The sequence below is a fragment of the Actinomadura chokoriensis genome (assembly GCF_041463665.1).
Classification (GTDB): Bacteria; Actinomycetota; Actinomycetes; order Streptosporangiales; family Streptosporangiaceae; genus Spirillospora; species Spirillospora chokoriensis_A.
In genome coordinates, this window is sequence record NZ_JAXCEJ010000011.1 from 55,527 (window position 1) to 166,816 (window position 111,290).

104 protein-coding genes, 2 tRNA genes and 1 riboswitch (1 of these 107 only partly in view) are annotated in these 111,290 nt (G+C 72.6%); of the genes, 60 read left to right on the plus strand and 46 right to left on the minus strand.

The annotated features are described in order from the left end of the window. The 4 genes from SM418_RS18565 to SM418_RS18580 form a co-directional block, all read left to right on the plus strand. On the plus strand, nt 1-674 hold the 3' portion of the coding sequence (locus tag SM418_RS18565; RefSeq protein WP_371942416.1) for an SAM-dependent methyltransferase. The gene continues 130 nt to the left of window position 1, outside the view; only the last 674 of its 804 coding nucleotides appear in the window; its start codon lies beyond the left edge, outside the window; it ends in the stop codon at nt 672-674. Nucleotides 675-698: 24 nt separating this feature from the next. Next, nucleotides 699-1,346 (plus strand): nitroreductase family protein, encoded by a 648-nt coding sequence (locus SM418_RS18570; RefSeq protein WP_371942415.1) that lies wholly within the window; start codon nt 699-701, stop codon nt 1,344-1,346. Nucleotides 1,347-1,459: 113 nt separating this feature from the next. Then, on the plus strand, nt 1,460-1,645 hold the full coding sequence (locus SM418_RS18575) for a hypothetical protein (RefSeq protein WP_371942414.1): 186 nt from the start codon (nt 1,460-1,462) through the stop codon (nt 1,643-1,645). Nucleotides 1,646-1,695: 50 nt separating this feature from the next. After that, nucleotides 1,696-2,196, plus strand: a complete 501-nt coding sequence (locus SM418_RS18580) for a MarR family winged helix-turn-helix transcriptional regulator (protein WP_371942413.1) — start codon at nt 1,696-1,698, stop codon at nt 2,194-2,196. Between the two features lie 6 nt (nt 2,197-2,202). Here SM418_RS18580 and SM418_RS18585 read toward each other — a convergent pair whose 3' ends face one another. Further along, nucleotides 2,203-2,448, minus strand: a complete 246-nt coding sequence (locus tag SM418_RS18585) for a DUF6059 family protein (protein WP_371942412.1) — start codon at nt 2,446-2,448, stop codon at nt 2,203-2,205. A gap of 171 nt (nt 2,449-2,619) precedes the next feature. On the opposite strand from SM418_RS18585, the gene SM418_RS18590 reads away from it, so the two are divergent. The 4 genes from SM418_RS18590 to SM418_RS18605 are packed head-to-tail and all read left to right on the plus strand — an operon-like array spanning nt 2,620 to nt 7,800. Beyond that, nucleotides 2,620-4,281, plus strand: a complete 1,662-nt coding sequence (locus SM418_RS18590) for an acetyl-CoA carboxylase carboxyltransferase subunit alpha (protein WP_371942411.1) — start codon at nt 2,620-2,622, stop codon at nt 4,279-4,281. A gap of 7 nt (nt 4,282-4,288) precedes the next feature. Then, nucleotides 4,289-4,771 (plus strand): acetyl-CoA carboxylase biotin carboxyl carrier protein, encoded by a 483-nt coding sequence (gene accB / locus SM418_RS18595; RefSeq protein ID WP_371942410.1) that lies wholly within the window; start codon nt 4,289-4,291, stop codon nt 4,769-4,771. Nucleotides 4,772-4,792: 21 nt separating this feature from the next. Next, complete coding sequence (locus tag SM418_RS18600) at nt 4,793-6,151, plus strand: acetyl-CoA carboxylase biotin carboxylase subunit (protein WP_371942409.1); 1,359 nt, start codon at nt 4,793-4,795, stop codon at nt 6,149-6,151. Continuing rightward, nucleotides 6,148-7,800, plus strand: coding sequence for an FAD-dependent monooxygenase (locus SM418_RS18605; protein ID WP_371942408.1), 1,653 nt, complete (start codon nt 6,148-6,150; stop codon nt 7,798-7,800). The genes SM418_RS18600 and SM418_RS18605 overlap by 4 nt, the downstream gene beginning before the upstream one ends. A gap of 81 nt (nt 7,801-7,881) precedes the next feature. Here the strand turns inward: SM418_RS18605 and SM418_RS18610 are convergent, their stop codons facing one another. Together SM418_RS18610 and SM418_RS18615 are read right to left on the minus strand one after the other, a co-directional pair. Further along, nucleotides 7,882-8,265, minus strand: a complete 384-nt coding sequence (locus SM418_RS18610; protein ID WP_371942407.1) for an antibiotic biosynthesis monooxygenase family protein — start codon at nt 8,263-8,265, stop codon at nt 7,882-7,884. 85 nt (nt 8,266-8,350) lie between these two features. Then, a complete protein-coding gene (locus SM418_RS18615; RefSeq protein ID WP_371942406.1) occupies nt 8,351-9,061 on the minus strand; it encodes an N-acyl homoserine lactonase family protein in 711 nt (236 codons plus the stop codon). A 650-nt stretch (nt 9,062-9,711) separates the two neighbouring features. On the opposite strand from SM418_RS18615, the gene SM418_RS18620 reads away from it, so the two are divergent. The 3 genes from SM418_RS18620 (at nt 9,712) to SM418_RS18630 (ending at nt 12,455) form a co-directional block, all read left to right on the plus strand. Further along, nucleotides 9,712-11,781, plus strand: a complete 2,070-nt coding sequence (locus SM418_RS18620) for an AfsR/SARP family transcriptional regulator (RefSeq protein ID WP_371966079.1) — start codon at nt 9,712-9,714, stop codon at nt 11,779-11,781. Between the two features lie 94 nt (nt 11,782-11,875). Then, the gene (locus tag SM418_RS18625) at nt 11,876-12,130 is read left to right on the plus strand and encodes an acyl carrier protein (RefSeq protein WP_371942404.1); all 255 of its coding nucleotides are present in this window, start codon (nt 11,876-11,878) and stop codon (nt 12,128-12,130) included. Between the two features lie 16 nt (nt 12,131-12,146). Then, nucleotides 12,147-12,455: an antibiotic biosynthesis monooxygenase family protein gene (locus SM418_RS18630; RefSeq protein WP_371942403.1), complete on the plus strand. Its 309-nt coding sequence runs from the start codon at nt 12,147-12,149 to the stop codon at nt 12,453-12,455. On the opposite strand, the gene rfbB is transcribed toward SM418_RS18630, so the two are convergent. Beyond that, entirely contained in the window at nt 12,439-13,476 is a 1,038-nt protein-coding gene (gene rfbB, locus SM418_RS18635; RefSeq protein WP_371942402.1) for a dTDP-glucose 4,6-dehydratase, read from the minus strand. The genes SM418_RS18630 and rfbB overlap by 17 nt on opposite strands. A gap of 151 nt (nt 13,477-13,627) precedes the next feature. On the opposite strand from rfbB, the gene SM418_RS18640 reads away from it, so the two are divergent. The 3 genes from SM418_RS18640 to SM418_RS18650 all read left to right on the plus strand — a co-directional run bounded on the left by SM418_RS18640 (nt 13,628) and on the right by SM418_RS18650 (nt 16,725). Next, nucleotides 13,628-15,079, plus strand: a complete 1,452-nt coding sequence (locus tag SM418_RS18640; RefSeq protein ID WP_371942401.1) for a multicopper oxidase family protein — start codon at nt 13,628-13,630, stop codon at nt 15,077-15,079. Nucleotides 15,080-15,170: 91 nt separating this feature from the next. Further along, a complete protein-coding gene (locus tag SM418_RS18645) occupies nt 15,171-16,364 on the plus strand; it encodes an SDR family oxidoreductase (RefSeq protein ID WP_371942400.1) in 1,194 nt (397 codons plus the stop codon). A gap of 1 nt (nt 16,365) precedes the next feature. Next, on the plus strand, nt 16,366-16,725 hold the full coding sequence (locus SM418_RS18650; protein ID WP_371942399.1) for an antibiotic biosynthesis monooxygenase family protein: 360 nt from the start codon (nt 16,366-16,368) through the stop codon (nt 16,723-16,725). Here SM418_RS18650 and SM418_RS18655 read toward each other — a convergent pair. Then, complete coding sequence (locus tag SM418_RS18655) at nt 16,722-17,621, minus strand: NAD-dependent epimerase/dehydratase family protein (RefSeq protein WP_371942398.1); 900 nt, start codon at nt 17,619-17,621, stop codon at nt 16,722-16,724. The two genes, SM418_RS18650 and SM418_RS18655, sit on opposite strands and share 4 nt — an antisense overlap. 133 nt (nt 17,622-17,754) lie before the next feature. On the opposite strand from SM418_RS18655, the gene SM418_RS18660 reads away from it, so the two are divergent. Next, nucleotides 17,755-18,855: an NAD-dependent epimerase/dehydratase family protein gene (locus SM418_RS18660; protein ID WP_371942397.1), complete on the plus strand. Its 1,101-nt coding sequence runs from the start codon at nt 17,755-17,757 to the stop codon at nt 18,853-18,855. Here SM418_RS18660 and SM418_RS18665 read toward each other — a convergent pair. Further along, a complete protein-coding gene (locus tag SM418_RS18665) occupies nt 18,804-19,550 on the minus strand; it encodes a class I SAM-dependent methyltransferase (protein WP_371942396.1) in 747 nt (248 codons plus the stop codon). The two genes, SM418_RS18660 and SM418_RS18665, sit on opposite strands and share 52 nt — an antisense overlap. Before the next feature lie 233 nt (nt 19,551-19,783). Between SM418_RS18665 and SM418_RS18670 the strand changes: the two genes are divergently transcribed. Then, nucleotides 19,784-20,299 carry a hypothetical protein gene (locus SM418_RS18670; protein WP_371942395.1) on the plus strand — a complete coding sequence of 172 codons (516 nt, stop codon included), beginning with the start codon at nt 19,784-19,786 and terminating at the stop codon, nt 20,297-20,299. Here SM418_RS18670 and SM418_RS18675 read toward each other — a convergent pair. Beyond that, on the minus strand, nt 20,269-21,120 hold the full coding sequence (locus SM418_RS18675; protein ID WP_371942394.1) for an SDR family NAD(P)-dependent oxidoreductase: 852 nt from the start codon (nt 21,118-21,120) through the stop codon (nt 20,269-20,271). The genes SM418_RS18670 and SM418_RS18675 overlap by 31 nt on opposite strands. Before the next feature lie 13 nt (nt 21,121-21,133). Then, on the minus strand, nt 21,134-22,357 hold the full coding sequence (locus SM418_RS18680) for a cytochrome P450 (protein WP_371942393.1): 1,224 nt from the start codon (nt 22,355-22,357) through the stop codon (nt 21,134-21,136). Nucleotides 22,358-22,532: 175 nt separating this feature from the next. Between SM418_RS18680 and SM418_RS18685 the strand changes: the two genes are divergently transcribed. From SM418_RS18685 to SM418_RS18700, 4 genes are read left to right on the plus strand one after another with little or no spacing between them, the layout of a single operon-like run. Further along, entirely contained in the window at nt 22,533-22,988 is a 456-nt protein-coding gene (locus SM418_RS18685; protein ID WP_371942392.1) for an anthrone oxygenase family protein, read from the plus strand. A gap of 10 nt (nt 22,989-22,998) precedes the next feature. After that, the gene (locus SM418_RS18690; RefSeq protein ID WP_371942391.1) at nt 22,999-23,736 is read left to right on the plus strand and encodes an SDR family NAD(P)-dependent oxidoreductase; all 738 of its coding nucleotides are present in this window, start codon (nt 22,999-23,001) and stop codon (nt 23,734-23,736) included. Nucleotides 23,737-23,778: 42 nt separating this feature from the next. Continuing rightward, nucleotides 23,779-24,669, plus strand: coding sequence for an NAD(P)-dependent oxidoreductase (locus SM418_RS18695; RefSeq protein ID WP_371942390.1), 891 nt, complete (start codon nt 23,779-23,781; stop codon nt 24,667-24,669). A 3-nt stretch (nt 24,670-24,672) separates the two neighbouring features. Continuing rightward, nucleotides 24,673-25,764, plus strand: a complete 1,092-nt coding sequence (locus tag SM418_RS18700) for a methyltransferase (protein ID WP_371942389.1) — start codon at nt 24,673-24,675, stop codon at nt 25,762-25,764. Here the strand turns inward: SM418_RS18700 and SM418_RS18705 are convergent. The 3 genes from SM418_RS18705 to SM418_RS18715 all read right to left on the minus strand — a co-directional run bounded on the left by SM418_RS18705 (nt 25,751) and on the right by SM418_RS18715 (nt 30,133). Further along, on the minus strand, nt 25,751-26,923 hold the full coding sequence (locus tag SM418_RS18705) for a nucleotide disphospho-sugar-binding domain-containing protein (protein ID WP_371942388.1): 1,173 nt from the start codon (nt 26,921-26,923) through the stop codon (nt 25,751-25,753). The genes SM418_RS18700 and SM418_RS18705 overlap by 14 nt on opposite strands. Before the next feature lie 116 nt (nt 26,924-27,039). Beyond that, complete coding sequence (locus SM418_RS18710) at nt 27,040-28,653, minus strand: FAD-dependent monooxygenase (RefSeq protein WP_371942387.1); 1,614 nt, start codon at nt 28,651-28,653, stop codon at nt 27,040-27,042. Continuing rightward, nucleotides 28,643-30,133: a sialidase family protein gene (locus SM418_RS18715; RefSeq protein WP_371942386.1), complete on the minus strand. Its 1,491-nt coding sequence runs from the start codon at nt 30,131-30,133 to the stop codon at nt 28,643-28,645. Before SM418_RS18715 ends, SM418_RS18710 begins: the two co-directional genes overlap by 11 nt. A 212-nt stretch (nt 30,134-30,345) precedes the next feature. On the opposite strand from SM418_RS18715, the gene SM418_RS18720 reads away from it, so the two are divergent. The 16 genes from SM418_RS18720 (at nt 30,346) to SM418_RS18795 (ending at nt 44,948) form a co-directional block, all read left to right on the plus strand. Continuing rightward, the gene (locus tag SM418_RS18720) at nt 30,346-31,866 is read left to right on the plus strand and encodes an FAD-dependent monooxygenase (RefSeq protein WP_371942385.1); all 1,521 of its coding nucleotides are present in this window, start codon (nt 30,346-30,348) and stop codon (nt 31,864-31,866) included. An 8-nt stretch (nt 31,867-31,874) separates the two neighbouring features. After that, nucleotides 31,875-32,801 carry a hypothetical protein gene (locus tag SM418_RS18725; protein ID WP_371942384.1) on the plus strand — a complete coding sequence of 309 codons (927 nt, stop codon included), beginning with the start codon at nt 31,875-31,877 and terminating at the stop codon, nt 32,799-32,801. Between the two features lie 90 nt (nt 32,802-32,891). Next, complete coding sequence (locus tag SM418_RS18730) at nt 32,892-33,920, plus strand: methyltransferase (protein ID WP_371942383.1); 1,029 nt, start codon at nt 32,892-32,894, stop codon at nt 33,918-33,920. A gap of 188 nt (nt 33,921-34,108) precedes the next feature. After that, nucleotides 34,109-34,429 carry a hypothetical protein gene (locus tag SM418_RS18735; RefSeq protein WP_371942382.1) on the plus strand — a complete coding sequence of 107 codons (321 nt, stop codon included), beginning with the start codon at nt 34,109-34,111 and terminating at the stop codon, nt 34,427-34,429. Nucleotides 34,430-34,594: 165 nt separating this feature from the next. Further along, nucleotides 34,595-35,659: a glucose-1-phosphate thymidylyltransferase gene (locus SM418_RS18740; RefSeq protein ID WP_371942381.1), complete on the plus strand. Its 1,065-nt coding sequence runs from the start codon at nt 34,595-34,597 to the stop codon at nt 35,657-35,659. An 87-nt stretch (nt 35,660-35,746) separates the two neighbouring features. Continuing rightward, complete coding sequence (locus SM418_RS18745; RefSeq protein WP_371942380.1) at nt 35,747-36,127, plus strand: SchA/CurD-like domain-containing protein; 381 nt, start codon at nt 35,747-35,749, stop codon at nt 36,125-36,127. 36 nt (nt 36,128-36,163) lie between these two features. Then, entirely contained in the window at nt 36,164-37,030 is an 867-nt protein-coding gene (locus SM418_RS18750; RefSeq protein ID WP_371942379.1) for an AfsR/SARP family transcriptional regulator, read from the plus strand. Nucleotides 37,031-37,141: 111 nt separating this feature from the next. Then, the gene (locus tag SM418_RS18755; protein WP_371942378.1) at nt 37,142-37,882 is read left to right on the plus strand and encodes an SDR family NAD(P)-dependent oxidoreductase; all 741 of its coding nucleotides are present in this window, start codon (nt 37,142-37,144) and stop codon (nt 37,880-37,882) included. A 12-nt stretch (nt 37,883-37,894) separates the two neighbouring features. Further along, a complete protein-coding gene (locus SM418_RS18760; protein WP_371942377.1) occupies nt 37,895-38,182 on the plus strand; it encodes an antibiotic biosynthesis monooxygenase family protein in 288 nt (95 codons plus the stop codon). Nucleotides 38,183-38,213: 31 nt separating this feature from the next. Beyond that, nucleotides 38,214-38,522 (plus strand): antibiotic biosynthesis monooxygenase family protein, encoded by a 309-nt coding sequence (locus SM418_RS18765; protein WP_371942376.1) that lies wholly within the window; start codon nt 38,214-38,216, stop codon nt 38,520-38,522. A 5-nt stretch (nt 38,523-38,527) separates the two neighbouring features. Next, nucleotides 38,528-39,712 carry an FAD-dependent oxidoreductase gene (locus SM418_RS18770; protein ID WP_371942375.1) on the plus strand — a complete coding sequence of 395 codons (1,185 nt, stop codon included), beginning with the start codon at nt 38,528-38,530 and terminating at the stop codon, nt 39,710-39,712. Then, the gene (locus SM418_RS18775) at nt 39,712-40,182 is read left to right on the plus strand and encodes an anthrone oxygenase family protein (protein ID WP_371942374.1); all 471 of its coding nucleotides are present in this window, start codon (nt 39,712-39,714) and stop codon (nt 40,180-40,182) included. Before SM418_RS18770 ends, SM418_RS18775 begins: the two co-directional genes overlap by 1 nt. Nucleotides 40,183-40,334: 152 nt before the next feature. After that, nucleotides 40,335-42,431, plus strand: a complete 2,097-nt coding sequence (locus SM418_RS18780; protein ID WP_371942373.1) for an MMPL family transporter — start codon at nt 40,335-40,337, stop codon at nt 42,429-42,431. 5 nt (nt 42,432-42,436) lie between these two features. Beyond that, on the plus strand, nt 42,437-43,285 hold the full coding sequence (locus SM418_RS18785) for a methyltransferase domain-containing protein (protein ID WP_371942372.1): 849 nt from the start codon (nt 42,437-42,439) through the stop codon (nt 43,283-43,285). 2 nt (nt 43,286-43,287) lie between these two features. Then, nucleotides 43,288-44,298 carry a hypothetical protein gene (locus SM418_RS18790; RefSeq protein WP_371942371.1) on the plus strand — a complete coding sequence of 337 codons (1,011 nt, stop codon included), beginning with the start codon at nt 43,288-43,290 and terminating at the stop codon, nt 44,296-44,298. Beyond that, nucleotides 44,298-44,948 carry a hemerythrin domain-containing protein gene (locus SM418_RS18795; RefSeq protein ID WP_371942370.1) on the plus strand — a complete coding sequence of 217 codons (651 nt, stop codon included), beginning with the start codon at nt 44,298-44,300 and terminating at the stop codon, nt 44,946-44,948. Before SM418_RS18790 ends, SM418_RS18795 begins: the two co-directional genes overlap by 1 nt. 21 nt (nt 44,949-44,969) lie before the next feature. Here SM418_RS18795 and SM418_RS18800 read toward each other — a convergent pair whose 3' ends face one another. After that, nucleotides 44,970-45,467 carry an ester cyclase gene (locus SM418_RS18800; protein ID WP_371942369.1) on the minus strand — a complete coding sequence of 166 codons (498 nt, stop codon included), beginning with the start codon at nt 45,465-45,467 and terminating at the stop codon, nt 44,970-44,972. 180 nt (nt 45,468-45,647) lie between these two features. On the opposite strand from SM418_RS18800, the gene SM418_RS18805 reads away from it, so the two are divergent. The 5 genes from SM418_RS18805 (at nt 45,648) to SM418_RS18825 (ending at nt 50,180) form a co-directional block, all read left to right on the plus strand. Then, a complete protein-coding gene (locus SM418_RS18805; RefSeq protein ID WP_371942368.1) occupies nt 45,648-46,598 on the plus strand; it encodes an oxidoreductase in 951 nt (316 codons plus the stop codon). A 2-nt stretch (nt 46,599-46,600) separates the two neighbouring features. Then, complete coding sequence (locus tag SM418_RS18810; RefSeq protein WP_371942367.1) at nt 46,601-47,410, plus strand: SDR family NAD(P)-dependent oxidoreductase; 810 nt, start codon at nt 46,601-46,603, stop codon at nt 47,408-47,410. Nucleotides 47,411-47,426: 16 nt separating this feature from the next. Next, nucleotides 47,427-49,112 (plus strand): NAD(P)/FAD-dependent oxidoreductase, encoded by a 1,686-nt coding sequence (locus tag SM418_RS18815; protein ID WP_371942366.1) that lies wholly within the window; start codon nt 47,427-47,429, stop codon nt 49,110-49,112. A 140-nt stretch (nt 49,113-49,252) separates the two neighbouring features. After that, nucleotides 49,253-49,774, plus strand: coding sequence for a cupin domain-containing protein (locus SM418_RS18820; protein ID WP_371942365.1), 522 nt, complete (start codon nt 49,253-49,255; stop codon nt 49,772-49,774). Nucleotides 49,775-49,784: 10 nt separating this feature from the next. Continuing rightward, the gene (locus tag SM418_RS18825) at nt 49,785-50,180 is read left to right on the plus strand and encodes an ester cyclase (protein WP_371942364.1); all 396 of its coding nucleotides are present in this window, start codon (nt 49,785-49,787) and stop codon (nt 50,178-50,180) included. A 105-nt stretch (nt 50,181-50,285) separates the two neighbouring features. On the opposite strand, the gene SM418_RS18830 is transcribed toward SM418_RS18825, so the two are convergent. Continuing rightward, nucleotides 50,286-51,356 (minus strand): methyltransferase, encoded by a 1,071-nt coding sequence (locus SM418_RS18830; RefSeq protein WP_371942363.1) that lies wholly within the window; start codon nt 51,354-51,356, stop codon nt 50,286-50,288. A gap of 54 nt (nt 51,357-51,410) precedes the next feature. Beyond that, nucleotides 51,411-51,953 (minus strand): flavin reductase family protein, encoded by a 543-nt coding sequence (locus SM418_RS18835; RefSeq protein ID WP_371942362.1) that lies wholly within the window; start codon nt 51,951-51,953, stop codon nt 51,411-51,413. A 224-nt stretch (nt 51,954-52,177) separates the two neighbouring features. Between SM418_RS18835 and SM418_RS18840 the strand changes: the two genes are divergently transcribed. The 8 genes from SM418_RS18840 to SM418_RS18875 all read left to right on the plus strand — a co-directional run bounded on the left by SM418_RS18840 (nt 52,178) and on the right by SM418_RS18875 (nt 58,678). Further along, entirely contained in the window at nt 52,178-52,519 is a 342-nt protein-coding gene (locus SM418_RS18840) for a TcmI family type II polyketide cyclase (RefSeq protein WP_371942361.1), read from the plus strand. A 49-nt stretch (nt 52,520-52,568) separates the two neighbouring features. After that, nucleotides 52,569-52,988: a cupin domain-containing protein gene (locus tag SM418_RS18845; RefSeq protein ID WP_371942360.1), complete on the plus strand. Its 420-nt coding sequence runs from the start codon at nt 52,569-52,571 to the stop codon at nt 52,986-52,988. Between the two features lie 3 nt (nt 52,989-52,991). Next, entirely contained in the window at nt 52,992-54,263 is a 1,272-nt protein-coding gene (locus SM418_RS18850; RefSeq protein ID WP_371942359.1) for a beta-ketoacyl-[acyl-carrier-protein] synthase family protein, read from the plus strand. Continuing rightward, complete coding sequence (locus tag SM418_RS18855; RefSeq protein WP_371942358.1) at nt 54,260-55,474, plus strand: ketosynthase chain-length factor; 1,215 nt, start codon at nt 54,260-54,262, stop codon at nt 55,472-55,474. The genes SM418_RS18850 and SM418_RS18855 overlap by 4 nt, the downstream gene beginning before the upstream one ends. Before the next feature lie 37 nt (nt 55,475-55,511). Next, nucleotides 55,512-55,970, plus strand: coding sequence for an anthrone oxygenase family protein (locus SM418_RS18860; protein WP_371942357.1), 459 nt, complete (start codon nt 55,512-55,514; stop codon nt 55,968-55,970). 155 nt (nt 55,971-56,125) lie between these two features. After that, entirely contained in the window at nt 56,126-56,770 is a 645-nt protein-coding gene (locus SM418_RS18865; RefSeq protein WP_371942356.1) for a PadR family transcriptional regulator, read from the plus strand. Between the two features lie 163 nt (nt 56,771-56,933). Further along, a complete protein-coding gene (locus SM418_RS18870) occupies nt 56,934-57,908 on the plus strand; it encodes an ATP-binding cassette domain-containing protein (protein WP_371942355.1) in 975 nt (324 codons plus the stop codon). Then, nucleotides 57,905-58,678, plus strand: coding sequence for an ABC transporter permease (locus SM418_RS18875; protein ID WP_371942354.1), 774 nt, complete (start codon nt 57,905-57,907; stop codon nt 58,676-58,678). The genes SM418_RS18870 and SM418_RS18875 overlap by 4 nt, the downstream gene beginning before the upstream one ends. Before the next feature lie 69 nt (nt 58,679-58,747). Here the strand turns inward: SM418_RS18875 and SM418_RS18880 are convergent, their stop codons facing one another. Further along, nucleotides 58,748-60,067 carry a cation:proton antiporter gene (locus SM418_RS18880; protein ID WP_371942353.1) on the minus strand — a complete coding sequence of 440 codons (1,320 nt, stop codon included), beginning with the start codon at nt 60,065-60,067 and terminating at the stop codon, nt 58,748-58,750. A 212-nt stretch (nt 60,068-60,279) separates the two neighbouring features. Here SM418_RS18880 and SM418_RS18885 point away from each other — a divergent pair, with 212 nt between their 5' ends. Continuing rightward, the gene (locus SM418_RS18885) at nt 60,280-61,317 is read left to right on the plus strand and encodes an alpha/beta hydrolase (protein WP_371942352.1); all 1,038 of its coding nucleotides are present in this window, start codon (nt 60,280-60,282) and stop codon (nt 61,315-61,317) included. Between the two features lie 58 nt (nt 61,318-61,375). Beyond that, nucleotides 61,376-62,896 (plus strand): vanadium-dependent haloperoxidase, encoded by a 1,521-nt coding sequence (locus SM418_RS18890; RefSeq protein WP_371942351.1) that lies wholly within the window; start codon nt 61,376-61,378, stop codon nt 62,894-62,896. Here the strand turns inward: SM418_RS18890 and cydC are convergent. Genes cydC through SM418_RS18910 form a run of 4 tightly spaced genes read right to left on the minus strand, consistent with a single transcriptional unit; the run spans nt 62,863 to nt 68,132 of the window. After that, nucleotides 62,863-64,461: a thiol reductant ABC exporter subunit CydC gene (gene cydC, locus SM418_RS18895; RefSeq protein ID WP_371942350.1), complete on the minus strand. Its 1,599-nt coding sequence runs from the start codon at nt 64,459-64,461 to the stop codon at nt 62,863-62,865. The genes SM418_RS18890 and cydC overlap by 34 nt on opposite strands. Continuing rightward, nucleotides 64,458-66,029 (minus strand): thiol reductant ABC exporter subunit CydD, encoded by a 1,572-nt coding sequence (gene cydD, locus SM418_RS18900; RefSeq protein ID WP_371942349.1) that lies wholly within the window; start codon nt 66,027-66,029, stop codon nt 64,458-64,460. Before cydD ends, cydC begins: the two co-directional genes overlap by 4 nt. A 10-nt stretch (nt 66,030-66,039) precedes the next feature. Next, entirely contained in the window at nt 66,040-66,807 is a 768-nt protein-coding gene (locus SM418_RS18905) for a cytochrome d ubiquinol oxidase subunit II (protein WP_371942348.1), read from the minus strand. Between the two features lie 53 nt (nt 66,808-66,860). Beyond that, a complete protein-coding gene (locus tag SM418_RS18910; RefSeq protein ID WP_371942347.1) occupies nt 66,861-68,132 on the minus strand; it encodes a cytochrome ubiquinol oxidase subunit I in 1,272 nt (423 codons plus the stop codon). A 135-nt stretch (nt 68,133-68,267) separates the two neighbouring features. Between SM418_RS18910 and SM418_RS18915 the strand changes: the two genes are divergently transcribed. The 3 genes from SM418_RS18915 (at nt 68,268) to SM418_RS18925 (ending at nt 70,556) form a co-directional block, all read left to right on the plus strand. After that, the gene (locus SM418_RS18915) at nt 68,268-69,422 is read left to right on the plus strand and encodes a sensor histidine kinase (protein ID WP_371942346.1); all 1,155 of its coding nucleotides are present in this window, start codon (nt 68,268-68,270) and stop codon (nt 69,420-69,422) included. Next, nucleotides 69,419-70,087, plus strand: coding sequence for a response regulator transcription factor (locus SM418_RS18920; RefSeq protein WP_371942345.1), 669 nt, complete (start codon nt 69,419-69,421; stop codon nt 70,085-70,087). Before SM418_RS18915 ends, SM418_RS18920 begins: the two co-directional genes overlap by 4 nt. A 64-nt stretch (nt 70,088-70,151) precedes the next feature. Beyond that, nucleotides 70,152-70,556 carry a hypothetical protein gene (locus SM418_RS18925; protein ID WP_371942344.1) on the plus strand — a complete coding sequence of 135 codons (405 nt, stop codon included), beginning with the start codon at nt 70,152-70,154 and terminating at the stop codon, nt 70,554-70,556. A 194-nt stretch (nt 70,557-70,750) separates the two neighbouring features. Here SM418_RS18925 and SM418_RS18930 read toward each other — a convergent pair whose 3' ends face one another. The 5 genes from SM418_RS18930 to SM418_RS18950 all read right to left on the minus strand — a co-directional run bounded on the left by SM418_RS18930 (nt 70,751) and on the right by SM418_RS18950 (nt 78,013). Next, nucleotides 70,751-73,060, minus strand: coding sequence for an NACHT domain-containing protein (locus SM418_RS18930; protein WP_371942343.1), 2,310 nt, complete (start codon nt 73,058-73,060; stop codon nt 70,751-70,753). 216 nt (nt 73,061-73,276) lie between these two features. Continuing rightward, nucleotides 73,277-73,987 (minus strand): ABC transporter ATP-binding protein, encoded by a 711-nt coding sequence (locus SM418_RS18935; RefSeq protein WP_371942342.1) that lies wholly within the window; start codon nt 73,985-73,987, stop codon nt 73,277-73,279. Then, complete coding sequence (locus SM418_RS18940) at nt 73,984-74,745, minus strand: ABC transporter ATP-binding protein (RefSeq protein ID WP_371942341.1); 762 nt, start codon at nt 74,743-74,745, stop codon at nt 73,984-73,986. Before SM418_RS18940 ends, SM418_RS18935 begins: the two co-directional genes overlap by 4 nt. Further along, nucleotides 74,735-76,741: an ABC transporter permease gene (locus SM418_RS18945; RefSeq protein ID WP_371942340.1), complete on the minus strand. Its 2,007-nt coding sequence runs from the start codon at nt 76,739-76,741 to the stop codon at nt 74,735-74,737. Before SM418_RS18945 ends, SM418_RS18940 begins: the two co-directional genes overlap by 11 nt. 15 nt (nt 76,742-76,756) lie before the next feature. Continuing rightward, on the minus strand, nt 76,757-78,013 hold the full coding sequence (locus tag SM418_RS18950) for an ABC transporter substrate-binding protein (protein WP_371942339.1): 1,257 nt from the start codon (nt 78,011-78,013) through the stop codon (nt 76,757-76,759). Between the two features lie 218 nt (nt 78,014-78,231). Between SM418_RS18950 and SM418_RS18955 the strand changes: the two genes are divergently transcribed. Continuing rightward, nucleotides 78,232-78,915 (plus strand): TetR/AcrR family transcriptional regulator, encoded by a 684-nt coding sequence (locus SM418_RS18955; protein WP_371942338.1) that lies wholly within the window; start codon nt 78,232-78,234, stop codon nt 78,913-78,915. A gap of 227 nt (nt 78,916-79,142) precedes the next feature. Here the strand turns inward: SM418_RS18955 and SM418_RS18960 are convergent. The 5 genes from SM418_RS18960 to SM418_RS18980 all read right to left on the minus strand — a co-directional run bounded on the left by SM418_RS18960 (nt 79,143) and on the right by SM418_RS18980 (nt 81,418). After that, a tRNA-Lys gene (locus SM418_RS18960) sits at nt 79,143-79,215 on the minus strand. An 84-nt stretch (nt 79,216-79,299) separates the two neighbouring features. Continuing rightward, the gene (locus SM418_RS18965) at nt 79,300-79,866 is read right to left on the minus strand and encodes a response regulator transcription factor (protein ID WP_371942337.1); all 567 of its coding nucleotides are present in this window, start codon (nt 79,864-79,866) and stop codon (nt 79,300-79,302) included. A gap of 121 nt (nt 79,867-79,987) precedes the next feature. Further along, nucleotides 79,988-80,063: transfer RNA gene (locus tag SM418_RS18970), tRNA-His, on the minus strand. A 55-nt stretch (nt 80,064-80,118) separates the two neighbouring features. Then, on the minus strand, nt 80,119-80,715 hold the full coding sequence (gene orn, locus SM418_RS18975) for an oligoribonuclease (protein WP_371942336.1): 597 nt from the start codon (nt 80,713-80,715) through the stop codon (nt 80,119-80,121). 52 nt (nt 80,716-80,767) lie between these two features. Beyond that, on the minus strand, nt 80,768-81,418 hold the full coding sequence (locus SM418_RS18980) for a pyridoxamine 5'-phosphate oxidase family protein (protein WP_371942335.1): 651 nt from the start codon (nt 81,416-81,418) through the stop codon (nt 80,768-80,770). Between the two features lie 116 nt (nt 81,419-81,534). Between SM418_RS18980 and pdxR the strand changes: the two genes are divergently transcribed. Beyond that, nucleotides 81,535-82,854, plus strand: coding sequence for a MocR-like pyridoxine biosynthesis transcription factor PdxR (gene pdxR / locus SM418_RS18985; RefSeq protein ID WP_371942334.1), 1,320 nt, complete (start codon nt 81,535-81,537; stop codon nt 82,852-82,854). 40 nt (nt 82,855-82,894) lie between these two features. Here pdxR and SM418_RS18990 read toward each other — a convergent pair whose 3' ends face one another. Next, nucleotides 82,895-83,581, minus strand: coding sequence for a hypothetical protein (locus SM418_RS18990; RefSeq protein ID WP_371942333.1), 687 nt, complete (start codon nt 83,579-83,581; stop codon nt 82,895-82,897). Nucleotides 83,582-84,069: 488 nt separating this feature from the next. Here SM418_RS18990 and SM418_RS18995 point away from each other — a divergent pair, with 488 nt between their 5' ends. After that, nucleotides 84,070-85,155: a phosphotransferase family protein gene (locus SM418_RS18995; RefSeq protein ID WP_371942332.1), complete on the plus strand. Its 1,086-nt coding sequence runs from the start codon at nt 84,070-84,072 to the stop codon at nt 85,153-85,155. 69 nt (nt 85,156-85,224) lie between these two features. Here the strand turns inward: SM418_RS18995 and SM418_RS19000 are convergent, their stop codons facing one another. The 3 genes from SM418_RS19000 to SM418_RS19010 all read right to left on the minus strand — a co-directional run bounded on the left by SM418_RS19000 (nt 85,225) and on the right by SM418_RS19010 (nt 91,058). After that, nucleotides 85,225-86,694 (minus strand): RNA polymerase sigma factor, encoded by a 1,470-nt coding sequence (locus SM418_RS19000; RefSeq protein WP_371942331.1) that lies wholly within the window; start codon nt 86,692-86,694, stop codon nt 85,225-85,227. A 253-nt stretch (nt 86,695-86,947) separates the two neighbouring features. Beyond that, nucleotides 86,948-88,456, minus strand: coding sequence for an RNA polymerase sigma factor (locus SM418_RS19005; RefSeq protein ID WP_371942330.1), 1,509 nt, complete (start codon nt 88,454-88,456; stop codon nt 86,948-86,950). Nucleotides 88,457-88,733: 277 nt separating this feature from the next. After that, entirely contained in the window at nt 88,734-91,058 is a 2,325-nt protein-coding gene (locus SM418_RS19010) for a substrate-binding domain-containing protein (protein ID WP_371942329.1), read from the minus strand. Nucleotides 91,059-91,283: 225 nt separating this feature from the next. On the opposite strand from SM418_RS19010, the gene SM418_RS19015 reads away from it, so the two are divergent. Then, entirely contained in the window at nt 91,284-92,102 is an 819-nt protein-coding gene (locus tag SM418_RS19015) for a TrmH family RNA methyltransferase (RefSeq protein ID WP_371942328.1), read from the plus strand. Between the two features lie 76 nt (nt 92,103-92,178). Here the strand turns inward: SM418_RS19015 and SM418_RS19020 are convergent, their stop codons facing one another. The 4 genes from SM418_RS19020 to SM418_RS19035 form a co-directional block, all read right to left on the minus strand. Then, nucleotides 92,179-93,177, minus strand: coding sequence for a hypothetical protein (locus SM418_RS19020; protein ID WP_371942327.1), 999 nt, complete (start codon nt 93,175-93,177; stop codon nt 92,179-92,181). Between the two features lie 119 nt (nt 93,178-93,296). After that, nucleotides 93,297-93,665, minus strand: coding sequence for a UCP033725 family protein (locus tag SM418_RS19025; RefSeq protein ID WP_371942326.1), 369 nt, complete (start codon nt 93,663-93,665; stop codon nt 93,297-93,299). Then, entirely contained in the window at nt 93,662-97,480 is a 3,819-nt protein-coding gene (locus SM418_RS19030) for an SseB family protein (protein ID WP_371942325.1), read from the minus strand. Before SM418_RS19030 ends, SM418_RS19025 begins: the two co-directional genes overlap by 4 nt. A 101-nt stretch (nt 97,481-97,581) precedes the next feature. Next, on the minus strand, nt 97,582-98,838 hold the full coding sequence (locus SM418_RS19035; RefSeq protein WP_371942324.1) for an aminotransferase class V-fold PLP-dependent enzyme: 1,257 nt from the start codon (nt 98,836-98,838) through the stop codon (nt 97,582-97,584). Nucleotides 98,839-98,879: 41 nt separating this feature from the next. Then, nucleotides 98,880-98,996, minus strand: a riboswitch (SAM riboswitch). 50 nt (nt 98,997-99,046) lie between these two features. Between SM418_RS19035 and SM418_RS19040 the strand changes: the two genes are divergently transcribed. After that, nucleotides 99,047-99,418, plus strand: a complete 372-nt coding sequence (locus tag SM418_RS19040; RefSeq protein WP_371942323.1) for a DUF8711 family protein — start codon at nt 99,047-99,049, stop codon at nt 99,416-99,418. Nucleotides 99,419-99,441: 23 nt separating this feature from the next. Here SM418_RS19040 and SM418_RS19045 read toward each other — a convergent pair whose 3' ends face one another. Continuing rightward, nucleotides 99,442-102,144 (minus strand): transglycosylase domain-containing protein, encoded by a 2,703-nt coding sequence (locus SM418_RS19045; protein ID WP_371942322.1) that lies wholly within the window; start codon nt 102,142-102,144, stop codon nt 99,442-99,444. A gap of 239 nt (nt 102,145-102,383) precedes the next feature. Continuing rightward, nucleotides 102,384-103,535 (minus strand): FKBP-type peptidyl-prolyl cis-trans isomerase, encoded by a 1,152-nt coding sequence (locus tag SM418_RS19050; protein WP_371942321.1) that lies wholly within the window; start codon nt 103,533-103,535, stop codon nt 102,384-102,386. Nucleotides 103,536-103,749: 214 nt separating this feature from the next. On the opposite strand from SM418_RS19050, the gene SM418_RS19055 reads away from it, so the two are divergent. Next, nucleotides 103,750-104,589 (plus strand): exodeoxyribonuclease III, encoded by an 840-nt coding sequence (locus tag SM418_RS19055; protein WP_371942320.1) that lies wholly within the window; start codon nt 103,750-103,752, stop codon nt 104,587-104,589. Here the strand turns inward: SM418_RS19055 and SM418_RS19060 are convergent. The 7 genes from SM418_RS19060 to SM418_RS19090 all read right to left on the minus strand — a co-directional run bounded on the left by SM418_RS19060 (nt 104,586) and on the right by SM418_RS19090 (nt 111,232). Continuing rightward, a complete protein-coding gene (locus tag SM418_RS19060) occupies nt 104,586-105,167 on the minus strand; it encodes a methyltransferase domain-containing protein (RefSeq protein WP_371942319.1) in 582 nt (193 codons plus the stop codon). The two genes, SM418_RS19055 and SM418_RS19060, sit on opposite strands and share 4 nt — an antisense overlap. A gap of 9 nt (nt 105,168-105,176) precedes the next feature. Then, on the minus strand, nt 105,177-105,932 hold the full coding sequence (locus tag SM418_RS19065) for a class I SAM-dependent methyltransferase (protein WP_371942318.1): 756 nt from the start codon (nt 105,930-105,932) through the stop codon (nt 105,177-105,179). A gap of 38 nt (nt 105,933-105,970) precedes the next feature. Beyond that, complete coding sequence (locus SM418_RS19070; RefSeq protein WP_371942317.1) at nt 105,971-106,969, minus strand: hypothetical protein; 999 nt, start codon at nt 106,967-106,969, stop codon at nt 105,971-105,973. A 275-nt stretch (nt 106,970-107,244) separates the two neighbouring features. Next, nucleotides 107,245-107,751 (minus strand): ATP-binding protein, encoded by a 507-nt coding sequence (locus SM418_RS19075; protein ID WP_371942316.1) that lies wholly within the window; start codon nt 107,749-107,751, stop codon nt 107,245-107,247. A gap of 228 nt (nt 107,752-107,979) precedes the next feature. Beyond that, nucleotides 107,980-108,783, minus strand: a complete 804-nt coding sequence (locus SM418_RS19080; RefSeq protein ID WP_371942315.1) for a methyltransferase domain-containing protein — start codon at nt 108,781-108,783, stop codon at nt 107,980-107,982. A gap of 33 nt (nt 108,784-108,816) precedes the next feature. Continuing rightward, the gene (locus SM418_RS19085) at nt 108,817-109,845 is read right to left on the minus strand and encodes a restriction endonuclease subunit S (RefSeq protein WP_371942314.1); all 1,029 of its coding nucleotides are present in this window, start codon (nt 109,843-109,845) and stop codon (nt 108,817-108,819) included. Beyond that, the gene (locus SM418_RS19090; RefSeq protein ID WP_371942313.1) at nt 109,838-111,232 is read right to left on the minus strand and encodes a class I SAM-dependent DNA methyltransferase; all 1,395 of its coding nucleotides are present in this window, start codon (nt 111,230-111,232) and stop codon (nt 109,838-109,840) included. The genes SM418_RS19085 and SM418_RS19090 overlap by 8 nt, the downstream gene beginning before the upstream one ends. Nucleotides 111,233-111,290: the final 58 nt, after the last annotated feature.

Sequence of the window (111,290 nt, forward strand, 5' to 3'; positions counted from 1 at the left end):
GGGCGGCGCCCGAACTGCGGGCCATCGCCCAGGAGAACCGCGCCTTCCTGCGGCGCGCCGTCCGCCATCTGGTGAACTCCGGCGTCCGGCAGTTCCTCGACATCGGCGCCGGGCTGCCGACCCAGCGGAACGTCCACGAGGTGGCGCAGGAGATCGAGCCCCGATCCCGTGTCGTCTATGTCGACAACGACCCGATCGTCCTGGTGCATGCGCGGGCCCTGCTCTCGACGCACCCGCTCGGCAGGACCGCGGTCGTCCGGGCCGACGTCCGCGACCCGGAGTCGATCCTCGCCGACGACCAGGTCCGGTCGCTGATCGACTTCGAGCAGCCGCTCGCGGTGATGCTCGTGTCGGTGCTCCAGTTCGTCCCCGACCGGGAGCCGCAGGACCTCGTCGCCCCGCTGCGGGACGCGATGCCGCGCGGCGGCTACCTGGCCGTCTCCCACCCCACGCAGGACTTCCGCGCCAGCCAGGTCGACGAGGTCGCCAGCACCTACACGCGGGCCAAGGCCCCCGCGGTGCCGCGCCGCAAGGCCGAGATCGAGCGCGTCTTCGACGGCTTCGAACTGCTGGAGCCGGGCATCGTCCAGACCCCGCTGTGGCGCCCGGACGGCCCGGTCGCGCCCCACCTCGACCTCATCTGGATGTACGGCGCGGTCGGCCGCAAGCTCTGACAAACCCCATCCCCGGGAGGCGACATGGACGTCATCGAGGCCATGAAGACAACGGGCACCTGCCGCTACTTCAGCGACAAGCCGGTGCCCGACGAAGTGCTGATGTCGGCGTTCGACGCCGCCAGGTTCGCGCCGCAGGGCGGCAACCGGCAGCCCGTCCGCTGGATCGTCGTCCGCGACGAGGACCGCAGGCGGCAGCTCGCCGAGTGGTACCTCGCGCCGTGGAAGGCGTACCTGGCCGGGATCGGGGCCGGGGACATCGGCGTCGGCGCCCTCCCGAAGGCCGTCACCGACGCCGACCACTTCGCCGAGCACCTGCACGAGGTGCCGGCCATCGTCGTGCTGTGCGCCGAGCTGGACGGCCTGCACCCGACCGACCTGGAGCTCGACCGGCTGAGCGTGGTCGGCGGCGGCTCCATCTACCCCACCGCGCAGAACTTCTGCCTCGCGCTGCGCGACCAGGGCGTCGCGAGCGCGCTGACCACCCTCCTCGTCCACGCGGAACCGCAGGTCAAGGAGCTGCTCGGCATTCCGGACGGCGTCATCACCGCCGCCCACATCGCCGTCGGCTATCCGGCCCGGGGATTCCCGGCCAAACTGACCCGCACCCCCGTCGAGGAGATCGTTTTCGGCGAGACCTACGGAACCCCGATTTCCGGCGGACGGCCGTAATAGATGAATGCCCAGGTGGGCATCTCTTAAGGAGGCAAGCGGAACACGCTCCCGGGGGTTCTCCCGTTCCTCTCGCCGGATATCACCGCGCGGTCGGCGGAGGGAGAATGAGCATGAGCGGATGCGTGGACCTCGTCCTGGAGGGCGGCGGAGTAAACGGCATCGCGCTGGTGGGCGCGATCGCGGAAATGGCGGCGTCCATCGTGGCCCGCACGATGTTCGCCCGCACCGGCGGCGTCCTCGCGACCGACTTCCCCGGCTACCTGGCGAGACACCGCCATCTGGCGGCCGGGCCCTGACGGACCGGGGCATTATCTGGTGGCAGGTAATAAACATGTAGACTGTAAGCATGGCGAACCGAGCCGACGTGCCGCCGCCCATGGGCTACCTGCTCTGGCACGTCTCCCTGCGCTGGCGCGTCGCGATGGACCGGATCCTGGCCCCGCTCGGGCTCACGCACGCGCAGTACGCCGTCGTGGCCTCGCTGCACGCCATGACGGCGGGCGGCCTCCGGCCGAGCCAGCGGCAGCTGGCCGAGTACAGCGGCCTGGAGCCCATGTACATCTCGCGGCTGGTCCGCGTGCTGGAGCGCGCCGGGCTGGTGGAGCGCGCCGACAACCCGGACGACCCGCGGGCCGTGCAGCTCGCGCTCACCCCGCGCGGATCGGACGTCGTGGCGAAGGCCGTCCCCGAGGTGCGCAAGCTGGAGGAGCGCTACCTGGTGCCGCTGGGCGGCCGCGACTCCGTGCGGAACGTCGAGCTGAGGCGCGCCCTGCAGACGCTTCTCGCGCATGCCGACGCCCTCGGCGGGACGCCCGCGCCGACGGCGTTCGGCCAGGCCGCCGGCTGACCCGGGTCACCGGCCGAGGTCGTCGAGCTGGGACCACAGCCGGGACGCCTCCTCGCTGAGCGGCTCGCCGGGCACCAGGCGCTCGGGGTGGGCCGGCGGTGGGAGCGCGGGCGTGGACGACCTCTTGTCGGCCTCGCGCTGCGCGGTGTACCGCATGTACTGGCTCGGGGTCATCCCGAGCACGCCGAAACCGGTGTACCCGAGGCCGATGCAGAGATAACGCAGCACCCGGCGAAGCAGGCCCGATCGCATCGCGTCCTCCCGTCCTGAGCGCCCGTCGGTGCGGGCACGGACGGAGTGTGCGGAACGCCGCTCAAGGGGCGGTGGAAGATCGGTGGGCGGGTGCGGGGCCGCCGCCCGCCCGGCAACGCACGTCCAGCCGTCTTCCACCGGCCGTTGAGCCCGCCGGGTGACTCTGCCCAGGTGAGTACGCAGACGATGCCGACAGACGCGGTGCGGTGGTACGGCTGCCCCGCGTGCCGCGAGCTGACGTACGGCAAACGTTTTGACCGTTCCCTTCGTGTCTGCCCAGGTTGCGGGGCGCACACCCGGCTCACCGCGCGCCGGCGCATCGCCCAGCTCCTCGACGAGGGGTCGGCGGCCGTCCTCGACGACGTCACGGTGGCCGAGGATCCCCTCGGCTTCGTCGACTCGCGGCCCTATCCGGAGCGGATGGCGCAGGCGCGCGCGGAGACCGGGGAGGGGGAGGCCGTCACCTGCGTCACCGGGACGATCGAAGGACATCCGGTGGTGGCGGCCGTCATGGACTTCCGGTTCATGGGCGGCAGCCTGAGCTCGGGCGTCGGCGAACGCCTCGCCCGGGCCGCCAGGGTCTCCCTGCGGACCCGTGCGCCGTTCCTGCTGGTGACGGCCTCCGGCGGCGCCCGGATGCAGGAGGGCGCCTTCTCGCTGATGCAGATGGTCAAGACGAGCCAGGCGCTCGCCGAGCTGGACGAGGCGGGCGTCCTGACGGTCTCGATCATCACCGACCCCACCTACGGCGGGGTGGCGGCGTCCTACGCCACGCTGCCGGACGTGATCTTCGCCGAGCCGGGCGCCCGGGTCGGGTTCGCCGGGCCGCGGGTGATCCAGCAGACCATCCAGCAGGCGCTCCCGGACGGCTTCCAGACCGCCGAGTTCATGCTGGAGCGGGGCTTCGTGGACGCCGTCGTCCCGCGGGCGGCGCTGCGTGCCGCGCTCGGGTGCCTGCTCGCCGCAGGGTCGGGAACGGCGCCCGCCGCGCCGCCGGCCGGCGCGCCCCGGCTGGTCCGCGACCCGGAGGAACTGCCCGCCCGGGACGCGTGGGAGGTCGTCGGGCTCGCGCGGCACCAGAACCGGCCGACGACCGTCGACTACATCCGCCAGCTCCTCGACGACTTCCAGGAGTTGCGCGGCGACCGGGTGTCGGGCGACTGCCCCGCGATCGTGGGCGGGACGGGACGGCTGGACGGCCGTCCCGTCGTGGTCATCGGCCACCAGAAGGGCCGCGACACCGCCGACCGCATCGCGCACGACTTCGGCATGGCCTCGCCCGCCGGATACCGCAAGGCGGGACGGCTGATGCGGCTGGCGGCCAAGCTGCGGCTGCCGGTCGTCACGCTGGTGGACACGCCGGGCGCCCACCCGGGCGTCGAGGCCGAGGAGCGCGGCCAGGCGTGGGCCATCGCCGAGAACATCCGGCTGATGAGCGGCCTGCCGGTGCCGATCGTCTCGACGGTCGTCGGCGAGGGCGGCAGCGGCGGGGCGCTGGCGCTCGCCGTGGCCGACCGGGTGCTGGCGTTCAGCGGCGCCGTCTACTCGGTGATCAGCCCGGAGGGATGCGCCGCCATCCTCTGGAAGGACCGGGAACTGGCGCCGCTGGCCGCGTCGGCGCTGCGGATGGACGCCCGTGACCTGCTGCGGCAGGGAATCGTGGACGCGGTCGTGCCCGAACCGGACGGCGGGGCGCACGAGGACCCGGTGACCGCCGGCGAACTGCTGCGCGCCGCGCTCACCGCGACGCTGGACGAACTGGCCGACATCGCCCCGGACGAGCTGGTACGGCGGCGCCGTGCCCGGTTCGCCGCCTTCGGGGTGGAGGAGTGAGGTGCACATGACTGAGGACCCGACCGGGGGCGCCGCGAGCACCCTCGATGACCTGTGCCGCCGGGCCGCCGAGCTGATCGGCGCCACCGCCGGGCCGCTGAAGAGCGTGCGGGTCCGCGCGGGCGAACTGAGCGTCGAGGTGGAATGGCCGGACGCCGCCGCGCCCCCGAGCGGCCCCCCGCCGTCCGCCGCCGCGGCTTCGGCTCCGGCTCTCCTCCCGGCGGGCGAGCCCGCCGGTGCGGAGGACGGCTCCTTCCACGTCGAAGCGCCGCTGGTGGGCACCTTCTACCGGGCGTCCTCCCCCGGGGCACGGCCCTTCGTGGAGGTCGGCGACGAGGTGGAGGAGGGCCGGCAGGTCGCCATCGTCGAGGCGATGAAGCTGATGAACGCCGTCACGGCCGAGCGCTCCGGCCGCGTCGTCGAGGTGCTGGTGCCCGACGGCCGGCCCGTCGAGTACGGCCAGCCCCTGTTCGTGCTCGCCCCGGTCTGAACCCGCCACAGAGGAGCCTTCATGTTCTCGACCGTCCTGATCGCCAACCGGGGGGAGATCGCGCTTCGCGTGGCGCGCACCTGCCGGGAGCTCGGCATCCGTACCATCGCGGTGTACTCCGACGCCGACCGCGACTCCGCGGTGACGCGGCTCGCCGACGAGTGCGTCCGCATCGGCCCGGCGGCCCCCCGCCGCAGCTACCTCAACCCCGCCGCCATCGTCACCGCGGCGCTGCAGATGGGCGCCGACGCGGTGCACCCCGGCTACGGCTTCCTGTCCGAGGACCCCGACTTCGCCGAGATCTGCGCGGCCGAGGGGCTGACGTTCGTCGGCCCGTCCGCGCCGGTGCTGAGCCGGCTCGGCGACAAGGCCCAGGCCCGGGAGATCGCCCGGCAGGCCGGGCTGCCCGTGCTGCCGGGCAGCTCCGAGCCGCTGGAGACGGTGGAGCAGGCCAAGGCCGTCGCCGCGTCCATCGGCTACCCGGTCATCATCAAGGCGGTGGCGGGGGGCGGCGGCCGCGGCATGACGGTGGTGCGCGACCCCCGCGAGCTGCCCCGCGCCTACGTCGAGGCGCGCTCGGGCGCGCAGGTGGCGTTCGGCGACCCGCGCCTGTACGCCGAGCGGTACCTGGACCACGCCCGGCACATCGAGGTGCAGATCCTCGGTGACGGCGAGGGCGGCGTCGTCCACCTGGGGGAGCGGGACTGCTCGGTGCAGCGGCGGCGGCAGAAGCTGGTCGAGGAGACTCCGGCGCCCGGCCTGCCCCGCGAGCTGGCCGACCGGATCTGCGCGGCCGCCGTGCACTCCGCCCGCGAGCTGCGCTACGCGGGCGCCGGCACCTACGAGTTCCTCGTCGACCGCGACGGCGACTTCTACCTGATGGAGGTCAACTGCCGGATCCAGGTCGAGCACCCGGTGACCGAGCTGGTGACCGGCGTCGACTTGGTCCGCGAGCAGCTGCGGGTGGCCGCGGGCGACGGCCTGTCGGTCCGGCAGAGCGACATCGTCCCCCGGGGCGTGGCCATCGAGACGCGGGTCAACGCCGAGGACCCCATGCGCGGTTTCCTGCCGACGCCCGGTCTCCTGGACGAGTTCGCGCCCCCGGGCGGCCCGTTCGTCCGGGTGGACACGCACGCCCACCCCGGGATGCGCGTCACCGCCGACTACGACCCGCTGCTCGCCAAGGTGGCGGTGTGGGCGCCCGACCGCCGGCAGGCGATCGAGCGCGCCGACCGGGCGCTCAGCGAGTTCCACGTCGCCGGGAAGGGCGTGCGCACGACGCGCGACTTCCTGCGCGGCGTCCTCGGGAACCCGGCGTTCCGCGCCGGAAAGCACACCACCGCACTGGTGGACGAGATGAACTTCGGAGGTGACCGATGAACGCCGCCGCTGACACGCCGGTCGTCATCGCGGGCGGCAGCCTGGTCGGGCTGGCCACCGCGCTGTTCCTCGGCAAGCACGGCGTCCCGTCCATGGTCGTCGAGCGCAACGAGGGCCTGTCGCCCCATCCCCGCGCGCGCGGGGTCAACGCCCGCGCCATGGAGCTGTTCCGGTGGGCGGGCATCGAGGACGAGCTGCGCGCCATGCCGTCCGCGAAGGCGCTCGCGGGGAACAGCGGCATCATCGCGGCGGAGAGCCTCGCCGGGAAGGAACTGGGCGCGCTCAAGGAGGGCTACCACCGCGACACCGGCGCCACCGACGACGATGACGCCGGCTGGCTGGGCGCGACCGGCTGGTGCCTGTGCCACCAGCACGAGGTGGAGCCGCTGCTGCGCGAGCACGCCGCGCGGCACGGCGCCGACCTGCGGTTCGGCACCGAGCTGGCGGGCTTCGACCAGGACGCGGACGGCGTCACCGTCCGGTTGCGGGACGCCGCCGGCGCGGAGCGCTCCGTCCGGGCCGGCTACCTGGTCGGCGCGGACGGGGCGGGCAGCCTGGTGCGCCGCCTGCTCGGCATCGGGACGGACGGCCCCGGCGCGCTGGCCCACTTCCTCAACGTCCGGTTCCGGGCCGATCTGACCGGGCCGCTGCGCGGCCGCCGCTTCGTGATGTGCTACACGATCAGCGGGTCGTCGCGCAGCGCGCTGCTGCCGGTCAACAACGCCGACGAGTGGCTGCTGCACGTGCCCTACGACCCGGACCGCGCCGAGGAGTTCACGCCCGAGCACTGCGCCGACCTGGCGCGGACCGCCGCCGGGGTGGACGGCCTGGACGTGACGGTGGAGGGCGTCGCGTCCTGGGAGTCGGCCGGCCGGGTCGCCGGCTCCTTCGCCGCCGGACGGGTCTTCCTGGCCGGTGACGCGGCGCACGTGATGCCGCCGACCGGAGCGTTCGGGTCCAACACCGGCATCCAGGACGCGCACAACCTGGCGTGGAAGCTGGCGGCCGTGCTGCGCGGGGAGGCCGGCCCCGGGCTGCTGGACACCTACGAGGAGGAGCGCCGCCCGGTGGCCGAGGCGACCGTGGAGCAGACGGTCCTGCGGTCCAAGGACCGCCCGCGGCTCGCCGGCGGTCCCCAGCAGGCCCCGGACCCGCGGATCCAGCCCGACCCCGTCGTCACGTTCGGCCAGGTCTACCGGTCGGCCGCGGTGGAGCCGGACGGGACCGGCGGCGACCCGCGCTGGGAGCCCGAGCCCGCCGGCCGGCCCGGCACCCGCGCCCCCCACGTCATCGTGAAGCGGGACGGGAAGCTCGTCTCCACCCTCGACCTCTACGGGGACGCGTTCGTCCTCCTCACCGGCCCGGACGGCGCCGCCTGCGCGGACGCCGTGGCGCGGGCCGCCGCGGAGTCCGGGGTCGCGGTCGAGACCCTCGCCATCGGCCGGGACGTCCGCAACGTCGCGGTCGACCTGTGCGGCGCGCACGGCCTGACGCCCGAGGGCGCCGTGCTCGTGCGCCCGGACGGGTTCGTCGCGTGGCGGAGCGCGGGCCCGCCGGACCCGGCCGCCGACGTCGGCGCGCTGTTCGGCCGGTTGCTGTGCCGCCCCCAGGGCGCGCCCGCCGGCGCCGCGGGCGGGCTCGCCGGCTGACGGCGGGACGAACAACGGCCGCGTTGCCTCCCGGCTGGAACGCCGGGAGGCAACGCGGCCGTTCGCCGCGCTTCGCGTCGGTCAGCTCAGCGGCTCCCGCGCCATGCCGCCCTCCGCCATGCCGCCCTCCGCCATGCCGCCCTCCGCCTTGTACCAGGCGTCGTGGACCTCGAAGACCTCGTAGTGGCCGGCCGGACGCGTCCGGTCCTGGTAGGTCCGCAGCGGCGACGGGTGCCCGGCGGCGCGCAGGGACCGCTCCCAGTCGCGGTAGGAGGAGAAGTCGCGCCATGCCATCAGCAGCGCGTAGCGGCCGTCCGCCTCCGGGACCGCCAGCAGTTCGTGGCCGATCAGCCCCGGGGTGTCCCGCAGCGTGCGGCCGGCCTCCTCGTAGGCGGCCGTGACGGCTCCGGTGGGACCGCGGGGGTCACGGTAGTGGACGATGACCCGGACAGGATTCTCGGACACTGCTACTCCTCAGCGCGTGATCGGTCACGGACGGTCGGCCGGCGGGGAGCGGGGGGCGTGAATCCGGGCGGTCGGGGGCGGGCCGTCAGTCGTAGTAGGCGGGGGCGGCCCGCAGGTCGGTGAGGTTGGACGGCTCGTGGCCGCAGATGACGAGCGCGTTCTCGGCATGGGCCAGGTCGACGAGCTTCCTGGTGGACGCGCGGACCTCCGCCTCGTCCATGTCGAAGGGGAAGACGGGCCGCTTCTCCGGATCGAGCGCGGCGATCATGGGTATCGCGTCGGCGGCGAGCAGCACGGGCCCGGTGCCGGGCAGCCGGACCAGCACCGACTGGTGTCCGGGCACGTGCCCGCCGGACTCGATCAGCTCGATGCCGGGGAGCAGTTCGGTGTCGCCGTCGACGAGGCGGAGGCGGGCGTCCGGGCGGTCCCAGCGGTCCCGGGTGGACGCGCAGCGGGCTCCGGCGTCCGAGGTCGCCCAGGCGTGGTGGCTCCGCTGGACCACGTGCTCGGCGGCGCCGAAGAGGTCGTGGTTGCCCGCGTGGTCGGGGTCCAGGTGGGTGCTGACCAGCACGTCCACGTCGCCGGGAGCGACGCCCAGGCGGCCGAGCAGGCTCGGCACGTCCTCGCCGGGTTCCAGCTCCACCCGCTCGTCCGGGTCGGTGCGGTGGGCGCCCGCGCGGTCCCGCGGCGGGCCCGAGTCGACGAGCACCGTGGCGTCCCCGGTCCTGATCAGGTACGCCGGCACCGGGGCGCCGATAGGCCGGATCCGGCCGCTGAAGAGCAGTTGAAGCTTCATTCTTCACTCCGGAGTCTGGGAGCGGTCCCATTGATCGGGGACCGGACGGCCAGCGTAGGTACCCCGGATCGAATGCTGGTCGATGGCCTCGCCGCCCGCCCGAAACCATGAATTTCGGGTAATCTTTTGGGCTCTATTTATATGTCTGTGACATGGATGTAACTCCGGATTTCCGTAGATGCCTGATGACCACGGGAAATCGCGTTCTGCGGTCGGCTGTTCACAGATCATCCGGCGCCGAAAGGTGGAGTGAATAGCTGCCGCCAGTTATCGGTGCTCAGATGGCGGGTGACCAGCGCCGGAACCGCCTACGAGCGGTCTTCGAGCGGGCTCCGAGCGTCACGGGTGCACTGTGAGGCGGTCTTCGTTCGCGAAGGCCGAAGTTGCCGCATATCGGACGGTCCAGATCGTGCGGAGCGAGTGTCCGATTCGGCGAGAGGGTGCACGTCGCGGCTTCCCCGGGTGGCCGGGCAGAGAATTGTATAGAGGGTGATGCGCAATTTCAAGGGGCGCTTTCGGCTCGCGCTGAGCACGCCGCGGTCGGCTGTTGCCTGGGCTTTCGATCCAGCCGAGAATTCCCCAGGTGATTATCCGTGTGGGGCCGAAGTTCATCGAGATGTGATGTGACGACAGAACACGGGGAAGGATGCATGTATTTCCGGATTCTGGGTCCGCTGTGGGTGGCCAATGGTGGGATGGAACTCACCCCCACCGCGCCGAAGGTACGGCAGGTGCTCGCCTTCCTGCTCGTCCGGTGCGGAAAGCTCGTGCAGGTCGGCGAGCTCATCGACGAACTCTGGGGTGACGAACCGCCGGCCAGCGCCATGACGACTCTTCAGACCTACATCTACAAACTTCGCAAGGACGTCTTGGAGCGTTGCACATCCGCCACGCTCCACACCAGGGTCTCCGGATACCTGCTGGACGTCTCGGCCGAACGCGGTGACCTCCTGCGATTCGAGCGCCTGGCGCACGAGGGCCGCACGGCCCTCGACGAGGGCGACGCCGCCCGCGCCGCCGACCGGCTCTGCGAGGCGCTGGCGCTCTGGCGCGGGCCCGCGCTGGCCGACGTGTCGGCGGGCGAGATCCTGTCGGCGCACGTGACTCGGCTCGAGGAGGAGCGGCTGCGCACCCTGGAACTGCGCATCACGGCCGACCTCGAACTGGGCCGCCACCGCCAGCTGATCAGCGAGCTGAAGATGCTGGTGTCGGAGCATCCGCTCAACGAGCGCTTCCATTCCCATCTCATGACGGCGCTGCACCGGTCCGGGCGCCGATACGAGGCTCTGGAGGTCTACCAGGGGCTGCGCCGCATGCTGATCGACGAGCTGGGCATGGAGCCGTCCGCGGCCGTGCAGCAGCTCCACCTGAACCTGCTCAACTCCGATGCCGAATCGCGCGACGAGGGTGCTCCCGCCCCCGCCGTGCGCGGCCGTTTCGAGACCCTCCTGGTGCCCGCGCAGCTCCCCCCGGACACATCTGACTTTGTGGGCAGGGAGGAGATCCTGCGGGACGTGCGCCGCCATCTGGTGCGTCCCCCGGGGGAGAACACGGCCGCCCGGGCGGTGTCGATCTCCGGCATGCCGGGAGTGGGGAAGACGGCCCTCGCGCTGCGGGCCGGACACGCCGACCGCGCGGAGTTCCCCGACGGCCAGCTCTACGCCGACCTGCGCGGCACGGCCGAACGGCCGGCCGACCCGCATTTCATCCTGGAGGGCTTCGCGCGGGCGATCGGGGTGCCGGCGGCGGAGGTCCCCGACAGCCTCCAGGAGCGCAGCAAGCTGTTCCGCACCTGGAGCATGGGACGGCGAGTGCTGGTGGTGCTGGACGACGCGCACTCGGTGTCGCAGGTCGCCCCGCTGCTGCCGGCGTCCCCGAACTGCGCGGTCATCATCACCACCCAGCGCGGCCTGTACAGCCTGCCGGGGGTGCGGCACGTCGAGCTGGACGTGATGTCGACCAACAACGCGATGTCGCTGCTGGAGGCGGTGAGCGGGCGCCGGTTCACCGCGGACGAGCTGGCCGCCGCCGAACGCGTCGCCCGGCTGGCCGGGCGGCTCCCGCTCGCGGTGCGGGCGGTGGGCTCCCGGCTGGCGGCCATGCAGACGTGGCCGGTGGAGAAGCTGGCCGCGCAGATCGAGAGCCTGCCGCGCCGGCTCGACCTGCTGTCGTTCGCCGAGCTGGACGTGCGCGCCCGGCTGGCGGCCGGCTACCGGCGGCTGGAGGGCGGCGACCGCAGCGCGCTGCGCCTGATCAGCCTGCTGCCGCCGCCGGACTTCACCGCCACCACCGCGGCGCGGCTGATCGGCAGCGGCACCGACGCGGTGGAGGCCCAGCTGATCCGGCTGGCGGGCTGCCACCTGCTGACGGTCAGCATGGGCGGCGGCGGGGAGATCCGCTACCGGCTGCACGAGCTGGTGCGGGTGTTCGCCCGGGAGCGCCTCGACGAGGAGCTCCTGGAGCCGGCGCGCGACCGGCCGGAGGCGCGCGACCGCCTGGACGCCCGCGACCGGCCGGAGGCGAGCCCCGATCACGCCCACACCGTGCGCGAACCCGTCCGCACCGGACGGGAGAACGGCCGGCCGATGTGGGAGAACGTGGGTGATCGCCCCGACTGCGGGCACGAGCACCGCGATCCGCAGGTGGTCGGCGCGACGGAGCCGCCGGTCAGGCGGGCGCGTCCCGTGAACGGCGTCGTGCGGGCGTTCGGCAATGGGTGAGCGCGGGCCCGCGCCGGGGGTTTCCATCCCGGTTCCAGCGGAGTTCAAGCCGCTGCCGCGACAGTGGGGCCACATCGGCACGAGAGGAGAGACGATGGCCCGGTTCACGGTGAACGACGTCCGGCGGATCCTCAGGGACTGCGCGGGCGAGCCAGACTCCATCAGCCTGGACTCGGAGATCGGCGCGGTGACCTTCGACGAGATGGGCTACGACTCGCTGGCCCGGCTGGAGCTCGCGGCGCGGATCCAGCAGGAGTTCCTGGTGGCCATCCCCGACGAGAAGGTCGAGGAACTGAGCACTCCCGACGACGTGGTCGGCTATGTCACTCCGCGCATCGCCGCGGCCTGAGGGACGGCCCGGGGACGTGGTCGGGCGGGTGCGCGTGCTGGTCTACGCGAGCGCGCCCGGCGACGATCCCCGGGCGGTCGAGGACGCCTACCACACCGTCAGCCGCACCCTGGCGGGCACGCCGGGCCTGCTCGGCAACGTGCTGCTGCGGTCGGTCCACGAGCCGGGAGCCTTCGTCGTGATGAGCGAGTGGGCCGACCTGGACTCGTTCCGGGAGTGGGAGGAGGGCGCCGGGCACCGCGGCGCCACCGCCCCGCTCCGCCCCCTCCAGGACGGCCGGGGCCGCGGCCCGTTCGGGATCTACGAGGTCACCGCCGCCTACTGAGCGGCGCACGGTCGCCCTGGTGCCACGACTCCTCGGCGATGCGGCGGTGGGCCAGCAGCGGCTCCCACCAGGCCCGGTTGCTGCGGTACCAGCGGATGGTCTCGCGGACGCCGCGCTCGAAGGCGACCTCGGGCGCCCAGCCGAGCGTCCGCCGGATCTTGGCGGAGTCGAGCAGGTAGCGGCGGTCGTGCCCGGGGCGGTCGGACACCAGCGTCTTGAGCGTCCCGGGCAGGCCCAGTTCGTCCAGCACCAGGTCGGCGACCTCCTCGATGGTCGCCTCCTCGCCGCTGCCCACGTGGTAGGTCTCGCCGGCCGTCCCGCGGGCGAGGATGAGGTCGATCGCCCGGCAGTGGTCGGTCACCGAGATCCATTCGCGCTTGTTGCCGGTCGAGGCGTACATCGGCAGCGGCAGCCCGGCCAGCGCGTTCGTGACGAACAGCGGCAGGACCTTCTCCGGGAACTGGTAGGGGCCGTAGTTGTTGGCGCAGTTGGAGATCGTCACCGGAAGGCCGAAGGTGTGCTGGTAGCAGCGCGCCACGTGGTCGGAGCCCGCCTTGCTGGCGCTGTAGGGCGTGTGCGGCAGGTAGGGGCTGGACTCGGTGAACGACTCGGGCGAGTCCAGCGCGAGATCGCCGTAGACCTCGCACGTGGACACCTGGTGGAACCGGCCCACCCCGGCCCGCCGGGACGCCTCCAGCAGCGCCTGCGTCCCGAGGACGTTGGTCCGGAAGAAACGCGCCGGTTCCAGGACGGCCAGGCTGTTGTGCGTCTCGGCGGCGAAGTTCACGACCACGTCCACACCGTGTCCGCGTAGGACCCTGGTCATCTCCTCCTCGTCGGCGATGTCGTGCTGGACGAACACGATCTCGGCGCGGACCTCGTCAAGGTTGCGCACGTTCCCGGCGTAGGTCAGGGCGTCGATCGCGACGACCTTGTCCTCTGGATGGACCGAGCGCCAGTAGCGCACGAAGTTGCCCCCGATGAACCCGGCGGCGCCCGTCACGGCGATGGTGCGTGGCATCTGTCTCCCCTTCGGCTCGCTTTCCCCCGGAGCGTGGCCGCACGCTCGCAACGGCTGCTCGATTCCCGAGCGAGATGGACTCTCCAGCGCCCCTTGAGAACACCGCGCGACCGTGGCCGGGCTCGATCACCCACGCGGGAAGGGACGGCCAATGCTGAGCAGACGGGGAGTCTTCAGGCTGGGGGCGGTCGCCGCCGGCGCGGCGGTGGTGCCGGGGTCGGCGGCGGCACTCGGGCGACGGGATCGCGCGTGGGCGGACGTCGCGGTGCCCCCGCCGTTCTCGGTGCCGCTGACCGTGCCCGAGGCGGCGGTCCCGGTGCGCCGGACGGCGACCACCGACTACTACGACATGACGATCAAGCACGCCGCGGCGGAGATCCTGCCCGGCGTCAGCACTTCGATCATGGGGTACGACGGGCGGTTCCCCGGCCCGACCATCCGCGCCGAGGCGGGGCGCCGGGTGGTCGTCCGGCAGACGAACGCGATGATGCACGAGACAGTGGTGCACCTGCACGGCGGTCTCGTCCCGCCCGGCCAGGACGGGCATCCGGCCGACGCCATCGCGCCGGGCGCGCAGCGGCAGTACGTGTACGACAACCGGCAGCCCTCGGCGACGCTGTGGTACCACGACCACAGCCACCACATGGAGGCCGAGATGGTCTTCCGCGGGCTGGCCGGCTTCTACCTCGTCAAGGACCCGCGCGAGCGCGGACTGGGCCTCCCGTCCGGCCGCTACGACGTCCCGCTCATGCTGCGGGACGCGCGCTTCGACGAGCAGGGCCAGTTCCTGTTCGAGATGGACGACTTCCGCTACCGCAACACCCTGCTGGTCAACGGCCGGCCCCAGCCGTACATGCGGGTGGACGCGCGCAAGTACCGGCTGCGCCTGCTCAACGGCTCCAACGAGCGGTACTTCACGCTGCGGCTCGGCGAAGGCGAGGGCCAAGGCGAAGGCGACGCGATGACGGTCATCGCGTCCGACGGCGGCCTGCTGCCCGCCCCGCTCACCGCCACCAGCGTCATGCTGTCGCCCGCGGAGCGCGTGGACGTGGTCGTGGACTTCTCCAGGTACCGGCCCGGCACCCAGGTCGTCCTGCACAACACCGACGGGACGTCCGAGGAGACCACGAACGTCATGCGGTTCGACGTCGGGCACCGCGTCCCCGACTTCAGCCGGGTGCCCGAGCGGCTCGGCCGGGCCGCCGACCTCGGCGAGGCCATCGTGACCCGCGACGTCAACATGAACCTCGACCTGACCATCGGCCAGTTCGTCATCGACGGCAAGACGTTCGACATGGACCGCGTCGACACGCGGATCAAGCGCGGCGAGACGGAGATCTGGCGCGTGCACAACCGCGACGTCCGGCCGTCGGTGCCGCACAACTTCCACGTGCACGGCACCCACTTCCAGGTCCTGGACCGGAACGGCCAGCCGGTCACCGGGCACGAGGCGGGCCGCAAGGACACCGTCGCCGTGCCGATCGGCGGCGACGTCCGCATCAAGGTCCGCTTCGACCGGTACCTCGGCCGGTACCTGTACCACTGCCACCTCCTGGACCACTCGTCCATGGGAATGATGGCGCAGGCCGAGGTCATCGGATGAAAAAGGTCACCACCGCGTCTCCAGAGGTGCTCTAGCCCGGCGCGAAACCGTTCAGATCCCGACCCGGCGACGTCCAGGAGGAATCCGCACCATGGCGGGACACACCGACAACTCGATCGTCATCAACGCGCCGATGGACCTGCTCTGGGACATGACCAACGACGTCGAGTCCTGGCCCCGGCTGTTCAGCGAGTACGGCTCCGCCGAGATCCTGGAGCGCGACGGCGACACCGTCCGCTTCCGGCTCGCGCTGCACCCCGACGAGAACGGCACGGTCTGGAGCTGGGTGTCCGAGCGCACGCCGGACCCGGCCACCCGCACCGTGCGGGCCCACCGCGTGGAGACCGGTGTCTTCCAGTACATGAACCTGCACTGGGAGTACGAGCACGTCGACGGCGGCGTGCTCATGCGCTGGAAGCAGGACTTCGCGATGAAGCCGGACGCCCCGCTGGACGACGACGGCATGACCGCGCGCCTCAACCGCAACACCGCGGTCCAGATGGAGCGCATCAAGCGGATCGTCGAGGAGGCCGCCGAGCGCGCCGCCGGCGGCGTCCGCTTCGACCACACCGGCCGGCGCGTCCTGGTCACCGGCGGGACCCGCGGCATCGGCCGGGCGATCACGCTGGCGTTCGCCCGCGCCGGCGCCACCGTGCTGACCTGCCACCGGCAGGACGGCCCGGCCGTCGACAGCCTGGTCAAGGAACTGGCCGAGACCCCGGGGGACCACAAGGTCGTCAAGGCCGACATCGGCGACGAGGCCGACATCGAACGGCTGATCGGCGAGTGCCGCGCCCACCTCGGCTCGCTCGACGTGGTCGTCAACAACGCGGGCGCGATCAGCCACGTGCCGTTCGAGAAGCTGCCCGTGGACGAGTGGCGGCGCATCCTGGACGTCAACCTGACCGGCTCCTACCTGGTCACGCAGAAGGCCCTGCCGCTGCTGACGCCCGGCGCCTCGGTCATCAACGTCGGCTCCAAGGTGGCCACGGTCGGCATCCCGCTGCGCGCCCACTACACCGCGTCCAAGGCGGGCCTCACGGGCCTGACCCGGTCGCTGTGCAAGGAGCTCGGCCCGCTGGGCTTCCGGGTCAATCTCGTTGCACCCGGCCCGGTGCAGACTGAGGAGGACGTCCCGCCCGAGGTCCGCGAGCGGTACCAGCGCCTCACCGCGCTCGGCCGGCTGGGGCAGCCCGCCGACATCGCCGGCGCGGTGCTGTTCCTGGCGAGCGACCTCGGGTCGTGGATCAGCGGGGAGACCCTCAACGTCGACGGAGGAATCTGACATGGCCGCTACTTCCGGCATCTTCCGCGTCATGCTGCGGATGAACATCCACCCGGGCATGGAGCAGGAGTTCGAGGAGACCTGGCACAAGGTCGGGCACGCGATCACCGAGCATCCCGCCAACCTGCGCCAGTGGCTGTCGCGGGGAGAGGGCGAGGAGGACGGCGTGTACTACGTCGTCAGCGACTGGGTGAGCGAACCCGGCTTCCGCGAGTTCGAGCAGAGCCCCGAGCACCTCGACCACCGCACCCGGCTGCACCCGTTCCGGGCGTCGGCGTCGATGGTCACGATGAACGTCGTCTACGAGATGACCGGCCGGGCCCTGCTCGGCGGGACGCCGTCCCCGTCGGCCTCGCGCTAGCGGACCGGCCCGGTGGACGCCGTCGCCTCGGTGAGCGTGAGCCAGGTGCGGCGCAGCCCGTCCGGCAGCGAGGTCCGCGGCCGCCAGCCGAGGACCTCGCGGGCGCGGCGAACGTCGAACCACACGTCGCGGCGGTCGAACCCGCGGGCGGGCAGCCGCTCCACGCGCGGCTCCCGCCCGAGCGCCGCGGCGACGAGCCCGGCCAGCTCGCCGAGGGAGACCGGCACGCCGGAACCGATGTTGAACACCTCCGGCGCGCCCCCCTCGGGCAGCCGGTGGACGAGGTGACGGGCGTGCAGGAGGGCCTCGACGACGTCGTCCACGAACACGTAGTCGCGGCGTGCCTCAGACGGCCCGTAGAGCCGCAGCGGCAGCCCGGCCGCCGCGGCCTCCAGCCAGTGCCCGACGACCCCCTGCATGGTTCCGGTCCGCTGGCCGGGGCCGTAGGCGTTGGCGATCCGCACCACGATCGGGCGGACCGCGTCGCGCGCGTCGAAGAGCGCCCGTTCGAGCCCCACCTTGGCCCGGCCGTACGCGGAGGCCGGGCCGAGCGGGTCGGTCTCCGCGTAGGGCGGGGTCCCGTGCGGCGCGTACACCGCGCCGGCGCTGCTGGTCAGGATGAGCGCCGGGCGGTCCCCGGTGCGGCGCAGCGCGGCCAGCAGCCCGGTGAACGCGGCGTGGTCGGCGGCGACCCGCTCGGGATGCCGCTCGGCCAGGGCCGGGTTGACGGTGCTGGCCAGATAGAAGATCACCCGGGCGCCGCGCAGGGCGGGCGCGGGGCGGCCGTTCGCCACCGCCGGGGTCGCGCGGGTGACGGGCGCCGCGGGGACGCCCGCCATCGTCAGCGTCTCGGTGAGCCGGGCGCCGATGAACCCGCCCGCTCCCACCACGGCCACCGGTTCCGGTTCCGTGTTCGCGTCTCCGTGAGAGACCACTCCGTGAGCAACCACGCCCCGAACGGTTCCAGCGGCGGCTCGACGGCCGCTGTGAGCCGGATCGAGGCGCCCTAACGAGGAAGAAGTGAGTGCGATGCACGTTCTGGTCACCGGCGGAGCCGGGTTCATCGGATCCCGGGTGGCGGGCGCCCTGCTGGCCGCCGGGCACCGGGTGCGCGTCCTGGACGCCCTGCTGCCCGAGTTGCACTTCGCCGCGCCGCGGCTGCCCGAGGGCGTGGAGTTCGTGCACGCCGACCTGCGCGACGAGGACGCCGTCCGGCGGGCGCTGCGCGGCGTGGACGCGGTCAGCCACCACGCCGCGATGGTGGGGCGCGGGCGGGAGATCCTGGACGCCCGCCGGTACGCCGACTGCAACGACCTCGCCACCGCGACGCTGCTCGTCGGGATGGTCGAGGCGGGCGTGGAGCGGCTGTCCTACGCGGGCTCCGTGGTGGTCTACGGGGAGGGCCGGTACCGCTGCCCCGAGCACGGCCTGGTGCGTCCCCGGCGCCGGACGGTGCCCGACCTGGACGCCGGACGGTTCGAGCCGCGCTGCACCGAGTGCGAGCGGGAGCTGGCCGCCGAGGCGATCGAGGAGGACGACCCGCTCGCCCCCGCGTACAACATCTACGCGGTCACCAAGCTGGCGCAGGAGAACCTGGTGGCCGCCTGGGCGACCGACACGGGCGGGAGTGCCTCCGCGCTGCGCTACCACAGCGTCTACGGGGCCGGGATGCTCGGCAGCTCCTACACCGGCGTGGCGGGCACCTTCCACCACGCCGTGGTGGAGGGGCGCCCGCCCCGGGTCTTCGAGGACGGCCTGCCCCGCCGCGACTTCGTGCACGTGGCCGACGTGGCGGAGGCCAACGTCGCCGCGCTCCAGCGCGGCGTGCCGGGGTTCCGCGCCTACAACGTGGGCAGCGGGACCCCGCACACGATCCTCGACGTCGCCCGCGCCCTGGCCGCCGCGGCCGGCGGGCCGCCGCCCGTCGTGACCGGCGAGTACCGGGTGGCGGACGTGCGGCACGTCTTCGCCTCACCGGCCCGGATCATGAGCGAGCTGGGCTGGCGGCCCCGCGTCGGCCTGGAGGCCGGCCTGCGCGAGTTCGCCGCCGACCGCATGCGCGGCGGGGTGACCCCGGGCTACCGGCTGGAGCGGCGGCAGACGAACGCCACGAAGAAGCGGGTCGTGTAGACCTCCACCACCTCGTCGAAGACCTCGTGCAGGAGGGGTTCGACCGAGGCGGCGGTCAGCAGCTGCGTCCGGTACGAGGCCCACCGGACGCGGCCGCCCGTCGCGCGCATCACGACCGCGTTCGCCAGGAACAGCGCGGAGCGGCCGAGGTGCCTGCCCGCCCCGTAACGGCCGCGCTGGTAGTCGTGGTAGTTGTCGATCGTCCAGAGGTTGCCGACGAAGGTTCCGCCGGGCTCCACGAACGTCTTCAGCCGTTCCAGGACCTTCCGCACCTGACCCATGTGGTGGATCGCGTCCACGCAGAGGACGAGCGGCGCGGGCTCGATGCCGTCGAGGGTCCAGAAGTCCCCCTGGCGCAGCGTGAGCCCCGGGTGGTCGACCCGGTCGCCCGTGATCTTCAGAGCGTGCTCGGAGATGTCGTTCGCGAGGATCTCCTTCGCCGGCGTCAGCCCGGCGGCCATGGCGGTGAACTCGCCGGTCCCGCAGGCGAACTCCAGCACCCGGGAGGCGTCCCGGCCGTACTCCTCGATGTACTCGGCGATCTTCTTCTTCTGCGCCCGGAAGTCGTCGCCGAGGACGGGGCGGCTCTCCACCTCCTCGCGGTCCCAGAACCGCCTGGACCAGTAGTCGCGCCCCTCGGGAGCGTGGTCGCCGATGAGCCTGTGACCGGCGCTGACGAAAGTCTCAGCTAGCATGAACGGCCCTTTCGAAGACGGCGTCGTCACCTCGCCCACGTCCCATGCCGCGTGTCGAGGCCCAGGCCGAAGCCTTCGGTATGGCGGTCGAGGTGCCCTAGAAGCCCGGTGGACCGTCCGTCGAGCGGGCCTCGATCGGCGGGTGCGAGCCTCCAGCGCGGAATCGGTCCCCGACGGCGCCGGAGCGGCGGCCCAGTGCGGCCGCGCCGGGCCGGCGACGAGAGGAGCTGTCCGTGGGCGAAGGCATGGGGCGCCGTGAACTGATCGGGAAGGGCGGGGCGCTGGTGCCCGCGGCGGGCGCCGCCGCGCTGCTGGCCGCGGCGCTGGCGCCGGAGCCGGCGTCGGCCGACGGCACGGTGCGGGCCCCGATCCCGCTGCCGGGCACGTGGGCGGTCACCGTGACCATCCCGGACCTGCCGGACTTCCCGCCCGAGCCCGGCCTGTTCGCGTTCGGCCGGGACGGCCTGCTCACCGGTACCGGCGGCGCGTCGAAGGTCGTCGGCTTCGGCACCTGGAAGGCGACCGGCGCCGCCACGTTCGCGGTGGACTACCGGCACTTCGTCATCTCCGACGACGGCAAGGTGACCGGGACGGTGCGCGTCGCCCAGACCGGCACGCTGGCGTCGCCGGACAAGCTGACGATGGCCGGCGAGGCGGCCCAGGTCGACAACGACGGGAACGTGGTGGTCACGTTCAGGGCGACGTCCGTGGGCGAGCGCTACGGTTTCGGTCCGGCCGGCCTCGGCTGAGCGTCCGGCGACGCGCCCGTCCCGGGGCCGCCGGCCAGCCGGCGGCCCCAGCGCCGGTAGTAGCGCGCCCGCACCAGCCGCCGCGGCAGCATCTGTGACATGGCGACCCGCCACCGGTAGTCCAGCCCGGGGACGCACACCGGGCGCCCGGCGGCGACGGCGTCCAGCGCCTCGCGCGCCACGTCGTCCACGTCGAGCAGCCTGCCGAGCCGCCCCGACTCGCGGTGCCCGGCGGAGCGGTGCAGCCGCGTCCCGCCGGTCGACCCGGGGCACAGCGCGGTGACGTGCACGCCGTTCCAGCAGACCTCGCCGTGCACGCTCTCGCTGAACGACGTGGCGAAGGCCTTGGCCGCCGCGTACGGGGCGCCGCCGGGCGCGGGCAGGAAGCCCATCACCGACGAGACGTTGACGACCCCGCCGCGGCCGCGTTCGAGCATCCCGGGCAGCGCGGCCCGGGTCAGCCGGACCAGCGCGCCGGTGTTCAGGGCCAGGCCCTGCGCCAGCTCGGCGGGGTCGCGGCGGGCGAGCGGGCCGATGCCGCCGAGCACCCCGGCCCCGTTGACCAGCAGGTCGACCGGCCGGTCCGGGTCGGCGAGCCGCGCGGCGACCCGCTCCAGCCCGGCCGGGCCGGCCAGGTCCGCGGGCAGCAGCTCCACGTCGGTCCCGTGGTCGCGCTCCAGCTCGGCGGCCAGCGCGCCGAGCCGCGACACGTCGCGCGCGACAAGGACGACCGCGCCTCCCTCGGCCGCCAGCCGGCGCGCGAACGCGGCGCCGATGCCGCCCGACGCGCCGGTCACCACGGCGCTGCGATACCGCGTCATGTCCACTCCTTCGTCACCAGGCGACCGGCAGGGTCAGCGGGCCGCGGATCATGCCGCCGGTCCGCCACTCCGGCGGGCTCCCAGGGTCGGCGTGCCGCAGCCCGGGGAACCGTTCCAGCAGGGTGCTCAGCGCGACGGCCAGTTCCGCCCGCGCGAGCGCGGCGCCGAGGCAGCGGTGCACGCCGTGCCCGAACGCCAGGTGCGGGTTGGGGTCGCGGCGCAGGTCGAGCCGGTCGGGGTCGGTGAACACGGCGGTGTCCCGGTTGGCCGAGGTGATCGCCGGGAGGACGGCCTCGCCGGCGCGGATCCGCGTCCCGCCGAGGTCGAGGTCGGCGGTGGCGACGCGGATCGTCCCGCCGCTCGCGGACACCGCCACGTAGCGCAGCAGCTCCTCGGCGGCCGCCGGCATCCGCCCCGGGTCGCGGCGCAGCTCGGCGAGCTGCTCGGGATGGTCGAGCAGGGTCTGCACCGACCCCGCGATCATGCCGGCCGCCGTCTGGTACCCGGCGACGAGCAGGGTGACGCCGAGGGCGATGAGCTCCTGCTCGGTGAGCCGCTCCTCGTCCTGCGCGGTCACCAGGGAGCTGATCAGGTCGTCGCCGGGGTCGGCGCGGCGGGCCGCGACCAGGGAGCCGAAGTAGGCGCGCAGTCCCTCGGCCGCGCGCCGCACCGTCTCCGGGTCGGTGCCGGTGGTGCCGAGGTAGTCGTCGGCCCACGAGCGGAACCGGTCGTGGTCGGGCTCGGGGACGCCCAGCAGCGCGCTGATCACCCGGATCGGCAGCGGCCCGGCGTACCCGGCCACGAGATCGGCCGGGGGACCGGCGGCGGCCATGGCGTCCGCCAGCTCTTCGGCGATCGCGCGGATCCGCGGCCGGAACCGCCGCATCCGGTGCGCGGTGAACTCCCCGGCGATCAGCCGCCGCAGCCGGGTGTGCTCCGGCGGGTCCAGCACGGTGATCGCGCCGGCCTCCAGCGCGATGCCGCGCACCCGCGGCGCGCCCTCGCGGGCGGCGGCGGCCCGGCTCAGCCGCGCGTCCGCCAGCAACCGGTGGTTGTCGGCGTACCGGCTGGCCAGCCAGGCCGGCCGCCCGTCCGGCAGCCGGACGCGCGCGACGGGCCGGTGCGCCCGCAGTTCCGCGTACTCCCGCGCCGGATCGGGGCCCGGGGGCACCCGCGGCGGGAAACGCAGCTCCTCCTCGGAGGTCATGTCAGCGTCGGCCATGTCAGCGTCGGCCATCTCAGCTCCCTGGCTCGGCTGCTACCGCGACCGGCATCGTCGGCCCTGCGATTCGAGGGCCGCTCGACGCGGCCCCGCCGACCGGCTCGATCACGCTTCGAGGCGGACGCCCGACGCTGGCCGAGTGCGGACGCCGCCGGCGCCCGCACCAGCGAGCCGACCGGAGGGAGCACCCGTGCTGGACAACGCGCTCGGTGTCGTAGCGCTCTCGGGAAGCGGTATCACCGCGGGCGTCCTGTTCGCCGTGGCCGTCAGCGTCGTCCCGACGCTGCGGGCGGTGTCCCCGCCCCTCTACGTGCGCATCCACCAGCTGCTCGGCCGGAACTGGGACCCCACCATGCCGGTGATCGTGCTGACCTCGGCGGTGACGAGCCTGGTGCTCGGGCTGATCGCCGACAGCGGCGCGGCACGGGTGCTGTTCCTCACCGGAGCGGTGCTGCTGGTCGCGGTCTCGGGCGTCTCCCACCTGCTGAACGTCCCGCTGAACCGCCAGGTCAAGGGCCTGGACCCGGACGCGCCGCTGCCGGAGGACTGGCGGGACCCGCGCGCCGAATGGCGGCGCTGGCACCTGCTGCGCACCGCCCTGGCGATCGCGGCCGTGCTGGTGAACGCGACGGCCGCGGTGATCTGAGGAGGGAATCGTGAGCGTAGGACTGCGAGACAGGCGGACCCTGGTGACCGGCGGCACCCGCGGGGTGGGACGCGAGGTCGCCCTGGCGGTGGCGCGGGCGGGTGGACGCGTCGTCGCCGGCTACCACCGGGACGAGACCGCGGCCAAGGAGCTGGCGGCCGAGCTGGACGGCATCGGCGACGGGCACCGCGTCGTGCGCGCCGACGTGACCACCGAGGCCGGCGCCGCGCTGCTGGTCGACCGGTGCCGCGACGCCCTCGGCGGCCTGGACGTGCTCGTCAACAACCTGGGCGTGGACGCCTCCGCCGGGCTGCCCGAGCTGGAGCGCGCGGAGTGGGGGCGGGTGCTCGACGCCAACCTCACCTCGATGTACCTGGTCACCCGGGCCGCGCTGGGGGTGCTGGCCGACGGCGCGTCGATCGTCAACGTCGGCAGCTCGCTGGCGCAGCGCGGCGCACCCGGCCGCGCGCACTACGCCGCGTCCAAGGCGGGCGTGCTCGGGCTGACCAGCTCGCTGAGCAAGGAGCTGGGGCCGCGCGGCATCCGCGTCAACACGGTGCTTCCCGGGTTCGTCGACAAGCAGGACGGCGGCGGGCCGCCGCCCGAGATCCGGGAGCGGCTCGCGGGCATGACCGCCCTCCGGCGGCTGGCCCGTCCCGAGGACGTCGCCGGCGTGGTCCTGTTCCTCGCCGGCGACCTGTCGAGGGCCGTGACCGGGGCGACCGTCCCCGCCGACTGCGGTGTCTGACCATGCCGGACGGTGTCTGATCATGCCGGACAAGGAGAACTCATGAGCGACGACGGCGGCGGGCGGATCATCGGATTCCTCGGGCTGGGCGTGATGGGCACGGGCATGGCCACCCGGCTCGTGGAGGCGGGCTACGACGTGCGCGTCCACAACCGGACCGCGGCCAAGGCCGCACCGGTGGTCGAGGCGGGCGCGCGGGCGGCGGCGACGCCCGCCGAGGCGGTGGACGGGGCCGGCGTCGTGGTCGTCAGCCTCGCCGACGAGCCCGCGGTCGAGAAGGTGCTCTTCGGCGACGCGGCGCCCGGCCTCGCCGAGGGCGCCCTCGTCATCGACACCTCCACGGTCTCGCCCGACTTCGCCCGCGAGGCCGCGCGCCGGCTGGCCGCCCTCGGTGTCCGCCGCGTCGAGGCGTGCGTCTTCGGCAACCCGCTGCAGGCCCGGTCGGGTGAGCTGCGCGTGCTGACCGCCGGGGACCCGGCGGACGTGGCCGCGGCGCGCGGCGTGCTGGAGGCGGTCGGCAAGGACATCCGGCACTTCGGGCCGCCCGGCTCGGCCGCCAGCATGAAGCTCGTCCTCAACATGCTCATCGGGACGGAGATCGCCGCCCTGGCCGAGGCCGCCGAGCTCGGCCGCAGCGCCGGGCTGGACCGCGACGCCGTCCTGGACTGCGTCGCCTCCAGCGGGGTCGCGTCCATGGTGATGGCGTTCCGCGCGGCGATCATGCGGGAGCGCCGGTACGAGCCCGCCGCCTTCCGCACCCGGCTGATGGCCAAGGACCTGCGGTACGCCGTCGAGCTGGCCGGCGCCGGGGGCGGCGGGCTGCCGCTGGCCGAGCGGGCGCTGGAGATCGTGACGCGGGCCGTCGACCGCGGCGACGGCGACAAGGACCTGGCCGTGCTCGCCGAGCACGCACACGACCCACGACAGGGGTGAGGCATGACCGACACCACCACGGCCGTACCGCAGCGGGACGAGGACGATCCCGCCGACCGCGCCGCCTTCGACGTCCTGGCCGCGCTTCCCGCCCGGCACCGGCTGATGATGCTGACGATGGGCCGGGTCATCGCGCCGGTGGTCTGGGCGCTCACCGAGCTGGGCGTCCCCGACCGGCTCGCCGGCGGCCCGCTCCCGGTCGGCGAGCTGGCCCGGGCCACCGGGACCCACGAGCCCACCCTGCTGCGGCTGCTGCGCGCCGCGGCGTCCTTCGGGGTGTTCGCCGAGGAGCCCGACGGCGGGTTCCGGCTGACCCCGATGGCGGAGTTCCTGCGCGCCGACGCCGAGCAGAGCGTCCGCGACCTGGTGCTGATGAACGGCACGGAGCTGTTCTGGCGGCCCTACGAGGCCGTCCTGCACACCGCGCGCACCGGCGAGCCCGCGTTCGACCACGTCTTCGGAGAGTCCCTCTTCGAGTACCTGGAGGACCGGCCGGAGCTCGCCGGCATCTTCCACCGCGCGATGACGGCGGCCAGCCGGCGCGGCTCCGCCGCGGTCGCCGCGGTCATCGACCTGCCGCCGGGGTCCCGGGTGGCCGACGTCGGCGGCGGCCAGGGCTACCTGCTGGCCGAGGTGCTGCGCCGGCACCCCGGCTGCCGGGGGCTGCTGTTCGACCGTCCGGCGGCCGTCGAGGACGCCCTCGGATTCCTCGCCGAGCGGGACCTCGCCGGCCGCACCGAGTGCGTCGCCGGCGACTTCTTCACCGAGGTCCCCGCCGGGTGCGACGCCTACCTGCTCAAGCACGTCCTGCACGACTGGGGCGACGACGACGTGGTCCGCATCCTGCGCAACGTGCGGCGGGCCGCCGGCGACGACGGGCGGGTGCACGTGATCGAGATGGTCACCGGGGAGATCAACACGCTGGACGTCGTGCGGCTGCTGGACATCGACATGCTCGTGTCCGCCGGCGGCCGGGAGCGCTCGGCCGGGGAGTACCGGCGGCTCGCCGCCGCGGCGGGCCTGCGCCTCACCGGGCGGCGCGCCGCCGCCGGAACGACCGTCCTGGAGTTCCGCGCCGAGGTCAGCGCGGGCTGAGGACCTGCCCCCGCCGCCCGCGGTCGCCGAGCGCCTCCAACGAGCCGACCAGGGCGGCGGGCGCGGGCAGCCCGGCCACCTCGTCCCTGATCGCCCGCGCGGCCCGCGCGTAGCCGGCGCCCTCCAGCAGGGCGCCGGCTTCCGCGCGCATGCGGTCGACGGTGGTCTCGGCCAGCGGCAGGGAGCGCCCGGCGCCGCTCGCGGCGACCTGCCGCGCGTTGACCGGCTCGTCGGCGAACGAGGGCACCACCAGCTGCGGCACCCCCAGCACCGCGGCGGTGATCGTGGTGCCGGCGCCGCCCTGGTGGACGATCGCGTCGCAGGCGGGCAGCGACAGGTTGAGCGGCACCGACTCCAGCACCGGCGTGCCGGCCGGCAGTTCGCCGATCAGGTGCCGGTGGCCCGCGCCGATCGCGACGAGGATGTCGACGTCCAGGTCGCAGAGCGCCTCCACCGCGCACCGCACCGGGTCCAGGTGGCCGGTCTGCTTGACGAACGTCGTCCCCCACGTCACGCACACGCGCGGCTTGTCGCGTGGCCCGGCGGGCAGGTCGGGGACGATGCCCGAGCCGTTGAACGGCACGTACCGCATCAGCGTGCGGTTGGGCGCCTCGGCCAGTTGCAGGCGGGGCGGGCACACGTCGAGGGTGACCGTGCCCAGGTGGTCGGCGCCCGGGACGCCGTGCCGTTCCAGCAGCGGGGCCAGCGCGGGCGACTCGAGGTCCCAGCGATCGCAGGTGTAGTCGGTGCCCCACAGGTGGCGCACCAGCGGCAGGCCGAGGACCTCCGCCGCCACGAGCCCGGCGTAGGCGCGCGGCTCGTACACGATGATGTCGGGCCGCCAGCGCCGCGCGAACCCGATGACGTCGTCGGCCATCGCCTCGGCCACGGCCGCGAACATCCGCATCCCGCGGGCGGACCGTGCCTCCTCGCTGCTCTTCCAGCCCGGGTCGCTCTCGCCGTCCTGGTACCAGACCGCGCCGAGGTCGACGTCGACGCCGGCCTTCACCGCCGGCAGCCCGGTGCCGCGCACCGCCTGCAGGTAGGACGGCTGGGCGGCGACGGCGACCTCGTGTCCCGCGGCGCGCAGCGCCCACGCCAGCGGGACCATCGGGAAGAAGTGGGAGGGGGCGGGAAAGGTGGTGAAGAGAACGCGCATGAACGGATTCCTCGCTCTCGGCTGGAGGGCCTGCGACTGGAGGGCTACGACTGGAGGGCTACGACTGGAGGGCTGCGACCTGGGGTCCACGGCGCCGCGCGCCGTGGACCGCGGGCTCAGGAGCCGACGTGGTAGAGGCCGGCGAGCGCGCCCGCGACCAGGTCTCCCGCGTCGGAGACGGGACGGTCGGGGCTGCGCCAGGAGACGAACCCGTCGGGCCGGACGAGCACCGCCCCGTTCGGCGGCATCCGGTGGCCGTCGCCCCACACGTCCCCGGGATCGTGCAGGCCGTCGCCGAACCGGTGGACGTCCAGGGGGACGCCGAGCCGGTCCGCGGCCGTGCGCGCGCTCGTGGACCACATGCCGCCCTCGGGCCCCGCGACGAGCACGGGACGGTCGCGGTAGAGGTCGAGCGTGGAGATCCGCTGGTCGTCCCGCCGGATCCACGCGTGCGGGGCTCGGGTGCCGACCTGGCCGGTGAGCCGCTCGGGCGGGAACGCCTCCGGGCCGGCGGGATCGCCTCCGTCGGGATCGCCCCCGTTCCCGTACCGGTAACCGAAGACGATCGCGTAGTAGGGCACGGCTTCCTCGTCGGTGCCGAGCACGTTCCGTCCGGTCCGGTCCCGCATCTGCAGGAGGGCCTGGCGCATGGTGAAGGCGGCCACCGGCCTGCGTTCGGCCTCGTAGCCGTCCAGGATCCCGGGCCCGGCGTGCCCGTTCAGCACGGCGGCCAGCTTCCAGGCCAGGTTGTGGACGTCCTGGATGCCCGTGCCGGAGCCGAGCGCCCCCACCGGCGGCATCGCGTGGACGGCGTCGCCGGCCAGGAACACCCGCCCGGCGCGGAACCGCTCGGCGACGACGGCCCCGATCCGGTAGCGCAGCAGCCGCGTCCCGTCCTGCAGTTGCGGGACGATGCGCGGCTCCAGGCCCGGGTCGCCCACCGCCTTGCGGATCATGTCGGCGGCCTCCGCCGCGTCCACGCGGGTGACCGGGACGCTGAACACCCACCGGTCGGCGCCGTCGTGCGGGACGATCACCGTGCCGGGCACCGGCCGGTCGACGTGGCACACCGCGATGCGGCGGTCGCCGACGTGCCGCGACAGGTCCGCCTCGAACGCCAGCGTCACGGTGTCGCCGAGCACCCCGGGCCCCTCGCCCGCGATGCCCAGCCGCTCGCGCACCGGGCTGTCGGCGCCGTCCGCGGCGATCAGGTACTCGGCGGAGATGGTGCGCTCGGCGCCGGCGCCGTTGCCGGTGTCGGCGTCCAGGTCCACGACCACCGCGCGGACGCCGTCGGCGTCCTGCTCGAAGGACTTCAGCGCGGTGCCGAAGCACAGCCGCGCCCCGAGCTCGGCGGCGTGCTTGCGCAGCAGCGCCTCCAGCCGGTCCTGGTCGATCGGCACCCACGGGCACGGGCTGAACTCGGCGGGGTCCTCGGCGGGCTCGCCGCCGAGCCTGCTGCGCTCCGGGCCGGCCAGCGTCTCCGCCGTGATCATCAGCTCGCCGGTGTTGACGTTGCGCCGGTCCAGCACGTCCGCGGCGAGGCCCGCCTGGCGGAACAGCTCCTGGGTGCGCGGGTTGACGGTGCGGGCCCTCGGGTGCACGAGGATCCCGCGGTGCCGCTCGACCACCGTGACGGGGACGCCGAGCCGGCGCAGGAACACCGCCGCGGACAGGCCGGTCAGCCCGCCGCCGACGACGAGCACGGGGACGGTCTCGTCAGCGGCCATGGCACGACCCGAAGCACGTCCGGACGTCGCCGACGAACACGTCCTGCGGATCGCCGGCCCGCTCCCCGCTCATCACGAACGCCGACACGAACCCGCTCGGCGTGTGCGCCAGCCCGGTGTAGGTCCCGAGGAACGGGCCGCCGAACCAGCGGAACGCCTTGTCCAGGTCGAACGGCCCGCCCAGGCGCTGCTCCTGGAAGCCCCTGCCCTGGACGCAGCCCGACCCGCTGCAGGTCGCCATCCAGTGGGCGGTGGAGGTGCCCGCCTCGGCCGTGTCGTCGCGCAGGTCGTAGTAGGTGACGGCGAGGGTGCCGTCCGGCGCGGCGTCGATCTGCGGGGTGAACGCCTGCCCGGCGCCGCCGGGCGGCGAATCGGGCGTGCCGTTCACCCGGCGCGGGCGCGTCCACGTCCGCCCGCCGTCGGCCGAGGCGGACAGCGCGACCGCGCTGCGGCTCTCGCTGAGCCGCGCGTCGTTCCACACCATGTACACGCGGCCCCTGGCGTCCACGGCCACGTCGGGGACGAGCGAGGCGCCGACGATCGGCACGGCCGTCCCGGGCAGCGTCGGGACGCCGAGCTCGGTCGCCGCGATCGTCGCGGGCCCGGACCAGGTCGTGCCGCCGTCGGTGGAGCGCATCACGCGCAGCAGCTCGGGGCCGTCCTCGGTGGTGGCCGCCGCTCCGCCGCCGGGCGCGAACGGGCCCTCGTGGAACAGGTTGAGCAGGGTGCCGTCCGGCAGCACGACGATCTGGTTGCCGATCGTCCCGTCGCCCACGGGCGGCCGGTGGATCGCGCGGGCGGGCTCCCACGTCCGCCCGCCGTCGGTCGAGCGGCTGAACAGCAGGTCGTGCGTCTGGTCCGTCTTGTTGTGGCGGTTCCACACCAGGTACGCGCGGCGCGGGCGGCGGGGGTCGACGGTCAGCGCCGGCTTGTCGTGGAAGTAGCCGGCCATCGGGTCGGCGGCGACCTCCACCGGGGCGCTCCAGCTCTGCCCGCCGTCACCGGAGGTGAGGACGGCGACGCCGGTGGTCAGCGGGGCGAGCCCGGCGACCATCACGGCCGCGTAGAGCCGCCCGTCCGGGCCGAAGGTCAGCCAGGGGTTGGTGATGCGGCCGTACGGTCCGCCCGAGCAGAGCGTGAGGGGCGGCGACACCTGCCGCCAGGACCGGCCGCCGTCGGCGGTCACCGCGGTCGTCATGCCGCGCGCGCTGCCGTAGGCCCACCGGTCCTGCTGCCAGCCGACGACGCGGCGGCGCGGGTCGGCGGGGTCGACGGCCAGGGTCGGCTCGGCCTCGCTGCCCGGCGTGTGGACGTCCCCGGGGAACACGTCCGCGGTGCACGCGGCGAAGGGGCTGTCACCCGACACCCGGACAGGCGGCGCGGGGGAGGCCGCCGACGCCGCGGCCGTCACCGCCGGCGCGCCCAGCAGCGGGACCGCCAGGAGGGCGGCGAACAGGGATCGGGATCTGTGTCGCATCATCGAAGACCTCGCTCATCGAAGACCTTGCGTCGTCGTGACCGGCAGGGCTCTCGGGATCGTCGCGCTCGGGATCGCCGCCGTCCGCCGGCGGAAGGCCAGGCCGACGGTAGGGGTCGCGGCTGGAAGATCGCTCGAATCCGCGGCGCCGTCCCGCGCCGCGGCGCCGTGCCGATTCGAGCGTCCGCCGACCCGCGGGTCCCACAATCCGTCCCATGAGCGGCCTGATGGAGACCGAGGTGCTGATCGTGGGGGCCGGGCCGGTGGGCCTCACCGTTGCGGTGGAGCTCGCCCGGCGCGGTGTGCCCTGCCGGGTGGTGGAGGAAGCCCCCGCCCCCCGGGAGAGCACCCGAGGTTGCACCGTCTACCAGCGCACCCTGGAGGTCTTCGAGGCCATGGGCCTGCCGGTGGACGACTACGTCGCCGAGGGGGCCCGGATGGCGCGCCGCGTCTACCACCTCTTCGGCGAGCGGATCGGCACGGTCGACATGGCCGAGCCGCGCAGCGCCCACCCCTACCCGCTGGTCGTCGGCCAGAACGTCACCGAGCGGTACCTGGAGCGGCGGCTGGCGGACCTGGGCGTGCTGGTGCAGCGCGGCACGTCCGCCGGCGCGGTCACCCAGGAGAACGACGGCGTCACCGTCGTCCTGCACCACGAGGGGGGACGGCGGTCGATCATCCGCGCGGCCTGGCTGGTGGCCGCGCAGGGCGCGGCCAGCGGCGTCCGCGACTCGCTCGGCATCGCCTGGCGGGAGTGGCGCCGCTTCACGGGCCTGCGGATGCTGCAGATCGACGCCCGGGTGCGGCTGCCGTTCGGCCTGGAACCGGACGAGGCGCACCTCTTCTTCGGCGCCGGCGGGCACGTCGGCTGCGTCCCGCTCCCGGACGGGCGGCATCGCGTCTTCGTCGTCCGGCAGAGCCTGGAGGACGCCGGCGAGCGCGGCGACCCCCGGCCCGCCGAGATCGCCGCGGCCATGGAGGGCCTCTGCGGCGTCGGCGAGGTCGGCCTGACCGAGGGCCGCTTCGCCTGGCGGGTGCGGCTGCAGAACCGGTTCGCCGAGCGGATGCGCGCCGGCCGGGTGCTGCTGGCGGGGGACTCGGCGCGGGTGTTCGCGCCGGTGCACGCGCAGGGCATGAACACCGGCGTCCAGGACGCCTTCAACCTCGGCTGGAAGCTCGCGGCCGTGGCCGGGGAGGGCGCCCCCGAGACGCTGCTGGACAGCTACGAGGCCGAGCGGCGCCCCGTCGCCGAGGAACTGCTGGCGCGCACCGAACGCTCGCTGGACTTCGGCGTCCAGGAGTCGCCCGACCGCGACGCCCTGCTCGGCGCGATCGCGGTGAACCGCCCGAAGCGCACCCAGCTCGCCATCGACTACCCCGACTCCCCGCTCACCCGCGACCTGCTCGGCGACGACGCCGGGCCGCGCGCGGGCAGGCGGGCCCCGGGCCGGTGGGACGGCCGCTGGACGCTGCTCGTGCTGCCCGGCCCGCGCCCCGACCGGCGGGGGATCGGCCGGCTGATGACCGGCCTGGACCCGCGGGTGGACGTCATCGTCGACGTCGACGGTGAGGCGTCGTCCGCGCTGAACGCGGCGCCGGACGCCCCGGCCTTCCACCTCATCCGGCCCGACGGCCACATCGGGCTGCGCGGCGGGCTCGAACACGCCGCGCAGGTCGCCGCCTACCTCGACACCGTCCTCGGCCCTGTCCCGCCCAGAAACCGATCCACGGCCTAGGAGTTCGCATGCCGGCCTTGAAAACCTTCAACGTCCTGACCGCCGCGCTCGCCGCCCCGCTGCTGCTCGCGGTTCCGGCGGCCGCGCCCGCCGCCGGGGCGAGCACCGCCGCGGCCCGGTCCGGCCCGCAGACCGTGCCGGTCGAGGTGACCGGTGACGGGTTCTGCGCCCCCGGCCCGGACCCGCGCCCGCCGGGCCCGATCACCTTCCGGGTGAGCACGCCCGATCCGGCGGGGCACTGGTGGGCGGTGATGCGGCTGCGCGGCGAGGTGACCATGGACCAGGTCCGGCAGGAGTTCGCCGAGAGCTACTCGCCGGACCCGGCCGTGTCGCTCCCCGCCATCCGCGCGATCTACCGCGACGTCGACTTCCGCGGCGGCGCCTCCGTCACGCCGGACGCGCCGGTCTCGGTCACCTCCGCCTTCGAGCCGGGCACCTACTACATGTCGGACACGGCGCTGGAGGGCGCGACGGACGGCTGCGGCACGGGCCGCACCCACCTGCAGCGCTTCCGCGTCGCCGGCCCCTCGCGGTGGACGCCGCCCCTCAGCGGCGAGACGGTGATCCGGGCGCGGACGACCGCGGACGGCGGGCAGCGGTTCGACATGCCCCGGTCGTGGCCGTCGCGGGCCTCCGTCGTGGTGCGCAACCAGGCGGAGCAGCCCCACGAGGTCATCATCGTCGGCGTGGCGCCGGGCACCACGGACGCGGACGTCGCCGCGTACTTCGACGCCCTGCGGAATGGCGACACCAGCGCGCCCAATCCGTTCGGGGCGACCGTGGGCGGGATGCTCGCCATTTCCCCGGGACGGACCGCCTCATTCCGCATCGACCTGCGACCGGGGCGCTACTGCGTGCTGTCGTTCGTGCGCAATCCCCGGACCGGGGTCAAAAGCGCCCTCGAAGGAATGTACACGACCGTGACGGTCCGCTGAGAAATGATCCGCTGCCGGTCGAGCACGGCTCGAGCGGCCGCGTGCACGATCGACCCGGCCCTTTCCGAAACGCAGCCGAAAGGTGGTTCCATGTCCCTCGATCACGCCTCCGAACAGGTGCAGCGGCTCAGCCGGATCGTCTTCCGCCCGTGGGAGCCGCAGATCATCTCCACATTCGTGCGGTTCGAAATGGCCGACCGGCTGGCCGGCGGCAGCAGAACGGTCGGAGACCTCGCCGGCGAACTCGCCGCGCACCACGATTCGCTCGGCCGGTTCCTGCGTTCCTGCGTCGTCCTGGAACTGCTCGAAACTGACGACGGCGAGACGTTCGGCATTACCGAACTCGGCCGGCTCCTGTGCTCGCGCGAGGCCGGAATGCGCAACATCGTGATGATGAACTTCACCCCTGGGATCTGGAACCGGGCCGGCCGGCTGCACGAGACGGTCATGACGGGGAAGACCGTCCTGGACGACAAGGGCGAGGACCTCTACGACTACTACCGGCACACCCCGGACGAGCGCGCCTGGCACGCGGCCGCCATGGCCGACCTGGCCGGCGACGCGGGTGCCGCGATCGCCGAGCACCACGACCTCGGCGGCGTGTCCACGGTCGTGGACGTCGGCGGCAGCCTCGGCGTGCTGCTGTCGAGCCTGCTCGAAAGGGCGCCGGACGTCACCGGCACCGTGTTCGACCTGCCCGGCATCGTGGAGAGCGGCCGGGAGTGGATCGCGGGCAAGCCGGTCGCCGACCGGCTGTCCTACGTCGGCGGGAGCTTCTTCGAGGACGTCCCGCCCCCGGCCGACCTCTACCTGCTCAAGCAGGTGCTCTGCGACTGGGGCGACGAGGACTCGGCGCGGATCCTCGACTCCATCTACCGCGGCGCCCCGGCGGGCAGCCGGCTGGTGGTGATCGAGTGGATGCGTCCGGACGGGAACGAGCCGTCGGAGTTCGACAGCATGAGCCTCGGCCTGCAGACCGTCACCGGCGGCCGGGTCCGGACCGAGCGCGAGTTCGTCGGGCTGCTGGAGGGGGCCGGGTTCAAGTTCGAGTCGACCGTCTCCCTGCCGAGCGCGCTGCTGCCCCGGCCGTGGCACCTGATCCAGGCGGTCCGCCCGTAGGCGCGGGGAGTGGTGCGCGTCCCGGTCCGCCTCCGCGATGTCGGCCGCGACTTGACCGGGACCGGTGTCACCAGTTCCATGGGAATGACGCGGAATTCTCCCTGAGATTTCCGGACCCATGGGACGAAAGCAAGGAGAATCCTTCGATGGCCGATTCGAAACGACCGTCCTGGTCAGCCTCGGGAGTCGTGGACGCTCCTCCCAAGGAGGTGCTGAAAGCCCTCGTGCGCTCCCTCAAGGAGTCCGGCGTGGGCGAGGTGACGGTGAACGAGGCGGAACGGCGCGTCTCCCTCCAGGGCGACTGGTGGTACCGCGGCGAGCACATCGTCAAGGACCACGACGGCGGCAGCCTGATCCAGTACCACGTCTACAACATCGCCTCCGGGGGCACGCGCTGGATCGTGCCGCTGGTCGCGCCGTCCAAGGCGAAACTGCGCGACGGCTTCCAGGAACTGCTCCGCGGTCTGGGGCAGAGCCTTCGCGCCGGGGCCCGTTACCGCGGCAAATAGTCGCACCTGGAGCAGTTCTCGGGAAATAACGGAAGATGTGATATCTGGCGCCAGCCAATTGCGGTGCGACCGGAAAACCGATGATCCTCGACCTCCCCTTGAGCGAGTGGCCAGCGCCGCCGTCCACGATGGCGGCGTTCCACTCGTCAGCGGGGAGGTCGGCTCATGAAAGCACTCGTGCTGTGCGGCGGACACGGGACGCGGCTGCGGCCCATCACGCACACCTCGGCCAAGCAACTGGTTCCCATCGCCAACAAGCCCGTCCTGTTCTACGGCCTGGAGGCCCTGCGCGACGCGGGCGTCCAGGACGTCGGCGTCATCGTCGGCGACACCGCCGAGGAGGTGTGCAGGGCGGTCGGCGACGGCTCGCGGTTCGGCCTGCGGGTCACCTACATCCGGCAGGAGGCGCCGCTCGGCCTCGCGCACGCCGTGCTCATCGCCCGCGAGTACCTCGGCGACGACGACTTCGTCCTGTACCTCGGCGACAACTTTCTCCTCGACGGGCTGACCGGCGTCATCGAGGGGTTCCGCCGCACCCGGCCGGACGCGCAGCTGCTGCTCACCCCGGTCGCCGACCCCGGCTCGTTCGGCGTGGCGGAGCTGGACGGCGACGGCCGGCTGCTCGGCGTCGAGGAGAAGCCGGACCGGCCGCGCAGCGACCTCGCCATCATGGGGGTGTACCTGTTCACCCCCGTCGTGCACGAGGCGGTCCGCTCGATCAAGCCGGACCCGCGCGGCGAACTGGAGATCACCACCGCGATCCGGTGGCTGCTGGAGCGGGGGACGCGGGTGACGTCCCACATCGTCCACGGCTACTGGAAGGACACCGGGCGCGTCGAGGACATGCTGGAGTGCAACCGGCTCGTCCTCGAGTCCCTGGAGCCGCGGATCGAGGGCGAGGTGGACGGGGCCACCGAGATCACCGGGCGCGTCGTCATCGAGGAGGGCGCCCGGGTGACCGGCTCGCGGCTGGTCGGCCCGCTGATCGTGGGGGCCGGCGCGGTCGTGCGCGGCAGCTACCTCGGCCCCTTCACCTCCATCGGGCCCGGCTGCGTGATCCGCGACACCGAGGTGGAGTTCTCCATCGTCATGGAGCGCTCGTCGGTGCTCGGCGTGCCGCGGATGCGCGACTCCCTCCTCGGCAAGGACGTCGTCATCACCCCCGCCGCCGAGCAGCCCCGCGCCCACCGGTTCGTCGTCGGCGACCACAGCCGCGTCCGCCTCGGCTGACGCCCGCCGCCGACCGCCGGTCCAGCGAGCCTCAAGCGGTCGCGTGTCCGATGGCGGCACGTTCCCTCTCTGCCTTGGAGGTCCACCATGCCGTACGCGGCGATCACCTACCGGGTCAAGCCGGGATCCGAGGACGAGCTGGCGGAGGTCTTCGCCGGCTTCAAGCGGGTCGACACCCCGGACATGACCGACGAGAACGGGGAGACGGCCGGTCGGCTGCTCGGCACCGCGGTCTTCGTGAAGGACGACGTCATGGTCCGCTTCATCCACTACGAGGGCGACTTCATCGCCATCGCCCGGCACATGGCCGCCCAGCAGGGCGTCCACAACCTGGAGGAGAAGCTCGGCCCGTACCTGACGCACCGGCGGCCCGCCGCGTCCCCCGAGGAGTTCAAGGAGAACTTCCGCAACGCGCTGATGCGGTGCATATCCGAGCTGTCCGTGGACACGCACCCGGCGGGAAGCTGACGCGGAGGGAGTTCGTCGAGAGCGGAGCCGAGCGCGATGGACATCCTGCCTGCGAGCGTCGACCCGGTGGGCGTGCCCGGCCCGCCGCCGGCGGCGGACCTCGAGCCCGCGTCCGGGACGCGGTTCACGGTGCTCGGGCCGCTGGAGATCCACGACGGGCTGCGGATCCGCACCCCCCGCGCGCACAAGCTGCGGGTGCTGCTGGCGCTCCTGCTGGTGCGGTGCAACACGGTGGTGTCGACGGAGTCGCTGATCTTCGAGCTCTGGGGCGACCGCCCGCCGCGCACGGCGCTCAAGGCGCTGCGGGTGTACGTCTCGCAACTGCGCCGGATCCTGTCGGCGCTGCCTCCGCACGACCAGCGCCCGGCCATCGTGACCCGCGATCCCGGCTACCGGCTGGAGATCGACGACGGGACCCTCGACCTCGTCCGGTTCGAGCGGCTCTGCGAGCTCGGGCGGATGGCCGCCGGCCAGGGCGACCTGGAGCGCGCGTTGGGCCACTACCGCGCGGCCACCGAGCTGTGGCGCGGGCCGGCGCTGGCCGACGTGCGCTCCTCGTCCGTGCTGGAGGGGGTGGCGCTGAGCCTGGAGGAGTCGCGGATCTCCGCCCTCGAACGCCGCATCCGGCTGCAGATCCGGCTCGGCGGCCACGTCGAGGTCATCGGGGACCTGCGCGCCCTCGCCGCCGAGCATCCGCTGCACGAGCGCGTCCACGCGCAGCTGATGGTGGCGCTGCACCTGGCCGGGCGGAGGGCGGACGCCCTGGCGGCGTTCCGCGTCCTGCGCGAGACGTGCGTGGCCGACCTCGGCGTCGAGCCGAGCCACGACCTGCAGATGCTGCACCGGTCGATCCTGGAGGCCGACGAGGCGTCCCCGCGGCGCTGGGAGGCGTGGATCGCCTAGCGGCGCGGTTTTCCCGAGACTGGCCGCTGCTTTATCCGGGGTTGAGACGCTCTAGACCGTAGCCACTCACAGTCACCGCCGGGGAGTGGAGCCGGACAAAGGAGCGGCACCATGGATTTCGGTCTCAAGGGACGCCACGCGGTCGTCACCGGGGGAACCCGGGGCATCGGGCGCGCGATCACCAGGGCCCTGCTGGAGCAGGGCGCCTCGGTCACCGCCTGCCACCGCCAGGAGAACGCGGAGGCGGCCGCCCTCCGCGCGGAGTTCGCCTCGCGCGGCGCGTCGGCGCGGCTGGTCCGCGCCGACGTGACGCGGGAGGCGGACGCCCGGTTGCTGCTCGACAGCGCCCGCGACGCGTTCGGCGCCGTGGACGTGCTGGTCAACAACGCCGGGATCATCAGCCATCTGCCGCTGGCGGAGATGGCCGAGCAGGAGTGGGCGCGCGTCGTCGACACCAACCTCGGCGGCACCTACCGGCTGATCCGCGCGTCGCTGGACCGGCTCGCCCGGCCGGCGTCGATCGTCAACATCACCTCGGCCGTCGCCAAGCACGGGATGCCGAACGCGTCCCACTACGTGGCGTCCAAGGCCGGGATCATCGGGCTGACCCGGGCGCTGTGCAAGGAGCTCGGCCCCGAGGGGATCCGGGTCAACGCGATCACCTGCGGGATCGTCGACGACACGGGCCAGCCGAACCCGAACGGTGAGGAGGGCAAGCGGCGCTACGCCGCGATGACCGCGCTCGGCCGGCTCGGCGAACCGGCCGAGATCGCCGACGCCGTGCTGTTCCTGGCCTGCGACGCGTCGCGGTACGTCACCGGCGCCGTCCTGGACGTGGACGGCGGGATCTAGGAGGTGACGACCATGATCCGTGCCGTGCTCACCATGCTCGTCCGGGAGGGCTGCGAGGCCGCGTTCGAGGACGTCTGGCGGCGCGCCATGCGGGACACCCAGCCCCGCGGCAGCCTCGGGCAGGCGCTGACCTGCGATCCGCAGCTGCGCCGCAGGTACATCATCACCGGCGACTGGGAGAGCTCCGAGGCGCTGCGGGCGTTCGAGAGCAGCGCCGAGCGGCGTTCCATGTCCGCCGCGTTCGAGCCGCTCCGCGAGTCGGCCAGCAAGCAGGTCCTGGAGATCATCGCCCGGGTGTGACCGGGCGGCCCAGAGAGGAGACGTGACTGCCATGACGTTCCGCATCGTGGTGCGTGCCACCCCCCGGCAAGAGGACCAGGAGAAGTTCGAGGAGGCCTACCGGCAGGTGACCGAGACCGTGCGCGGCACCCCCGGTCACCTGCACGACGAGCTGCTGCGGGACACCGAGGACGGGCGGACCTACATCCTGCTGGCCGAGTGGGAGAGCGAGCAGGCGTTCCGGGCCTGGGAGGACGACCCCGGGCACCTGCGCATGGCCGCGCCCATGCTGCCGTACTGGGGTGACGACGGGGTCGAACGCCGCATCTTCGAGGTGCGCGCCCGGCTCGACAGCGTGTGACCGCCATGGCGGCGGTGCGCAAGGCCATCGTGGTGGGCGCGGGGATCGGCGGTCTGACCACCGCCATCGGCCTGCGCCGGGCGGGCGTCGACACCGTGGTGCTCGAACGCCGCTCGACCCCGGGGCGGCTGCTCACGGGCGGCGGCTTCATGCTGTGGCACAACGCGCTGCTCGCCCTGCGCGAGCTGAAGTTGGCCGAGCGCGTCGCCGAGGCCGGCGTGGAGATCGTGTACCACGAGTTCCGGTCCGACCGGGGCCGCCGGCTGGCCCGCTGGGACATCGCCCCCGAGGCCGAGCGGTACGGCGCCCCGGCGCTCGGCCTGCGCAGGTCGGCCCTCAACACGGTGCTGATGGACGAGGCCGGGGACGACGTCAGGCTCGGGTGCCGCTGCACCGGGTTCGAGCAGGACCCCGACGGGGTGACGGTACGCCTCGCGGACGGCACCGAGCTGCGCGCCGACATCCTGATCGGCGCGGACGGCATCCGCTCGACGGTCCGGGACGTCCTGCGCAAGGGGCACGACCTCCCGCTGCGGTACGCCGGGTACACCGCCTGGCAGGCGATCACCCGGCTGCCGGGCGAGGACGCGGTGCCCACCGGCACCTTCTTCAACCTGTGGGGACGGGGCGGGCTGCGCTTCCTGTACATGCGGCTCAACCCGGAGGAGGTGTACTGGGACGCGATCACCGCCGACAGCGTGGGCGCGTCGTTCGACATGCTGGCCAAGGACCGGCGCGAGGTGATGGCCGAGACGTACCGGCACTGGCCCGAGCCGGTGCCGCGCATCCTGGCGTCCACCGAGGAGGACGCGATCCTTCCGATCGAGATCTTCGATCGTCCGCCGGACCGGGCGGCCGGCTGGGGGAAGGGCCGTGTGGTGCTGCTCGGCGATGCCGCGCATCCCATGACGCTCAACCTCAGCCAGGGCGCGGGGCAGGCGATCGAGGACGGCGTCGCCCTCACCAGGCTGCTGGGCGAGCACGACCGGGTGCCCGAGGCGATCGCCGCCTTCGAGGAGCTGCGGCTCGCCCGCGTCGCCGGGATGACCGGCACGGCGTGGTCGATCGGCGCGATGGGACGGTGGCGGAGCCGGGCGCTCTGCGCCGGGCGGGACCTGTTCATGCGCGCGTTCTTCGACGGCAAGGGCCGCCGGGAGAGCTACGCCCAGATGATGGACGTGCGGTTCTGATGGTCCCGGACGCCGTGGTCGACGTGCTCCTGGCGGCGTTCCTGCTGCTGTCGGGCGTGCTGGCGGGCGTGCTCTTCACGGTGGAGAGGGCGATCGTGCCGGTGGTGGGGGTGCTGCCGGCCGAGCGTTACGTCCAGGTGCACCGGTTGCTGGACCGCCGGTTCGACCCGATGATGCCGCGGGTCAACAAGGTGTCCCTGGCGGTGTGCGCGGGGCTGGTGGCGGCGGCGGGCGGGGTCTGGCCGCGGGTCGTCATCGCCTGCGCCGGGCTGTGCATCGTCGGCGTCGCGGTGGTGTCCGAGGGCTGGAACGTGCGGCTGAACCGGGTCATCGACGGCTGGGATCCGGCCGCGCCGCCGGCGGACTGGCCGAGCGTGCGGGCGCGGTGGGCGGTGGCCAACCGGGCGCGCACGCTGCTGGCGGTCGCGGGTTTCGGCGCCGCGATCGCGGGTGCGGCGCTGGTGTGGTGAGGGGGCCGGACGACACGGTCGGGACGGGCATCGTCGCAGGTCGGCCATAGTTTCCGGCCAGCTAGTGGCCACCCATTTCATACATGTAGACAATAATCATGTTTACTGTTCTGCTCCCGACCGTCCGAGACCGAGAACCTGGAGGTTCGCTGATGTCGAGGTTGCTGGTGATGCCCGCCGGCCGCCGGGCGAAATGGATCGTCCTGGTGGGCTGGCTGGTGATCCTCGCGGCGTCCGGGCCGTTCGCCGGCAAGCTGTTCCAGGCGGCCGAGAACGACCGGATCGAGTACCTGCCGAACAGCGCCGAGTCGACCGCCGTGCTGCAGGCCCAGGAGGCCTTCCCGCAGGGCCAGGTCATCCCGGCGATGATCATCTATCAGCGGGAGGGCGGGCTGACCGCCGCCGACAGGCAGCGCGCCGTCACCGACTCGCAGCGGCTCACCAAGGAGTTCGCGCCGCACGCCACCGCGCAGCCGCCCCAGTCCTCCAAGGACGGCAAGGCCGTCATCTACACCGTCCCGCTGGCCGCCACCGGCGACGAGCAGGAGGGCGAGGTCATCCTCGACGCCGTCGACGGCATGCGCGAGCGGCTGGGCGAGGGCTCGGGCGGCCTGGACATCAAGGTGGCGGGGCCGGCCGGGCTCGGCGCCGACGAGTTCCTGATCTTCCGGGACATGGAGTTCACCCTGCTGCTCATCCCGGTCCTGGTGGTGGCGGTCCTGCTGCTGCTCATCTACCGGAGCCCGGTACTGTTCCTGGTGCCGCTCTTCAGCGTCTTCGCCGCCAACCAGTTCGGCAGCGCGATCGTGTACGGGCTGATCAAGGGGCCGGGCCTCGCGGTCAACTCGATGGCCACCAGCGTGCTCAGCATCCTGATCTACGGCGCAGGAACCGACTACGCGCTGCTGCTGATCGCCCGGTACCGGGAGGAGCTGGCCCGGCACGAGGACCGGCACGAGGCCATGCGGGAGGCGCTGCGCCGCTCCGGCGGCGCCATCGTCGCCTCGGCCGGCACGGTCGGCCTCGGACTGCTCTGCCTGGTCGTCGCCGACCTGAACTCCACCCGCTCGCTCGCCCCGATCGGCGTCCTCGCGGTCGGCTCCGCGGTCTTCGCCATGATGACGCTGCTGCCCGCGCTGCTCGTCGTCTTCGGCCGGTGGATCTTCTGGCCGCGCGTTCCGCACGCGGGCGAGGTCCCGCACGCGTCCCGGATGTGGACGCGGGCCGGCGCCCTGGTCGGCTCCCGTCCCCGCGCGGTGTGGACGCTGACGGCGCTGGGGCTCGCCGCGTGCGTGCTCGGGCTGCTGTCGTTCAACGTCCCGCAGCAGACCCGCTTCACCGAGAAGCCGGACGCGGTCAAGGGCCAGGAGCTCATCTCTGCCCACTTCGCCGCGGGCGCCGGCAACCCGGTCGACGTGATCGCCAACGTCGGGCAGGCCGACGCGGTCAAGCAGGCCGCCCTCGCGGCCGGCGCGACCACGGCGCAGGAGTCCGGCCGCGCCGGCGGCAAGGTCCAGATGCAGGTCACGGTGGCGGCCGAGCCGGAGACCGTGGCCGAGCGCGACGCGGTGAAGCGGCTGCGCGACCGCCTGCACGCGGTGCCCGGCGCGGACGCCAAGGTCGGCGGGCCCGCCGCGATCGAGGTGGACATGATCCGCACCATCCAGCGCGACTCGCTGCTGACCATCCCGCTCGTGCTGGTGGTCATCCTCGTGGTGCTGTGCCTGCTGCTGCGCGCCTTCACCCTGTCGGTGCTGCTGATCGCGACGGTGGTGCTGTCGTTCGGCGCCGCGATGGGCATCTCGACGGCGGTGTTCGAGCACGTCTTCCACTGGACCGGCCAGGACGCCCAGCTCCCGCAGATCGCCTTCGTGTTCCTCGTCGCACTCGGCGTCGACTACAACATCTTCCTGATGAGCCGGGTACGCGAGGAGACCAAGCTGCACGGGACCCGGCAGGGCACCATCAACGGCCTGGTGTCCACCGGCGGCGTCATCACCTCCGCGGGCATCGTGCTCGCCGCCACCTTCAGCGTCCTCGTGACCCTGCCCGTCGTCGGCTTCGCCGAGCAGGGCTTCGTCATCGCGCTGGGCGTGCTGATCGACACCTTCATCGTGCGGTCCCTGCTGGTGCCCGCGCTGACCTACGACCTCGGCGACCGGCTGTGGTGGCCGAGCAGCCTGGCCCGCGGGCGGGCGGCGCGGTCCCGCGAACCCGAGCGCGAGCTGGCACCCGAGCAGAGGGGCTGATGACCGTGACGAGCGAAGCGACCGCCGGCGGGCACGCGGGGGGCGGCGAACCCGTCTGGAAGGGCGAGCCGGGCAACACCTCCACGCTGCTCGGCCGTCCGGCCGTGGGGTACCTGGACGCCGCCGCCGACACGCTGGCCACGGTCAAGCGGGAGATCCTGCGCCGGCTGGCGCCCGCGCCCGGCCAGCGGTTGCTGGACGTCGGCTGCGGCAACGGCGCCGACGTGCTCGAACTCGCCGGCCGGGTCGTCCCGGCCGGGGAGGTGATCGGCGTCGACGTCAACGAGCGGGCGATCGAGGAGGCCCGGGCGCGCGGCACCGGAACCGGCGTGCCCGCCTCGTTCCAGAGCGCCAGCGCGTTCGCGCTGCCGTTCGCCGACGGTCACTTCGACGGCGTCCGCGCCGAGCGGGTCGTCCAGCACCTGCCCGACCCGGCGGCGGCGATCGCCGAGATGGTGCGGGTGGCGAGGCCGGGCGGGCGCGTCCTCGTCGCCGACCCCGACCACGGCATGTGGGCCCCGGACCTGGACGACCGGGAGGCCACCCGCGCCGTCCTCGCCTGGTGGTTCGACAACATCCGCAACCCCTGGATCGGCCGCCGGCTGTCCGGCCTGCTGCGCGCGGCCGGGCTGGTGGAGGTGCAGGCGAGGCTCATGCCCGTCGTGCTGGACGGGGTCACCGCCGCCGACGGGCTGACCGGCTTCAGCGACGCGGTCCGGCGCGCCGGGGAGTTGGGCGTGCTCGAACCCGACCGCGCCCGCGCCCTGACCGCGAACATCGCCGAGCGGGAGGCCGACGGCGGGTTCCTGATGTACGGCGCGATGATCCTCGCCGAGGGCCGGAAGGGGGACTGACGATGCCGGACGGGGGAGTGCCGGCGCCGGCCGCGGAGGGGCCCGGCGCCGGCCGCTACGCCGCCGCGGTCGACGACGCGCTCGACCGGCTCGTGGACGTCGGGTTCGAGTTCGGGCCCGACTTCGCGATGCACGCTCCGATGGCGGCCGAGACGCTGGTCACCCTGGACCATCCGGACGAGGTGCCGTCCTGGATCGAGCGCAACCTCCGGCGGCGCCGCTCCTACGCCCCGCCGCCGCCGATGGAGCCGATCCCGGCCGGCGACCTGGCCGGGCGGCGGGCCGCGCTGGGCGACTACCGCCGCGTCACCGACTGGGTCGAGTACTTCGACCGCCGCCTCGCCGAGGAGCCCTGGCGGGACGTGGTCGCCCGGTGGTGGCCGGTGCTGCTGGACGGGGCCTTCGCCGCCTTCACCCACGGGCTGATCCGGACGGCGCACGCGGTGCGGATCCTGCGCACCGCGCCGAAGCCGAGCGGCCTCCAGCTGAACGAGCTGGCGCGCGGGCTGGCCTACTGGGCGGCGCGCTTCACGCCGGTCCGCGGGCCCGGCGGGACCGGGGAGATCCCGGTCACCCTGGCCGCCCGGGTTCCGGCGGACCGGGTCCCGGCCGCGCTGAGCGAGCTGACCGTGGTGAACGCCGGCCTGTACGCCGAGTACGCGCCCCGCCCGCCGGTCCCGGCCGTCCACACGGTCACCGCGCCGGCGGCCGTCCGCCTCGTCCTGCCGATCCTGCCGGAGGAGCTGTGGGCGCCGAGCTACGCGGCCGCCGAGGCGCTGGCCGCGCAGGTGTGGGCGGTGTCGCGCGGCTTCTCCGGGAAGGGCGCGCCCCTCCCGGACGGCGACCCGCCCGCCGCGGACGCCCTCGTCGAGCAGGCCGTCGAGATCGGCGAGGAGCACGCGATCAAGCTCGCCGAGGCGTGCCGGCGCGAGTACGCGCTGCGACCCGACCCGCGGTACCTCGCCGCGGCGCACACCCTGAACGTCAACTGCAGGCACGAAGGAGGACTCTGATGCCCGCCAGGCCCGACATGACGATGATGCTGGTGACGCACAAGGCGTTCCGCCGCGACCTGAGCCATCTCACCGACGCCGCCGAGCGGCTGGACGCGGGCGACGCCCGCGGCCTGGAGGCGGTCGGCGTGGGCTGGCACACCCTGCGCGCCATGCTGATCAGCCACCACGAGGGCGAGGATCGGTACATGTGGCCGCGGATGCGGGCGGGCCTGCACGGACGCGCCGACGACCTCGCCGTCCTGGACGCGATGGAGGCCGAGCACGAGCAGATCGACCCGCTCGTGGCGGCGGTGGACGACGCGCTCGCCGCGCTGCCCGGCGAGAACGGCGGGGACGGAACCCGGCTGGCCGCGGCGGCCGAGGAGTTCCGCGCCGCGCTGGACCGGCACCTCGAGCACGAGGAGGCGGACGCGCTGCCCCTGGTCGGGGTCGCGATGTCGCCGCGCGAATGGGACCGGTGCCTGGCCGAGATGCGCGGCGGCGGGCTCGCGGCGCTGCGCAGCGCGCCGGAGTTCTTCCCCTGGCTGATCGGGGAGGCCGCCGTCGCCGACCGGACCGCCGTCCTGCGCCGGGTTCCGCCGCCGGTGCGGCTGCTCTTCCAGAAGGTGTGGCTGCCCCGTTACACGAGGCAGCCACGCTGGCTGTGAGCCGGGTGGGCGGCCCGCCGGTCAGCGACCGGCGGGCGGACCACCGGCCGGCGGACCACCCGCCGGCGGACCACCGGGGCCGCCGCCGGGGGGACCGGGGATGACGCCCAGCTGCCGCATCATGCCGAGGTCGTCGCGGACCGCCCAGTGCTCGGCGATCCTGTCGCCGACGAACCGGATCATGTGCAGCTGGCGCACCTCCACCCGCTTGCCGGTGCCGGGCAGCCCGGACCCGGGCAGCGGCCCCTCGTGGGTTCCCTTCATCGTCAGCCGGAACGCGACGTAGTCGCCCTCGGCGATGACCTGCTCGATCTCGTAGTCCAGGTCGGGGAAGGCCCGGCGGGCCTGCTCGGCCACCGCGAGCACCCGCGCCGGCCCCCGCTCGGGCGCCCCGCTGTTGTCGGTGTAGTCGGCGGTGTAGGTCTTGTCGGCCAGCTCCGGGCCCGCCTTTCCCCGGAGAATGTCGAGCGAGTTGACAAGGATTTCCTTGTTTCTTTCCTCGCGACTCTGTCCTGCCATTTTTGCTCCATTCATCGAAGCGGTCTCCAGCATGGTCCAATAAAAAGCCTAAACAGCGTCCATAATTATTGTCAAGGTGATGTGAAGGCGGCCTTTCCTGCGCTTATCCGCGAATTAACCGGGGCCCGCGAGACTGGGCCGGCGGCCCGCGAGGGGCCCGCGCGGCACAGGAGGGCGAGCATGGCCGAACGGTGGACCCCGGCCGACATCCCGGACCTGACCGGGCGCACGGCGATCGTCACGGGCGCCAACAAGAACCTCGGCTTTCACACGGCGCTGGAACTGGCCCGGCACGGCGCGGACGTCACGCTGGCCTGCCGGCGCCGGGACCGCGGAGAACGTGCGCTGGCCGAGATACGGCGGCGCGTCCCGGACGCGTCCGTCCGGCTCGGACTGCTCGACCTGGCCGACCTGTCGTCGGTCGAGCGGTTCGCCGGGGAGTACGCGGCCGAGCACGTCGCGCTGGACATCCTGGTCAACAACGCCGGCGTGCTGGGCATCCCCAGGCTGCTCACCGCCGACGGCCACGAAATGCAGTTCGGCGTCAACTACCTCGGCCATTTCGCGCTCACCGGACGGCTGCTTCCGCTGCTGAAGGCGCGCCCCGGCGCCCGGGTGGTGAGCCTCGGCACCTGGGTCGTGAAAATGATGGGGAAGATCGACCTGGACGATCTGCAGAGCGAGCGCGCGTACGACAAGTTCAACGCCTACAACCAGGCCAAGCTGGCCAATCTGGTGTTCGCCCGGGAACTGGCCCGCCGCTATCGCGGCCAGGGGCCGGTAGGCGTCGCCGCGCACCCCGGCTTCGCGGCCAGCGACCTGCAATACACCGGCCCCCGGATGGAGGGCAGCCGGTTCCAGGAGGCGTTCTTCAAGATCCCCACCCGGATCTTCGCCAAGCCGACGGCGCTCGGCGCCTGGCCGTCGCTCTACGCCGCGTGCGCGCCCGGAGTGGAGCCCGGCGCCTGCTACGCGCCCACCGGTCTCGGGGAGATCTGGGGCCCGGTCGGACGGGTGAAGACCCCCGCCAAGATCGAGGACCCGGAGCTCGGGCGGCGGCTGTGGGACATCTCCGAACGGCTGTCCGGCGTGTCGTACGAATCGCCGGCGCCCGCGGCGAAGGAAGGCTGACCATGACCGACAACGCACCGTCCGCCAACGCACCGTCCGTGCCGGAGACCGAGGACCTGCGGGGCCGGGTGGCGCTGGTCACCGGCGCGAGCAGCGGGATCGGCGCGGCCGCGGCGCGCGCGCTCGCCGCCCGCGGCGCGGCCGTCGCGGTCAACTACCACCGCGGCGAGAGCCCGGCCAAGGAGGTCGTGGAGGCCATCGAGACGGGCGGCGGCCGAGCGCTCGCGCTGCAGGCCGACGTGACCGACCGCGACCAGGCACGGGACCTGGTCGAGCGCGCCCAGACGGAACTGGGCCCGGTCGACGTGCTGGTCACCAACGCCACCGGCCTGTACGGGTTCGAGGTGAAGGTGGCCCCGTTCACCTCGACGTCGGTGGAGTACTGCGAGTGGATCGTGCAGCGGCAGCTGCGGGCCATGCTGAACCCCGTCGACCTCGTGCTGCCCGGGATGATCGACCGCGGGCACGGCGCGATCGTGGCGGTCGGCGCGGCGCTGTCGCGCACCCCCGCGCCCGGGTTCCTGCCGCTCAGCATGGCCAAGGCGGCGGTGGAGTCGGCGGTGAAGGTGCTCGCCCAGGAGGCGGGCCCGTACGGCGTGCGGGTGAACGGGGTTGGGCCGGGACTGATCCTCACCCGGGTCGCCGACGGCCTGCCAGAGCAGGCGCTGCGCGCCAACGCGCAGCGCGCGGCCATGCGCCGCAACGGGGTGCCGCAGGACGTCGCGGAGGTGATCGCGTTCCTGGCCACCGAGCCCTCCGGCTACCTCACCGGAAGTTACCTGATCATCGACGGCGGCACCGCGCTGGTGTGACCGGAAGGCGACGAACGTGAAACGACAGGCGAAGGAACAGCCGAAAGAAAAGGGCACGGAGACCGAGTGCGACGTCCTGATCATCGGATCGGGCATCGCCGGATCCATGCTCGGGGCCATCCTCGCGGGCAACGGCGCGAGCGTCGTGCTGGTGGACGGCGTCCAGCATCCGCGGTTCGCGGTCGGCGAGTCGACCATCCCGCACTACCTGGTGCGGCTCAACATGCTCGCGTCCCGCTACGGGATCCCCGAGATCACCACGCTGGAGAGTCTGAACTCCGTCGACAAGAAGATCGGCAGCACGTTCGGCATCAAGCGGCACTTCGCGTTCGTGTCGCACCGGCCGGGCGAGGAGCCCGACCCGGACGAGACGATCCTGGCCGGCGTGCCCAAGGTGCTGTACAAGGCCACCCACATCTTCCGGCAGGACAGCGACGCGTACATGTTCCACGTCGCGATCAAGTACGGCTGCGAGCCGCGGCAGAACTGGCGGGTGGCCGACCTGGACCTGGCCGAGGACGCGGTGACCGTCACCGGGCAGAACGGCGAGCGCATCCGCGCCCGCTACCTGGTGGACGCCAGCGGCTTCCGCTCCCCGGTGGCCGACAAGCTGGACCTGCGCGAGAACCCCACGCGGCTGAAGACGCACACCCGCTCCATCTTCACGCACATGACGAACATGCCGCCGTTCGACCACATGGTGGACTGGCCGCGCGAGGACCGTCCGCCGCTGCGCTGGCATGAGGGCACCCTGCACCACACCTTCGACCGCGGCTTCTTCTGGATCATCCCCTTCGACAACCACCGCAAGTCGACCAACCCGCTGTGCAGCGTGGGCCTCGTCCTGGACACGCGCGTGCACCCCAAGCCCGAGGACATGACGCCGGAGGAGGAGTTCTACTCCTACGTGGACAAGTTCCCGGCGGTGGCACGGCACTTCCGGGGCGCGCGGCGGGTCCGCGAGTGGGTGTCCACCGGGCGGGTCCAGTACTCGTCCAAGAAGACCGTCGGGCACCGGTGGTGCATGATGTCGCACGCCGCCGGGTTCATCGACCCGCTCTTCTCCCGCGGCATGTCGAACACCGTCGAGGTCATCGACGCGGTGGCGTGGCGGGTGCTGGACTCGCTGAAGGACGACGACTTCTCCGAGGAGCGCTACGCGTACGTGGAGCGGCTCCAGCAGGGCCTGCTGGACTACAACGACGACCTCTGCAACGTGGCCTTCCTGTCCTTCCCGCACTTCAAGCTGTGGGACGCCATCTTCCGGGTCTGGGGCTTCTCGTCCAACTACGGCGCGATGCGGCTGAGCCGCGCGCAACTCCAGTACAACCTCAGCGGCGACGACCAGATCTACAAGGACCTGGAGGTGACGCCGCACGCCGGGTTCTGGTGGCCGGACAACGCGGAGACCACGGCCATGTGGGACGTCATGGTGGAGACGGTCGAGAAGTTCGAGATCGGCGAGATCTCGGCGGACGACGCCGCCGAGCAGATCCTGCGCATGGTGCTGGAGTCGGACCTGCCGCCGGCCGCCTTCGGCTACAAGGACCCCGACAACCACAACCTGCACCCGACGACCCGGGACCTGGCCAAGTTCATGTACTGGGCGATCCGCAGCGGACCGCCCGGGGCCCGCGAGCTGGCGGCGGGCACCCTGCAGGCCATCGGCCGGGCGGCGCTCCGCCGGAAGAAGATCGCCTGATCCTCCGGGCCGCGCCCGTCCCCGCGGCCCGGACCCACCCCCCTCCGAACCCCTGACCGGCGACCCCACGACCCTGACCGACGTCCCCACGAACCCGACCGACGACCCGGAAGCCGAACCATGACGCGGAGGTAGCGGTCATGACGCACACACCCGGAAAGCTCGTCTGGCGCGACGAGGTGCCGCCCGTCCGATGGCAGGGGGAGGAGGGCAGGTTCCTGCTGCGCACCGAGGACACCGGCGGCCTGTACTCGTTCTTCGAGGTCACCACGTCCCCGGGCGGCGGCCCGCCGCTGCACGTCCACTCGGCCGAGGACGAGGCCTTCTACGTCGTCGAGGGCCGGTACGCCATCCGGCTCGGCGACCGGGAGCACGAGGTCTCCGCGGGCGGGCTCGTGTACGGGCCGCGCGGCGTCCCGCACAAGTTCCGCAACATCTCCGCGGGCCCCAGCAAGCTGCTGGTCGTCGCCACGCCCGGCGGGGTGGAGGGCTTCTTCGAGGGCCTCAGCGAGCTGATGTCGGGCGGCGGGCCGCCCGACCCCGCCGCGATGATCGACCTGGCCGGCCGCTTCGACGTGGAGGGGCTGGAGCCGGTCGGCCCGCCGCCCGGCGCCGGACGTCCCGCGGCCCGCCCGCCCGCGGCCCGCCCGGCCGCCTCGTGAGCGCCGCCTCGTGAGCGCCGGCGAGGCGGGCAAGGAACTGGCTCGGCGCTGGCTCGCGGAGGGCTGGTGCGGCGGCGACCTCGACCTGGCCGACCGGATCTTCGCCCCCGGCTTCGTGCTCCGCGGCCGGCGCGTCGGGCCGGCCGGCCCGCGCGAGGCCGCCCGGCGGATCCGCGCCTCGTTCGCCGACCTGGCCGTGGACGTGGACCTCCAGGTGGCCGAGGGCGACCGGGTCGTCACGCACTTCACCGCGCGGGGCCGGCACGTGGCCGGGTACCGGGGCATCCCCCCGAGCGGACGGGCCGCGTCCGCCTCCGGCATCCAGATCTGGACGCTCCGCGACGGCCTCGTCGTGGACGACGTCAACGTCTTCGACGAGTGGGGCCTGGTCTCCCAGCTCCGCTGACCGCGCCGCCATCCCCGAGCCACGCAGACCGAGCCCACGCGAGAACCGGGCCCGCCTCCCTGGGAGGCGGGCCCGGTTCGTCGTTCCGTCAGGTTCGCCGTTCCGTCACTCGGGCTTGTGCCCGATGACGACGGTGTGGCCGTCGTAGTCCTGGAGGGCGACGGTCTCGACGTCGCCGAAGCCGGCGTCCTTCATCCACCCCACGCAGTCGGAGGCCGAGTAGCCCGAGCCGCCGACGCTCAGCGTCATGGCCAGGCTGAGCAGCAGCGGGTTCAGCCGGCCGCGCTCGTCGTCGAACATGAGGTCGTACACCATGAAGGCGCCGCCCGGCCGGACCGCCTCGAACGCCTTGCCGATGACCGTCCGGCGCTGCTCGGTGTTCCAGTTGTGCAGCGCGTGCCCGCACAGCAGGGTCTGCCCCTCCGGCAGCGGGTCGGCGAACCAGTCGCCGCCCTGGTAGCGGGCGCGGTCCGCCACGCCGAGCCGCTCCATGTGCTCGTCGAACAGCGGCCGCAGCGGCGGCATGTCGAACACCGTGCCGGTCAGGTGCGGGTGGGCCTGCAGGAGGATGCCCGCGACGTTGCCGCGGGCACCGCCGAGGTCGACGACGTCGGTCCGGCCGCTCCAGTCGATCCGGCGCGACAGCTCCCAGGCCAGCTCGCTGCTCAGCGCGTCCTGCGCCTCGATGAACATGCGCTGGAGCTGCGGGTCGGCGTAGGTCTGCTCGAAGAACTCCTCGCCCTCGCCCTGCGGCGCGTCGCCCTGCGGCGGATGCGGGATCTGCGGGCTGCCGGTGCGCATCACCTCGGCGAGCCCCTCCCACGTCGGCCGCATGAACCGGTCGACGAACCCCAGGTAGGTGCCCATGAAGTAGCGCTTGCCGGGGACGAGGTAGTAGTCCGCCTCGGCGCTGTTGCGGTACCCGTCGCCGTCGCGTTCGAGCATGCCCATGGCGACGAGCGCGTCCAGGAACTCGGGCAGGGCGGGCGACTTCAGGCCGAGGCCGTCGGCCAGCTCCGCCGCGGTGGCCGGGCCCTCGGCCAGCCGCGCGAACACGCCGAGCTCCGCCGCGCTGACCAGCATCTTGGAGTGCCAGAAGGCCGTGCTCAGCTCGTAGATCCGCGCGGGTGCGAACGGTGGCGCGCCCGCCGGGGTGGTGTCGGTCGGTGCCGTCATGGTGCCATCTCCTCATCTGGGGTTCGCCGGGTCGTCGGGCGATGGAGGGGCCGCCTACTCGCGCCAGGCGGACCACCATTCGAAGTCGGTGTCGAGGGAGCGGTAGCCGCCGGCGAAGTACACCAGCGGCTGGCCGAGGTCGCCCGCGTCCATCTCGATCGCGGCGACCCGTCCGATGATCACGTCGTGGTCGCCGGCGGGCCGCCGCTCCGGCTCGACGCACTCCAGGGTGGCCAGGGCGCGCGGCAGCAGCGGGACGCCGGTCCGCCCGGGCCGCGGCCGCAGCCCGCGGAACCGGTCGAAGCCGGGGCTGGCGAACCGCCGCGACTCGGTGGTCTGGACGTCCCGCAGGATGTTCACCCCGAACGCCGCCGCCTCCGCGAAGACCGGATACAGGCTGGACCGGCGGCTCGCGCAGAACAGCACCAGCGGCGGGTCGAGCGACACCGAGGTGAAGGAGTTCACCGTCATCCCGACGGGCGTGCCCGCCGGGCTGGTCGCGGTGACGACGGCGACTCCGGTGGCGAACCTGCCCAGTGCCGCGCGGAGCCGGTGCGTGTCGGCGGGGTCCGTCGTTCGCGAGTCAGGGGTTCGCATGGGCCTCCCCGTCCCGGGATCGGTGCCGGGGCGTCCCGCACACGCTCCCGCGCGGTGCTCGAAAACCACTCGGGACGTTCTCAAGCGCGCACGCCCCGCCGCCGCCGGGCGGGCGCCTGCTTCCAGTGCTTCTGCAGCGGGGGTCAAGCGGCTGCATCGAAGCTCGACATGGTGATATCCGTCAGCCTGCCCGTCGCCCGGGCCGGCCGCAGGGAGGAGCGTCCATGCACCGAACGCTGATCGTGGCCCGGATGGAGCCGGACCAGGCCGGCTCGGTGGCCCGCCTGTTCGGCGAGTCCGACTCGACCGAGCTGCCCCACCTGATCGGGGTGTCGCGCCGTACCCTCTTCCGCTTCCACGACCTGTACTTCCACATGGTCGAGGCGGACGGCGACATCACCCCGAACCTGTACAAGGCCCGGAGCAACCCGCTCTACACCGAGCTGAGCGACCGGCTCACCGCGCACGTCCGGCCCTACGACCCGAACTGGAAGGAGCCGAAGGACGCGATGGCCGAACCCTTCTACATCTGGACCGCCGGCGACGGCATCCAGCTCACCCCATGACGTCCCGCCGGTTCCCCTGCCCGTCTCCCCAGGTCAAGGAGTCGCAACCGTGTCCATACCGCGCATCCGGAAAGTGACGGCGCAGGACGTCGTCCCCAACCGCCGCCGGGGCGGGGACATCCGCGTCCTGCTCAGCCCCAAGACCGTGAAGTCCACCTCCGGGTTCATGGGCGAGCTCACGCTCGAACCCGGAGAGTTCGTCTCCGAGCACCGCCACCCGTACTCGGAGGAGTTCCTGTACGTCGTCCGCGGCTCCGTCCTGATGAGGGTCGAGGGCGAGGAGGTGCGCCTCGGTCCCGGCGACTCGCTGATGGTGCCGATCAACGACCGGCACCGCCTGGAGAACGACGGCGCCGAGCAGGCGTTCGCGGTCTTCCACCTCAGCCCGCTGGCGCCGCGGCCCGAGCTCGGCCATGTCGACACCGAGCCGCTGCCGAACGCCGGCGAGGCCGCGCCGAAGGTCGGGTGACCCGTGACCTCCGCGCGCTCAGCCGCGATCACCGGGATCGGGGTGGTGGCCCCCGGCGGCATCGGCACCAAGGCGTTCTGGGAGATGCTCACCGCGGGCCGCACCGCCACCCGGACCATCTCGCTCTTCGACCCGTCCGGATTCCGGTCCCGGATCGCCGCCGAGTGCGACTTCGATCCGGCCGCCTGCGGCCTGACGCCCCAGGAGATCCGGCGGATGGACCGCGCCGCCCAGCTCGCCTCGGTCGCCGCCGACGAGGCCGTCGCCGACAGCGGACTGGAGACCGGCGCCCTGCGGCCCGACCGCGTCGGCGTCAGCCTCGGCAGCGCGGTCGGCTGCACGATGGGGCTCGAGGAGGAGTACATCGTCCTCAGCGACGGCGGCCGGGACTGGGTGGTCGACCACCGCTACGGGGTGCCGCAGCTGTACGGCTACATGGTGCCCAGCACGCTGGCGGTCGAGGTGGCGTGGCGGGTCGGCGCGGAGGGGCCGGTGGCGCTGATCTCCACCGGCTGCACCTCCGGGCTGGACGCCGTCGCGCACGGCGCCCAGCTCATCCGGGAGGGCGCCGCCGACGTGGTGATCGCCGGGGCCACCGACGCCCCCATCTCGCCGATCACCTCGGCCTGCTTCGACGCGATCAAGGCGACGTCCCCCAGCAACGACGACCCCGCGCACGCCTCGCGGCCGTTCGACCGCGACCGGAACGGCTTCGTGCTCGGCGAGGGCTCGGCCGTGTTCGTGCTGGAGGAGACGTCGGCGGCGCGCCGCCGCGACGCCCACGTCTACGCGGAGGTCGCCGGGGTCGCCGGCCGCAGCAACGCCTACCACATGACCGGCCTGAAGCCCGACGGCCGGGAGATGGCCGAGGCGATCACGGTCGCCATGCGGCAGGCGAGGCTGGGCCCGGACGACATCGACTACATCAACGCGCACGGGTCGGGCACCAAGCAGAACGACCGGCACGAGACGGCCGCGTTCAAGCGCAGCCTCGGGCAGCGGGCCTACGAGGTCCCGGTCAGCTCGGTCAAGTCGATGATCGGGCACTCGCTCGGCGCCATCGGCTCGATCGAGGTGGCGGCGAGCGCGCTGGCGATCGAGCACGACGTGGTGCCGCCGACCGCCAACCTGCACACGCCCGACCCCGAGTGCGACCTGGACTACGTGCCGCTCACGGCGCGCGACCACCGCACCGACGTCGTGCTCAGCGTGGGCAGCGGCTTCGGCGGCTTCCAGACCGCCATGCTCCTCGCCCGTCCGGGGAGCACCGGATGACCGCGGCCGTCGTCACCGGGGTCGGCGCGGTCACGCCGCACGGCGTGGGCGTGGACGCGTACTGGGAGGGGACGCTCGCCGGACGGTGCGCGATCCGCCCCGTCAGCCGCTTCGACCCGGAGTCGTATCCGGTGCGGCTGGCGGGGGAGGTGCCGGGCTTCTCCGCCGCCGAGCACGTGCCGAGCCGCATCATCCCGCAGACCGATCACTGGACGCATCTCGGTCTCGCCGCCGCGGCGATGGCGCTGGAGGACTCGGGGATCGACCCCGGGCGGATGCCGGAGTACGAGATGGCCGTGGTGACGGCCAGCTCGTCGGGCGGCACCGAGTTCGGCCAGCACGAGATGGTCAACCTCTGGGGCCGGGGCCCGGAGTTCGTCGGCGCCTACCAGTCCATCGCCTGGTTCTACGCGGCGACGACCGGCCAGATCTCCATCCGGCACGGCATGCGCGGCCCCTGCGGGGTGATCGCGACCGAGCAGGCGGGCGGGCTGGACGCGGTGGCGCAGTCGCGGCGGCTGCTGCGCGACGGCACCCGGATGGTGGTCAGCGGCGGGACGGACGCGTCGCTGTGCCCGTACGGGCTCGTCGCGCAGATCAGCAACCGGGCGCTGAGCGTCCGGGCCGACCCCGAGCGGGCGTACCTGCCGTTCGACGCCGAGGCGTGCGGTTACGTGCCGGGGGAGGGCGGTGCGCTGCTGATCGTCGAGGACGGCGCGCACGCCCGCGACCGGGGCGCCGGGCGGATCTACGGGGAGATCGCCGGCTACGGCGCGACGTTCGACCCGCCGCCCGGCTCGGACCGGCCGCCGACGCTGCGGCGGGCGATCGAGAAGGCGCTCGACGACGCCGGCATCGCGGCCGGCGACGTGGACGTGGTCTTCGCCGACGCCATGGGCGTGCCGGAGCAGGATCGGGCGGAGGCCGACGCGCTCACGGCCGTCTTCGGGCCGCGCGGGGTGCCCGTCACCGCGCCGAAGACCCGGACGGGACGGCTCTACGCGGGCGGGGCCGCGCTGGACCTGCTGGCGGCGCTGCTGTCCATCCGCGACTCGGTGATCCCGCCGTCCGCGCGGGTGGACGGCCCCGTGGCGGACGAGCTCGACCTTGTGCAGGACGCCCCCCGCCCGGCGCGGGTGCGGAACGCGCTGGTCGTCGCCCGCGGATACGGCGGATTCAACGCGGCGCTGGTCGCCCGCGCGGCGGGCTAGCCGCCGGGTACGGCCCGGGCATGGAAGGAGAAGGAAAGTGAGCCAGATCCTCGTCGTCGCCGCCCTGATGGGCAACGCCGTGGCCGTGGGGGTGTTCTGCGCGACCGTGCTGGGCGGCGTCCCGCTGCTGATGGCGCTTCCCGGGGAGCAGTACGTCCACGCGCACGGGTTCCTGGCCACGCGCTACGACCCGTTCATGCCGGTCACGATCCTGCTGACGGCACTGGCCGACCTGACGCTGGCGGTCGCGGCGCCGGGCTGGGCGGGGCCGCTGGCGGGCGGGTTGGCGGGGCTGCTGATGATCTCGGTGATCACGGTGTCGCTGACCAAGAACGTGCCGATCAACCACTGGGTCACGGCGCAGGACCCGGCGTCGCTGCCGCCCGACTGGACGGAGCGGCGCGGCCGGTGGCGGCGGTGGAACGCGGTGCGGACCGCGCTGGCGGCGGGGGCCCTCGCGGCCAACCTGGCGGCGGCCCTGGTCATCGTCGTGTGACCCCTGGAAGGCGGCGGACGCGAGACGTTTTCGTCTCGCGTCCGCCGCCTTCGCACGTCGGCAGGTTGCCCGTCACGTCTGTCCCGGCACGTCTGGTTCGCAAATCCCCGGCGCGGTATACTCGGCTCAGAGTATCCGCCACCGGAGAGTCTCCCATGGTCAAGCGCAAGGTCTCCAATCCGCTCGCGTTGGCAGTGCTCGCCGTCCTCTCCGAAAGCTCCATGCATCCGTACGAAATGGCTCAGAAGCTCAGGGGGCGCGGCAAGGAGCAGAGCATCCGGATCAACTACGGGTCGCTCTACACGGTCGTCGATGCCCTGTGCCGGGCCTCGTTCATCGAACCGGTGGAGACGTTCCGGGAGGGCAGGCGTCCCGAACGCACCGTCTACTCACTCACGCCCGCGGGCAGGGTCGAGTTGCGGGAGTGGCTCAGCGAGATCCTGCGCACCTCGACCAAGGAGTACCCCGAGTTCGAGGCGGGCCTGTCGCTGATGCCCGTGCTGCCGCCCGAGACGGTGGCCCCGCTGCTGCGGCAGCGGGTCGAGTCGCTGGAGATCAGGCTGGGCGAGGTCCGCGCGTTCATGGACCAGATGCGGGCGAGCGGCCTGCGCCGCCTGTTCCTGATCGAGGCGGAGTACGAGGAGATGATGCTGCGCGCCGAACTGGCCTGGGTCAAGTGCCTGGCCGAAGAACTGGAGGAGGGAACACTCGAAGATCTGGAGATCTGGTACCGCTGGCATCAGGGTGACGAATCCAGCCGGAGTTTCGCTATCCGGGGGGAAGAGCGTCACATGACCTGACCCACCGGTACGAGAACCCCGGCGGGTGTTGGAGCACCCACCGGGGCCCACGACCTCGATCGACGCCAACGGGTGGCGCCCGGTGATTCGAGGATCCCACACCAGGTTAACCGGATCGCTCCCCGCCGGCACGATCGCCGACCCACACCGCGGGAGATCCGCCATGTCCGGAGACAACCCGGCCATCGAGGTCAGCGACCTCACCAAGACCTATCCGAACGGCGTCCGCGCCCTGGACGGCGTCACCTTCTCGGTGCCGTCCGGCACCGTCTTCGGCCTGCTCGGCCCCAACGGGGCGGGCAAGTCCACCACCATCAAGATCCTTACGACCCTCACCCGGCCGGACTCCGGCACCGCGCGCGTGGCGGGCCACGACGTCCTGTCCGATGCCGCGCAGGTGCGCCGGCACATCGGCTGCGTGGCGCAGAACTCCGGCGTCGACCCGGCCGCCACCGGGCGGGAGAACCTCGTCCTCCAGGGCCAGCTGTACGGCTTGGGCGGCGGCGCGCTGCGCGAGCGCGTCGACGGCCTGCTGGAGCGGTTCGGCCTGACCGACGTCGCCGGCCGGCTCGTCAAGACCTACTCCGGCGGCATGCGCCGCAAGCTGGACGTGGCCATGGGGCTCGTGCACGAGCCCCGCGTGCTGTTCCTCGACGAGCCCACCACCGGCCTGGACCCCGAGGCCCGCGCCGAGCTCTGGAAGGAGATCGTCAAGATGGCGGCCGGCGGTATCACCGTCGTCCTCACCACGCACTACCTGGAAGAGGCCGACGAACTGGCCGACACGCTCGCCATCCTCGATCAGGGCGGGGTCGTCGCGCACGGCACCCCGGAGAACCTCAAGAAGGCCCTGCACGGCGACTCCGTCCAGGTCCTGCTGAACGAGCCGCCGGACGAGACGGTCGCCAGGACCGCCCTGGCCAACGTGGTCGGCGTGCACGACATCGTGGTGTCCGGCCGCGAGGTCGGCGCCCGCGTCGACGCCGGCGCGGACAGCGCACCCGCGCTGCTGTCGGCGCTGGAGTCGGCCGGGCTCCGGGTGGCGTCCGTCACGCTGTCGGCGCCCACCCTCGACGAGGTGTACCTGCGGCACGCCGGCCGCACCTTCCGCAGCGTCCAGGAAGGGCACATCCGATGACCACCGCGGTGATCCAGTCGTACCACATGACGGTGCGCGACCTGCGGGCCTTCGTCCGCCAGCCGTTCTACCTGGTCGCCACGCTCGTCCAGCCGGTCATCTGGCTGCTGCTGTTCGGCAAGCTCTTCGCCCCGCTCATGGAGCACTCCCACACCACCGACTCCTACATCGGCTTCCTCACCCCCGGCATCATCGCCATGACCGCCCTGTTCGCCAGCGGGTGGAGCGGGATGGTCTTCGTCGTGGAGATGGAGCAGGGCACGCTCAACCGGTTCCTGGTCACCCCGGTCCGGCGCGGCGCGCTCATCACCGGTCGGCTGATCCACCAGGCCCTGTCGGTCGTCCTGCAGGGGCTGATCATCCTGGCCATCGCGCTCGCCACGGGGGCGCGCTTCCCGGGCGGCGTGCTGATCATGCTGGTGTTCCTGTTCTGCGTGGCGCTGATCGCCGTCGCGTTCGCCTCGCTGTCCAACGCCCTCGGCCTGGTGACCCGCAGCCAGGAGTCGGTGATCTCGATCGCGCAGTTCCTCGTGCTGCCGCTGGCGTTCCTGTCCTCCACGTTCGTGCCGCGCAAGCTGATGCCGGACTGGATGAGCACGATCGCCGGAGGCAACCCGGTGAACTGGCTCGTCGAGATCGGCCGGCAGACCCTGGACGACAGCGTCGACTGGTCGTTCGTGCTGATCCACGGCGCCGGGCTGCTGGCCGTCGCGCTGGCCTGCGCCTGGCTGTCGACCCTGGCGTTCCGCGTCTACCAGAAGCAGGCCTGACCCGCAGACCGCGGATCCCGGGCCGCCGGCCGGCTGCCGGCGGCCCGGGATCCGCGGACGCGGACGCGGTCAGGCCGCGGCGGCGGCCTTCTCCGGCTCCGGGGCGGCCGGGACCTGTTCCTTCTCCAGCCGACGGGGCAGCGCCAGCGAGTACAGCGGCATGGCGGCAGCGGTCGTGATGACCGCCACCAGCACCAGCATGCTGAACACATCGCGGCTGATGATCCCTTGGGCGAGCCCGATGTTGATGAAGATCAGGATCATCAGGCCGCGCGCGTTCATCAGCCCTCCCACCGCGTACGCCTCGCGATTGCCGAACCCGAGCGTGCGCATCGCGAGGGCGCACCCGAAGTACTTCCCGATGAAGGCCGCGGTCAGGATCGCCAGGAACGACATCAGCATGGTGCCGCCGGTCAGCCCGCCGAGCTGGGTGTTGAGCCCGGAGAAGGTGAAGAAGACGGGCAGCAGCAGGACCGACACCACGTTCATCATGCGCTCGTGCACCAACCGCCGGAACACCGAGTCACGCGGCATGGCGAGCCCGGCGATGAAGCCGCCGAACACCGAGTAGATGCCGATCCAGTCGGTCATCCAGCCCGCGGCCAGCGGCACCACCAGCACGACGTAGGTGTGCCCGAGGCCCAGGTCCCCGGCGCGGGCGACGGCGCGGCCGAGCGGCCGGAGCAGCGGGCGGACCACCACCAGCGCCACGGTCACGAAGAGCAGCGCCAGCGCGATCGTGCGCATCGCCGAACCGGTGCCGTCCCCGAGGTGCACCGCGCTCAGCACCGCCAGCAGGCACCACGCCGCCGCGTCGTCGATCGAGGCCGCCATGATCGTCAGCCGTCCGAGGCGCGAGTTCTGCAGGCCGCGCTCGTAGAGGATGCGGGCGAGCATCGGGAAGGCGGTCAGCGACAGCGCGCCGCCGAGGAACACCGCGAAGAGCCACCGGGAGACGTCGCCACCGGACAGCGTGGACCACAGGGCCCACCCGACGCCGGCGCCGAGGATCAGCGCGGGGAAGATGCCGGAGATCGCAAGGATGATCGGCCGGTGCGCGCCGTCGCGCTCCTCACCGCCGTGGTCGAGCCCGGCGCCCACCAGGAACATGTAGAGGGTGAGCCCGATCGTGCTGATCACGTAGAGGATCGGTTTCACCTCGGGCGGGAAGACGGCCTTCTGGGCGTCCGGGAACAGCCAGCCGAACAGCGTCGGGCCGAGCAGCACCCCGGCCACCATTTCGCCGAGCACCCGGGGCTGCCACACCCAGCGCATCAGCCATCCGCAGAGGCCCGAGGTGACGAGGATGACGATCAGCGCCGGAAGGACGTCGAGGACCAGTTCGAGGTTCTTGTCGGTGGCGGCGCTCGCGAGAACGTGGGCTTCCATTTCTCCTCCACCGCGGCCCTTTACGGGGCCGCTTCGCCGGTGATTGCCGCCGATCCTGAAGAGGGACGCTGGTGACGGGCTGGTGGCCAGTTGGAGATGCGCTGGTGCCGTGCGGCGCCTGGTTCCCGTGCCAGTGGCTTTACCGACGCTTGATCTTGGGGTAGCTGGGCGTGGCTAGCGTGGCGATCCTCCCCCGCCTCATGGGACATGTGATGAATGAACGGCCCCTCGCCAGCCTGCTCGCCGTCGTCTCGCTCCTGCTCACCGCCGCGATGCTCCCCGTCCCCGCGGCGGACGCGGCCCCCGTCCGGGCTCCGGCCGCCGTCGCCGCCGCGGCTCTGCCGTCCGGCATGCGGCTCGCGGGCGGAGCCCGCCTCCGGGAGGTCCGCGACGTCGGGCACCGCACCCTCGACGTCACCATCGACTCCGTCGCGCTCGGCGGCGAAGGACGTGCCCGCATCCTGCTCCCGCCCGGTCACGCCGGCCCGAGCGAGCGGTCCTGGCCCGTCCTCTACCTGCTGCACGGCTGCTGCGGCGCCCCCGGCGGCTGGACGCAGTGGACCGACTACTCCGACGTCGAAAGGCTGACCGCCCGCTACGGCGTCCTGGTGGTCATCCCGGACGGCGGCACCCACGGCTTCTACAGCGACTGGTGGAACGGCGGGCGGCACGGCCCGCCCGCCTGGGAGACCTTCCACCTCACCGAGCTGATGGGGCTGGTGCGGGACGGGCTGAGCGGCGGACCGCGGCGCGCGGTCGCCGGCGTGTCCATGGGCGGGTTCGGCGCGCTGTCCTACGCGGCCCGGCATCGCGGGCTGTTCCGCGCGGCGGCCTCCTACAGCGGGCTGACCGACGCGGTGTCCGGAGCCGCGAACGTCCTCGCCGTGCTGGAAGGCTACGGCGCCGACCCGTCCGGCCTGTGGGGCGACCCGGTCCAGCAGGCCGGCCTGTGGCGCGAGCACAACCCCTATGACCAGGTCGGCGGGCTGCGCGACGTGCGGCTGTTCGTGTCGTCCGGCGACGGGCGGCCCGGCCCGCTCGACCCGCCGGGGGAGCCCGCCGACCCGCTCGAAGGCTGGGTCGGGCCGATGAACGCGCGCTTCGTGGAGCACGCCCGCGCCGCGGGCGTCCGGGTGACCGCCGACCTCTACGGCGCGGGCACCCACGACTGGGCCTACTGGAACCGGGAGTTCGCCCGCAGCCTGCCGCTGCTGATGACCGCGATCGGGGCCGGGCCGGCGCCGGCGTGAACGGCGACGGCCCCCGCAGAGCGCGCCGCCGGCGCGCCGAGGAGGAAGGCGGAAGGAAATGTCCGACCGGAAGAGAACCCGAGGATTCCGGGGGCTGCGCGTGACCGCGCTGTGCGCCGCCGGGCTCACCGCCGGGACGGTGAGCGTCCTGCCCGCGATGGACGACCGCTCGTCCGCGCGGGCCGCGGACTTCGACTTCGACCGGGGCAACGCGATCACCGACGTGCTGTGGAGCCGCGTCGGGCATGTCATCAAGACCCAGGTGTCCCCCAAGGGGAACGACGCCACCCTCGTCTTCCGGATCGCGGCCATGGCCGCGGTGGCCCAGTTCGACGCGATCGCGCCGTACCGGGAGCGGGCCGTCGGGCTCTACTCCGACCTCGGCCGCCGCCCCGCCTCCGAGGGCGCCACCAACCGGAACAAGAACATCGCCCTGCTGTACGCGTCCTACCGCGTCTACCAGAGCCTCGTCCCGGCCGCGTCCGGCGAATGGCGCGAGATGATCAGCAGCGTCGGCCTGGACCCCGACGACGACCGGGAGAACACCACGTCGGCCGTCGGCATCGGCAACATGGCGGGCAACGCCGTGGTGCGGGGCCGGGCGCACGACGGCATGAACCAGCTCGGCGACGAGGGCGGGCGCCGGTACAACCGGCAGCCGTACGCCGACTACCTCGGGTACCGGCCCGTCAACAGCGCCTACAAGCTGACCGACCCGTCCCACTGGCAGCCCGCCGTGGTGACCAAGGGCAACGGAGTCTTCCAGGTCCAGCAGTTCATCACGCCGCAGATGAGCGTCACCAAGCCGTTCAGCTACGACAGCCCGAAGCAGTTCGTCCCCCCGCCGCCGCACAACAGCGACTACCGGCACAACGAGAAGGGGTACAGGGAGCAGGCCGACCAGATGCTGGCGGCGTCCGCCGGGCTCGACGACCGGAAGAAGATGATCGCCGAGTTCTTCGACGACAAGTTCCGCGGCATCGGGTTCTCCGTCGGCATGATCGCGCTGAACAAGCACGCGTCGCTGGACACGTTCGTGGAGCACACGGCCGCCACCGACGTCGCGGGCTTCGACGCGCTCATCACGTCGTGGTACGCCAAGTACAAGTACAACGCGGTGCGCCCGTTCAGCGCGATCCGCTTCCTGTACCGCGGCAAGCGGGTTACCGCGTGGGGCGGTCCAGGCAAGGGCACCGTCACCGACATGCCGGGCGAGGAGTGGCAGAGCTACCTGGACGTCCCCGACCACACCGAGTACCCGTCCGGCTCGACCTCCGTCTGCGCGTCCGCCGCGCAGGCGGGACGGCGCGTCTTCGGCACCGACGACATCACGCTCTCCTTCCGCTTCGCCAAGGGGTCCTCGCTCACCGAGCCCGGCATCACTCCGGCCGCGGACACGGTCCTGAGCTGGAACACCTGGAGCGAATGGGTGAGCCAGTGCGCGTGGAGCCGGGTACTCGGCGGCGTCCACTTCCCGTCCGCCGTGCGGGCGTCCCAGGAGTTCGGGCCGAAGATCGGCGACCGGGCCTACGAGCTGGTCCACGCTCACGCCGAGGGGAAGGCCCGGCCCATCGGCTGACGGTCGCCGGTGTCGTGCAGCTCGACCCGGCCGCGGGCCATGATGACGATGTCGTCGAACAGGTCGAGCGCGTCCTCCCGGTGGGTGACCACGACCGTCGTCCGCCCGTGCCGTGCTCGCAGCACGCCGGCGAGCACGGCACGTCCCGTACCGGCGTCCAGCGCCTCGGTGGGTTCGTCGAGCAGCAGCACCTCCGGGTCGGCGAGCAGGGCGCGGGCCAGCAGCAGGCGCTGGCGCTGCCCGCCCGACAAGCCCTGCCCGCCCGACAAGCCCTGCCCGCCCGCGCCGAGCGGGGTCGACAGGCCCTCGGGGAGGGCGTCCAGCCAGCCGGTCAGCCGGACCCGGTCAAGGACGGCGCGCAGCTCGGCGTCCCCGGCGTCCGGCCTCGCCATCAGCAGGTTGCCGCGGACCGTGGTCCCGAACAGGTGCGCGTCCTGGTACATCCCGCGCGCCGGACGCAGCAGCGCGAGGCCCTCGCTCGGCTGGACGAGCCCGGCGAGCACCGCCAGCAGCGTCGACTTGCCGGCGCCGCTCTCCCCGAGCACGGCCACCGAGCGCCCCGGGGACAGGTCGAGGTCGACCCCGTCCAGCGCGGGGACGTCGCCGTAGCGCACCCGGACGCCGCGCAGCGCGACGCGTCCCGGGACGGCCGGGCGGTGCGGGCGCCCGTCGGGCGGGAGGTCGGCGGCCGGCCGGAGCAGCCGCCGTACCCGCGCCGCCGCCGGGCGCAGCTCGACGTAGCGCTGCGCGGCCGGGATCAGCGGCTGGACGGCGTCCAGCGCGACGAGCGCGGTCAGCACGAGCACCGCGGCGGTCACCTGGCCCGTCCCGGCCGCCGCCCAGGCGACGCCGAGGGCGGTCAGCCCCTGCACCGCCGTGCCGGCCGCCAGCGCCGCGGCGGACACCGCGCCGCCGGCGCGCTCCATCCGCGCCAGCCGCCGCGCCTGGCGTTCCGCGGCGGCCGCCGCGAAGTCCAGCGCGCCGAACGCCAGCAGGTCGGCACGGCCGTCGGTGAGGTCGATGACCCGCACCGCGAGGTCGGAGCGCGCGGCGGCCAGCCGCGCGCCGAGGCCGCGGGCCGCCGCGGCCGCCGCCGCCGGGACGGCGAGGCCCGCCACGAGCGTGCCCGCGGCGACGACCGCGCCCGACGCCGGGTGCAGTGCCCAGCAGAACGCGACCGCCGCCGCGCCCGCGATCCCGGCCACGATCGACGGCAGCGCGCAGCGCAGCCGGATGTCCTGACCGGCCTCCAGGTCGGAGACCATGTGCGTGAGCGCCTCGCCGTCGCGCGGCCCCGCCTGGACGGGACCGTGTGCCAGCGAGCGGTACAGCCGCACCCGCTGCCCGGCCGCGCGGCCGAGCGCGGCGTCGTGCCCGGCCAGCTGCTCCAGGTACCCGAAGAATCCGCGCGCGGACGCGAACGCGCGGACCGCCACGATCGCCAGGCCCAGCGCCGACAGGTCCGGCCGCTCGGCGGCGCGGGCGATCAGCCAGGCGGCGGAGGCGGTCAGGCCCAGGGCGCAGAGCCGCGCCGCGACCCCCGCCAGCACGGCCGCCGCGGTCACCGGCGCACCTCCTCGATGATCTGGCCCTCGCTCAGCCGGACCACCCGGGCGGCGTCGTCCAGCAGGGCGGGACGGTGCGCGACGAGCACCGCGGTCCGGTTCCGCAGCAGCCGCCGCGCCGCGTGGACGACGGCCTGCTCGCTGTCCGGGTCGAGCCGTGCGGTGGGCTCGTCCAGCAGCAGGACCGGGGCGTCGCGCAGGTAGGCGCGGGCCAGCGCGATCCGCTGCCGCTGCCCGGCCGAGAGCCCGGCCCCCCGCTCGCCGAGCACCGTAGCGTCGCCGGCCGGCAGCGCGTCCACGAACTCCCGCGCGTGCGCGTCGGCCAGCGCGTGCCGCACCGCCGTGGCCGTGGCGCCGGGCATGCCGAGCCGGACGTTCGCGGCCACGGACTCGGCGAACAGGTGCGGCACCTGCGGCACCCAGGCGACCTGCCGCCGCCACGCGGCGACGTCGAGGTCGCGCAGGTCGATCCCGCCGACCAGGACGCGGCCCTCGTCGGGTGCCGTGAGACCGAGGAGCACCGCCAGCAGCGTCGACTTGCCCGCTCCGCTCGGACCGGTGAGGGCCACCACCTCGCCCCGCCGGATCACCAACGACACCCGGTCGAGCGCGGGCCGGTCGCCGTAGCGGACGCTGACGTTCTCCAGCCTGATGTCGCCGCGCGGCGGCGCGATCCGCCCGGCGGGCTCGGGTTCGGCGCGGCCGAGCACGCGGGCGGTCTCCTCGGCGACCGCGAGGCCCTCCGCGGCGGCGTGGAAACGGCTCCCGAGCGAGCGCAGCGGCAGGAAGACCTCCGGCGTGAGCAGCAGGACCAGCAGCGCCGTCCGGTAGCCGACGCCGCCGTCCAGCAGGCGCAGCCCGATCGGGACGGCGACGAGCGCGACCGACAGCGTCGCCACCAGGTCGAGCACGAGCGCCGACAGGAACGCGGTGCGCAGCACGCGGCGGGTGGCGCGCCGGTGCGCGTCCGCCATCCGCCGCACCTCGCCCTCCTGGTGGGCGGTCCGGCCGAACGCGCGCAGCGTCGGGATGCCCGCGACCACGTCGCGGAAATGGCCGCCGAGGCGGTCGAGGCGCTCCCACTGCACGCGGGTGGCGTCGCGGGTGTGCCGGCCGACCAGGGCGCCGAAGACCGGGACGAGCGGCAGCGTGACCAGCACGGTCAACCCGGCGACCGGGTCGGCGGCGAGTAGCCGCGCCAGCACCAGCGGCGGCACGACGGCGGCCATGGCGAGCTGCGGCAGGTAGCCGGTCAGGTACGGGTCGAGCGCGTCCAGGCCCCGGACGATCAGGGTGGGGCCGCCGCGGGCGTGCAGCAGCGCCGCGCGCAGGTCCGCCTTGACCTGCGCGGCGGCCCGGTGGACGACCCCCGCGGTCGCCCAGGACACCAGGGCGCGCAGCGCGACGACCCCGGCCAGCCAGGGGAGCGGGCCGGGGTCCGGCGGGGCGAGCGCCCGGACCAGCAGTTCCGCCTGGGCGACCACCAGGGCCCCCTGGACGACCGCCGGCGGCGCGAGGGTGCGGAGCAGCCGCCGGCGGTCGATTCCAGGGAGGTCGGGTGCGGTCACGGCCGGGTTCTCACAGGTATCCGGGGGCGGTGACGCGGCGGCGGAAGATCCACCACGTCCAGATCTGGGCGGCGACGAGGACGGGCAGGACCGCGGCGGTGGTCCCGGCGACGAACTCCGCCGACTCGGTCACGGTGTCGCGCAGCGGGAGCCGCGCACCGAGCACCAGCGGGATCACCGCCATGCCGATCGAGGTGAGGGCGAACGTGACCTGCTCCCCGGACGGGCCGGTGACCGTCCGGGCCCGCTCGTGCGGTGCGCCGCGCAGCCGGAGCGAGGCGAACGCCAGGCCGTGCAGCGCGAACAGCGCCCACGCCGCCGCCACGCCGATCAGCGGGAACGGCGAGGTCTCCGGGTCGAGCCGGTACAGCAGCACCGAGCCGACGATCCAGCCCCACGCGCCGGTGACCGTCCAGCTCCCGGCCGCGATGGCGCCGTCCCAGAAGAGCCGCCAGCGCGGCGCGTCCAGGCGGCCGCGCAGCCACAGGCCCACGTCGCGGATCACCCACCCGGCCAGCAGCGCCGCGACGGTGCCGAACAGCGCGCCGAACAGCTCCCCCTCCAGCTCGTGGAAGAGGCCGACGAGGAGCCCGGCGGTGAGGACCAGCCAGATCTCGTTGCCGAGGAAGAACGGGGCGAACGCGGCGATCACCAGGCGCCGCTCCGCGGGGTCGCGGCCGAGGAAGAACAGCATCATGCCCGTGCCGAGGTCGGTGCCCGCCAGCACGAAGTAGCCGACGGCTGCGAAGGCGAGGAGGCCGATGGCGAGGACGTCCATGAGAGTTCCCTGTCAGCGTGGGCGGCGTCAGCGTGGGGCGGCGTGGGGCGGCGTCAGAAGTTCGGCACGGGTTCGGGCTCCGCGGCCGGTTCCGGCGCCGCGCCGAGCGCCGAACCGTCGGGTCCGCGCCGGGCGAACCGGCCGAGCAGCCAGGCGTCCAGCGCGATCAGCACCGCGAACAGCGCGGTGAACCCGATCAGCGTGAGCCGCATGCTGCCGGCCGACGCCGACGGCGACAGCGCGTCCTCGGTCCGCAGGATCTGGTTGATCGTCCAGGGCTGCCGGCCGACCTCGCGGAACAGCCAGCCGCAGAGCACGGCGACGAACGGCAGCGGGATCGACCAGGTCAGCAGCCGCCGCGAGATCCGGGTGACGATCCCCGCCCGGCGCCGGTACGCCAGCGCCAGGTTCACCGTCGCCAGGAGGAACAGCACCATGCCGAGCTGGATCATCAGGTCGGCCGGGACGCCGATCCAGTCCGGCGGGCTGTAGTCGCCGGGACCGAGTTTCGCGGCCAGTTCGGCCTGCAGCCGCGCCTGCTCGGCGGTGTCGCCGGTGCTGACCGCGTACTTCATCGGCAGGTGCTCGTCGACCACCGCGAACTGGTTGAAGCCGACGCCCAGGGTGAACAGGGCGGCGGGCACCGCCACGATCATCCCGGTGCGCAGCGAGCGACGGAACAGCTCCAGGTCGGCGGTGGCGCGCCGCAGGTGGAACGCGCTGATCCCGGCGAGGAAGAACCCGCCGGTCAGCAGCCCGGCCCCCAGCACGTGCGCCAGCGCGATGAGCGCGTCGGGGTTGGTGAGCATCGCGGCGCGGTCCACCAGCACCATCCGGCCCCCGTGCCGCTCGGCGCCGACCGGGTTCTGCAGCCAGCCGTTCGCGGCGATGATCCAGTACGCCGAGACGTAGGCGGTGAGCGTGACGACCCAGATCAGCGCGAGGTGCGCCCACCGGTTGATCCGCCCCCAGCCGAAGATCCACAGCCCGAGGAAGGTGGACTCGAGGAAGAACGCGACGAGCGTCTCCATCGCGAGCGGAGCGCCGAAGACGTCCCCGGCGACCGTGGTCAGCCCGCTCCAGTTCAACCCGAACTGGAACTCCATCACCAGCCCGGTGACGATGCCCATGCCGTAGTTGATCACGTAGAGCTGGCCCCAGAACCGGGTCATCCGCCAGTGCGTCTCGCTCCCGGACACGGTGGCGCGCGTCTGGACGGCGGCCACCAGCGGGGCCAGTCCGAGCGTCAGCGCGACGAACAGGAAGTGCGCGCCCGCGGTGATCGCGAACTGGAGCCGCGCGAGGTCGAGCGTCTCGGCGTTCATACCCGGGATCTTCACGCAGCGGCGCCGGCCCTGTCGTCGGCCCCCGGTTGACACCTCGATGTCAACCGGGGGAGACACCCGGCGAAATAGTAGCTATGTATACTGTCGCCGCGGCTCTCTTCCCGAAGGGGTGCGATGAGGCTCCACCGTCCGTCGGCGGGCCTGCTCCTGGACGCGGCGATCGCCGCCGTCACCCTGGCCCTCGTGCTCGGCTCGGCGTTCACCCAGGACGGGCCCGCGCCGCTGCCCGGCCAGGTCGCCGCCGCCGTCGCCGCGTGCGCCGCGCTCGTGCTGCGCCGCCGCCACCCCGTGACCGTCCTCGTGCTGACGCTGCTGCTGACCTCGGTGTCGGGCGCGCTCGGCGAGTCGGGCGGCCCCGTCTTCGTCGCCTACATCGTCGCCCTCTACACGACCGCGGCCGAGGGACGGCTGCCCGCGGCGATCGTCCTCGCCGTGATCGGCATCATGGGCATGATCCTGCGCGGCTCCGGCTCGACCCCCGGGCAGCAGGAGAACTCCGTCCTGGTGGCCGGCTGGCTGGTGGCGGTGCTCGCGGCGGGCGGGGTCGCCTGGAACCGCCGCGCCTACCTGGCCGAGGTGGAGCGCCGCGCCGCCGAGGCCGAGCGGAGCCGGGAGGCCGACGGCCGCAGGCGCGCCACCGAGGAGCGGATGCGCATCGCCCGCGAGCTGCACGACGTGCTCGCCCACAACATCTCGGTGATCAACGTGCGGGCCGGCGCGGCGCTGTTCCACCTCACCGGCGGGTCCCGCCGCGACGATCGAGGCCTCCGCGCCGAGCTGGTCGACACCCTCACCGTGATCCGGGAGGCGGGCCGGGACGCGGGGCGCGAACTGCGCGCCACGCTGGGCGTGCTGCGGCAGGCCGACGAGACCGACCCCGTCGCCCCTGCCCCTGGCCTGGCCCGCCTGCCCGACCTCGTGGACACCGCCGGCCGCACCGGGCTCCACGTCCGCACCACCGTGGAGGGCACCGGACAGCGCGTCCCCGCCGAGGTCGACCTGGCCGCATTCCGGATCGTCCAGGAGGCGCTGACGAACGTCGCGCGCCACGCGCGGACCGGGGAGGCCACGGTCCGCATCCGCGTCGACTCCGAAGACCTGCACATCCGCGTGGACAACACCGGCGCGGCGCGCGGGAGCGGCACCGGCTACGGCATCCGCGGGATGCGCGAGCGCGCCGCCGCGCTGGGCGGCGACCTGCGCGCCGGGCCGTGCGGCGACGGCGCGTTCCAGGTCCTCGCCAGGCTGCCGCTCCGGGAGAACGCATGATCAAAGTCCTGCTGGCCGACGACCAGACCCTCGTCCGGGTCGGCTTCCGCTCGATCCTGGAGGGGCAGCCCGGCATCGCCGTCGCCGGGGAGGCGGGCGACGGCGCCGACGCCGTGCGGCAGTGCGGCGCGCTGCGCCCCGACGTCGTCCTCATGGACGTGCGGATGCCGGACCTGGACGGCATCGAGGCCACCCGGCGGCTCGCCGCCGACCCCGCGCACGCCGACCTGAAGATCATCATCCTGACCACCTACGAGCTGGACGAGTACATCTACGGGGCGCTGCGCGCCGGGGCCAGCGGTTTCCTGCTCAAGGACATCGACCCCGCGGAGCTGATCCGGGCCGTGCGGGTGGTGGCGCAGGGCGACGCGCTGGTCGCCCCGTCCGTCACCCGCCGCCTCATCGCCGAACTGGCCGGGCGCGTCGACCCGCAGGCCGCCGCCCCCAGCCTGGACGGGCTGACCTGCCGGGAGCGCGAGGTGCTCGGCCTGGTCGCCGAGGGCCTGACCAACGCCGAGATCGCCGTCCGGCTGTGCGTCACCCCCACGACCGCGAAGACCTACGTCAGCCGCGTCATGACCAAGCTCGCCGCCCGCGACCGCGCCCAGCTGGTCATCTTCGCCTACGAGACGGGCATCGTGACCCCGCGCCGCCTCCTGCGGTGAGCGCGTCGTAACCCATCGCCGACCGGCCCTTCGCGGGGTCGGTCCCGTCATCGAAAGGCATCAAATGGTCCAGCTCACCGGCCTTTCCGTCACCGGCAAGGTGACCTTCGCCGCACTCCTCACGGCCGGCGTCGCCTTCGTCGTCCTGGAGGCGGCGGGGCTCACCGACACCCCGCCGATCCCGCCGGGTCTCGTCGCCATCGTGCTGGCCGCCTGCCTGCTCGCCCTCGCGCCGGGCCGCTGGACTCCCGTGGCCGGTGCGGTCGCCGCGCTGTTCAACCTCGTCGTCATGTTCGCGGTCGGCGCCCAGGAACGGCTGGTCGAGCCGAAGTCGGCGCTCGACCTCGTGGCCGGTTGGGTCCTGGTGGTCGCGCTGGTCGTCGCGAGCGTCGGCGGAACGGCCGCCGGCTTCCGGAGGAACGGGCCCGCACCCGTCGTCGGCGACCCCGGCGGCGAGGACCGAGATTGACCCGGGGCGCCGACGAGCTGATCGAATGGACGTCGAGAGTGATTCAATCCTTCCTCCTCGCCCCCGGTGACCGGACGCGAAGCGGTACCGAACTGCGGGACTTCCTGCGGCGACGCCCCTACCGCCGGATGCTGCGTCAGCTTCCGGGACGAGTAGTCGCCGTGCTCACCGGCTCCGCCGCGTAAGGCGGAACGCTATCCGTCCTCGCCTTTGACGCGCTGCCAGAAGTCGTGGAAGGGGTCGCGGAAGATTCCCGGTGATCGCCACTTGACCGTCAGTGCGCAGGGCCGGGTGTCGACGCGGGTGAGCGTGAGGGTGAAGCGGGTCGCGTTCCGGCCGGCCTTCGGCCAGGGCCAGTCCGGGCTGGGCCGCCCGGCCATCAGGCGTTCCGTGCTGGTCGCTCCTCCGGCGTTGATCGTCGCATCGACGGCGGAGCCCTGGCATCCCTCGACCGACCAGTCTCCTCTCCATGACTTCACCGGGGCACGGCTGCGCCCGGTGATCTCGAAGGCCGTGGTGTGCGGCTGCCCGGTGCGTAGCCGCTCCCACGCGAGGGTCGTGCCCTTGCTGCAGGGTTGGTTGAAGTCGCCGGGGGTGCAGACGGACGAGTCGATCGCCCTGGGGCGATGGCCCGCGACGATCGACACGCTGTCCGCCTGGACGACCCATGCGAATCCCCAGAACGCGCCGCACGCGGCGACCACCAGGACGCCGAGGCGCAGCACCGGAGTCCGCAGCCAGTTGCCCGGCACGATCGACGTCCACCCGGGCAGGCGGCGCGGCTCGCCGGCCACGACGCGGGCCTGGGCGGTGAGGGCGTCCTGGAGCCGGGCGTGGCGGAACTGGTACACGGCGCCGACCCGGCGCAGCACGGCGGCGTTCTCGTGGGCGTCCTGCACGAACCGGATGAGCAGGAACGGCAGCCGACCGCGCAGCGCCAGCCAGAGCCGGGAGATGTGGTAGGCGCCCCAGGAGGTGCTGAGCGCCGCGCTGAGCGCGAACACGGCCGCCAGCACCCAGCCGGTGCTGGCCAGGTCGTGGTAGTCGGCCAGCAGTGTCGCCACCAGGCTGCCGGTCAGGCCGCCGACCAGTGCGGTCCAACCGACCGCGACGACGCCGTTCCAGCGCAGCAGGGTGCCCGCTTCGGTCGCGGGGCGGGCGTTCACCGGGACCTCCGAACCGGAGATGAGAGCGGTGACCGCTCCGGCCGTGCCCAGTGCCGCCGCGAGCCACAGCCCGCCGGTCCAGCCGAACACCAGCTCCCCAAGCCTCCACCCGCCGTAGGCGAGGAGCAGCCCGACCAGAACCGGGACGGCCGGCGAGCGCAGGCGCCACAGCTCGATGTCGCGCGTTCCCCAGGCGGCCATGTTCCTGCTCAGGGTGGTCAGCCAGCGGCGGGCGCGGTCGGGGCGGTAGCGGCGGTCGGCGTTGCGGTCGGAGTAGACGGCGGGGATGAGGCTGTCGAGCAAATGGTGCTCGATCGACTCGCGGTCGGGGAAACGCTCGGCGTCCAGCAGCTCGGCGGGCGGTTCGACGTGGGTGCGGTACACGGTGCGCAGCAGGTCGACCATCAGCGGGGTTTCCAGTGCCTCGGCGAGCGGGGCCTCGGGGTGCTCGCGCAGGTGCCGGACGATCGGCTCCCAGCGCGCCTCGCCCTCCATCTGGGCGTCGCTGAAGAACGCGATGGCATCCTCGTGCTCGACCGACTCCACCTCGACCACGCGGGCACGGGACAGGAACGCGCGGGAGTCCGTCACCGCCCTCTCGTACTCTTCGCTGCGGCAGGTGAGCAGGAACGGGCGGTTGCTCAGCTCCCGGTCGATCCCGCGCAGCGCGTCGGGCCGCAGTGACGAGGGGATCTCATCGAGGCCGTCCAGGAGGGGCAGAACCCGGCTGACGAGGCGGTGCGCGGTCGCCTCGGAGAAACCGTGGTCTTCGGCGAGGCGTTCGGCCATCCACGTGTTCAGGCTGATCTCGGGATTCCACGCTGACAGCGGGAACAGCACCGGGATCGCGTCCAGCTCGGGCCGTGTGAACAACTCCAGCAGCGTCCGTACCGTCAGGGCCGTCTTGCCCGCGCCCGGCTCCCCGATCACCACCAGCTGCCGGTGCCGCAACTCCAGCAGCGCGTCGGCCAGTTCGGCGCCCTCGCCGTCTCGGCCGTGACCGTCGGTGCCCGCGCCGAAGACCGCCGACCGTGTGGCCTGCACCCGCCGGTGCGTCTGCGCCCAGCCGATCACCAAGGGCTTGTTGCCGGGCAGCCGCCGCCGTTCCTCGTCCTGCCACTGGGCCTGGACGGCCTCGGCCAGGTCGACGAGGGCCTGGTCGTCTTCGGCGCGCTGATCGTCGTGACGAGCCTGGAGGGCCACGATCAATGTGGACACCGTCAACGCCGCCGACCCGATCGTCGCCGGCAGCGCCAACGCGCCGCCGAACTGGTCGGCCTTCTCCAGCCCGAGGGTCCACTGGTAGAGCACGGTCGCGAGCGTCAGAGGAATGGTCACCGCCAGTGGCACCGCCCATCGGGGCAACCGGCGTCTCACGGCGGCCTCGGGCAGGGAGGAGGAAACGGCATGATCAACACAATAGGCCGGAAGAGCGCGGGGGTAGCTCGTTACTCGGCTGCCGAGCCGTGCCGCCCTGTCCGCATCTGGCCTGCTCGGTCGCCACGTGACCCGGCGAGCCGATCACCCGCCCGCCGCCGAGTGTCTAAGGCCGTGTCAATGTTCCTTGTCTCCGAAATAGGCTCGCTGGATCCGATCCCGGTCCTCTCGGAGATCAGCCGCTTGGCCGGTGAGCACCACCCGGCCGTGGTGGAGCACGACCGCCTCGTCGGCGACGCTGAGCGCCTGGTCGATGTGCTGCTCGACGAGCACGATCGCCGTGCCGTCCTCGTCGGCGAGCCGTCGCAGCTCCGGCAGGATCTGCTGTACGGCGACCGGAGAAAGTCCCATGCTCATCTCGTCGATGAGCAGGACCTTCGGCCGGAGCAGCAGGGTCTTCGCGATCGCGAGGAGCTGCTGTTCCCCTCCCGAGAGCAGACCGCAGCGCCGGTTCAGCAGGGGCCGCAGTTGCGGGAACCGGTCGAGTGCCGGGCCGGCGCCGCCCGGCGCCTTGGCCAGCCGGAGATTCTCGGCGACGGTCAGGCGGTGGAAGACTCCCCGATTGTCCGGGATCAGGCAGAGCCCGGACCGGGTGGCGCGCTCGACGCTCCCGGTGACGGGCGAGCCGGCGGCGGTCACCGTCCCGCCGAGGGCCGGCAGCAGACCGGCGGCCGCGCGCAACGTGGTGGACTTCCCCGCGCCGTTGGGGCCGAGAAGCGCCAGGATCGATCCGGCCGCGACCCGCAGGTCGATGTCACGGACGGCGGGGACCCCGCGGTAGCCGGCGCTGAGGCCGCTGATCTCCAGTGCGTGGATCGTCTCGGTCACGGGGTCACCGGGCTTCCCAGGTAGGCGGCGATCACCTGGGCGTCGCTGCTGACGTCGCTCGGCGTGCCCGAGGCGATGATCTTTCCGAAGTCCATGACGTAGACCCGGTCGCAGACGTCGAGAACCAGCGTCATGTCGTGATCGATCAGCAGGACGCCCGGACCGGAGGCTGCGATCCGGCGCAGCTCCTCCCCGAACTCGGCGCTCTCCTCGGTGTCCAGTCCCGCGGCGGGTTCGTCGAGCAGCAGCACGCGGGTGGAGCCGACCAGGGCCCGTGCCACGCCGGCGAGCTTCTGCCGGCCCAGGGAGAGCTCGTCCGGGCGGCGCCCGGCCATCGCCTCCAGGCCCACCAGGCTCAGGGCCTTCTGGATGTCCTCCTCGGCCCGCTTCCGGCGTCTGCCGAGGTCGGAGACCAGGCCCCGCAACCCGGGTGGATCGACCGAGACGGCGAGGTTCTCCGCGACGGTGAGGTCGGCGAACAGTTCCCCCGACTGCCAGGTCCGGGCGAGGCCCATGCGGCGACGCCGGTGCGCGGGAACCGAGTCGAGCCGGACGCCGTCGAGTTCGATCGTGCCGGTGTGGGGCGCGAAGCCGGTGACGGCGTCGACGAAGGTGGTCTTCCCCGCGCCGTTGGGCCCGATCAGGCCGACGATCTCCGCGGCGCCGACGTCGATGCACACGTCGTCGTTGGCCCGGACGCCTCCGTACTGCACGGAGATGTCGCGGGTGAGCAGCAGCGGGCTCGGGTCACCGGGCATCGGCGGACTCCTTTGCGTGGGCGGCGGCCGGCGGCTGTGCGGGGGCCCGCCGGGCCCGCCGGACGAGGAGCCATTCGGGGACGGCACCGCGGTGCGGCGAGAAGACGACGACACGCAGCAGCATCGCGGCCGCCACGATGAGCGTGTAGTACTGGCCCAGATCGATCGTCTGGGTGAACACCAGGTACAGCAGCCCCAGCGGTCCGGCGATGCCCGCGAGGATCGCGCCCGAGACACGGGTGATGTCGCCGACGTAGGTGGTCGCCAGGACGGCCAGGCCGACGAGGACGGTGAACGAGGCGGCCGAGAGCTGGCCCCGGCTGTAGCCGATCAGGCATCCGCCGATCCCGGCCAGGAACGACGCCAGCGCGAAGCCGAGCAGTTTGACCGCCGGGACGTTCACGCCCGCCGCGGCCGCCGCGCGTTCGTTGGACCGTACGGCTAGGAAGGCCCGCCCGGTGGCCCCGGACAGCAGCCGCGTCATGGCGATCAGAAGCACCGCGACGATCACGAGGACCATGAAGGAGAACCGCAGCGTGATGAGGTCGGTGCCCTCGCGGACGGCCAGGGAGAATCCGAAGAGGGACGGATCCGCGATCAGATTGCCCGTGTAGGGCGTCAGCGCCGGGTTGCTGAAGACGAAGCTCTCGATCGCGAGTGCCGCCGCGATGGTGGCCACCGCGAGCTGGGCCCCTCGGATCCGCAGCGCCGGTACGCCGACCACGATCCCGAGGGCGGTCGCGGTCAGGGCCGCCAGCAGCATCGACAGCGGGAAGGGGACGCCCACGTTCGTCGTCAGCTTCGAGAGCGCGAACCCGGCCGCGCCGGCGAAGGCCATCGTGGTCAGCGAGATCTGGCCCAGGTAGCCGGTCAGCAGCACGACCGACGCCGCGATCAGCGTCAGGATGATCGACATCACGAGGCTGAAGCGCCACTGGCCCGTGGTGAGGACGATGGCGACCGCCGTCCCGGCGACCAGCGCGGCGGTCCACAGCGGCCGGAGCCGCGGCACCTTCACCGGCGCCTGCGCGCCGGCGTCACGGGCGCCGCGTTCCGGGATGCCGCGGCCGAGCAGGAACAGCGCCACCACGACGATGACGAACGGAACCGCGTCGCCGACGCCGGCCTGCGCCCACGACGGCCACCAGCTCTTGGCCGTCAGGAACAGCAGGATCTGCTGGACCGAGCCGAGGGCCAGGCCGGCGCCGCAGGCGACGCCGATCGACGTCAGGCGGCCCACGAGCGCGACGGCGAGGGCGGGCACGACGTACAGCATGTAGCTGGTCGGGTCCAGGCCGCCGATCGCGGGCGCCGCCAGGATCACGATCAGTCCCGAGACGAAGCCCGTCGCGCCCCACATCAACGCGGCGAGCCGGTCCGGCGAGTATCCCATCAGCCGCAGCGCCTGCTCGTCCTCGGCGCCCGCCCGGGTGGCGATGCCCATCCTGGTGAACCGGAAGTAGCCGGCCAGGGCGAGCGCGATGCCGATCGCCGCCGCGGCCAGGATCAGGTTGCTGACCGCGATCGTGGCGCCGCCGAGCGTGAACACCCGGGACGTCAGCGCCGGGAGCGGGAGGAGGCTGCTGGGATCGGTGCCGAGGGTCGCGGTGTTGAACCGGAGTGGCACCAGGGCCTGGATGAACAGCATCACCCCGACCGACGCGACCACCTGCCCGAGCGCGGGGGCCCGGCGCAGCGGACGGAACACGAGGTAGTGCGCCACCAGGCTCCACACCAGCCCGCCGGCGGCGCCGATGAGCACCGCCGGCCAGACGTCCATCGGTCCGGAACCCAGATGGACGCTCCCGACCGGCAGGACCAGGACGCCGCTCGTGCAGAGCGCGGTGGTCTGCCACACCGCCCACAGCGCCACCGAGCCCTGCGCGAAGTTGATGATGCCGGTGGCGACGTAGATGCTGACGAGCGACGCCCCGAGTGCCGCGTAGACGGCTCCGGTGGAGAAGCCGATGACGGCGAACTGCAGAAGATCGTTCATGGAAGGTTCGCGTGCTCAGCTGGCGCCGGGGATGTTCGCCATGATCGCCGGAGCCGGGGTGATCCAGTTGCCGGTGACGGGCTTGAGCGTGAGGTCCTTCTGCACGGAGAACAGGAGCATCTGCGTGGTGCAGTTCGGCGTCGTCTCCTTGCCGCAGGTGAGCGGGGATCCGAGGAAGGTGGGGAAGTCCTTCAGGCCCTTGAGCGTGGACAGCACGGTCTGCCCGGTCAGGTTGTCGAGCGACGGCGCGGCCGCCAGTGCCTTGGCGAAGTCCACGACGGTGGCGAACTGGGCGTAGGCGTAGAAGTCGGCGGGACCGCTGGTCTTCGAGATGTACTTGGTCGCCGCCTTGAGGTTGTCGGCCGCCGCCTTGGGCGCGTACTTCTCCGTACCGGGCAGCCACACCGACGAGTACAGCGTCGCCCCGGGGGCGGCCGCCGGGTCCGACTTGATGAAGCTCATGCACGCGGCGACGAAGACGTCGCCCTTGTACCCGACCGACCTCAGGTTCTTGATCAGCTGGGTGCACACCGAGGCGTTCGGCGCGGCGATCAGGCCGGCGACGTCGGGCTTGGTCGAGTTGATCGTGGCCGCCAGGGCGCTGAAGTTCGGGTTCGTGGGGGAGAAGTACAGGCCGTTCGCCTTGATCCCGATGGCTCCGGCCAGCGGCTTCAGCTGGGTCTCCACGGTCTTGTGCGAGGAGGGGGTGTCCACCAGCGTCAGTGTCGCCGACTTCTTGCCCTCGGCCTTGAACCCTTGCAGGGCGCCGACGAGGAACGAGGCCTGGGGCGCACCGAAGTAGACGCGTCCGGACGCCTTGCTGCCGGTGGTCTGATCGAACGGGATCTGGCCGACCAGGGGGATCTTCGCCGCCTCGAGGATGGCGATACCGGCACTGGAGCTGAGGTTGAAACCGTCGAAGGCCGCGACGACACCGGACTGGACGAACTTGTTGGCACAGCCGATGGTGGACTCGGGAGTGCCGTCGATCGAGCAGGACTCGACCACGATCGGCCTGCCCTTCACGCCCTTCAGTTCCTTGGCGATGTACTTCACGCCCGCGTCCATCCCGGACTTCACCGCGGGGACCGCCACCGCGCCCTTGTCCGGATTGAACAGGCCGACCTTGATCGGCGCGCCCGTGAGGGCGGGGTCGTCGGACGTCTCGTCGGAGCCTCCGGAGCAGGCGGCGGCGGCCGTGAGCAGCAGGCCCATCCCGCCGCTCAGCAGGACTCGCCTCAGAGCCCTGCCCTTGTGCATACCCAGGTTCATCGCTGGCCTCGCCTCTCTGGTTCGCATGCGCCCGGACCGTGAAACCGGCAGGCCCGCAGCTCAGGGGGTGTGAACCGCGTCACGCAGGCCTGAAAGTACCCAAAAACTGAGATTGAGGTCAACCTCTATTTTTTCCCGGCGCAGCCACGAGATTTCGGCCGTGCTCACGGTGGCTGGTAAGATCGTTACTTTCAGCGATCATCGAAACGAGGTACAGCGTGCCCGAGCCCGCCGCCAAGACCGGCGGAGCGAGCGGGGGGCGCACCCGTGTCGACCGGCGCCGCGAGACCACGCCACAGCGTCTTCGCGAGGCGGCGCGCGTCGTCTTCGAACGGGACGGCTTCCACAACGCCCGGCTCTCCGACATCAGCACTGAGGCGCAGGTCGGATCGGGGACGCTTTACAACTACTACCGGTCCAAGCACGATCTGCTCTACGAGTTGATGAAGGGCATCTCCGCCGAGTTGACCGGGATCGCGGCCGACCACATCAGCGCGCAACAGGACCCCGCCCGTCGCGTCCGGGAAGTCAACCGGGTCTACATCAACGCGTTCCGGCGCAACGCCCACGTTCTCCAGGCCGTCTATCAGGCGCGCGACGAGGACGAGCGGCTGAAGGCCCAGTGGGACGAGGTCGCCGACCACTTCCAGAGCAGAGTCACCCGCGCCATCGCCGAGTGGCAGAAAGCCGGCATGGCCTACAGCGATCTGGACCCGCGTCACACCGCGCACGCCCTGACGCTGATGGTCGAGCGCGTGGTCATGGCCTGGTCGTACGAAGGCGTCGAATACGACGCGGAAGTCCTGATCGACACACTCGACAAGATCTGGATCCGGTCGCTGGGACTGACGAGCGCCGCCAAAAGCGAGCCCGGCACGACTCCGCGGCCCGTGACCGATTAACCCGAGGCGCCTTCACCGCCCTTCGGACGGCATCGTGGTCGAGACCTGCGGGAGGCGGCGGAGGTTTCGGCCGGGCGGGCACGGAGCGCTAGTGTTCGCGCGTGAGCTTGAAACTGCATCCGATCGATCTCGACCAGGCTCTTTGGAGACCTGACCGCAACGGCGATTGCAACGAACACAAACAGGGCGTACGCCGGTGATCGGGGGTACGCCCTGGTGGTTGCGGGTGCGCCGTCAGGGACTTGAACCCCGAACCCGCGGATTAAGAGTCCGCTGCTCTGCCAATTGAGCTAACGGCGCGTGTCGTGTGGGGCCTCGGCCGTGGTCGGGGTCCCTGGCGACAGGAAGAACAGTATCAGGACCCGCGGAGCAGTGCGAATCGGTTCAGTCCCGGGCGGGGAGGACGCTCACCATGCCGCGCCAGAGGGCGATGGCGGTGGCCCGGGAGCTGACGCCGAGCTTGGCGTAGATGCGGTTGACGTGGTTCTTCACGGTCTTCTCGCTGAGGAAGAGCTGGCGGGCGATCTCGCCGTTGGAGCGGCCGGTGGCGATGAGGTCCATGACCTCGGACTCGCGGGCGGACAGGCCGAGGGTGGTGCGGGACGCGTCGCGGACGCCGCGGATGAGGTCGAGGGCGGTGAAGGAGCCGGGGACGAGATGGCCGCACGCGCCGGCGCGGAGGGCCGCCTCGACGGCGGCGGGGTCGTCGGAGAGGAGGAAGACGCGGGACGTGCCGCTGAGGGGGTTCGCGTGGCCGGCGGAGGCCGCGTCGAGCAGGACGATGTCGGGGCGCAGGCGTTCGGCCAGGGTGCGGGCGGTCAGCGGATCGGAGGCGGCGGCCACGACCCGGAGCTCGTCGCTGCCGTCCAGGAGGGAGATCACGTCCGCGCGAACCCGGGGGTCGGCGTCCACCACGAGGACGCGGAGGGGGGCGGTCTCGTCGACACTCATCCGTTGCCCTTGGGGTGTCGTTGACATGTATAGGGACGGAGCATAACCGGACGATCTCCGGGAGTCGATGGACCGCGCCGGACACGACGAAGGCCCCGGTCGATGACCGGGGCCCCGCACCTGGGGTGAGTGAGGGGACTTGAACCCCCGACATCTTGGACCACAACCAAGTGCTCTGCCAGCTGAGCTACACCCACCGTGGCCGGGAGCACGTCCCGGCTCCAAGTAGTGTAGCGGTTCCGGGAGGGTGGGTCAGCCGGAGGACACCTTGGCGGCGATGCCGCGGGCGGTGTCGGAGTCGGGGCCGGGCTGCGGGACGAAGACGGCGGCTCGGTAGTAGCGCAGTTCCTGGATGCTCTCGGTGATGTCGGCGAGGGCCCGGTGGCCGCCCTTCTTCTCCGGGCTGGCGAAGTACACGCGCGGGTACCAGCGGCGCGCCAGTTCCTTGATGGACGAGACGTCCACCATGCGGTAGTGGAGGTGCCCGTCGAGGGCGGGCATGTCGCGGGCGAGGAACGACCGGTCCGTGGCGATGGAGTTGCCGCACAGGGGCGCCTTCTTGGCGTCCTTCACGTGGCTTCGGACGTAGCCGAGGACGGTGTCCTCGGCCTCGGCGAGGGTGACGCCGCTGGGGAGGGCCTCCAGCAGGCCGGACGTGGTGTGCATGTCCCGGACGACTTTGGTCATCTGCGTCACGGTCTCCGGCGGCGGTTTGATGACGACGTCGACGCCCTCGTCCAGGATGTTGAGCTCGCTATCGGTGACCAGTGCGGCTATCTCGATGAGCGCGTCGTTGCGCAGGTCGAGTCCCGTCATCTCGCAGTCGATCCAGACCAGCCGCTCGTTCATGGATTCACCCTACGGCCATGGACGACTGCGCGGGGCACCGAGTCCGGTCGAATCAAGAGGTCACGCGACGGGCGATATGGCGCGGAACGGGAATGCCGGGGCGCAGCAGCGGGTCGGGGGACGGGTGCCCGAACGTCTGCTGGACGGGGAGGACGCCGGCCCAGACGTCCAGGGCGTGGTCCGGCTCGTCGTCGTTGGGCGGTCCTTGGCGCACTTTGACGGACGCCTCGGAGAGAGGAATTGCCAGTACGGCGACGGCGGCGAGTTCCTTGCGGGTGGGTTCGCGGGCCACTTCCCATTGGCCGGGGGCCATTTGCTCGGTGATGGCCTGGAGGCCGATGAGCTTTGCCTCTGTGTCGGTTATCGGTCGGGGCGTTCCGTAGATGACGGCACTTCGGTAGTTGATGGAGTGGTGGAACACGGATCGGGCCAAGACGATGCCGTCCAGGTGGGTCACGGTTACGCAGACGTCTTGGGATGGCCCTGCCATGAGGCTGCTCGCACCGGTGGAGCCGTGGACGTAGAGGGTGTCCTCTAGGCGGCCGTAGCCGGTGGGGAGGACGAGGGGTGCGCCGTTCACGATGACGCCGAGGTGGCAGATCATCCCGGCGTCGAGGATGTCGTACAGGACGGTTCGGTCGGCGCTGGAGCGTTCGGGGTGCCTGCGGAGGCGCGTGCGGGCGGTGGAAGAGAGTGGGTTCATGCCGTTTACGCTAGGAGGCGAGTGGCCTGGTCAGTATGGCCACTTGGTGCGTATAGCCGGAGACCACTTTGTCGATCGATCTGCCCCTCGTCGTTGACCGGGACGCAAGGGAGCCGATGAGCGCCCAGCTCGTCGGCCAGTTGCGGGAGGCCATGGCGGAGGGACGGCTTGCTGCGGGCGAGCGGCTTCCGTCCAGCAGGGCGCTGGGAAAGCTGCTGGGCGTCAGCCGGACGGTGGTGACCGAGGCCTATGAGCAGTTGTACGCGGAGGGCTGGCTGGACGGTCGGCATGGGTCCGGGACGTACGTGACCGAAGGCGTCGTCGCCGCGCCTGAGCCGAGACCGCAGAAGCCCACGACGAGATCAGCGCGGCGGGCTGCGGCCCCACACGAGATCGACCTGCGGCCGGGTCTCGCCTGGATCGGGGCGCTGGATACACCGGCATGGCGTAGGGCATGGCGGCTGGCTGCCGGAATGCCACCGCAGCAGCGCCAGGATCCGCACGGTCTGCCGGGACTACGCGTGGCGCTCGCCGACTACATCAGGCGTAGCCGCGGCGTGAGCTGCCCCTTGGATGGGCTCCTTGTGACGCGGGGGGCGACGAACGGGCTCGATCTGCTTGCCGCGACCGTGCTCCGTTCGGGTGACCGCGTAGGGGTGGAGGAGCCCGGCTATGGGAGGGCACGGGCCGTCCTAGAGGGGCGCGGTGCGGAACTCGTGCCATGTCCCGTCGACGAGCACGGGCTCATCGTCGACGGCCTGCCCGACGATCTCCGCATCGTCTACACGACGCCGTCGCACCAGTACCCGATGGGCGGCGTCCTGCCCATCCCGCGCAGGCAGGCGCTGCTGGCGTGGGCGAGACGCAACGGGGCGCTCATCGCCGAGGACGACTATGACGGAGAGTTCCGGTTCGACGTGGCGCCCCTGCCGGCCTTGTACGGGCTCGACCCGGACGTGGTGGTGTATCTCGGCACGACGGCGAAGATCCTCACGACGGACATGGGCGTCGGCTGGCTGGCGGGGAGCCCGGACCTGGTGGGCGAGGTGGCGCTGCGCCGGGAGCGGTTGAACGACCGCACGGCCGTCGTCCCGCAGGACGCGCTGCGCCTCCTCCTGGAACGGGGCGATCTCGACAGGTACGTCCGCCGGATGCGCGCCGAGTACGCGCGGCGGCGGGAGGTGGTGGTGCGGGCGCTGGACGGCCTGTCGCTGCGCGGCGAGACGGCGGGCCTGCACCTGGTGGTGGACGTCCCGGATCCCGAGGCCCGGCGCGTCTCGGCGGAAGCGGGCGAACAGGGCGTTCTGGTCGAGACCTTGGAACGTCACCACATGGGGCCGGCGCGCGCGTCCGGCCTGGTGATCGGCTATGGCTCGGCCGCGACCACGGCCGAACTGCGTGCGGGCTGCGAGGTCGTCCGCGCGCTCGCCGGCTGAGCGGGCGGTCGGTCAGTTGGACTCGGTCAGTTGGACTCGGTCAGTTGGACATGGCGGACTGGCCGACCGGTACCGGTTCCGAGGCGGGACGCAGCGGCGCGGGCGACGGCGGCTCGTTCTGCGGCGGGAGGACGGTGTCGGGCGTGCGCCGGCGCGGCGGCAGGACCCGGGCCCCGGCGGGCGCGCCCGGGGCGCGGGGCTTCGGGATGGAGACGGGGGTGTCGGGCCCGGTGATGCGCCGGATGTCGATGCCGCCGGGGTCGGGGCGGTCGAGCGTCGGCACCTGCGAGGCCCCGTAGTGCCCGCCGCGCGCCCACTCCTTGCGGCTGCGCAGCGCGTGGTAGGACTGCGGCGACTGCAGCGGGGGACCTGCGGGCCAGCGGCGAGCGACGTCCCACGCGTCCAGCCACGGGAGGATCGCGTCGAGTCCGGTGAGCAGCGATCCGGTGAACGGCGTCCGGGACTGGCCGACCACCATGATCTGTGCGCAGACGCGCCCCTCCCGGCCGACGCTGTCGCCGAGCAGCCGGGCCGCGCGAGTGATCGGAAGGAGCTGGACGATCTCGCCGGTGCCGGGGTGCCACACGAGGTGCGCCGGCCGCTCCTCCTTGACGAGGTCGGCGGCCACCGAGCGCGCTGAGACGGTGCGCGGATCGTACTCGCCCGCGCACCAGACGGCACGGGGAGCACCTCCCCGCAACGCTCCGCCATCGTGTCGTGCCGGCATGCGGCCGGCTCCCGGCAGCCATGCGTCTGCCACGCTGCGTCCCCCCCAATCGGGCGGTCTAGTCCCGAATGGTCTAGTCCTCTTCTCTTAGCCCAGCGAGACTAATGAAGTCCAGCCTGCCGTCTCATGGGCTGGAATGACGGCTTTCGACATCCGTGCCGGGATGCGCCCTGTGTGCTTGGGTGTCGCCGCAGATGCGTACCCCGGGTGTCCAAAGATTCCACCTTGCGTGACTTTTTTCTCCTGCGAGTTCTGCCGAAACGACTGTCCGCGGCCGGTCAGTTCCATGTTCGCCCAGGTCAACGCCGATTCTGAAGGTCAGGTAGGCGATTGCCGGCCGGCGGCCGGAAGTGGCCGACAACGCACGGGCGCGTACGCGCGTCCGCGCGCAGAAGCGCCCCCGGGTGCGCACGGACGCGCACGGGCGCTCATCCAGGTACGGGGGTGGGGTTCACAGCCCGGACCGAGCCGCGTTCTAATAGGGCGTCATGACCGTTGACGCAGAACTTCCGGCCGGGGTCCCCGGCATCGACGTCCCCCGCCTGGCGGCCTGGCTGGCCCGTGAGCTGCCCGGTTCGGGACGGATCACCGCGATCGACCTGATCGCGGGCGGGCGTTCGAACCTGACGTACGGGATCACCCTGGACGGCGGCCGCCGCGTCGTGCTGCGCAGGCCGCCGCTCGGGCACGTCCTCCCGACGGCCCACGACATGGGACGCGAGTACCGGGTGCTGTCCGCGCTCGGCGGCGGGACGGCCGTGCCGGTACCGAAGACGCTGGCGTTCTGCGACGACGAGGACGTCATCGGCGCCCGCTTCTACCTGATGGACTTCGTCGACGGCCGCGTCCTGCGCACCAGCGAGGACGCCGAGGGGATCACCCCCGAGCAGGCGCGCGGCCTGTCGAACGCGCTCGCGGAGGCCCTCGCGGCGATCCACACCGTCGACGTGCAGGCCGTGGGGCTGGCGGACTTCGGCCGGCCGTCCGGCTACATGGAGCGCCAGCTCAAGCGCTGGGGCAAGCAGTGGGACAGCTCGCAGGAGGCGATCCGGGGCACCGGGACCACCCGTGACCTGCCCGAGTACGACCGGCTTGTCGGGCGGCTCGCCGAACGGCTGCCGGCGGACGCGCCCGCCCGGCTCGTCCACGGCGACTTCCGGCTCGACAACGCGCTGGCCCGGCTGGAGCCGCGCCCCGAGATCGCGGCCGTCGTCGACTGGGAGATGTCGACGCTGGGCGACCCGCTGTCCGACCTCGGGCTGACGCTGGTCTACTGGGCCGAGGCCACCGACGCCGAGCAGCTTCCCGTCGGCGCGACGATCACGGCGGCGCCCGGCTTCTTCACCCGCCGCGAGTTCACCGACCGGTACGCCGCGCTGACCGGCTTCGACTTCGCCGACCTCGACTTCTACGTCGCGTTCGCGTGCTTCAAGCTCGCGGTCATCCTGGAGGGCATCCACGCCCGCTTCCTGCAGAACGCGACCGTCGGCGAGGGCTTCGACCAGATCGGCGCGGGCGTGCCCGTCCTGCTGGAGCGCGCCCACCGCACCCTGGACACCGGCTCCCTCTCCTGACGCGCCGCCGGCCCTGCCCCCGGACCCACCCGTCCGCCGGAGGACCCAGCCGTCCGGCGGACGGCGCGGTCAGCAGATGAAGGACACCGACGCCGTGCCGCCGGGCGAGAACGTCACGGAGCCCCTCTGCGAGCCGATGCAGAAGCTGGTCGCCCGCGACACCTGCACGCCGCTGCTCTCCCCGGCGTCCAGGCGGCCGGCGCCGCCCGCCTGGACCGGGCCGGAGGTGTCGGTCACCCGCCAGTTCACCGGGCCGCCGACCGCGGTGATCCTGATCGTGCACGAGTCCCTTCGCTCCATCTCGCAGCCGGACACCAGGAGAATGCCCGGCCGCGACGGCACCGGTGTCCGCGTCGTCGGCCGCGTCGGGGGCTTCGTCGACGGAGTCCGCGACGGGGTCTTGGACGGCGAAGGCGACGGCGACCTGGACTTCGTCGGGGACGGCGAGCTGACCGTCGGGGACGGGCTGGTCGGGGACGGCTCGGGCACGCCCGAGTCCTCCGGCGAGCCGCTGTCGCCGGGCGCCGTCGGACCGGTCGCCGCGGAGTTCGTCCCGCCGCTCCCGCTGTGCAGCCAGGACCAGGCGCCGACGAACAGGACCATGATCCCGACGCCCACGGCGACGGCCGCGAGCAGCGGGCCCCGGCGGCGGGGCGACCGGTCGCGGGCGCGCGGCGCGGCCGGCTGGTAGGGCAGCGGCCAGCCGTACTCGTCGAACGGCTCGGTCCACGCCGCGATGGCGCGGCGGTTCCCGGCCCGGTCCTCGGCGGTCGCGGCGGTCAGCACGTCCAGCCGCAGGTCGGCGGGGATCGCCGCGACCGGCAGGACGGACAGCAGCCGGTCCGGCGGCAGCGGCGGTGTCTCCTGCGCCCCGCACACCGGGCAGCTCTCCACATGCCGGACGAGCGACGCCGACGCCTGCGGCGTCAGCGGCCACGACCCGGCCAGTGCCGCGACGCTCGGGCAGCTCTCCCGGTGGCTCTGGGCGATGAGGGCGGCGCGCAGGGCGGCGGCGAGGTCGGTGCGGGCCTTCTCGACCAGCGCGAGCGTCTCCTCCAGCGGGATCCCGAAGACGCCGCACAGGTCGACCTCGTCCAGCTCGTGCCGGACCGACAGGTCGATCGCCTCGCGCTGCCGGCCGTTGAGCGCGGCGAGCGCGCTGTGCGCGAGCATGCGGCGCTCCGCGCGGCGGGCGAGCTGCTCGGGGCTCAGCGCGTCGTCGGCCTCCGGCGCCTCCTGGCCGACGTGGCGGTTCGGGCTGTCGCGGCGCCGCATGCACTCCTTGCGGGCGATCGCGTAGAGCCAGCCGCGCAGCCGTTCCGGCTCGGTGAGCCGGTCCACGTGCTCGCGGGCCGCGATGACGACGTTGCGGAGCGCGCCGGCCGCCTCCACCCGGTCGCGGAGCAGACCGTGGCAGTAGTCGAAGAGGAACGGCGCGTACGTGTCGTAGACCTCGGTGAGGGCGATGACGTCCCCGGCTCGCAGCGAGTCCGCCAGCCTCTGGTCGTCGTTCCGCCCGGCCCCTGGCTCACCGGCCACGGGAACCCTCCCAGTCGAATTCGGTGGTGTTGTAGATCGTGCCCCCGGCGAGCCCCGACGCCCGTCGGCCGACTCTGGTTGCCTGATCTTGCCACCAAGTTGCTGGGATTTCTCATCTATGGGCCGATCACCTGACTGATTCGGCCCGTCATGTGATCGTTTGTCCTAGTCGAGCGACACCCGGTCACACGAAAGTGGCCTACATCACGCCCGCAGGTCAGCGGCCCTCAGCGCGGCCCTCGGCGCGGCCGTCTCAGCCGGACTGGCCATCACCCGGCGAGCACGTCCAGGAGACGGTCACGCTGCCGTTCGGGGAGAAGGAGACGGGACCGGCGCCGGACCCCTCGCAGCTCTGGGAGAGCGTCACCGTGGCGCTGGCGCTCCTGCCGCTGGCGAGCGTGCCGCCACCGCCGGCGCTGAGAGGCGCCGCGGCCGATGCCGACCAGGTGACGGTTCCGCCGACCGCGCGGACCCGGATCGAGCAACTCTCTCCGGGAGTCAGATGGCACCCGCCGCCGACCACCAGCGTGCCCGCCGACGGCTTGCTCGTGCTCGGGCGGGGCTGGGACGAGTGCGACGCCGGCCGGCGCGACTGCGACGGCGTCAGGGTCGGAGTCGGGGAGGTCGTGCTGGGGGTGGGCGTCGGGGTTTCGCTCTTGGTGGGAGTCGGCGAGTCCGACGGTTCCTCGGACTCGGGCGGCGAGGACGGGTCGAGCACCGACTCCGACGCGCCCCCGGACGGGCCCTGCGCGCTCGTCCCACCGGTGGACGAGCCGGACAGCACGTAGAACGCCCCCGACACGATCACGATGACCGCCGCAGCGGCCGCCAGCGCGGGCCAAAGCGCGCGCGGGCCGCGTCGTTCGGAGGGAGTGTCCTGCTTGGCCGTCCGGTCGACGATGTAGGGCCAGCCCCACTCGTCGAGCGGTTCGGCACGATGCGCGATGTGGGCCAGGTCAGGGGCCAGCGCGGCGTCGGTGGCGGTGGCCATGACGTGCCCGCGCAGGTCGTTGGGGATCATCGCGACCGGCAGCACCTGCAGGAGCCGCGCCGCGGGCGCGGCCTGTTCCCGCCGCGGCCCGCACACAGGGCAGGATTCGACGTGCTGGACGACCCTGCGGACGACCGGCGGCGGCAGCGGCCGGCCGCCGCCGTCGCCGGCGATCGCGGCGAGGTCGGGGCAGGCGGAGCGTCCCGTGCGGGCGAGGTAGGCGGCGGCGAGCGCGTCGTCGAGGCGGGCGCGGGCCGCGCCGGTCAGGTTCGCGGCCTCCTGCTCGTCCAGGTCGAGGACGCCGGCGACCTCGAAGGCGTCCAGGCCGTGCCGCAGCATGAGGTCGAGCGACTCGCGCTCGCGCCCGCGCAGGGTCGACAGGGCACTGTGGACGAGCCGGCGGGCCTCCTGCCGCCGGGCCAGCTCCGCGTCGTCCAGGAAGCCGTCCTCGACCTCGGGGGCCTCGTGCCGCTCGGCGGGACGACCCGGGTCGCGCAGGAGCCGCATGCACTCGTTGCGGACGAGCGCGTACAGCCAGCTGCGGAACCGCTCGGGCTCCCGCAGGACGGGCACGTGCGCGTAGGCGGCGATGAGCGCGTCGTGCAGCGCCCCGGCCGCCTGCTCCTGGTCGCGCAGCAGAGCGTGGCAGTAGTCGTACAGGCGGGCCGCGTAGCGATCCATGACCTGGATGAGCGCGCTCGGATCGCCTGCGGCCAGCGCTCGGGCCAGCCGTTCATCGTCGGCGCGGTCAAAACTGGGCCAACCGGACACAAGGTCCTCCCGCGGGCTGTGTTCGGATTCCTCGTCCGCATCGTGAGGGACGGGCTGGGAGATCCAAGAGGGGAGCGGTGCACTGTCCCGCCGCCGGTGCTCGCCCGGCGGTCACTTCCCCGTCACGGGCCGGGGGGAAATGAGGTCGGAGGCCCGACGGCCCCGCTCCCCGTCGGGCCTCCACACGTTTGACGATCGACTCCGGCGCCCGGTTGACACCGGAGAGCAGGAAAAATCGAGAACTACCTGCCGCATCCATGAGATCACCGAAACGTGATCACTGGATCCGCCGGGACAGCATCTTGAGGAAGATCCTGGAGATCTCCTGCGGCGTCTGCGCGACCTGGACGTTGCCGTTCGTCGCCGCGGCGATCTGCTCCAGCTCGCCCCGGTCCACGCCCTTGCCGAACCCGATCATGTTCACCTGGATGGGCTTGTTCGGGTCCTGCATGGCCTTCAGCTGCTTCAGCGTCTCCGCCAGCGAAGGGCCGCCGTCGTCGTCGTTCTTGCCGTCGGTCAGCAGCAGGATCGAGTTGCCGAACTCCGGCTTGTAGGTCTCGTTCATCTGCTTGTACGCGGCCAGCATCGTCCGGTACAAGCCGGTGTCGCCGTTCGGCTTCGGCTTCATCTGGTTGAGCGTCGACAGGACGAGGCCGCGCCGGGTGGTGGACCCGATCCGCTCACCGAGCGGGCCGATCGGCACCGCGACCTTGTACGGCAGGTCGCCGTTCATCTTCGTCGAGAACAGCCACTGGCCGAGCTCGGTGTCGTTGGACATCATGCTGAGGCCGCCCTGCGACACCGCCGCGATGGCCTGCAGCCGGTTGGTGTTCGGCCCGACCTTCTCCAGCATCGACCCGGACACGTCGATCAGCGTCAGCATGCGCAGCCCGAGCGACAGCTTCGACCACGCCTGCATGATCTTCGCGACGTCCTGGGTCTTCGGCGTCGGCAGCTGCCGCGGCTTGGCCGGGCTGACCCCGGCCGCCTCGGTGAAGCCCGCCGGCGCCTTGCCGTCGGGGGTGCGGAACCCGAGCTCCTGGACGTCCTTGCGGGTGGCCTCGGTGTTCATCGCCTTCTCCAGCAGCCGGGCCGCCTGCTGCTTGCCGGCGTCCTTGCTGGTGACGGTGAACGGGTAGTCCATCGACAGCGTGCCCTCGATCGGGTACAGCGCCACCGCGGGCTCGCCCGGCTTCGTCTTGTTGTACTGGAAGAGAGCCTGCTCGGACGACAGCGAGATCGGCTTCTTGCCGCCCTGGTTCTTGCGGAACGCGGCGAACTCCGCGTCCACCGACGGGACGGTGCTCTCCCGGACCGTCCGGACGATGCCGGTGAAGATCGAGTCCCGGTTGGGGTCGTTCGCGAGCAGCATGCTCGTCACCATGAGCGAGCCCATGCCGGCCGCGTTCTTCATCGGGTCCGGCACGACCAGCCGCACCGAGCCCGCCGGGATCATCTCGTTCTTCGTCACCGCGCCGCCCGCGACGCCGCCCGCGGCCTTCAGCAGGTTGTCCCAGGACGGGCTGGCGGTGATGCCCTGCTTCTTCAGCTGCACGGCGAGGGACTGCGGCAGTCCCACGACGATCGGGCTCTTGGCGACCGAGGTCTTGGTGGAGACGACGCCGCCCTTGTCATCGCCCTCGGCGCTGGCCTGCGCCAGCGAGATCCACAGGGACGAGTCGGGGATCCACACGTCCGGGCGCTCCTTGGACCCGCTCGCCACGGCCTGCCCGGACAGCAGCGTCGTCACCGCCGGCGGCTCGATCTTCCTCACCGTCGCCTTGACGCACTTGCCGTCGACCTTGCTCTTGCCGTCGTTGAAGCGACCGGCGGCCTTCTCCACGGCCGGCGCGATGTCCGGCGCCACCGCGACCGACAGGTTCATCGCGTCGTCGCCGGAGCAGCCGCCGCCGCTCTCGGCGAACGCGTAGACGCCGACGCCGAGCAGCAGCGCGAGGCCCACGGCCCCGGCCATCGGCCCGATCAGCGCGGTCGCGCTGCGCTTGCGCTTGCGGCGGCCGTACTCGTAACCGCCGGACCCGCTGTCATAGCCGCCCGACCCGCCGCCCGGCCCGCCGCCGTAACCGCCGGACCCTCCGGATCCGCCCGGCCCGCCGGAACCGCCCGCACCGCCGCCGAAGAATCCCGAGGGGCCGCCGTCCGAACTGCGGATCGCGTCGTACTCGCTGTACCCGGTGCCGGCGAGCGGTGAGGATTCGGGCGGGGGACCCTGCGGGGACGACGACCGCGGCTCGCCCTGCGGGTACCCGCCGGATCGTCCGAGACCGTAGCCGCCCGCGTCGGACGCGCCGCCGAACCCGCCGGAACCGTAGACCGGCTCCTCGGAGGACTGCCGAGGGGTGAACCACTCAGGCGTCTCGCCGGACGCGCCGGGCTGCGGTGCTCCCTGCGGTGCTCCCTGCGGTGAGCCCTGCGGTGCTCCCTGCGGCCCGCCCTGGGGCTGGGAGAGCGGCCGGTCCTGGCTTTCCCGCCCGCCGAACCAGTCGGACGACCCGTCGTTGGCCGGGCCGAAGACGGGCCTGGACGCGTCGAAGCCGCCCTTGGCCCCCTCTGGGAAGTCATTGCGATGACGTCCGCTCATGGCCTGCCCTCGATTCACCAGAAACCCGCCGATGCTTCCCGGCACTGTAGTAGTACGAACCAGAGGTTACAAAGAACTCAAAACCGATAATGACGCAGGTCATCACCGTATGACCGGACGAGCCTGGCATCGTTCGGCCCCTCCGTCACGGACCGCGACGACGGCGGTACGAATCAGCGCGAACGCCCGTCCGGATCCGGCCGCCGCGGGCGGCAGACTTGAGGCATGGCCGACCTCATCCCCGTCTCGGACCCAGCCGACCTCCGCCTTTCCGACTACGTGCGGCTCCGCGACGTGAACCTCCGCAAGAGCCTGGAGGCCGAGCACGGCCTGTTCGTCGCCGAGGGCGAGAAGGTGATCCGCCGCGCGGTCGCCGCCGGCCACCCCGTCCGCTCCCTCCTCATGGCGCGCCGCTGGGCCGAACCGCTCGCCGACCTCCTGGACGGCCTGGACGCCCCCGTCTACGTCGCGGACGACGCAACCATGGAGTCGATCACCGGCTTCCAGGTGCACCGCGGCGCCCTGGCATCCCTGGAGCGCCTCCCGCTGCCCCCGCTCCAAACCGTCCTGAGCGGCGCCCGCCGCCTCATCATCTGCGAGGACATCGTCGACCACACCAACATCGGCGCGATCTTCCGCTGCGCGGCGGCCCTCGGCGTGGACGCCGCCGTCCTCGCGCCCCGCTGCGCCGACCCGCTCTACCGTCGCTCTGTCAAGGTCTCGATGGGCGCCGTGTTCGCCCTCCCGTACGCCCGCATGACCGACTGGCACAACGATCTCTCCGTGATCCGCGCCGCGGGATTCCAGCTCCTCGCCCTGACCCCGGCCCCGGACGCCGAGCCCATCGACGACGTGAAGGCGGCCGACCGCCGGGCGCTGCTCCTCGGCTCCGAAGGGGACGGCCTGTCGTCCCGCTGGCTGCACGAGGCCGATCACCGCGTCCGCATCCCCATGAACGAGACGGCCCAGGCCCGCGGCGTCGACTCCCTGAACGTCGTGGCCGCCGCCGCCATAGCCTGCTACACGCTGACACGGGGCATCTGAGCACCCTCAACTGCGCCGCGCCCGGACGGAAAACCGACGCCGATTCCGCCGGGCCGTGCTCACTTGTGGGGCTTGCTCACTTGCCGAACATGCCGTGGCGGGGGCGGCGGTGCGTTCCCTTCACGCGCTTCGCGGCCCCGGCCGGGATGCGCCGCCGTCCGAGCCGCAACTGCGTCAGCAGCAGGGAGATCGCGACCATCAGGGCGGCCAGCCATGCGATCTGCGTGCTCGCCATCCGCTCGAAGGTGAGGTCCTGCGCGATAGGTGCCGTGTTGCCCTGCAACCGGCTCTGCGGGCCTCCCGCCCCCGGCACCGGGCTCGGCGCGACCGACGGGCTGGGCGCCTGGATCGGCGGCAGCGCCACCTGCGGGTTCCTGGAGTCGAACGACGAGTTGGGCGACGGCGGCTCGTAAGTGCTCGTCCCCGACCCGCTGGAGGACGACCCGCCCCCCGAGCCCGAGCCGCCGCTCCCGCCGGAGCCGCCGCTCCCGTCCGTCCCGGACGTCTTCGTGGGAGTGGGCGAGGGCTTCTTCGTCGGCTTCTTCGTGGGGGAGGGGGTGGGCGTCTTGGTCGTCGGCGGCGGTGTGGGGGACTGCTCCGGAACGACGTATTTGATCGTCGCCGTCGGAGTCACCGCCTCCGAACCGGTCGCGCTCACGGTGACGCTGATCGTCACCGTGACCGTCTTCGCCGTCGATCCGGGGACGGACACCGTCGACGGGACGTCCTTGGACTCCCCGCCCGCGAGCGAGTCGAACGTGCAGCCCTTCGCGCAGTCGCCCTCGATCGTCGCGTCGGCCGACGCGGGGGTCGCCGCGATGGGCTCGATTTTGATGCCGGACACGGTGCCGTCCACGGCCTCGATGTGCGTCCGCACGGTGACCGCCTCGCCGGGCTTCGCCTCGGCGCTGGTCGGGCTGACGCTGACCTTGAGGGTGCCCGCGACCGGTTCGGACGCTGACGGGGTGTCTGACGGGGACGCCGTCGCGGCTGTGGCGGACGCGCCGCCGGCGGCGAGGACGGCCGCCGCGCCGAGACCGATGAACACCGGTTTGACCGCCGCTCGGCAGATCACCGCCGCAGCACCTCCGTCGCTTCGCCGTTGAGCGCCCGTGCCCGATATGCAACACCCGAGGGATCGCCTCGAGAGTCAAGCGAACACGGATCTCCGGGGCAAATCAACCCCGTCCGGCATCAGATCAACTCTTCCCGGACGTCCTCGACCTCGGAGGCGGGGGCCCACGTCTGCCAGACGCCCTGGTCGATGCGGTCGAGCCCCAGATTCTCGGCGACCGGGGCCCGTCCCCCCGTGTACTCGACGCGCAGCCACGTTTCGTGCTCGCCGACGATGACGAAGCGTTCCCCGCGCCAGCGGCACGTCGTCCGGACGTACCGGAGGTCCTCGATCTCGGACGCGGGGACGACCCGGCGGAACCGTCCGGCCCGCAGCTCCTCGAACCCGTCCGTGGGGCCGGGCGTGTACAGCCTGACCTCGCCGTCGGCGCCCGGCGCGGCCTCGAAGTCGCGTCCGAGCCAGCGCGCGACGTACCCGTCCCGGATCACTGAGCCGCCTCCGTCCGTCCGTCCCGGCCCTCGGGGCCCGCCTCGGGCCGGAGCCACGCGAGCTGGTCGGGGTCGTACATCGCCACGAACCGCTCGGACCGGTCGCGGCCGAGGTAGTACATCTCCGCCCCGTAGGGCAGCCGGACGCTGTCCACCTTGTACTCGCGGATGGACCCGGCGCTCCCCGGCGCGAAACCGCCGCCCAGGAACGGAGGCCGCTCGACGACCCAGCCGGCCTCGCCCCACGCGGCCACCTCCACCTCGTCCTGTCCGCCGAAGGGGACGCGGTACAGGTCGGGACAGTAGGCGGGCCATCGGATGACGTACACGCCGTCGTCGGCGAGCGAGAACGGGGAGCCCTCGTACAGCAGACCCAGCGTCTCGTACAACTGTCCGGGCGTCTGCAACTCGGCGACGTCGCCGGTCGAGTGCACGAACCCGCCGACCCGGTCGTAGGCCTGCTCCAGATACCAGGCGACATGCCCGTGCGGGACGACCTTCTGCATGATCGTCGGGGACGAGACGCGGTCGTCCAGGTCGGACGGCAGCTGCGCGACGTCCGGCTCCGGCCGCGGCGGTGGAAGCGGAACCTCGGGCCGCGCCGGGACGAGCCCGACCCGCACCGCCCACTCGCTGAGCGCCAGCACCTGGTCGCCTTGCAGCGACGCCCCGATGCGCGTCCCAGGGTTGAGCAGCATCGCCCAGTCCACGCTGGGCCACGCACCGATCAGCTCCCGGAAGTCGACGTACACGAACCGCGACTCCGGCAGCACCTCGCGCAGCCGCACCAGCGACGTGAACACCTGCACGGCGGACTCGCCCCGCAGCGCCGCGTCCCACCGGAACTCCCGCTGTACGGGCGTCACCTCAAGGGGCGCCTCGGCCGGGATCGGCACGAGCACGTTGGCGTTCAGCAGCACCCGCAGGAAGGCGTCGGAGTCCCCGCCCGAGGCGGCCTCGTACAGCTCCTGGTCGTGCCGGTTCCCGGGCTCGAACGGCGGCTCGGGGTCCTCGACGGCCCGCAGCCCGCGCTCACCGGGCGGGCCCGCCGGATCCGCGGCGCCCCGTGCCAGGTCGCCCGGCCGGGCGCCCGCCTCTCCCTGCGCGCCGGGCACGTCGGACGACGTCTCCCCGAACTGAGCCGCATCGTCACGTCCGGCAGAGCCGCCGACCGCGTCGGCACCCTGCTCCCCGAACGCGCGAGGCCCGCCGTAGGCGCCCTCACCGTCATGGACCGCGCCCTCACCGTCATGGACCGCGCCAGCGCCGCCGGTTCCCGGAGCCGCGCCCGCGACGCTTCCCTCCGGAGAGCCGGTGTCGTGACCAAGCTCGGCGCCGGACGCACCGACGCCGCCCGGCGCGGACACACCAGGCGCGGACACATCCGGCGCGGACACATCCGGCGCGCCGACGGGCCGCCCCGCATCGGACGCGTCGGCCTCGCTGAACGGCACCTCGCTGGAATGCGACGCGGGGCCAACCTCGGCCTCCGGCCCATCGGGCACCTCGGCACTGCCCGGCAGGTCAGCTGTGCCCGCGTTTGTGCCCGCGTTGTCTGGAGCGCCTTCATGCAGCGCGCCAGCCTGGTGGACGCGCTCGTCACGCGGGGGGATGCTGCTCCCGGCGTCGCGCGGGTCGGCCGGGCCGAATGCGTCACCGGCCGCGCCGGACGGTGCGGACCCGAGGGGATCGCGATACGTTCCCTCGCCGACGTGCGCCGCAGGCTCCTGCTCCGCGCTCACTCCGCCATACGACCCTGCGGTCGGGGCCTCAACCGGCGCGCCTGCGGCGTTCTGTATGCCTTCGTGCGCGATGCCTGGTGCGCTGACGTCCTGCTCTCCGGACGTTGGAAGGCCGGAGTGCGTCCCCGCGCCGAGGTCGGCCGCGGGCTCGTATCCCGTGCTCGGCCCGGCGGGCGGGCTTGCGCTCGTGGTTTCGGGGGGTGCGCCGATGCGGTGTTCTCCGGACGCGGCGAAGTCGCTGTGCGTCCTCTCGCCGGGGTTGGCTGCGGGTTCCTGTCCCGTGCTCGGTCCGGCAGGGGGGAGTGCGCTTGCCGGACCGCCGGGTACGTCGGTGCTGCCTGGCGTATTGGACGTGCCTACGCTGCCCAGAACGCTTTCGTGCGGTGAGCCGGTGTGCTGCCCGGGCTCGGCACGTGGGGCCACGTCTGCCACGTCTGCCGCGTCGCCTGTGGCGGCTGTGTCGCCGGGCGTGCCGGACAGGTCGGCCGCGCGGAGGTCGCGGTACGTCTCTTCGCTGGCGTTGGCCGCGGGCTCGTATCCCGTGCTGGGCTCGCTTGGCGGGCTTGGGCTCGTGGCGTCGCCGGGTGTGGCCGCGGCGTTCGGTGAGGCTTCGCGCGGGATGCCGGGCGCGGCGATGCGGTGCTCCCCGGACGTGCCCATGGCCGGGTCGCCAGGTGGGGCCGAGTGCCGTCCGGCCTCCGTGGGGACGGCAGGGGCCACCGGGACCGCCGGGGTGTCCGGCGGCGGCGGTGTGGACGCCGACGGGGGAGTCACCGGGCCGCGCAGGGTGCGGATCTGGTCGCCCGCCATGGCGGCGTCGATCGGGGTGCCCGGGTTGAGGACGAGCGTCCAGTCCGTGTCGGGCCAGGCGGCGGCCATCTCGTGGAGGCTCGGCATGATGAAGCGGGACGAGCCGATCGCCTCGTTCATCCACTTCAGGGACGTGTAGACCTGGATGGACGTCCGGCCGTGGACGGGAACGGGACGCCACGGGAAGTCGGGGTCGCCGGGCACGATGCCCCACGGGGTGTCGGCGTCGGCGGGCACCAGCACCTGGGCGCCGAGGAGGATCTTGTAGAAGGCGTCGGTGTCGCGGCGGCGGGCGGCGTCGAAGAGGCGTTGCTCGATGTCGTTCTGCGGTTCGAAGTGCTCCGTCATCCGCTGGGCGGCGCGCTGGTCGGCCCAGGTGGCGAGGCCGGGGAGCTGCTGGGCGAGGACGGTGCCGCCCGCGGGGGAGCCCGAGTTGATGGCGAGCAGCCAGTCGTGGTTCGGCCAGTAGCGCAGGGCGACGGTGAACGGCAGGTTGATGTACTCGGTGCCCTCGCCGGACGCTTCGATCAGGCGTTCGCGGGAGGTGAAGACCGGCACGACCGTGGACCCGTCGACCTCGCGGGTCTGCCACGGGAACCCGGGCCGCCCGGGGCGGAGCGTGAAGTCCATGTCGTCCGGGACGGGCAGCAGGACGTCGGTGGCCGCGAGGGTCTGCAGGAACAGGTCGTGGTCGTTGTTCGCGGCGGCGCGCAGCAGTTCGCGCTCGACGTCGTTCGCGGGCTGGAACTCCGGGCGGGGCGACTGCCGGGGCAGCTCGCGGTGCTGGTCGCGGAGTTCCTCCCAGGGCGCGGGCGCGCGGCCGACCTGCGGGGGGCGGCCGTCGCCGTCGGCGACCTGGCGGACGAACCACGCCGGCATCCGCGCCTCGATGGGCAGGACGGTGCCGACGCCGTGGGCGGGCGCGTCGATGGCGAGCCACCAGCGGGTGTCCGGCCAGGTCTCGGCGATGTCGCCGAACCGGAGCGTCATGAAGTGCTGGTAGGACGGCCCCAGGCAGGCGCGCATCGCCGACGCCGAGGTGTAGGCCAGCACGTGGACGCGGCCGTCCTCCTCCTGGGTCGGCCAGGACGGCTGCGTCTCGTTGGCGAGCACGCCGTCCACCAGTTCGGGCGGGACGGGGACGACGAGTTCGCTGTCCGCGAGGAGGCGGAAGTAGCTCTCCTGGTCCCCGGCCCGTACGGTCTCCTGCAGTCGGTGTTCCAGCTCCGACGTGGGTCGCCACGCGTCGGCCACGGTCGCCACCCCCTGTTTCCTCCGTGCTCGTCCCCGCGCGAGTGCCTACGCTACATGGGCGAACAGGACCAAAGAGCATAATCATCTGACTGCCCGCCGCTGTTCGCAGGTCAGCCCCTTGTCAGCCCCGCGAGGGCGGTGAGCAGCCGGTCGATGTGCTCCTCGCTCGTCCCTATGCCGAGGCTGGCGCGGACTGCGCTTTCCCCGCCCACCAGATGCCGGACGAAGGGGTGGGCGCAGAACTTCCCGTCCCGGACGCCGATGCCGTGCTCCTCCGACAGGGTAAGCGCCACGTCGCGCGCGTTCCAGCCGTCCACGGTGAACGACACGATCCCGACGCGCGGAGCCCGGTCGCCCCACAGCGACAGTTCCCGGACGTGCGGCAGCGCGGCGAGCCCCGCGCGGAGCCGGCCGACGAGGGCCTCCTCCCGGACGGCCAGATCCGACCAGCAGGCCGAGAGGGTCTCGCAGGCGGCGGCCAGCGCGATCGCGCCGAGGACGTTCGGCGACCCCGCCTCGTGCCGCTGCTCGGCGGACGCCGCCCACCGGGTCGTCTCCCCGACCGACGCGCTGGCGCCCCCGCCCTTCAGGTAGGGCACGGCGGCGCGCAGCCAGTCGGCGCGCCCGGCGAGCACGCCGGAGCCGAACGGCGCGTACAGCTTGTGCCCGGAGAACGCGACGTAGTCGAGGCCGTGCGCGGTCATGTCGAGCGGGCGGTGCGGGACGAGCTGCGCCGCGTCCACCGCGATCCGGGCGCCGTTGCGGTGCGCGACCCGCGCGAGTTCCTCGATGGGCCACAGCTCGCCGGTGACGTTGGACGCGGCGGTGACGACGAGCAGCCGCGACCCGGTCGGGCACGAACGCAGCGCGCGGTCGGCGGCGGAGACGGCCTCGGCCGGGGTGGCGGGCGCGGGAAGCCGCACGGCCCGCTTCCACGGCAGCAGGGACGCGTGGTGCTCGGTCTCGAACACGACGACGCTCGTCCCGGCGGGGACGGCCTGCGCCAGCAGGTTCATGGAGTCGGTGGTGTTGCGCGTGAACACCACGGCCGAGCGCCGCCACGCCCCGAGGAACGACCGGACGGTCTCGCGGGCCTCTTCGTACGCGCCGGTCGTGACCTGGGACGCGTAGCCCGCTCCGCGATGGACGCTGCTGTAGTACGGCAGCGCGCGGGTGACGGCCTCGTGCACCGCCTCCAGGCAGGGCGCGCTGGCGGCGTAGTCGAAGTTGGCGTAGGGGACGTGGCCGCCGTCCCGCAGCGGCACCGGGACGTCCGCCCCGACAACGCGCGGGATCCGGCGAACTCCGGACCCCTCGGGACGCGTCACAGCAGGCGTGATGGGGGAGCGGGCGAGCAGCGTGGGCATGCCGGGACCTTCCGGGTCAGGGACCCCGGAAGGACGGCCGGGATCCGCGCTTGCCGGAACGCGGTGCCGCGTCCGGCCAGGTCCTCACCCGGGGCACCCCATCGCGGACGAAGGGTTGCCGGCCAGCAAGCCGGGGCTTGACGCTGGCGCTCATGACCTAGTGCGGAATTATATGCGGGTCCGGTCGGGGATCAAGTGGGAGGGTGCGATGCGGTACGGGGTGGTTCGGGCGCTGGCCGGGGGCGTGTTGGTGCTCGGCGCCCTCAGCGGGTGCGGGATGCTCGGCGGCAATTCCGGCCAGGTGTGCACCGACACGAAGAAGGCGTTCCAGCAGTACGTCACCCAGGTCAGGAGCCTTCCGGCGGCCGAGCCCGCGCGGTGGCGGCAGGCGACCGAGCAGCTCGCCGGACGGCTGGACGGGCTGGCGAAGAAGGCCGACGACGCCGCGTTGAAGAAGGCGCTGAAGGCGGAGGCGGGCAAGCTGCGCTCCGCCGCCACCGCCGTCGGCACCGGCGACGTGTCCCAGCTGAACACCGTGATGAAGGAGACGCCGGCCAGCATCGGCGAGGCCTGCGACTGACGGGGGGCCGGGCTTGACCGGCCTCAGCCGGTCAAGCCCCAGCGATCTCCGCCGTCGCCCGTGCCGCCGCCCCCGTCGCCGCCACCGCCGGTGCCCGGATCGCCGGGGTCGCCGCCGTCACCTCCGCCGCCGCCCCCGCCGGGCTGGGTCGGTACTTCGGTCGGCAGCCCGGTCGGCGGCGTCGGGATGTCGGGCTCCCGCGTGGTCGGCGGCGGTTCGGACGGCCCCGTCGTGCGCGGCGGCTCCGTGGTGCCCGGCTCGCTCGGGCGGGTCGGCCCGCCGTAGCCGCCGCCCGGACGGATCGACGGCGACCCGAACGACTTGGGCTCGTAGTCCTTGATGTTGACGGCGTCCGTCATGTAGGTGCGCCAGATCTGGGCGGGCAGCTGCCCGCCGTACACGCCGTAGCCGGGGATGTTCAGCGGCTTGCCGTCGCTGCGGAACATCGCGACCGACGTCGCCATCTGCGGGATGAACCCGTTGAACCAGATCGCCTTGCCCTCGTCGGTCGTGCCGGTCTTGCCCGCGACGTCGCGGCCGTCGGGAAGCTGGGCGTTGGTCCCGGTGCCGCCCTCGACGACCTTCTGCATCGCGTAGGTCGCGTCCCGCGCGTTCTGCGCGCTGAGCGCCCGCTTCCCCTTCTCGGTGAACGTGCGCTTGTGGTCCTCGTTGTCGGTGACGGACTTCACCACGAACGGCGTGCGGTGGACGCCCTCGGACGCGAACGTCGCGTACACGCCCGCCTGCTGGACGGGATGCAGCGACACGATGCCGAGCGGGAACGTGGCGGCGTTCCGCTGGTCCGGCTTCATCTGCGACTCGGGGATGCCCATCTTCTCGGCCATCTTGACGATCTTCTCGTTGCCGATGTCCTGGCCGAGGTTGACGTAGGCGGTGTTGATCGAGTGCTGGGTGGCGGTGACGAGGTTCACCGATCCGAAGCTCTCGTTGCCGTCGTTGTGGATGGACGACCCGGCGAACGACTGCGGCGAACTGCCGTCGTAGGTGGTGCTGAGCGACCTGCCGTCCTGCAGCGCGGCGGCGAGCGCGATCGGCTTGAACCCGGACCCGGCCTGCGCCCAGTCGCCGAAGGAACTGCTCAGCGCCTCGTCCAGGTAGCCGCGGCCGCCGTAGAAGGCGAGCACCTGCCCGGTGGACGGGTCGACCGACACGGCCCCGGTGCGGATCTTCTTGCTCATCCCGGCAGGGGCGTTCTGCGTCACCGCCTGCTTCATCGAGTCCATCAGCCGCTTGTCGAACGTCGTGGTGATCTTCAGCCCGCTGCGGTTGATCTCGTCCTCGCTGTAGCCGCGGCGCTCGGTGAGCTCCTTCTTGGCCACGTTGACCATGTAGCCCTTCTGACCCTTGAGGACGTCGGTGATCTTCGCCTTGTCCGGCACGGGGAATGTCAGCGCCGCGGCGTCGGCCGAGGTCAGGTACCCGTCCCGGGCCATGTTCGCGAGGACGGCGCGCCACCGCTGCTCGGCAGCGGTGCGCTGGTCGCCGGTCGGGTCGGCGAAGTTGCTCGGCTGCTGGATCGCCGCCGCGAGGTAGGCGCCCTCGGCGGGCGTCAGGTCCGAGACGTCCTTGCCGAAGTAGGCGTGCGCGGCGGCCTGCACCCCGTAGGCGTTGCGCCCGAAGTAGATCGTGTTGAGGTACTGCTCCAGGATCCAGTCCTTGGACTTCTCCCGGTCGACCTTCAACGCGACCATGATCTCTTTGAGCTTGCGGGTGACCGAGCGCTCCTTGCCGATGCCGCCGTAGTAGTTGCGGACCATCTGCTGCGTGATCGTGGAGCCGCCCTGCAACTGCTGCCCGGTCACCGTGGACCAGAACGCGCGCGTGGTGCCCTTCACCGACACGCCCGGGTCGTCGTAGAAGCTGCCGTTCTCCGCGGCGATGACCGCGTTGCGGGTGCTCTCCGGGATGCGGTCGAGCTTGACCGCGTCGCGGTTGATGCCGGTCTTCGCGATCTGCGTCTTGCCGTCGGAGTAGTAGAAGGTGGGGCCCTGCGCGACCGCCTTCTCCTGCGGGGACGGGACGGGGGTGAACAGGTAGGCGAGGCCGAACGCGGCGATGCAGAACCCGATGAAGCCGAGCAGCAGGAACAGCGTCCGGCGCAGGTACCGCGACCTGCGGCTGCGCGGCTTCTTGCCGCCTTCGCCCCCGCCGTCCCCGCCGTCGCCGTCGTCTCCGGGCGGCTGGGATCCTCCGTGCTTGGGCGAGGCGGCGGCCATGGTCTTGGTATCACCGGTGAGCGGCACTTCGACACCACCCGACCCAGATTCGTCCGCGGCCTCGCGAGACTCGCCCGTCCCACCGGCCCCGCCGGACTCGGCCGCCTTGCTCACGTTGTCCGATGCGACGGCGGGTGATGCGATGGCGGGTGATGCGATGGCGGGTGATTCGGTGCGTGCTGATTCGGTATCTGCCGCTTCGGTGCGCGCAGCTTCGGTGTGTGCGGCTTCGGGGAGTGTTCCGGCATCGCGTGATTCGCCCGCATCCTCGGCGTAGTCGGGTGCTTCGCGGACCTTGTCGCCGTTCTGTGATTTGTCTCCCGCGTCCGGGAATTCGGCGTCCTGAACGGCTTCCTCGGTCTCCGCGGTCAGCGTTCCGGTGACCTGGGCGTTCGTGCCGGACGGTGCCCCCACCTCGGTGCCGTCCCCGCCCACCTCGGCGGGCCCGGAGGACGCTCCGCCCTCCGGGGCCTTTTCGCTGTCGCTCACAAGCCCCCCGTGATTAATGCGTTACCGACGATACCTGAGGGGATCCGTGCGCCGACCGCCCAATGCGCAACCGCAAGGCTTCCCGATAGGAGGACGGGCCATCGGTCCCGCCGGTTGTCGTGCGGGACGCCGCAATGCGGGTTTCTCGCAAACGCCGAGCGGCGGGGCGCCGATCGGTGCCCCGCCGCTCTCACGCCGTCCTCACCGGCGGCCCCGCGCGCGGCCGTGCCGCGGCCGGCTCACTTCTGGATCTTGGCGAGGATGTCCACCACGAACACCAGGGTGTCGGTGCCCTTGATCTTGGGCGGGCTGCCCTCCTTGCCGTAGCCCTCCGCGGGCGGCAGGACGAGCAGGACGCGGCTGCCGACCTTCGCGCCGGTCAGGCCCTTGTCGAAGCCGGGGATGGTCGCCCCGGTGCCGATCGGGAAGTTCGCGGGCTGCTTGTTGGCCCAGCTGGAGTCGAACGTGTCGCCGGTCTTCCAGATCTTGCCGACGTAGTTCACGATGGCCTCGTCGCCCTTGGCGAGCGCCGGCCCGTTGCCCTCGACGAGGGTCTTGGCCTGCAGCTTGCCCGGCGCGGCCACGTCCGGGACCGTGATCTTGGGCTCCTTGGCGCCCTTGTCCTCGACCTTGGGCAGGTTCTTGTCGTCCAGCTTCTTCGCGGTCCCCTCCGGCTTCGGGTCCTTCGCGATGGCGCCCTGGACGTCCATGACGAAGACCACCGCGTCCTTGGCGGTGATCTGCTGCGGGCTCAGCTGGCTGAGGTCCTTGGACGGCGGGAGTTGCAGGACGACCCGGCTGCCGACGGTGCGGCCGACCAGGTTCTTGTCGATCTCCTTCAGGCCGCTGTTGCCGATGACCAGGGGCCGCGGGCCGCTCGGCTGCTGGGCCTGCTGGTCCCAGGTGGAGCTGACCTTCTCGCTCGTGCTCTTGACGCGCGAGTTCTCCTCGTCCTTGTCCTTGGACCACTTGTAGGTGGCGAAGGAGACGTAGACGGTGTCGCCGCTGGCGATCGCGCGTCCGGTCCCCTTGATCGGCGTGGTCACCTTCACCGCCGTGACCGGCGCGAGCTTGGTCGGGATCTCGACCTTCGGCTCGGAGGCGAACTTGCCGGTCACCGAGAGCTCGGGGCCGGGCCGCGTGACCCACCACGCGACGCCGCCGGAGATGGCCAGCGCGGCCACCACGATCCCGGCGATCATCATCAGCCGGCGCTTGCGCGCCTGCTTGGCGGTCAGCGCGGACGGGGCCGACGGCCGGTTCAGCCCGCTGCCGCGCCCGGCGCTGATGCCGTGCGGGGTGAACTCGGGGCTGCGAATGCTCTGGGCGTTCGGGATCTTCGCCTTCGCCTTGACCACCGGCTTGCCCCGGGGCTTGTCATCCTCGGACATGGTTCCTCACTTGCTCCGGGTTAGACGACATCACGAACGTGACCACCCTTCCAGGGCCGGGCTAAGCGCAGCGTGAAAACCGTGTAAAGGAGGCCGACCCGCAATCTACCGGTCACGCGCGGATCGCGGTGCCGTCCGGAAGGGGACAGGAGAAGCCGTCAGGATAACCCTGCCGGCCGGGTGCCCCGGGCGCGCCGGATGGCAGGGTGGGGGAATGCGCCTCGCGACGTGGAACGTCAACTCGGTGAAGGCCCGGCTTCCGCGCCTTCTCTCCTGGCTGGACGAGACGAAGCCGGACGTGGTGTGCCTGCAGGAGACCAAATGCCGCGCGGACAAGTTCCCGTCCGACGACGTCGCGGAACTCGGCTACGACACCGCCGCGCACGGCGACGGCCGCTGGAACGGCGTGGCGGTTCTTTCCCGGGTCGGCATTGAGGACGTCTCGAACGGCTTCCCCGGCGAGCCCGCATACGAGGGCGAGACCGAGGCCGAGGCTGAGGGCAAGGGCGTCCAGGCCAAGCTCACCGAGCCCGTGCTGCTGGTGCCGGAGGCACGCGCCATCGGCGCCACCTGCGGCGGGATAAGGGTCTGGTCGCTCTACGCGCCGAACGGCCGCACCCCGGAGTCGGCCCACTATCTCTACAAGCTCGAATGGTTCGCGGCCCTGCGTGACGCGCTCACCGCCGAACTCTCCGCAGGGGTGCCTTTGGCGGCGACCGGCGACTACAACGTGGCCCCCACGGACGACGACGTCTGGGACCCGTCCGTGTTCATCGGCTCCACCCACGTCACGCCGCCCGAACGCCAGGCACTCGCCGAACTGCGCGACCTCGGCCTCAATGACATCGTCCCAACCCCGATGAAGGGCCCTCACCCCTACACCTACTGGGATTACCGTGCTGGGGCGTTCCATAAGAACCTGGGGATGCGCATCGACCTCGTCTACGGGAACGACGCCTTCGCCGAGCGGGTCCGTTCCGCCTACGTCGACAGGGAGGCCCGCAAGGGAAAGGGCCCGTCCGACCACGCCCCGGTGGTCGTCGACCTCGACTAGCGGCGGGCGAGGAGGCGGCGTTTGGCGGTGCGTGCGTCGTCGGTCTCGTCGAGGACGGTGAAGCCGTCCGGCAGGAGCGAGGCGGGCTCGCCGGGCGCGAGGCACCATCCGGCGGGCATCCCCGGACGGCTCCGGCGGGCGTCCTCGGTGAACGCCTCCCAGCCCAGCAGGCCGCCGGGCAGAACGGCGCCGACCGCGCGCCCGAAGACGGCGCGGTCCCAGAAACCGGTGCACAGGACGAGCGCGTACCCGGACGGCTCCGGCCGCCAGGCCCCGAGGTCGGCCTGGACGAGCGTGATCAGCGAGCCGAGGCCGCGCCTCCGCGCCTCCGCGCCGAGCCGGTCCAGGGCGAGCTCGGAGATGTCGACGGCCGTCACGCGGCGCCCGGCCTCGGCGGCCAGCAGGGCGCTGCCGGACGGACCGGACGCGAGGTCGAGCACCCCGCCGTCCGGCATCGGCAGCGACAGTGCCCGCTCCGCCAGAGGATGGACGGGCGACAGCCCGGGAGCGTCCCCGTACTTGGCGTTCCACCGGAGCCTGTCAGGATGCTCGGCCAGGCCGGGCGGCACGTCCTCCATGGGCGGACTCTAGCGGCGCTCCGCGACCAGCAGCATGAACAACGCCGTGGGGAAGCCCTTGCGCCACCACGGGTCGTCCCGGAGTTGCTGCTCCGTCGGATGCGGTTCGCGCAGGTCCGCGATGACGAACCCGGCGTCTCGGAGCGTTCCAGCGTAGTACTCCAGCGGCCGGAGCCAGCTCGTGATCAGCGAGGGGGACTCCAGGCCGTCCACCAGGAACCGCTGGTCGACGCCGCGCGAGACGAAGTACTGCGCCGCCGGGACGCTGTCCATCGCGCCCTGCTCGGAGTTCTCGACGTAGAAGCAGGGGTGCAGCGTCAGCAGGATCAGCCGGCCGCCGCTCTTCAGCACGCGCGCGAACTCGCCGATCGCGCGGGTCGGGTCGTGCAGGTGGCTGAACAGGTGGTTGCAGAGGACGATGTCGAACTGGTCGTCGTCCAGGGGGAGGTCTTCGACGCCGGCGCGGGTGAAGGTGGCCCCGGGCGACGGGACGGACGAGGCGGCTTCGATGAGGCCCTGCGCGGCGTCCACGCCGGTCACCTCCGCGCCCAGGGAGGCGAGCTTGCGGGACAGGTACCCTTCGCCGCATCCGGCGTCCAGGACGCGCAGGCCGGCGCACGGCCCGACGGCGTCGAGGACGGCGATGTCGGTCAGCTCGGTCCGGTACCGGTCGCGGCCCTCCCTGATGATCTTGACCCAGTACCGCGCGTTGGCCTCCCACCTTTCGCGGGTCAGATTCGTGATGGCTTGCGCCGCGTCCTCCACCGGCTCCCCATTTCTCAATGCGCCATGCCGCACCTGGCTCAGGCGATGCCCTTGAGGCGCCGAACCAGCGTGCCGCAGGTCTGTCTGGCCGTTCTGTCCCGGCAGTCGGCCCCGCGCAGTTCCAGCGCCTGGATCAGTTCGGTGACCCGGCCGCCGAAGGCGGGGTCGCGTTTCAGCGCCAGCGGAATGTACGTCGACACCAGGTAGTAGAGGTAGGCGTCGTTGTAGACCGCTATCTCGCGCAGCACCTCGGTGGCCGTGTTGCGCAGCGACAGGGAGCTCGGCAAGGTGAAGTCGCTGCTGATCCGGCCGTCTCTGGTGTAAGTCGGGAAAGCCCATTCCTCGAGTGCCGCGTACACGGGCGTGGCGTCCAGTTCCCTGCGATACCGCTCGGCGAGGTGGAAGTCGTCGGAGCTGATCAGGGAGCCCATCACCACGCCGCGCATCATGAACGCGCTCTGCCGTCCGGGCACCTCGAAGCCGAGGTCGGCCTCCAGCGTCCCGGTGACCTTGCTGACCTGGTGCGTCAGGATGTTGAGCGCCAGGATCGAGTGGAACGAGTAGCTCTTGCGGTTCAGCCGGGGGGCCAGCTCGACCGAGGCCTCGAAGAGTTTCCGCGGGTCCCGCAGGAGGCCGCGGCCGGACTCGGTGGAATAGATCGACTCGAGCGCGCGGTCCTGTTCGCGCCCCCAGAACCGGGCGATGAAGGAGGACGTCTTCTGCGTCGCCTGCCCCCGCACGATGAGCAGCGCCGCCTCCAGCGCGTTCAGCAGATGCTGCTGCGCCACGGTCGAGTTCTCCAGGGCGTCCAGGTCGACCGTGAGCCCTTCGCCGTGCAGGTCGCCGACGAGCCCGTCGCGCCTTTTCCGGACGGCGTGCGCCATCGTGTACTCGGCGATTCCCGGAACGGACGACATGAGGCTCTGCAGGGAACGCCCGCTGACCCGGTCGAGCCATTCGACGTTGTCCCAGAGCCGGAAGATCGTGCTTTCGTCGAGCCCGGAGAACGCCGCCACATCGGACATGTTCAAGCCCATGTCCCGGGTGATGTCGGAGAGAGACTTCGGCGCGCCGTCCGCTGTCATCACTCGCCCTCGGTGCGGCAATCGTCGACGTTTCGATCCTAGCGAAGCGTCCACCGCCGGGCGCGGAGGAATCAGAGATGTGTCGGTCCCGTCACCGTCGACGGAGAGCACCGCGGGGGCCATGGCGCCCCGTCATCCCGGGACGGCGCGCGGTGCGGCGGCGCGGTCCAGGAAGACCCCGTGCGCCTGGACGACCCGCGTCCGCACCGGCCACGCCGACTCCGGCGTCACGGCAGCCGCCACCCTTCCCGGACGCCGATCCCGAACCAGAACGTCGTCCCGTTCCTGCCCTGGTGGGCGCCGAAGTCGGTGGCGAGCGCCTTCAGCAGTGCGAGGCCGTGCCCGGGCAGGTGCTCGTCCACCGGCCGCTGCTGCCCGTTCGGGGGCCCGCCGTCGGTGACCTCGATCCGCACGTACCGGTCGAGGTGCAGGACGGACAGCGTGATCGTCCCGTCCGGCCGCAGCCCGGCGTGCAGGACCGCGCCGGTCATCGCCTCGCTGGTCAGCAGTTCGAGGTCGCCGAGTTCGGACCGGTCGGCGCCGAAGTGCTGCCCCACGAGTTCCCGGACGTAGGACCGGGCGAGCCGCACGGCCGGCGGCGTCGCGGCGAGGTCGATCTCTCCGATGAGCCGCCCGGACGACTTGCCGTTGTTCCAGGCGGACGGGATGCCGAGTTCGAGGGAAGGTTCCGGGACCAGGACGGCCCCTCCTGGCAACGCGTCTGTAGCGTCCATGGCGGCGGTGGTTTCACGTCTCCGTGTCGGGCTGTAAGCGAACATGTGTTCTCAGGCCAAGTCGAAGTCGGACGTGGAGTGAAACAACACAAACTCTGACGCAGCCGCACAGCTGAGTCACCGCCGCTTGCACGCACGCAAGCCACCCCTCGCATCCAGCCAACCATTACCGTCCGCACGCGAATGATCACGCGAACGTTCGGCCGATGTCCCGGTTCGTCCCTCCCTTTACGGTTCGTGGTCCCTGTCGTCTTCGGGGTCGGGGACGCGGCCCCAGGCGGAGATCAGCGGGGCCAAGGTGAGGTCGAGGCCGCCTTCGGCGATCGTCGCGAGAAGGTGATCGATCTCCCCGCCGGTGGCGTGACCGCCGGCGATGAGGCGGTCCCGGACCTGGAGGATGGTCGCGGTCTCCAGCACCCCGCACGCGGGAGAGGAGATCGGGGAGAACGCGTCGGCGCGAACGTCTTCCAGCCCCGCTTCGCGCAGCAGCCGGGGGAGCGTGCGGCCGTAGGCGAGGTCCGCGCCGCGCTCGGCGAGCAGCGTGCGGAAGCCCCGCCGGACGCTGTTGGCGAGACGCTCGTCGGGACCGCGCTCGTCGGGGCAGGCCAGCGGCTGCAACGCCGGGTCGGCGTCCTCGACGAGCAGGAACCCGCCGGGGCGCAGGCTCTCGACCATCGTCCGCAGCGCCGCGTCCCGGTCGGCCAGATGCACCAGGACCAGCCGCGCGTGGACGAGGTCGAACGGCCCCTCGGGCGGCTCGTCCCGCACGATGTCGTGCCGCCGGACGTCCACCGGCGCGTCGCCGAGCCACGACACGTCGATGTCCGTCGCCAGCACGCGACCGGCTTCGCCGACGCGTCCGGCCAGCCACGCCGGGACGGACGGCCCGCCCGCGCCGACCTCCCAGCACCGCCACCCGTCGCCGACCCCGATGTCGTCCATGTGGCGGAACGTCCACGAGTCGAACAGCTCCGAGATCGCCTCGAACCGTACCCCGGCCTCAACCTGCCGGTTGCTGAGCAGATACTCCATCCTCCCGATGATGGCCCGCGGCCGTGCTGGACGTCACGGGATCAGGTGGGGGAGGAGGGTGTCGCGGAGGGCGGTCAGGGTTCCGGTCTCGGCCGTCGCGGCCTCCACGCGGGCGGCCAGGGGGGCGACGAACGCGGTGAACCTCCGGGCTTCGGCGTCGCCGGGCCAGGGGACCTCGAAGGCGGCGATGTCGGCCCATCCGGCGCGCGGCATCCGGGTGCCGTCGCTGACGGCGGAGGCGTGGGCGATCATCTCGTCGCTCGCGAGGGCGGCGAGCAGCCAGCCGCGGTGGCCGGGGTCCTTCGGGCGGACGACGAGGATGTCGGTCGACGCGACGCCGTCCACGAAGGCCAGTCCGGCCTTGTGGAAGTAGGGGCGGAGCTTGCCGAAGAGGATGTCGCCGGACGAGAAGCGCCTCTTCGCGCTGGTGACGCCGGACGTGTCCGCCCATGTCGACAGCCACATGCGGCGTTTCGGCATGTGCTCCAGCGCGATGTAGTTCTCGTCCTCGATCCGGCCGGCCGGGACGGTGGAGCGGACGAGTTCGCCGAGGTCGCCGATCCGCGTCGAGGGACGGGACGCGAACGTCGCGTAACGGGCGCGGACCAGTTCGTCGGCGCAGGCGGCCATGCGGTCGTTCAGCGCGATCTTGTCGTCGAGCGCGGCCAGGACGGACGCCGCCGAATCCTGTTGCTCCCTGGTCAGGCGGGTGGTGGTGAGGCGGTTCAGGATCGCGTGGGTGAGGAGGGGCTGCCCGGACCCGATGCGGTACCGGTTCAGGGCGAGCCTTTTCAGCAGGTAGTAGATGTAGCGGGGGTTCGCTCCCTCTCTGGGGGTGGCGATGATGGCGTTGTCGGTGACCCAGCACGGTTCGGGGCTGTAATGGACGGCCCCGCAGTAGGTGCCCACGCGGCCGACAACGGTGCTGTGCGGGCCCGTGTTGAAATCGCGGGATGTGCCGATGACGCCGTTGGCTCCGTACGTCCGGTAGGCGGCGCCCTCGGCGGGGTGCGACTTCCCGTTCGAGAAATCGACGATCTCGCCGAGCGTCACGTCAGCCATCCAGGCGTCCCAGTTCCGCGCGGACGACATGGTCGAGGCGCGCCGACTCCTCGAAATGCGCGAAGAGTTCCTTGGTGAGGCGCTCGACCCTCGCGGTCGCGGGCTCGTCGCCGGTGTTCGCCCGGGCCGCGCCGACATAGCGGCCGGGCGTCAGGACGTGGTCATGGGCCCTGAGCTCCTCCAGGTCGGCCGAATGGCTGAACCCCGGGACGTCCGCGTGGCCTCCGCCGCGCCAGGAACGGTACGCGCCCGCGATCCGGGCGATGTCGTCCTCGGTGAGGACGCGCTCGGTGCGGTCGACCATCGTCCCCATGTCGCGGGCGTCGATGAGGAGCACCCGGCTCCGGTCCTGCGGAGTCCGGTCGAAGAACCAGAGGCACGCGGGAATGGGAGTGCTGCGGAAGAGCCGGTCCGGCAGCGCGATCACGCACGACACGAGGCCCGCCTCCACCAGCGCCGCGCGGATCACGCCCTCGCCCGACTGCCGGGACGACATCGAGCCGTTCGCCATCACCACGCCCGCGCGCCCACCCGGCCCGAGCTTGGAGATGATGTGCTGGATCCAGGCGAAATTGGCGTTGCCGGCCGGTGGCACGCCGTAGCGCCAGCGCGGGTCGCCGGCGTCGCGATACCAGTCCGACATGTTGAACGGGGGATTGGCGAGCACGTAGTCGGCCTGGAGGCCGGGGTGCGCGTCGTCGTGGAAGGTGTCCGAACGGCGGAGGTCGCCGGCGATCTCGTGGACGGCGAGGTTCATCTTGGCCAGCCGCCATGTCCGCTCGTTCGCCTCCTGCCCGTACACCGCGATGTCGTCCATCCGTCCCCGATGGCTCAGGACGAACTTCTCCGCCTGGACGAACATGCCGCCGGAACCGCAGCACGGGTCGTACACCCGCCCTTTGTAAGGTTCCAGAATCTCGACGAGCAGTCTCACCACGCAGGGCGGCGTGTAGAACTCGCCGCCGCGCTTTCCTTCGGCGCGGGCGAACTTCTCCAGGAAGTACTCGTAGACCTCGCCCAAGACGTCCCGCGCGGCCTTCCCGTCGAAACGGACCTCCCCGATCAGTGCGACGAGTTCGCCGAGCCGCCGCTCGTCGACCCCGCCGAAGATCTTCGGGAGCGCACCGCCGAGGGTGGGATCGGCCCGCATGATCGCGTCCATGCTCGCGTCGATCCGCTCGCCGAGGCCCCCGGACCCGCCGGTGAGGCCCCCGGACCCGCCGACGAGATCCGCCCAGCGCGCCCCGTCCGGGACGGCGAAGGCCCCCTCGCCGGACGAGTCGGACACGTACTTGAGGAACACCAGCCCGAGAACGAAGTCCTTGTACTGCGCCGCGTCGACCGCCCCCCGCAGTTTGTCGGCGGCCTTCCAGAGGACCTCGTCCATCCGCGTGACTTTAGCGTCCGACACGCTGCGCCGATGCGCCTGGTGGACGGGCCGCGCA

What these genes read in the sequence shown, in the direction of transcription:
- SM418_RS18570 (WP_371942415.1), top strand. Translation starts at nt 699, where the DNA reads ATGGACGTCATCGAGGCCATGAAGACAACGGGCACCTGCCGCTACTTC.
- SM418_RS18575 (WP_371942414.1), top strand. Translation starts at nt 1,460, where the DNA reads ATGAGCGGATGCGTGGACCTCGTCCTGGAGGGCGGCGGAGTAAACGGC.
- SM418_RS18580 (WP_371942413.1), top strand. Translation starts at nt 1,696, where the DNA reads ATGGCGAACCGAGCCGACGTGCCGCCGCCCATGGGCTACCTGCTCTGG.
- SM418_RS18585 (WP_371942412.1), bottom strand. Translation starts at nt 2,448, where the DNA reads ATGCGATCGGGCCTGCTTCGCCGGGTGCTGCGTTATCTCTGCATCGGC.
- accB (WP_371942410.1), top strand. Translation starts at nt 4,289, where the DNA reads ATGACTGAGGACCCGACCGGGGGCGCCGCGAGCACCCTCGATGACCTG.
- SM418_RS18600 (WP_371942409.1), top strand. Translation starts at nt 4,793, where the DNA reads ATGTTCTCGACCGTCCTGATCGCCAACCGGGGGGAGATCGCGCTTCGC.
- SM418_RS18605 (WP_371942408.1), top strand. Translation starts at nt 6,148, where the DNA reads ATGAACGCCGCCGCTGACACGCCGGTCGTCATCGCGGGCGGCAGCCTG.
- SM418_RS18615 (WP_371942406.1), bottom strand. Translation starts at nt 9,061, where the DNA reads ATGAAGCTTCAACTGCTCTTCAGCGGCCGGATCCGGCCTATCGGCGCC.
- SM418_RS18620 (WP_371966079.1), top strand. Translation starts at nt 9,712, where the DNA reads ATGTATTTCCGGATTCTGGGTCCGCTGTGGGTGGCCAATGGTGGGATG.
- SM418_RS18625 (WP_371942404.1), top strand. Translation starts at nt 11,876, where the DNA reads ATGGCCCGGTTCACGGTGAACGACGTCCGGCGGATCCTCAGGGACTGC.
- rfbB (WP_371942402.1), bottom strand. Translation starts at nt 13,476, where the DNA reads ATGCCACGCACCATCGCCGTGACGGGCGCCGCCGGGTTCATCGGGGGC.
- SM418_RS18640 (WP_371942401.1), top strand. Translation starts at nt 13,628, where the DNA reads ATGCTGAGCAGACGGGGAGTCTTCAGGCTGGGGGCGGTCGCCGCCGGC.
- SM418_RS18645 (WP_371942400.1), top strand. Translation starts at nt 15,171, where the DNA reads ATGGCGGGACACACCGACAACTCGATCGTCATCAACGCGCCGATGGAC.
- SM418_RS18650 (WP_371942399.1), top strand. Translation starts at nt 16,366, where the DNA reads ATGGCCGCTACTTCCGGCATCTTCCGCGTCATGCTGCGGATGAACATC.
- SM418_RS18660 (WP_371942397.1), top strand. Translation starts at nt 17,755, where the DNA reads ATGCACGTTCTGGTCACCGGCGGAGCCGGGTTCATCGGATCCCGGGTG.
- SM418_RS18665 (WP_371942396.1), bottom strand. Translation starts at nt 19,550, where the DNA reads ATGCTAGCTGAGACTTTCGTCAGCGCCGGTCACAGGCTCATCGGCGAC.
- SM418_RS18675 (WP_371942394.1), bottom strand. Translation starts at nt 21,120, where the DNA reads ATGACGCGGTATCGCAGCGCCGTGGTGACCGGCGCGTCGGGCGGCATC.
- SM418_RS18680 (WP_371942393.1), bottom strand. Translation starts at nt 22,357, where the DNA reads ATGGCCGACGCTGACATGGCCGACGCTGACATGACCTCCGAGGAGGAG.
- SM418_RS18695 (WP_371942390.1), top strand. Translation starts at nt 23,779, where the DNA reads ATGAGCGACGACGGCGGCGGGCGGATCATCGGATTCCTCGGGCTGGGC.
- SM418_RS18700 (WP_371942389.1), top strand. Translation starts at nt 24,673, where the DNA reads ATGACCGACACCACCACGGCCGTACCGCAGCGGGACGAGGACGATCCC.
- SM418_RS18705 (WP_371942388.1), bottom strand. Translation starts at nt 26,923, where the DNA reads ATGCGCGTTCTCTTCACCACCTTTCCCGCCCCCTCCCACTTCTTCCCG.
- SM418_RS18710 (WP_371942387.1), bottom strand. Translation starts at nt 28,653, where the DNA reads ATGGCCGCTGACGAGACCGTCCCCGTGCTCGTCGTCGGCGGCGGGCTG.
- SM418_RS18715 (WP_371942386.1), bottom strand. Translation starts at nt 30,133, where the DNA reads ATGATGCGACACAGATCCCGATCCCTGTTCGCCGCCCTCCTGGCGGTC.
- SM418_RS18720 (WP_371942385.1), top strand. Translation starts at nt 30,346, where the DNA reads ATGAGCGGCCTGATGGAGACCGAGGTGCTGATCGTGGGGGCCGGGCCG.
- SM418_RS18725 (WP_371942384.1), top strand. Translation starts at nt 31,875, where the DNA reads ATGCCGGCCTTGAAAACCTTCAACGTCCTGACCGCCGCGCTCGCCGCC.
- SM418_RS18730 (WP_371942383.1), top strand. Translation starts at nt 32,892, where the DNA reads ATGTCCCTCGATCACGCCTCCGAACAGGTGCAGCGGCTCAGCCGGATC.
- SM418_RS18740 (WP_371942381.1), top strand. Translation starts at nt 34,595, where the DNA reads ATGAAAGCACTCGTGCTGTGCGGCGGACACGGGACGCGGCTGCGGCCC.
- SM418_RS18745 (WP_371942380.1), top strand. Translation starts at nt 35,747, where the DNA reads ATGCCGTACGCGGCGATCACCTACCGGGTCAAGCCGGGATCCGAGGAC.
- SM418_RS18750 (WP_371942379.1), top strand. Translation starts at nt 36,164, where the DNA reads ATGGACATCCTGCCTGCGAGCGTCGACCCGGTGGGCGTGCCCGGCCCG.
- SM418_RS18755 (WP_371942378.1), top strand. Translation starts at nt 37,142, where the DNA reads ATGGATTTCGGTCTCAAGGGACGCCACGCGGTCGTCACCGGGGGAACC.
- SM418_RS18760 (WP_371942377.1), top strand. Translation starts at nt 37,895, where the DNA reads ATGATCCGTGCCGTGCTCACCATGCTCGTCCGGGAGGGCTGCGAGGCC.
- SM418_RS18765 (WP_371942376.1), top strand. Translation starts at nt 38,214, where the DNA reads ATGACGTTCCGCATCGTGGTGCGTGCCACCCCCCGGCAAGAGGACCAG.
- SM418_RS18770 (WP_371942375.1), top strand. Translation starts at nt 38,528, where the DNA reads ATGGCGGCGGTGCGCAAGGCCATCGTGGTGGGCGCGGGGATCGGCGGT.
- SM418_RS18775 (WP_371942374.1), top strand. Translation starts at nt 39,712, where the DNA reads ATGGTCCCGGACGCCGTGGTCGACGTGCTCCTGGCGGCGTTCCTGCTG.
- SM418_RS18780 (WP_371942373.1), top strand. Translation starts at nt 40,335, where the DNA reads ATGTCGAGGTTGCTGGTGATGCCCGCCGGCCGCCGGGCGAAATGGATC.
- SM418_RS18790 (WP_371942371.1), top strand. Translation starts at nt 43,288, where the DNA reads ATGCCGGACGGGGGAGTGCCGGCGCCGGCCGCGGAGGGGCCCGGCGCC.
- SM418_RS18795 (WP_371942370.1), top strand. Translation starts at nt 44,298, where the DNA reads ATGCCCGCCAGGCCCGACATGACGATGATGCTGGTGACGCACAAGGCG.
- SM418_RS18800 (WP_371942369.1), bottom strand. Translation starts at nt 45,467, where the DNA reads ATGGCAGGACAGAGTCGCGAGGAAAGAAACAAGGAAATCCTTGTCAAC.
- SM418_RS18805 (WP_371942368.1), top strand. Translation starts at nt 45,648, where the DNA reads ATGGCCGAACGGTGGACCCCGGCCGACATCCCGGACCTGACCGGGCGC.
- SM418_RS18810 (WP_371942367.1), top strand. Translation starts at nt 46,601, where the DNA reads ATGACCGACAACGCACCGTCCGCCAACGCACCGTCCGTGCCGGAGACC.
- SM418_RS18820 (WP_371942365.1), top strand. Translation starts at nt 49,253, where the DNA reads ATGACGCACACACCCGGAAAGCTCGTCTGGCGCGACGAGGTGCCGCCC.
- SM418_RS18830 (WP_371942363.1), bottom strand. Translation starts at nt 51,356, where the DNA reads ATGACGGCACCGACCGACACCACCCCGGCGGGCGCGCCACCGTTCGCA.
- SM418_RS18835 (WP_371942362.1), bottom strand. Translation starts at nt 51,953, where the DNA reads ATGCGAACCCCTGACTCGCGAACGACGGACCCCGCCGACACGCACCGG.
- SM418_RS18840 (WP_371942361.1), top strand. Translation starts at nt 52,178, where the DNA reads ATGCACCGAACGCTGATCGTGGCCCGGATGGAGCCGGACCAGGCCGGC.
- SM418_RS18855 (WP_371942358.1), top strand. Translation starts at nt 54,260, where the DNA reads ATGACCGCGGCCGTCGTCACCGGGGTCGGCGCGGTCACGCCGCACGGC.
- SM418_RS18865 (WP_371942356.1), top strand. Translation starts at nt 56,126, where the DNA reads ATGGTCAAGCGCAAGGTCTCCAATCCGCTCGCGTTGGCAGTGCTCGCC.
- SM418_RS18870 (WP_371942355.1), top strand. Translation starts at nt 56,934, where the DNA reads ATGTCCGGAGACAACCCGGCCATCGAGGTCAGCGACCTCACCAAGACC.
- SM418_RS18875 (WP_371942354.1), top strand. Translation starts at nt 57,905, where the DNA reads ATGACCACCGCGGTGATCCAGTCGTACCACATGACGGTGCGCGACCTG.
- SM418_RS18880 (WP_371942353.1), bottom strand. Translation starts at nt 60,067, where the DNA reads ATGGAAGCCCACGTTCTCGCGAGCGCCGCCACCGACAAGAACCTCGAA.
- SM418_RS18885 (WP_371942352.1), top strand. Translation starts at nt 60,280, where the DNA reads ATGAATGAACGGCCCCTCGCCAGCCTGCTCGCCGTCGTCTCGCTCCTG.
- SM418_RS18890 (WP_371942351.1), top strand. Translation starts at nt 61,376, where the DNA reads ATGTCCGACCGGAAGAGAACCCGAGGATTCCGGGGGCTGCGCGTGACC.
- SM418_RS18905 (WP_371942348.1), bottom strand. Translation starts at nt 66,807, where the DNA reads ATGGACGTCCTCGCCATCGGCCTCCTCGCCTTCGCAGCCGTCGGCTAC.
- SM418_RS18910 (WP_371942347.1), bottom strand. Translation starts at nt 68,132, where the DNA reads ATGAACGCCGAGACGCTCGACCTCGCGCGGCTCCAGTTCGCGATCACC.
- SM418_RS18915 (WP_371942346.1), top strand. Translation starts at nt 68,268, where the DNA reads ATGAGGCTCCACCGTCCGTCGGCGGGCCTGCTCCTGGACGCGGCGATC.
- SM418_RS18920 (WP_371942345.1), top strand. Translation starts at nt 69,419, where the DNA reads ATGATCAAAGTCCTGCTGGCCGACGACCAGACCCTCGTCCGGGTCGGC.
- SM418_RS18925 (WP_371942344.1), top strand. Translation starts at nt 70,152, where the DNA reads ATGGTCCAGCTCACCGGCCTTTCCGTCACCGGCAAGGTGACCTTCGCC.
- SM418_RS18940 (WP_371942341.1), bottom strand. Translation starts at nt 74,745, where the DNA reads ATGCCCGGTGACCCGAGCCCGCTGCTGCTCACCCGCGACATCTCCGTG.
- SM418_RS18945 (WP_371942340.1), bottom strand. Translation starts at nt 76,741, where the DNA reads ATGAACGATCTTCTGCAGTTCGCCGTCATCGGCTTCTCCACCGGAGCC.
- SM418_RS18950 (WP_371942339.1), bottom strand. Translation starts at nt 78,013, where the DNA reads ATGAACCTGGGTATGCACAAGGGCAGGGCTCTGAGGCGAGTCCTGCTG.
- SM418_RS18965 (WP_371942337.1), bottom strand. Translation starts at nt 79,866, where the DNA reads ATGAGTGTCGACGAGACCGCCCCCCTCCGCGTCCTCGTGGTGGACGCC.
- orn (WP_371942336.1), bottom strand. Translation starts at nt 80,715, where the DNA reads ATGAACGAGCGGCTGGTCTGGATCGACTGCGAGATGACGGGACTCGAC.
- SM418_RS18980 (WP_371942335.1), bottom strand. Translation starts at nt 81,418, where the DNA reads ATGAACCCACTCTCTTCCACCGCCCGCACGCGCCTCCGCAGGCACCCC.
- pdxR (WP_371942334.1), top strand. Translation starts at nt 81,535, where the DNA reads ATGAGCGCCCAGCTCGTCGGCCAGTTGCGGGAGGCCATGGCGGAGGGA.
- SM418_RS18990 (WP_371942333.1), bottom strand. Translation starts at nt 83,581, where the DNA reads ATGCCGGCACGACACGATGGCGGAGCGTTGCGGGGAGGTGCTCCCCGT.
- SM418_RS18995 (WP_371942332.1), top strand. Translation starts at nt 84,070, where the DNA reads ATGACCGTTGACGCAGAACTTCCGGCCGGGGTCCCCGGCATCGACGTC.
- SM418_RS19010 (WP_371942329.1), bottom strand. Translation starts at nt 91,058, where the DNA reads ATGAGCGGACGTCATCGCAATGACTTCCCAGAGGGGGCCAAGGGCGGC.
- SM418_RS19015 (WP_371942328.1), top strand. Translation starts at nt 91,284, where the DNA reads ATGGCCGACCTCATCCCCGTCTCGGACCCAGCCGACCTCCGCCTTTCC.
- SM418_RS19035 (WP_371942324.1), bottom strand. Translation starts at nt 98,838, where the DNA reads ATGCCCACGCTGCTCGCCCGCTCCCCCATCACGCCTGCTGTGACGCGT.
- SM418_RS19040 (WP_371942323.1), top strand. Translation starts at nt 99,047, where the DNA reads ATGCGGTACGGGGTGGTTCGGGCGCTGGCCGGGGGCGTGTTGGTGCTC.
- SM418_RS19050 (WP_371942321.1), bottom strand. Translation starts at nt 103,535, where the DNA reads ATGTCCGAGGATGACAAGCCCCGGGGCAAGCCGGTGGTCAAGGCGAAG.
- SM418_RS19055 (WP_371942320.1), top strand. Translation starts at nt 103,750, where the DNA reads ATGCGCCTCGCGACGTGGAACGTCAACTCGGTGAAGGCCCGGCTTCCG.
- SM418_RS19060 (WP_371942319.1), bottom strand. Translation starts at nt 105,167, where the DNA reads ATGGAGGACGTGCCGCCCGGCCTGGCCGAGCATCCTGACAGGCTCCGG.
- SM418_RS19070 (WP_371942317.1), bottom strand. Translation starts at nt 106,969, where the DNA reads ATGGGCTTGAACATGTCCGATGTGGCGGCGTTCTCCGGGCTCGACGAA.
- SM418_RS19075 (WP_371942316.1), bottom strand. Translation starts at nt 107,751, where the DNA reads ATGGACGCTACAGACGCGTTGCCAGGAGGGGCCGTCCTGGTCCCGGAA.
- SM418_RS19080 (WP_371942315.1), bottom strand. Translation starts at nt 108,783, where the DNA reads ATGGAGTATCTGCTCAGCAACCGGCAGGTTGAGGCCGGGGTACGGTTC.
- SM418_RS19085 (WP_371942314.1), bottom strand. Translation starts at nt 109,845, where the DNA reads ATGGCTGACGTGACGCTCGGCGAGATCGTCGATTTCTCGAACGGGAAG.
- SM418_RS19090 (WP_371942313.1), bottom strand. Translation starts at nt 111,232, where the DNA reads ATGGACGAGGTCCTCTGGAAGGCCGCCGACAAACTGCGGGGGGCGGTC.